Source organism: Bittarella massiliensis (ex Durand et al. 2017) (assembly GCF_001486165.1).
In the GTDB taxonomy this organism is placed as follows: Bacteria; Bacillota; Clostridia; order Oscillospirales; family Ruminococcaceae; genus Bittarella; species Bittarella massiliensis.
The window spans coordinates 443,621-558,963 of record NZ_LN908977.1; the positions used below are offsets into that span (position 1 = coordinate 443,621).

At 63.8% G+C, this 115,343-nt stretch carries 100 protein-coding genes, 1 CRISPR repeat array and 1 riboswitch (1 of these 102 cut by a window edge); of the genes, 62 read left to right on the plus strand and 38 right to left on the minus strand.

Annotated elements, in window-relative coordinates; translation table 11 throughout:
- Positions 1-246: 246 nt before the first annotated feature.
- On the plus strand, positions 247-498 hold the full coding sequence (locus BN3266_RS09105; RefSeq protein ID WP_059004907.1) for a hypothetical protein: 252 nt from the start codon (positions 247-249) through the stop codon (positions 496-498).
- Positions 499-585: 87 nt separating this feature from the next.
- On the opposite strand, the gene BN3266_RS09110 is transcribed toward BN3266_RS09105, so the two are convergent.
- Both BN3266_RS09110 and BN3266_RS09115 read right to left on the minus strand, forming a co-directional pair.
- Positions 586-1,038, minus strand: a complete 453-nt coding sequence (locus BN3266_RS09110; protein WP_021658318.1) for a hypothetical protein — start codon at positions 1,036-1,038, stop codon at positions 586-588.
- Positions 1,039-1,126: 88 nt separating this feature from the next.
- Positions 1,127-1,966: a DUF368 domain-containing protein gene (locus tag BN3266_RS09115; RefSeq protein ID WP_059004908.1), complete on the minus strand. Its 840-nt coding sequence runs from the start codon at positions 1,964-1,966 to the stop codon at positions 1,127-1,129.
- A 449-nt stretch (positions 1,967-2,415) separates the two neighbouring features.
- On the opposite strand from BN3266_RS09115, the gene BN3266_RS09120 reads away from it, so the two are divergent.
- From BN3266_RS09120 to BN3266_RS13920, 6 genes are all read left to right on the plus strand, one after another.
- Positions 2,416-3,747, plus strand: a complete 1,332-nt coding sequence (locus BN3266_RS09120; RefSeq protein ID WP_021658322.1) for a hemolysin family protein — start codon at positions 2,416-2,418, stop codon at positions 3,745-3,747.
- Positions 3,748-3,971: 224 nt separating this feature from the next.
- A complete protein-coding gene (locus BN3266_RS13915) occupies positions 3,972-4,286 on the plus strand; it encodes a hypothetical protein (protein WP_154669043.1) in 315 nt (104 codons plus the stop codon).
- Between the two features lie 271 nt (positions 4,287-4,557).
- Complete coding sequence (locus BN3266_RS09125; RefSeq protein WP_021658325.1) at positions 4,558-5,682, plus strand: sodium ion-translocating decarboxylase subunit beta; 1,125 nt, start codon at positions 4,558-4,560, stop codon at positions 5,680-5,682.
- 12 nt (positions 5,683-5,694) lie between these two features.
- On the plus strand, positions 5,695-5,835 hold the full coding sequence (locus BN3266_RS14080) for an OadG-related small transporter subunit (protein ID WP_021658326.1): 141 nt from the start codon (positions 5,695-5,697) through the stop codon (positions 5,833-5,835).
- A 390-nt stretch (positions 5,836-6,225) separates the two neighbouring features.
- Positions 6,226-9,744: an Ig-like domain-containing protein gene (locus BN3266_RS09130; protein ID WP_154669044.1), complete on the plus strand. Its 3,519-nt coding sequence runs from the start codon at positions 6,226-6,228 to the stop codon at positions 9,742-9,744.
- Between the two features lie 123 nt (positions 9,745-9,867).
- Positions 9,868-10,011, plus strand: a complete 144-nt coding sequence (locus tag BN3266_RS13920; protein ID WP_154669045.1) for a hypothetical protein — start codon at positions 9,868-9,870, stop codon at positions 10,009-10,011.
- A gap of 388 nt (positions 10,012-10,399) precedes the next feature.
- On the opposite strand, the gene BN3266_RS09135 is transcribed toward BN3266_RS13920, so the two are convergent.
- From BN3266_RS09135 to BN3266_RS09150, 4 genes are all read right to left on the minus strand, one after another.
- Positions 10,400-11,209, minus strand: a complete 810-nt coding sequence (locus BN3266_RS09135; RefSeq protein WP_059004910.1) for an energy-coupling factor ABC transporter ATP-binding protein — start codon at positions 11,207-11,209, stop codon at positions 10,400-10,402.
- Complete coding sequence (locus tag BN3266_RS09140) at positions 11,209-12,063, minus strand: energy-coupling factor ABC transporter ATP-binding protein (RefSeq protein ID WP_059004911.1); 855 nt, start codon at positions 12,061-12,063, stop codon at positions 11,209-11,211. Before BN3266_RS09140 ends, BN3266_RS09135 begins: the two co-directional genes overlap by 1 nt.
- Positions 12,060-12,848: an energy-coupling factor transporter transmembrane component T gene (locus tag BN3266_RS09145; RefSeq protein ID WP_059004912.1), complete on the minus strand. Its 789-nt coding sequence runs from the start codon at positions 12,846-12,848 to the stop codon at positions 12,060-12,062. The genes BN3266_RS09140 and BN3266_RS09145 overlap by 4 nt, the downstream gene beginning before the upstream one ends.
- Before the next feature lie 110 nt (positions 12,849-12,958).
- Positions 12,959-13,573, minus strand: a complete 615-nt coding sequence (locus tag BN3266_RS09150) for an ECF transporter S component (RefSeq protein WP_044991918.1) — start codon at positions 13,571-13,573, stop codon at positions 12,959-12,961.
- 404 nt (positions 13,574-13,977) lie between these two features.
- On the opposite strand from BN3266_RS09150, the gene BN3266_RS09155 reads away from it, so the two are divergent.
- The 7 genes from BN3266_RS09155 to BN3266_RS09185 all read left to right on the plus strand — a co-directional run bounded on the left by BN3266_RS09155 (position 13,978) and on the right by BN3266_RS09185 (position 21,178).
- On the plus strand, positions 13,978-14,772 hold the full coding sequence (locus BN3266_RS09155) for a type III pantothenate kinase (RefSeq protein ID WP_059004913.1): 795 nt from the start codon (positions 13,978-13,980) through the stop codon (positions 14,770-14,772).
- Between the two features lie 74 nt (positions 14,773-14,846).
- Positions 14,847-15,491: an ECF transporter S component gene (locus BN3266_RS09160; protein WP_368013950.1), complete on the plus strand. Its 645-nt coding sequence runs from the start codon at positions 14,847-14,849 to the stop codon at positions 15,489-15,491.
- A 168-nt stretch (positions 15,492-15,659) separates the two neighbouring features.
- Positions 15,660-16,034, plus strand: a complete 375-nt coding sequence (locus BN3266_RS09165; protein ID WP_021660241.1) for a GntR family transcriptional regulator — start codon at positions 15,660-15,662, stop codon at positions 16,032-16,034.
- Between the two features lie 4 nt (positions 16,035-16,038).
- Positions 16,039-16,905: an ABC transporter ATP-binding protein gene (locus tag BN3266_RS09170; RefSeq protein WP_242861750.1), complete on the plus strand. Its 867-nt coding sequence runs from the start codon at positions 16,039-16,041 to the stop codon at positions 16,903-16,905.
- The gene (locus tag BN3266_RS09175) at positions 16,902-17,531 is read left to right on the plus strand and encodes an ABC-2 transporter permease (RefSeq protein ID WP_082671768.1); all 630 of its coding nucleotides are present in this window, start codon (positions 16,902-16,904) and stop codon (positions 17,529-17,531) included. The genes BN3266_RS09170 and BN3266_RS09175 overlap by 4 nt, the downstream gene beginning before the upstream one ends.
- Positions 17,532-17,740: 209 nt before the next feature.
- Entirely contained in the window at positions 17,741-20,365 is a 2,625-nt protein-coding gene (clpB, locus tag BN3266_RS09180) for an ATP-dependent chaperone ClpB (RefSeq protein WP_059004916.1), read from the plus strand.
- 186 nt (positions 20,366-20,551) lie between these two features.
- Positions 20,552-21,178, plus strand: coding sequence for a flavodoxin family protein (locus BN3266_RS09185; RefSeq protein ID WP_021661203.1), 627 nt, complete (start codon positions 20,552-20,554; stop codon positions 21,176-21,178).
- Between the two features lie 63 nt (positions 21,179-21,241).
- Here BN3266_RS09185 and BN3266_RS09190 read toward each other — a convergent pair whose 3' ends face one another.
- Together BN3266_RS09190 and BN3266_RS09195 are read right to left on the minus strand one after the other, a co-directional pair.
- A complete protein-coding gene (locus BN3266_RS09190) occupies positions 21,242-22,480 on the minus strand; it encodes an MFS transporter (protein WP_059004917.1) in 1,239 nt (412 codons plus the stop codon).
- Positions 22,481-22,663: 183 nt separating this feature from the next.
- Positions 22,664-23,341, minus strand: coding sequence for a TetR/AcrR family transcriptional regulator (locus BN3266_RS09195; RefSeq protein WP_059004918.1), 678 nt, complete (start codon positions 23,339-23,341; stop codon positions 22,664-22,666).
- A gap of 262 nt (positions 23,342-23,603) precedes the next feature.
- Here BN3266_RS09195 and BN3266_RS09200 point away from each other — a divergent pair, with 262 nt between their 5' ends.
- The 3 genes from BN3266_RS09200 (at position 23,604) to groL (ending at position 28,684) form a co-directional block, all read left to right on the plus strand.
- A complete protein-coding gene (locus tag BN3266_RS09200) occupies positions 23,604-26,264 on the plus strand; it encodes a calcium-translocating P-type ATPase, PMCA-type (RefSeq protein ID WP_242861751.1) in 2,661 nt (886 codons plus the stop codon).
- Positions 26,265-26,703: 439 nt separating this feature from the next.
- On the plus strand, positions 26,704-26,988 hold the full coding sequence (locus BN3266_RS09205; protein WP_059004920.1) for a co-chaperone GroES: 285 nt from the start codon (positions 26,704-26,706) through the stop codon (positions 26,986-26,988).
- 67 nt (positions 26,989-27,055) lie between these two features.
- Positions 27,056-28,684, plus strand: a complete 1,629-nt coding sequence (gene groL, locus BN3266_RS09210) for a chaperonin GroEL (protein WP_059004921.1) — start codon at positions 27,056-27,058, stop codon at positions 28,682-28,684.
- Positions 28,685-28,958: 274 nt separating this feature from the next.
- Here the strand turns inward: groL and BN3266_RS09215 are convergent, their stop codons facing one another.
- Positions 28,959-29,963, minus strand: a complete 1,005-nt coding sequence (locus tag BN3266_RS09215) for an RNA polymerase sigma factor (protein ID WP_082671769.1) — start codon at positions 29,961-29,963, stop codon at positions 28,959-28,961.
- A gap of 168 nt (positions 29,964-30,131) precedes the next feature.
- Here BN3266_RS09215 and BN3266_RS09220 point away from each other — a divergent pair, with 168 nt between their 5' ends.
- On the plus strand, positions 30,132-33,941 hold the full coding sequence (locus BN3266_RS09220; protein WP_154669047.1) for a hypothetical protein: 3,810 nt from the start codon (positions 30,132-30,134) through the stop codon (positions 33,939-33,941).
- A gap of 804 nt (positions 33,942-34,745) precedes the next feature.
- Here the strand turns inward: BN3266_RS09220 and BN3266_RS09225 are convergent.
- The 3 genes from BN3266_RS09225 to BN3266_RS09235 are packed head-to-tail and all read right to left on the minus strand — an operon-like array spanning position 34,746 to position 37,631.
- A complete protein-coding gene (locus BN3266_RS09225; RefSeq protein ID WP_059004924.1) occupies positions 34,746-36,356 on the minus strand; it encodes a hypothetical protein in 1,611 nt (536 codons plus the stop codon).
- A complete protein-coding gene (locus BN3266_RS09230; RefSeq protein ID WP_059004925.1) occupies positions 36,349-37,062 on the minus strand; it encodes an ABC transporter ATP-binding protein in 714 nt (237 codons plus the stop codon). The genes BN3266_RS09225 and BN3266_RS09230 overlap by 8 nt, the downstream gene beginning before the upstream one ends.
- On the minus strand, positions 37,056-37,631 hold the full coding sequence (locus tag BN3266_RS09235; RefSeq protein WP_059004926.1) for a helix-turn-helix domain-containing protein: 576 nt from the start codon (positions 37,629-37,631) through the stop codon (positions 37,056-37,058). Before BN3266_RS09235 ends, BN3266_RS09230 begins: the two co-directional genes overlap by 7 nt.
- A 180-nt stretch (positions 37,632-37,811) precedes the next feature.
- Between BN3266_RS09235 and BN3266_RS14540 the strand changes: the two genes are divergently transcribed.
- Complete coding sequence (locus tag BN3266_RS14540; RefSeq protein WP_368013951.1) at positions 37,812-38,078, plus strand: hypothetical protein; 267 nt, start codon at positions 37,812-37,814, stop codon at positions 38,076-38,078.
- A 6-nt stretch (positions 38,079-38,084) separates the two neighbouring features.
- Complete coding sequence (locus BN3266_RS09240) at positions 38,085-38,639, plus strand: MBL fold metallo-hydrolase (protein WP_368013957.1); 555 nt, start codon at positions 38,085-38,087, stop codon at positions 38,637-38,639.
- Between the two features lie 93 nt (positions 38,640-38,732).
- On the opposite strand, the gene BN3266_RS09245 is transcribed toward BN3266_RS09240, so the two are convergent.
- Positions 38,733-38,960 (minus strand): helix-turn-helix domain-containing protein, encoded by a 228-nt coding sequence (locus BN3266_RS09245; protein ID WP_044993439.1) that lies wholly within the window; start codon positions 38,958-38,960, stop codon positions 38,733-38,735.
- 99 nt (positions 38,961-39,059) lie between these two features.
- On the opposite strand from BN3266_RS09245, the gene BN3266_RS09250 reads away from it, so the two are divergent.
- The 8 genes from BN3266_RS09250 (at position 39,060) to BN3266_RS09285 (ending at position 46,222) form a co-directional block, all read left to right on the plus strand.
- Positions 39,060-40,130 (plus strand): lipid II:glycine glycyltransferase FemX, encoded by a 1,071-nt coding sequence (locus BN3266_RS09250; RefSeq protein WP_059004927.1) that lies wholly within the window; start codon positions 39,060-39,062, stop codon positions 40,128-40,130.
- A 158-nt stretch (positions 40,131-40,288) separates the two neighbouring features.
- Positions 40,289-40,903, plus strand: coding sequence for a manganese efflux pump (locus BN3266_RS09255; protein ID WP_021661222.1), 615 nt, complete (start codon positions 40,289-40,291; stop codon positions 40,901-40,903).
- Positions 40,904-41,044: 141 nt separating this feature from the next.
- The gene (locus tag BN3266_RS09260) at positions 41,045-42,838 is read left to right on the plus strand and encodes an LTA synthase family protein (RefSeq protein ID WP_242861787.1); all 1,794 of its coding nucleotides are present in this window, start codon (positions 41,045-41,047) and stop codon (positions 42,836-42,838) included.
- A gap of 448 nt (positions 42,839-43,286) precedes the next feature.
- On the plus strand, positions 43,287-43,766 hold the full coding sequence (locus BN3266_RS09265; RefSeq protein WP_082671770.1) for a DUF2975 domain-containing protein: 480 nt from the start codon (positions 43,287-43,289) through the stop codon (positions 43,764-43,766).
- A 9-nt stretch (positions 43,767-43,775) separates the two neighbouring features.
- Positions 43,776-43,988 (plus strand): helix-turn-helix domain-containing protein, encoded by a 213-nt coding sequence (locus BN3266_RS09270; protein WP_059004930.1) that lies wholly within the window; start codon positions 43,776-43,778, stop codon positions 43,986-43,988.
- A gap of 125 nt (positions 43,989-44,113) precedes the next feature.
- Positions 44,114-45,076: a GrpB family protein gene (locus tag BN3266_RS13600; protein ID WP_082671771.1), complete on the plus strand. Its 963-nt coding sequence runs from the start codon at positions 44,114-44,116 to the stop codon at positions 45,074-45,076.
- Positions 45,073-45,546, plus strand: coding sequence for a hypothetical protein (locus tag BN3266_RS09280; RefSeq protein ID WP_059004931.1), 474 nt, complete (start codon positions 45,073-45,075; stop codon positions 45,544-45,546). The genes BN3266_RS13600 and BN3266_RS09280 overlap by 4 nt, the downstream gene beginning before the upstream one ends.
- Positions 45,539-46,222: an HD domain-containing protein gene (locus BN3266_RS09285; RefSeq protein WP_059004932.1), complete on the plus strand. Its 684-nt coding sequence runs from the start codon at positions 45,539-45,541 to the stop codon at positions 46,220-46,222. Before BN3266_RS09280 ends, BN3266_RS09285 begins: the two co-directional genes overlap by 8 nt.
- Positions 46,223-46,729: 507 nt before the next feature.
- On the opposite strand, the gene BN3266_RS09290 is transcribed toward BN3266_RS09285, so the two are convergent.
- Positions 46,730-47,452 (minus strand): transglycosylase domain-containing protein, encoded by a 723-nt coding sequence (locus BN3266_RS09290; protein ID WP_075109778.1) that lies wholly within the window; start codon positions 47,450-47,452, stop codon positions 46,730-46,732.
- Between the two features lie 157 nt (positions 47,453-47,609).
- Between BN3266_RS09290 and BN3266_RS09295 the strand changes: the two genes are divergently transcribed.
- Complete coding sequence (locus BN3266_RS09295) at positions 47,610-47,903, plus strand: Dabb family protein (protein WP_059004934.1); 294 nt, start codon at positions 47,610-47,612, stop codon at positions 47,901-47,903.
- 58 nt (positions 47,904-47,961) lie between these two features.
- On the opposite strand, the gene BN3266_RS09300 is transcribed toward BN3266_RS09295, so the two are convergent.
- Complete coding sequence (locus tag BN3266_RS09300) at positions 47,962-49,245, minus strand: galactokinase (protein WP_059004935.1); 1,284 nt, start codon at positions 49,243-49,245, stop codon at positions 47,962-47,964.
- Positions 49,246-49,373: 128 nt separating this feature from the next.
- Between BN3266_RS09300 and mscL the strand changes: the two genes are divergently transcribed.
- Positions 49,374-49,793 carry a large conductance mechanosensitive channel protein MscL gene (gene mscL / locus BN3266_RS09305; protein ID WP_059004936.1) on the plus strand — a complete coding sequence of 140 codons (420 nt, stop codon included), beginning with the start codon at positions 49,374-49,376 and terminating at the stop codon, positions 49,791-49,793.
- A 57-nt stretch (positions 49,794-49,850) separates the two neighbouring features.
- Here the strand turns inward: mscL and BN3266_RS09310 are convergent, their stop codons facing one another.
- From BN3266_RS09310 to BN3266_RS13925, 6 genes are all read right to left on the minus strand, one after another.
- Positions 49,851-50,549, minus strand: a complete 699-nt coding sequence (locus BN3266_RS09310; RefSeq protein ID WP_021661234.1) for a response regulator — start codon at positions 50,547-50,549, stop codon at positions 49,851-49,853.
- A complete protein-coding gene (locus tag BN3266_RS09315) occupies positions 50,539-53,235 on the minus strand; it encodes a sensor histidine kinase (protein WP_059004937.1) in 2,697 nt (898 codons plus the stop codon). The genes BN3266_RS09310 and BN3266_RS09315 overlap by 11 nt, the downstream gene beginning before the upstream one ends.
- A gap of 423 nt (positions 53,236-53,658) precedes the next feature.
- Positions 53,659-54,261, minus strand: a complete 603-nt coding sequence (kdpC, locus tag BN3266_RS09320) for a potassium-transporting ATPase subunit KdpC (protein WP_059004938.1) — start codon at positions 54,259-54,261, stop codon at positions 53,659-53,661.
- Between the two features lie 42 nt (positions 54,262-54,303).
- Positions 54,304-56,373 (minus strand): potassium-transporting ATPase subunit KdpB, encoded by a 2,070-nt coding sequence (kdpB, locus tag BN3266_RS09325; RefSeq protein ID WP_075109732.1) that lies wholly within the window; start codon positions 56,371-56,373, stop codon positions 54,304-54,306.
- A gap of 14 nt (positions 56,374-56,387) precedes the next feature.
- The gene (gene kdpA, locus BN3266_RS09330) at positions 56,388-58,205 is read right to left on the minus strand and encodes a potassium-transporting ATPase subunit KdpA (RefSeq protein ID WP_368013952.1); all 1,818 of its coding nucleotides are present in this window, start codon (positions 58,203-58,205) and stop codon (positions 56,388-56,390) included.
- 195 nt (positions 58,206-58,400) lie between these two features.
- Positions 58,401-58,589 carry a hypothetical protein gene (locus BN3266_RS13925; RefSeq protein ID WP_044993423.1) on the minus strand — a complete coding sequence of 63 codons (189 nt, stop codon included), beginning with the start codon at positions 58,587-58,589 and terminating at the stop codon, positions 58,401-58,403.
- Positions 58,590-58,812: 223 nt separating this feature from the next.
- On the opposite strand from BN3266_RS13925, the gene BN3266_RS09335 reads away from it, so the two are divergent.
- Positions 58,813-59,700, plus strand: a complete 888-nt coding sequence (locus BN3266_RS09335; protein WP_021661241.1) for a sigma-E processing peptidase SpoIIGA — start codon at positions 58,813-58,815, stop codon at positions 59,698-59,700.
- On the plus strand, positions 59,657-60,349 hold the full coding sequence (gene sigE, locus BN3266_RS09340; RefSeq protein WP_021661242.1) for an RNA polymerase sporulation sigma factor SigE: 693 nt from the start codon (positions 59,657-59,659) through the stop codon (positions 60,347-60,349). The genes BN3266_RS09335 and sigE overlap by 44 nt, the downstream gene beginning before the upstream one ends.
- 98 nt (positions 60,350-60,447) lie before the next feature.
- On the opposite strand, the gene BN3266_RS09345 is transcribed toward sigE, so the two are convergent.
- Positions 60,448-60,888: a YaiI/YqxD family protein gene (locus BN3266_RS09345; RefSeq protein ID WP_059004940.1), complete on the minus strand. Its 441-nt coding sequence runs from the start codon at positions 60,886-60,888 to the stop codon at positions 60,448-60,450.
- 174 nt (positions 60,889-61,062) lie between these two features.
- Between BN3266_RS09345 and trxA the strand changes: the two genes are divergently transcribed.
- The gene (gene trxA, locus BN3266_RS09350; RefSeq protein ID WP_044993427.1) at positions 61,063-61,374 is read left to right on the plus strand and encodes a thioredoxin; all 312 of its coding nucleotides are present in this window, start codon (positions 61,063-61,065) and stop codon (positions 61,372-61,374) included.
- 69 nt (positions 61,375-61,443) lie between these two features.
- Here the strand turns inward: trxA and BN3266_RS09355 are convergent, their stop codons facing one another.
- The gene (locus tag BN3266_RS09355) at positions 61,444-62,013 is read right to left on the minus strand and encodes an HDIG domain-containing metalloprotein (protein ID WP_059004941.1); all 570 of its coding nucleotides are present in this window, start codon (positions 62,011-62,013) and stop codon (positions 61,444-61,446) included.
- A 53-nt stretch (positions 62,014-62,066) separates the two neighbouring features.
- Positions 62,067-62,693, minus strand: a complete 627-nt coding sequence (locus BN3266_RS09360; RefSeq protein ID WP_059004942.1) for a lactate utilization protein — start codon at positions 62,691-62,693, stop codon at positions 62,067-62,069.
- Positions 62,694-62,893: 200 nt separating this feature from the next.
- Between BN3266_RS09360 and abc-f the strand changes: the two genes are divergently transcribed.
- The 3 genes from abc-f to BN3266_RS09375 all read left to right on the plus strand — a co-directional run bounded on the left by abc-f (position 62,894) and on the right by BN3266_RS09375 (position 66,873).
- Positions 62,894-64,801, plus strand: coding sequence for a ribosomal protection-like ABC-F family protein (gene abc-f, locus BN3266_RS09365; protein WP_059004943.1), 1,908 nt, complete (start codon positions 62,894-62,896; stop codon positions 64,799-64,801).
- Positions 64,774-65,334, plus strand: coding sequence for a hypothetical protein (locus BN3266_RS09370; protein WP_059004944.1), 561 nt, complete (start codon positions 64,774-64,776; stop codon positions 65,332-65,334). Before abc-f ends, BN3266_RS09370 begins: the two co-directional genes overlap by 28 nt.
- 258 nt (positions 65,335-65,592) lie before the next feature.
- Positions 65,593-66,873: a hypothetical protein gene (locus BN3266_RS09375; protein WP_075109779.1), complete on the plus strand. Its 1,281-nt coding sequence runs from the start codon at positions 65,593-65,595 to the stop codon at positions 66,871-66,873.
- 143 nt (positions 66,874-67,016) lie between these two features.
- Here BN3266_RS09375 and BN3266_RS09380 read toward each other — a convergent pair whose 3' ends face one another.
- Positions 67,017-67,457, minus strand: coding sequence for a hypothetical protein (locus BN3266_RS09380; RefSeq protein ID WP_059004946.1), 441 nt, complete (start codon positions 67,455-67,457; stop codon positions 67,017-67,019).
- Between the two features lie 312 nt (positions 67,458-67,769).
- Between BN3266_RS09380 and BN3266_RS09385 the strand changes: the two genes are divergently transcribed.
- The 4 genes from BN3266_RS09385 (at position 67,770) to BN3266_RS09400 (ending at position 71,261) form a co-directional block, all read left to right on the plus strand.
- Positions 67,770-68,825, plus strand: a complete 1,056-nt coding sequence (locus BN3266_RS09385) for an FAD:protein FMN transferase (RefSeq protein WP_154669048.1) — start codon at positions 67,770-67,772, stop codon at positions 68,823-68,825.
- Between the two features lie 24 nt (positions 68,826-68,849).
- On the plus strand, positions 68,850-69,395 hold the full coding sequence (locus tag BN3266_RS09390) for a Gx transporter family protein (protein WP_059004948.1): 546 nt from the start codon (positions 68,850-68,852) through the stop codon (positions 69,393-69,395).
- Between the two features lie 259 nt (positions 69,396-69,654).
- On the plus strand, positions 69,655-70,752 hold the full coding sequence (locus BN3266_RS09395; RefSeq protein ID WP_044993428.1) for a BMP family ABC transporter substrate-binding protein: 1,098 nt from the start codon (positions 69,655-69,657) through the stop codon (positions 70,750-70,752).
- Positions 70,753-70,919: 167 nt separating this feature from the next.
- On the plus strand, positions 70,920-71,261 hold the full coding sequence (locus BN3266_RS09400) for a hypothetical protein (protein WP_044993429.1): 342 nt from the start codon (positions 70,920-70,922) through the stop codon (positions 71,259-71,261).
- Between the two features lie 52 nt (positions 71,262-71,313).
- Here the strand turns inward: BN3266_RS09400 and BN3266_RS09405 are convergent, their stop codons facing one another.
- Positions 71,314-71,508: a hypothetical protein gene (locus BN3266_RS09405; protein WP_059004949.1), complete on the minus strand. Its 195-nt coding sequence runs from the start codon at positions 71,506-71,508 to the stop codon at positions 71,314-71,316.
- Positions 71,509-71,741: 233 nt separating this feature from the next.
- On the opposite strand from BN3266_RS09405, the gene BN3266_RS09410 reads away from it, so the two are divergent.
- The 9 genes from BN3266_RS09410 to BN3266_RS09450 all read left to right on the plus strand — a co-directional run bounded on the left by BN3266_RS09410 (position 71,742) and on the right by BN3266_RS09450 (position 81,906).
- Positions 71,742-73,355, plus strand: coding sequence for a peptidoglycan D,D-transpeptidase FtsI family protein (locus tag BN3266_RS09410; RefSeq protein ID WP_059004950.1), 1,614 nt, complete (start codon positions 71,742-71,744; stop codon positions 73,353-73,355).
- Positions 73,356-73,509: 154 nt separating this feature from the next.
- Positions 73,510-74,379, plus strand: coding sequence for a MerR family transcriptional regulator (locus BN3266_RS09415; protein WP_242861789.1), 870 nt, complete (start codon positions 73,510-73,512; stop codon positions 74,377-74,379).
- 374 nt (positions 74,380-74,753) lie between these two features.
- A complete protein-coding gene (locus tag BN3266_RS09420; RefSeq protein ID WP_059004952.1) occupies positions 74,754-75,506 on the plus strand; it encodes a DeoR/GlpR family DNA-binding transcription regulator in 753 nt (250 codons plus the stop codon).
- Positions 75,503-76,423, plus strand: coding sequence for a 1-phosphofructokinase (gene pfkB, locus BN3266_RS09425; RefSeq protein ID WP_059004953.1), 921 nt, complete (start codon positions 75,503-75,505; stop codon positions 76,421-76,423). Before BN3266_RS09420 ends, pfkB begins: the two co-directional genes overlap by 4 nt.
- 38 nt (positions 76,424-76,461) lie before the next feature.
- Entirely contained in the window at positions 76,462-78,366 is a 1,905-nt protein-coding gene (locus BN3266_RS09430; RefSeq protein WP_059004954.1) for a PTS fructose transporter subunit IIABC, read from the plus strand.
- A gap of 43 nt (positions 78,367-78,409) precedes the next feature.
- Positions 78,410-78,667 (plus strand): HPr family phosphocarrier protein, encoded by a 258-nt coding sequence (locus BN3266_RS09435; protein ID WP_154669049.1) that lies wholly within the window; start codon positions 78,410-78,412, stop codon positions 78,665-78,667.
- 149 nt (positions 78,668-78,816) lie between these two features.
- Complete coding sequence (locus BN3266_RS09440; protein ID WP_154669050.1) at positions 78,817-79,071, plus strand: Ig-like domain-containing protein; 255 nt, start codon at positions 78,817-78,819, stop codon at positions 79,069-79,071.
- A gap of 67 nt (positions 79,072-79,138) precedes the next feature.
- Positions 79,139-80,800, plus strand: coding sequence for a phosphoenolpyruvate--protein phosphotransferase (ptsP, locus tag BN3266_RS09445; protein WP_059004957.1), 1,662 nt, complete (start codon positions 79,139-79,141; stop codon positions 80,798-80,800).
- Positions 80,801-80,967: 167 nt separating this feature from the next.
- Positions 80,968-81,906 (plus strand): hypothetical protein, encoded by a 939-nt coding sequence (locus tag BN3266_RS09450; protein WP_059004958.1) that lies wholly within the window; start codon positions 80,968-80,970, stop codon positions 81,904-81,906.
- On the opposite strand, the gene BN3266_RS09455 is transcribed toward BN3266_RS09450, so the two are convergent.
- A complete protein-coding gene (locus BN3266_RS09455; RefSeq protein WP_059005567.1) occupies positions 81,860-83,224 on the minus strand; it encodes an MATE family efflux transporter in 1,365 nt (454 codons plus the stop codon). The two genes, BN3266_RS09450 and BN3266_RS09455, sit on opposite strands and share 47 nt — an antisense overlap.
- A gap of 76 nt (positions 83,225-83,300) precedes the next feature.
- A complete protein-coding gene (locus tag BN3266_RS09460) occupies positions 83,301-84,782 on the minus strand; it encodes an APC family permease (RefSeq protein WP_059004959.1) in 1,482 nt (493 codons plus the stop codon).
- 189 nt (positions 84,783-84,971) lie between these two features.
- On the opposite strand from BN3266_RS09460, the gene BN3266_RS09465 reads away from it, so the two are divergent.
- Complete coding sequence (locus BN3266_RS09465; protein ID WP_059004960.1) at positions 84,972-85,559, plus strand: pentapeptide repeat-containing protein; 588 nt, start codon at positions 84,972-84,974, stop codon at positions 85,557-85,559.
- 66 nt (positions 85,560-85,625) lie between these two features.
- Here BN3266_RS09465 and BN3266_RS09470 read toward each other — a convergent pair whose 3' ends face one another.
- Positions 85,626-86,510, minus strand: coding sequence for a YitT family protein (locus tag BN3266_RS09470; protein ID WP_059004961.1), 885 nt, complete (start codon positions 86,508-86,510; stop codon positions 85,626-85,628).
- A 509-nt stretch (positions 86,511-87,019) separates the two neighbouring features.
- On the opposite strand from BN3266_RS09470, the gene alaS reads away from it, so the two are divergent.
- The 4 genes from alaS (at position 87,020) to BN3266_RS09485 (ending at position 91,970) form a co-directional block, all read left to right on the plus strand.
- Positions 87,020-89,674, plus strand: a complete 2,655-nt coding sequence (gene alaS / locus BN3266_RS09475) for an alanine--tRNA ligase (protein ID WP_059004962.1) — start codon at positions 87,020-87,022, stop codon at positions 89,672-89,674.
- Between the two features lie 107 nt (positions 89,675-89,781).
- Positions 89,782-90,120 carry a histidine triad nucleotide-binding protein gene (locus BN3266_RS09480; RefSeq protein ID WP_021658887.1) on the plus strand — a complete coding sequence of 113 codons (339 nt, stop codon included), beginning with the start codon at positions 89,782-89,784 and terminating at the stop codon, positions 90,118-90,120.
- Between the two features lie 256 nt (positions 90,121-90,376).
- Positions 90,377-91,161: a CRISPR direct-repeat array (repeat unit 34 nt; unit sequence GTCGTCCCCTCACGCAGGGGACGTGGATTGAAAT).
- 235 nt (positions 91,162-91,396) lie between these two features.
- Positions 91,397-91,660 (plus strand): type II toxin-antitoxin system Phd/YefM family antitoxin, encoded by a 264-nt coding sequence (locus tag BN3266_RS13290; RefSeq protein ID WP_075109733.1) that lies wholly within the window; start codon positions 91,397-91,399, stop codon positions 91,658-91,660.
- Complete coding sequence (locus tag BN3266_RS09485) at positions 91,629-91,970, plus strand: type II toxin-antitoxin system RelE/ParE family toxin (protein ID WP_242861752.1); 342 nt, start codon at positions 91,629-91,631, stop codon at positions 91,968-91,970. The genes BN3266_RS13290 and BN3266_RS09485 overlap by 32 nt, the downstream gene beginning before the upstream one ends.
- A gap of 268 nt (positions 91,971-92,238) precedes the next feature.
- Here the strand turns inward: BN3266_RS09485 and BN3266_RS09490 are convergent, their stop codons facing one another.
- Positions 92,239-93,189 carry an NAD(P)-dependent oxidoreductase gene (locus tag BN3266_RS09490; RefSeq protein WP_059004963.1) on the minus strand — a complete coding sequence of 317 codons (951 nt, stop codon included), beginning with the start codon at positions 93,187-93,189 and terminating at the stop codon, positions 92,239-92,241.
- 639 nt (positions 93,190-93,828) lie between these two features.
- Between BN3266_RS09490 and BN3266_RS09495 the strand changes: the two genes are divergently transcribed.
- Positions 93,829-95,028: a DegT/DnrJ/EryC1/StrS family aminotransferase gene (locus BN3266_RS09495; RefSeq protein WP_059004964.1), complete on the plus strand. Its 1,200-nt coding sequence runs from the start codon at positions 93,829-93,831 to the stop codon at positions 95,026-95,028.
- Positions 95,025-95,726, plus strand: coding sequence for a sugar transferase (locus BN3266_RS09500; RefSeq protein ID WP_059004965.1), 702 nt, complete (start codon positions 95,025-95,027; stop codon positions 95,724-95,726). Before BN3266_RS09495 ends, BN3266_RS09500 begins: the two co-directional genes overlap by 4 nt.
- 55 nt (positions 95,727-95,781) lie before the next feature.
- Here BN3266_RS09500 and BN3266_RS09505 read toward each other — a convergent pair whose 3' ends face one another.
- Positions 95,782-97,392: an amidohydrolase gene (locus BN3266_RS09505; protein WP_059004966.1), complete on the minus strand. Its 1,611-nt coding sequence runs from the start codon at positions 97,390-97,392 to the stop codon at positions 95,782-95,784.
- A 217-nt stretch (positions 97,393-97,609) separates the two neighbouring features.
- The gene (locus BN3266_RS09510; protein ID WP_021658896.1) at positions 97,610-98,185 is read right to left on the minus strand and encodes a xanthine phosphoribosyltransferase; all 576 of its coding nucleotides are present in this window, start codon (positions 98,183-98,185) and stop codon (positions 97,610-97,612) included.
- 308 nt (positions 98,186-98,493) lie between these two features.
- Here BN3266_RS09510 and BN3266_RS09515 point away from each other — a divergent pair, with 308 nt between their 5' ends.
- Entirely contained in the window at positions 98,494-99,342 is an 849-nt protein-coding gene (locus BN3266_RS09515; protein WP_075109734.1) for a GNAT family N-acetyltransferase, read from the plus strand.
- Entirely contained in the window at positions 99,335-100,705 is a 1,371-nt protein-coding gene (locus BN3266_RS09520) for an MATE family efflux transporter (RefSeq protein WP_059004967.1), read from the plus strand. The genes BN3266_RS09515 and BN3266_RS09520 overlap by 8 nt, the downstream gene beginning before the upstream one ends.
- Positions 100,706-101,129: 424 nt before the next feature.
- Here the strand turns inward: BN3266_RS09520 and BN3266_RS09525 are convergent, their stop codons facing one another.
- Both BN3266_RS09525 and BN3266_RS09530 read right to left on the minus strand, forming a co-directional pair.
- A complete protein-coding gene (locus BN3266_RS09525) occupies positions 101,130-102,743 on the minus strand; it encodes a hypothetical protein (protein WP_059004968.1) in 1,614 nt (537 codons plus the stop codon).
- Positions 102,736-103,446: an ABC transporter ATP-binding protein gene (locus BN3266_RS09530; protein ID WP_021658901.1), complete on the minus strand. Its 711-nt coding sequence runs from the start codon at positions 103,444-103,446 to the stop codon at positions 102,736-102,738. Before BN3266_RS09530 ends, BN3266_RS09525 begins: the two co-directional genes overlap by 8 nt.
- A gap of 496 nt (positions 103,447-103,942) precedes the next feature.
- On the opposite strand from BN3266_RS09530, the gene BN3266_RS09535 reads away from it, so the two are divergent.
- Together BN3266_RS09535 and BN3266_RS09540 are read left to right on the plus strand one after the other, a co-directional pair.
- Positions 103,943-104,884, plus strand: a complete 942-nt coding sequence (locus BN3266_RS09535; protein ID WP_059004969.1) for a radical SAM protein — start codon at positions 103,943-103,945, stop codon at positions 104,882-104,884.
- Between the two features lie 67 nt (positions 104,885-104,951).
- Positions 104,952-105,048, plus strand: a riboswitch (THF riboswitch).
- A 192-nt stretch (positions 105,049-105,240) separates the two neighbouring features.
- The gene (locus tag BN3266_RS09540) at positions 105,241-105,810 is read left to right on the plus strand and encodes a folate family ECF transporter S component (RefSeq protein ID WP_059004970.1); all 570 of its coding nucleotides are present in this window, start codon (positions 105,241-105,243) and stop codon (positions 105,808-105,810) included.
- A 784-nt stretch (positions 105,811-106,594) separates the two neighbouring features.
- On the opposite strand, the gene BN3266_RS13930 is transcribed toward BN3266_RS09540, so the two are convergent.
- The 3 genes from BN3266_RS13930 to BN3266_RS09550 all read right to left on the minus strand — a co-directional run bounded on the left by BN3266_RS13930 (position 106,595) and on the right by BN3266_RS09550 (position 109,908).
- Entirely contained in the window at positions 106,595-107,734 is a 1,140-nt protein-coding gene (locus tag BN3266_RS13930) for a hypothetical protein (RefSeq protein WP_075109735.1), read from the minus strand.
- Positions 107,731-108,240, minus strand: coding sequence for a DUF4365 domain-containing protein (locus BN3266_RS13300; RefSeq protein WP_082671777.1), 510 nt, complete (start codon positions 108,238-108,240; stop codon positions 107,731-107,733). The genes BN3266_RS13930 and BN3266_RS13300 overlap by 4 nt, the downstream gene beginning before the upstream one ends.
- Positions 108,241-108,717: 477 nt before the next feature.
- Complete coding sequence (locus tag BN3266_RS09550) at positions 108,718-109,908, minus strand: RNA polymerase sigma factor (RefSeq protein ID WP_059004972.1); 1,191 nt, start codon at positions 109,906-109,908, stop codon at positions 108,718-108,720.
- A 983-nt stretch (positions 109,909-110,891) separates the two neighbouring features.
- Between BN3266_RS09550 and BN3266_RS09555 the strand changes: the two genes are divergently transcribed.
- Entirely contained in the window at positions 110,892-113,498 is a 2,607-nt protein-coding gene (locus BN3266_RS09555; protein ID WP_059004973.1) for a hypothetical protein, read from the plus strand.
- Between the two features lie 631 nt (positions 113,499-114,129).
- On the opposite strand, the gene BN3266_RS09565 is transcribed toward BN3266_RS09555, so the two are convergent.
- Entirely contained in the window at positions 114,130-115,005 is an 876-nt protein-coding gene (locus tag BN3266_RS09565) for a LysR family transcriptional regulator (RefSeq protein ID WP_059004975.1), read from the minus strand.
- Between the two features lie 177 nt (positions 115,006-115,182).
- On the opposite strand from BN3266_RS09565, the gene BN3266_RS09570 reads away from it, so the two are divergent.
- Positions 115,183-115,343: the 5' end (the start) of an ABC transporter ATP-binding protein gene (locus BN3266_RS09570; RefSeq protein ID WP_059005570.1), read on the plus strand. Its footprint extends 1,564 nt past the window's final position; the window shows 161 of its 1,725 coding nt (coding positions 1-161); the start codon lies at positions 115,183-115,185; its stop codon lies off the right edge, out of view.

Here is a 115,343-nt window from a genome sequence, read left to right on the forward strand (position 1 = left end):
GCGGCAGCGAGGCGTCGTCCACGCGCCGAGAGCAGGCCGACGTGCGCCCCCTCGGCCGATGTGCCCGGCGGAGTTACGGGCACGAGGGCTGGCCGGGCGACCGTGGGGAGGGGCGGGGGGCCGCGCAGGGGGGGATGCTCAGCAGCTTGTGGGCTGTCCCTTATCCACAGGCCCCCGCCGCAGCCGCCCTACCAGCAGATCCCCCCTCAGCAGAGCGGCCAGTCCCCCTACCAGCCGCCCCAGCAGATGCCCTACCAGATCCCGAGACCCCACAAAAGCAACAAGACCGCCACCCTGACGCTGGGGATCATCGGGTTGGTCTTTTCCATCTTGCTGCCCATCGTCACCTACTGCTGCTCCATCCCCGGGCTGGTGATGGCCCGGCAAAACCCCTATACCGGGGAGAAGGACACGGTGGGCAAGGTCCTCAACACGGTGGCCATCTGCGTGGCCGCCCTCAACTCCCTCGCCGCCGTCATCAGCAACCTTGTCCGCTAGAACGGGCGAAAAAGCAAAGGGACCGGACAGTCGTCCGGTCCCTTTTTGCGCGGCAACGGCAGGCAGTGCCGGCCGGTCGGTCGGGGGTCAGTGGCGCTCGCAGTTGCAGCTGTAGTGGCAGTCGCAGGTGGGGCAGTTGGCTTTGATGATCCCATGGACCATGGCCGCCAGGGTAAACAGCATCATGAAGGCAAAGGCGCTGGCAAAGAAGAGGAGGATGATGGCAGCGACACTCGACGCCCCCGAGACCGCCACGATGGCGGTGAAGAGGGAGAGGATCAGGGCGCCCAGAGCGGAAAAGAGGAAGCAGGGCAGGTAGCCGCAGATGCTGTCGGAGAATTCGCAGTTGTCACAGCAGGGGCGGTGCAGGGCGAAAATCAGCAGCAGAAGCAGGGCGATGGCGGCGAGGACGGCGGTAAAGCCAAGCGCCACGTACACTAGGACGGTGGCAATGCCCGTATAGTAGAGGGCCGCAAAGATGGCGCCCAACACTGCGCTGGCAAAGGCCAGGAACCCGCAGATGTATTTGGAACGGTACACGGATAGACACTCCTTTCAAGCAGACGAACAAATCTCGTGACGATCTGGTCACGCCCCAATATATGTTCGCCCGGCTCGAATGGTGTGACTACCCCTGGGCCCGGCTCAAGCGGCCCAGCAGAAGGGTGGCGGTGCACCCGGCCGCCAGGCAGACAAGGCCGGTGAGGGCGGCCCCCCAGCCGCCGGAAAAGCCGGGGAACACCTCGGCCACCGAGCCCAGCACAAAGCCGATGATCAGGGAGTAGGTGAACTGGGGCCGCCGCTCCATGGCCCTGTCCAGCAGGGAGGTGGTGGCGAGGATCCCCCCCACCAGCCCCAGGGCGAGGGGGAGGAGAAAGGGCAGGTAGAGCTGGCTGACCGACGAGAGGGCCACCTGGTAGAGCCCCAGCAGGAGCAGCACGTGCGAGGCGCTGATGCCCGGCAGCACCAGGGCCACGGCCACCACCGCCCCCGCCAAAAAGAGGAGCAGGGCCCCCTGTATCGAAAAGCCCTCTCCGGCGGCGAAGAGGCCGTCCGGCACCAGCCGCAGGGCAAAGACCAGCCCCAGGCCAAGGGCGGCCCCGGCGAGGCAGCCGGGGGTGGGGCGGCGGATGCCCGCCTGCCGCCACAAAACCGGCAGGCTGCCCAGGATCAGCCCCGAGAAGAGGAAGAGCATGGGGTCGCCAAAGCGCTCGGTCAGGTAGAGGACCGCCTTGGAGAAGAGCAGCATCCCCCCCACCGAGCCCAGGCAGAAGACCAACAGGAAGAGCAGGCTCTGCCGGCGCTTGGCCCCTCGATCTCTGGTCAGGCTGCTGATGGCGCGGATGAGCCGGCCGTAAATGCCCAGAATGATCGCCATGGTCCCCCCGCTCATCCCCGGCAGGAGCATGCTGCTGCCCACCACCAGGCCGGAGAGGAGGGTGGAAAGTCCCTCTTTGGTGTGTTTCATCGTCTCGCTCCTATTTTGCAAAAATTTGTACCAGTGTAAAAAAGACGGGGTCAAAAGTCAATGCCCGCGGTGGCCTTTCCGCCCCGGTGGCGGGGTGTGGGCCGAGCGGCGCTGCTGATTGGCGGGGAGTCCTGTAAAATTTGTGTCAAGCGGGCGCGCGGGCGGCTGGCTGCCGCCGGCCAAAGGCGATTTTCCCCCTTTTGGGGTGGATTTGGCCGGGAATGGTGCGCCCGGAGAAAGGGAGAGGCCTCTCCCTTTCTCTGCCTTGCCGCCGCACCGCCGGGGAAGCCCGGCCGATTGTTGGCGTTTGGCCGCTGTTTCGCTATAATAGAATCATCTTGTACCATTTCTTCCGGCCGCTCCCTGTGGGGCGGCCGCAGAAGGCGGCCGGACGGGCCGCCCGCCCACCGGGCGGACACCATTTGACCCATCAAGGAAAGGGAGCGGATATGGACTCCGACAGTAGTCTTTTTCTCAGTATTGCCATTTTGTTGGTGCTGATCGCCACCAACGCCTTTTTTGCCATGAGCGAAATTGCCGTCATCTCGGTCAACGAGGCCAAGGTGCAAAAACTCGCCGACGGGGGGAGCAAGGCGGCGGGGAAGTTGCTCTTCCTCACCCGCACCCCCTCCAACTTCCTCTCCACCATTCAGGTGGGGATCACCCTCTCGGGCTTTCTGGCCTCGGCCGTGGCGGCGGACAACTTTGCGGGGATGCTGGCGGACGCCCTGTCCTTCCTGCCGGTGGACCGGGCCATCCTGCAGGGCGGTTCCCTGGTGCTCATCACCCTGCTGCTGTCCTATTTCACCATCGTCTTTGGCGAGTTGGTGCCCAAGCGCATCGCCATGCGCAAGGCCCAGGCCGTGGCGCTGCGGGTGGCGGGGGTCATCTCCCTGTTTTACCGCATCGCCCGCCCCTTTGTCTGGCTGCTGGCCCAATCCACCAACGGCATTTTGCGGCTGCTGGGGCAGAAGCCGGGGGAGGACGAGGAGGAGATCACCCCGGAAGACGTCCTTTTGATGGTGGAGACCGGCACCAAGAAGGGCGTGTTTGACGGCGATGAGAAAGAGCTCATCGAGAACATCTTCGCCTTTGACGACAAGACGGTGGGCGAGGTGATGACCCACCGCACCGACGTGAGCATGGTGGAGGACAGCGACGACATCGTCGCCGTGAAGGAACTGGCCAGACGGGAGGGGTACTCCCGCATCCCGGTCTATCACGAGACGGCCGACGACGTGGTGGGCATCCTCTACGTAAAGGACCTGCTCGACGACTCCAAGCGGGTCGAAAAGGCGGCCGACTGCATGCGCGCCCCCATCTATGTGCCCGAGAGCATGCTCTGCAGCAAGCTGCTTCGCACCTTTCAAAAGGAAAAGGTCCACATGGCCATTGTGGTGGACGAGTACGGCGGCACCGCCGGCATCGTCACCATGGAGGACCTGCTGGAGGACATCGTCGGCGACATTGCCGACGAGTACGACAGGGAGGAGGCCGACTGCCAGGAGCTGGCGCCCGGCCGCTATCTCTTCGCCGGTTCCATTGAACTGGAAGAGGTGGAGGAGATCCTCGGCATTGCGCTGGACTACGGGGGCGAGTACGACACCCTGGCCGGCCTGCTCATCGAAGAGCTGGGCTATATCCCCCAACAGGGGGACGCCACCGTCCTCCCCCTGGGAGGGAGCTACTGCGCCCGGGTGGCGCGGATGGAGGAGCGGCGCATCGACCGGGTCTTGGTCTGGAAAGAGGAGCCGCAGGCAGAAGAGGCGGCGGCCCAATAGCAAAGGAAAAAGTGGCGAGGAGGCGGACCCAGCAGGGTCTGCTCCCTCGCTTTTTTGCGGTGCGATGCGACCGGTGTAGAAACATCGGTCGCGTTTTTGCGTGTTTTGGGGGGAAATAGATTGGAAAATTGTACAAAAATGAAGAAAATGAAAGAAAAGTGACCGTTTCTGCCCAATTCTGAACACCTATTGGTAGAGGGGATTGGAGAGGAGGGGATGAATCGGTGCAGGTGTTTTGGTCCGGCTGTCCGGTGGACGACGGGTGTCTGGTACACTGGTTGGCCCTGCTGGGGATAGGGGTGTCCATTGCCTATCTGGCGCTACGCCTGTCTGGAACGCGCCCCCGCGTGAAGGGGGAGGGAAGGCGGTTGGCGGGGTGGGACAGCTGCTTTCTCGTCCTGTTGGCGGGGGTGTCGGCCCTGCTCTACCTCCACCGCCGCTGCGGACTGGACGGGGGATTGCTCGCCCTCTGGCTGGCCGTGCTGGCGGTGGAGCTGGGGGTGCTCTCGGGCCGGCGAGAGAGGCGGTGGCCCCTTTGACAGAGAGGGGATTTTACCTAGATTTTACAGATGGGCCTTGCATTTGGGTGGGCAAATGTGGTATTCTTATGCGGTAACAACTATATACCGCCCAAAAGGGAGTAACTTGCGGCGCTCTGCGCCGTCGTATGGTGCGACATTCCGATTTTTGCAAAAAAATCCGCACATACTATAAAAAGTGAGACTTTTACTGTGGTTTTCACGGTGAAAGTCTCTTTTTTTGCACCGTTTTGGGCGGTGCAGATGCAGATTGAAGAAATGGAAGTGCACAATGGAAGTTTTGTTTGAAAACATTCTCAACATCACCCCGGGTCAAATCGTCATGTGGGTCATCGGCGGGCTGCTGATTTGGCTGGCCATCAAAAAGGAGATGGAGCCCACCCTCTTGCTGCCCATGGGGTTTGGCGCCATCTTGGTGAACCTGCCCCTCTCGGGCGCGGTGGACCAGGTGGCCGGCAGCGGGGTGGAGCAGGGGGCCATCGACACCCTCTTTCGGGCGGGGATCGCCAACGAGCTGTTCCCCCTGCTGCTCTTTATTGGCATCGGCGCCATGATCGACTTTGGACCGCTGTTGTCAAACCCCAAGATGCTGCTCTTCGGCGCGGCGGCGCAGTTCGGCATCTTCTTCACCCTGAGCATCGCCTCGCTCTTTGGCTTTGAGCTGCACGACGCGGCCTCCATCGCCATCATCGGCGCGGCCGACGGCCCCACCTCCATCTTTGTGGCCAACTACTTTGAGTCCAACTACGTGGGGGCCATCATCGTGGCGGCCTACTCCTACATGGCGCTGGTGCCCATTGTCCAGCCGCCGGTGATCCGCCTGATCACCACCCAGAAGGAGCGGCGGATCAAAATGCCCTACAACCCCCTCTCCATCTCCAAGACGACCAAGATCCTGTTCCCCATCCTCATCACCGTCATCGCCGGGCTGATTGCCCCCAAATCGGTCTCGCTGATCGGCTTCTTGATGTTCGGCAACCTCATCCGCGAGTGCGGGGTGCTGGGGATGCTCTCCGAGACCGCGCAGAAGGTGCTGGCCAACCTGATTACCCTGCTTTTGGGGCTGACCATCGCCACCAAGATGCAGGCCGAGTACTTCCTGCAGCCGGCGACCCTGCTCATCATGGGGCTGGGGCTGGTGGCCTTCATCTTCGACACGGTGGGGGGCGTGCTCTTCGCCAAGCTGCTCAACCTCTTTTGCAAAAAGAAGGTCAACCCCATGGTGGGGGCGGCCGGCATCTCGGCCTTCCCCATGTCGGCCCGGGTCATTCACAAGATGGGCCTCAAGGAGGACCCCCAGAACTTCCTGCTGATGCATGCGGCTGGGGCCAACGTGGCCGGGCAGATCGCCTCGGTCATCGCCGGCGGGCTGATCATCAGCCTGATTGCCAAGTAAGGAGGGCGCGCTGTGTTTCACATTCCCGAATTTTTATCGACCCTGCCCATCATGGGCTACGGGATGGGCGGCATCTTTGCCGTCATCCTGGTGATCTATTTGAGCATCAAGCTGCTGTGCAAGTTCTTTCCCGAGCGGGGAGAGGGCAAGTAGCCAAGCGGCAATACGCAAAAAAGGGGCTGCGGCAGGGGTGCCGCGGCCCCTTTTTGCCCTTGTGGCGGGGGATAAGGCGGTTGTCTTTCGGTATGATAGGTGCTATAATGGAGCCAATCGAGTGGGTGTATGCGGCCTGTATCCTGCCAAAAGAGGTTTCTCCGCTCTTGAAGCCGGAGAAATTATAGGTTATCATTCGAGCGAAAAAGGCCCTGTTTTGGTTGTTAAAAGCTGGTTTGCCAGAGGCAAATCAGCTTTTCTTTTTGCTTTTTCCCCACCAGTCAAAAGAACGAAAATCTATACATTTTATGCTTCTTGCGGAATTGTGGAGGGGCGTTTTCCCTCTCACAAGGCGGCAAGGGGGAAATGGAGGAGAAAAAGATGCGCAAAATGAGAGGAACCGCATTCCGGCATCGCCTGCTTGCCCTGTCGGTGGCCCTTGCCCTGGGGATGGCGAGCTGGCCTCTGGGCGTTCAGGCGGCCGGGGTCGGCCTGGGCATGACCGGGTTGCAGGTCACCGGCGGGGTGGAGGGACTCGATTACGAGGTGGATGACGCCGCCGGCATGGTGGTTGTCAAGACGGACACCCCCCTGACCATTTCCGGCTCGTCGAGCACCCACGGCGTTCGGGTGGCGCCCGGGGTCCACGCCGACATCACCTTCAGCGGGGTGACCATCACCGCCCCGCTCCCTTTGGATGTGGCGACCAACCTGTACGGCACGGCCAGCGGGAGCGCAGCCACCGATGGGGCGCAGATACAGAACAAGACTTCGCTTCATCTGACGCTGGCGGACGGCAGCGTCAACACCCTGACGGCAGGGGCGCTCTTTCCCGCCGTTCACTGCGGCGAGGGTTCGCTGCTCACCATTGACGACGGGGTGCGCAACACAGACAGCCAGGGGAATGCCGTCGTCCCCGAACAGGGCCGGGTGCCCCGGGACTGTGTGCTGGCAAACGGGACCGCCCTCAAAAAGGGCGACCCTCTCTATTTGATGACAAGTGAAGATCCGGGACGGCTGGTCGCAAACGGCGGCAAGTCCTGTGCGGGCATTGGCGGCGGCATCTGGGAGAACGCAGGGGAGATGACCTTCAACGGCGGTATCATCGAGGCCTATGCCTACGGGCCGTACAGTGACTACGACGGCACCGGCGCGGGGATCGGCGGCTCGATGGCGGGCGGCTGTACGGTCATGACCTTCAACGGCGGGACCGTCACCGCCAAGGGCTCTTACCACGGGGCCGGTATCGGCGGCGGGCTGAGTTCCAGTTGGGGGGCCAACTGGGACAGGCCGCAGATGGCGGGGACCATCAAGTCCCGCGAGACCTATCAAAACACAATCTGCCGGGACATCTATGTCAACGGCGGCAACATCACGGCCCAGGGGTTTGCCCACGGCAACGCCTTTGGCGCGGGCTGTGCCCCCGGCAGCAATGCCGGCCATAAATTTGTGATCACCGGGGGCAATCTGACCCCCATCACCAGTTCCACCAGCGACATCGGCGCGGCGGGGACCGACATTGTCGTCACCGGGGGCTCATTTTACACCAGCAAATTTCAGGGCACGGTGACCAACGGCAAGGGCGTCGAGCTGGCCATGGCCACCGTCGACCTGAGCGGCTACCCAGAACTGAAGAACGGCCCCCTCAAGAGCCTGCAGGTGGCGGTGGACGGGGTGCCTCTCACCCCCGAGTACGGGCTTGCCAACAATGTGGACGGAAACGGCAAGCTCTACTTCTGGCTGCCCAAGAGCGCCCAGGGCAAATCTCTGGAAATCAAAAATCTGGTGGCCATCGACCCGGTCACCGGCCAGGAGCAGGAGGGCAAGTACGATTTCACCATCCCCAGCTTTGACAGCGGGCACACGGTGGCCAAGCAGTATGTGACCTTCACTGTGGACGAGAGTCTGCTGGGAGAGGCGCTGCGCCAATCGCTGCACAAGCAGTATGACGGGCTGCCGATAGACGGACAGGACCTGCTCAACCAGGTGGCGGGCCTGAACATCCCCGCCGACAGACCGGAGGGAGAGTTCCTCAACGACGTTTCGGCCATGAGCCTCTCCCACCAGCGGGTGGAGGACAAGGCGGGGGAGGAGACCGGCGAACCGGTGAAGACCGGCAGCTTTGAGCGGGCGGGCGGTTACACGGTGATGATCGACTCCAGCCAGTTCTCGGCTGCACCGGGATTTCAGGAGTCCTTCTGGGGACACCGCGCCGCCTTCGCCGCCGAAATCACCCCGGCCGACAGCACCGCGGAAAAAGTCAGTTATCAGCTCCAGTGGTCGGGGGACCAATTGCAGGGCGTCGCTTTCCATGCCCTTGTTCGCCCAGCCGACGGAATGGCCGCCACCTGCAAAGCCCCGGACGGGTCAGTGCAGTTCTACGTCAACGGGGTCGCCGTGGGCGGCCCAGTGACGGTGGCGGCCCAGGCAGGGACGGAGAAGGGATTTGCCTTTGGCACGGCCGACTTTGCCTGGGATTTGAGCGGGGTGCAGATCCCCGCCCGACCGGACGGGAAAATCGCCGTCAGCGCCACCTTCGACGGCGGCACCAACTACCGGGTAAGCAGTTGCCAGGGCTCGCCGGAGGAAAACCCCGGCATCCCGGTGGTGGAGCCGCCCAAGGTGGAGGGAAAGCCCTCCGCACCGGGAGAGCCCGCCCGGGAATTGGAGCCGGACGGGGAAATCACCAGTAAGCCCGGGGAGGACCCGGGGGACCCCAACACCCTACACCAGAACTTGAAAGACCGGGTCGCGGTCCCGGTCTCGGGGGACACTCTTTCGCAGAGTGAGGTGGAGACTTGGATCGAGGGGCGCTATACCGTCGATTCGATGACGCCTGGTGTAAATGCCGCTATCGAGTCGGTGACCATCTGGGATGAAAACGGCCAGAAAGTAGAGCAGATCGACCGCACTCGGCCGGGCTCCTACCATGTGATCACAGTCGTGCGCGATGACAGGGGAAATAGCACCACCGTCGATTTGACCTATCTGGTGACAGACCCGCCGACGGTGGTGGTCAAGCCGGAAAATCCCGAGGAACCGGGGCGGGAGCTCTCCCCCAAAGAGCCGCCGCAGGGCGACGATGCGACAGGTACCCTGCACGGCCAGTTGGAGGACAGCTATCTGCGCCCAACCGGGTCGGGGACCCTCGGCCGGCCCGAATTGGCAGACTGGCTTGACGGCCGCTACGACTGGGGGGACGCCCAACTCACCCTGGTGGAGGTCAAAGACAAAGATGGCAACGCAGTGGGAGAAATCGACCTGTCGCAGCCGGACCGCTACCAGGTGGTGGCGGTGGTGACCGACGATATGGGAAACACCACCACAGTGACCGTCGACTACCAGCTCAAAGAGCCCCCGGCAGTTGAGGTGAAGCCCAATCAGCCCGGGGCGGGGGAAGAGGGGACGTTGCGTCCCGACGGGCCGGTGAATACCGACAGAGACGGCACGGTCCACCAAGTGTATAAGGACGAGATGTCCACCCCGGCAAAGGACGGCACCCTCACCCAGGCGGACGCCGAGAAGCTAGTGGAGGAGCGCTACACGGTGCCCGCAGGCGCTGCAGTGCAGACGACCATCCGCGACAGTGAGGGCCAGGCGCTGACGGACATCGATCTGCGCTCTGAAGGGGATTATGTCATTGAGGTGCTGGTGCGCGATGGCGAGGGGAACACCTCTACGGTCTACCTGGATTACCGGGTGTACGAGGAGCCCGCGCCCCCGGAAGAGGGGGAGAGCGGGGAGAAACCAGAAGGCCCAGAGACCCCCCAAACCCCGGAGGAAGAGCCGGATGACCGTGGCGAGGAGGGACAACCCCTCACCGGCGATTTCGGTGTGAAGGTGCTTCCGCTTCTGGCCTTGGCCGGAGCTGGCTTGTTGCTCGGGCGGAAAAGACACGCATCCCGCTGAGGTTTGAAAAGAGAAGGAGAGGGCCGGTTTACCCGTTTGGGTGGACCGGCCCTCTCCTCTGTCTGGACGATGAGAGGGGAGTGAGCGGGGTGCCCTTCATCCTTTTTTGGGGGGGCGAACAACTTGCCCCTCACCTCACTGTCTGTCGACGAGAGCAGCGGGGTCGCCCGCTTTTCCGCGCCGGACGGGGAGTACCAGCTGGCGGTGTGCGACCTGCTGGGCAACCGCACCAGCGGCCGGTTTTGGGTGCGGGCCCCGGCGGAGTGAGGGGGGCGAAACGCAGACGGGGCGGTTTGGCTGAAAGGGGGCCTACCCGGGCAACCCCTGCTGGCTCCCTTCCAATCAAAACCACCGGTGAAACGGGTGGTGTGCACCGGCCCCAAAAGGGCGGCATACGGACTTTGCCCCGCAAAGGGGGCATCGAAATTTTATGATTGTACCTGCGCACTGCACCGGCAAACCGACAAGCCAGTGCGGCAGTCAACACCCAAAGAGCACTTTTCTTTTGCGTCCTTGGCCCCCTTCCCTTGTGGAGGCCTTCTGCCAAAACGACCGGTCCCCCCGGTAAAATGGGGGTATCGAGTTGCAAAAAAACGCGCTCCAAACACCAAACTAGGTGCTCGGGGCGCGCTTGCTTTTTGTGCGGGGGGACCTGCTACCGCCCCAGCCGCCGCACGATCTCCTCCACCATCTCGTCGCAGTAGAGGATGCGCTCGCCGATCTGCAGTTCCTTGGCCAGTTCGCCGATGGCGGTCTTGCGGATGCGGGAGGTGCTGACCACCTCTTCATTCCAGAAGATGTCGCGGGCGCTGCCGTCGGCAATGATGTGCTTTTGGGCCATGGCCACCACCCGGTCGAAGTTGTCGGCCACAAATTCCATGTCGTGGGTGATGGTGATGACGCTGCGCCCCTCGGCCTGCAGGGCATCAATGAGGTGGGAGAGGATGGCGATCCCCTCTGCGTCCTGCCCGGCGGTGGGCTCGTCGAGGATGAGGTAGGGGGTCTCGGTGGCCAGGATGGCGGCGATGGCCACAAACTTGCGGGTGGAGTAGGGGATGTCGAAGGGGTTTTTCTTGAGGTATTTGGCGATGCCGGTGAGTTCGACCGCCCGCTCCACCCGGCGCTTGATCTCCTTTTCCTCCATCTTCAGGTAGCGGGGCATGTACTCGATCTCGGCGATGACGCTCTTGTTGAAGATCTGGTCGTCGGGGTTTTGAAAGACATAGCCCACATAGGTGGAGATCTGGGCGGTGGTCTTCTCCTTGGTGTTGACCCCGTCGACGATGACGTCGCCGCCCGAGGGCTTGTGCAGCCCGTTCATCATCTTGACGGCGGTGGTCTTGCCGGCCCCGTTCTGGCCGACGATGCCCACCTTTTCGCCGCTCTCGATTACCAGATTTAGGTGTTCAACGGCGGTGTAGCCGTTGGGGTAAGTAAAGGACGCGTCCTTCAGTTCAATTGCCATCAGCTCTCTCCCCCCAATCTCTCTTCAATGGCCGCGATGGCGTCTTTTTGGGTGATGGGGATGTGCGCCAGCCCGATCCCCTTTTCCTTCAACTTGCTGCCCAGCAGTGCCACCTGGGGGATCTGTGCGCCGTGCTCCAGGAGGGAGGGGTTTTGCAGCACCTCCTGCGCGGGGCCCTGAAAGGCCACCTGGGCCTTTTCCAGCACCACGATCTCGTCGGCGTACTCGGCCAACAGGTCGATTTTGTGCTCGACGAGGAGCACCGTCTTTCCCTGCTCTTTGAGCAGTTGGATGATGGCGAAGACATCGGCCGTCCCCTCGGGGTCGAGCTGGGAGGTGGGCTCGTCGATGACCAGGGTGTCGGAGTCCATGGCGATGATGGCGGCAAAGGCCACCCGCTGCCGCTGCCCCCCGGAGAGGGCGTTGGGGTCGCGCTTGATGAGGTCCTCGATTTTCAGCAGCTTGCAGACCCGAATGACCCGCTCGATCATCTCATCCTTGGGGATGCCCAGGTTCTCAAGGCCCAGGGCGATCTCTTCAAAGACGGTCTCTTTGACGCCGCTGATTTGGGTAAAGGGGTTTTGAAAGACATAGCCGATCTGGGTGGCCAACTGGTCGGTGTCCCACTTTTTGACGTCGGTGCCGTCGATGATGGTCTTGCCGGTGAGGGAGCCGCCGTAGAAGTGGGGGACCAGTCCCCGCACCAGGTTGCACAGGGTGGTCTTGCCGGCCCCGTTCTGGCCGATGATGCCGTAGAATTTTCCCTTTTCAAAGGAGAGGTCCACGTGCTTGAGGGCAAAGGTCTTGGCCAGGGGGTATTTGTAGGAGACGTCTTGTAAGGTGATAAAACTCATAGCCAGATGATCCTCCCCACAATGACCGCCACAAGGGCGATGTCGATGAGAATGATGGCCGCCTTTTCGGCAGCCGGGGTCTTGCGCAGCTCCCGCAAGAAGGTGTGTTTCACCGGGGCGGAGAAGGCGCGGGCGTCCATGGCGATGGACTTCTCCTCGGTGTTGGAGATGGCCCCCAGCACCAGCGGCCCGATGATGGGGATAAAGGCCTTCATCCGGCTGATGAGACCGCCCTCGGTCTCGATGCCGCGGGCCTTCTGGGAGTCCATGATGACCTTGGAGCTCTCCCCCAGATCGGTGATGGCCTGCATCGAGGCCAGGCAGATATAAGAGGTCTCGTGGGAGACGCCGATGCGCTCGAGGGAGTACATCAGGTCGCGCATGGGGGTGATGTTGTAAAAGAGGATGACCGCCCCGCAGAAGGCGACCACCGTGCCCGCCACCCGCAGGCCGTAGAAGATGCTCTCCACCGTCACGTGGATGTTGCCCCAGCTAAAGAGGATGGTGGTGCCTTCGGTGAACATGGCGCGCATCAAAAAGAGGATGGCCCCCACCAGCAGAAAGACCTTGTAGAACATCTTGAAAAAGGGGCCGAACTTGCCGGCGATGGCCGCCAGGACGAGATAGCCCGCCATCATGGCGTAGCCGATCCACCAGTAGGGGAGGATGAAGCCAACGGCCGCCATCACCGCGCAGAAGTTGAACTTGTTGAGGGGATTGACGTCCATCAGCCAGTTCCCGTAGAGCTGGGGGTTTTTAAAGGAATAGGCAAAATCCAGATCCAAACCGATCCACTCCTTTGTGTTAAAATTTGGGGCTGCCTTGGGAAAAGGGACAGGCCGCTGCTCACCCAGCGGCCTGTCTTTTTTGCAGTCGAGGTTGGGAAGGGGAGGCCCTAGAGGGTCTCTTCCTCTTCGTCGTCTTCGTCGGCACCGCTGGCGCCGATGTAGACGTGGCCGAGCGGCAGCTTGGTGAGGAAGCGGTTGGGCATGCTCTTGAGGATGATGAAGACGATGATCACCGTGGGGATCTTGTCGAGCAAGTCGGCAAACGCCTCAGAGGCAAAGCAGGCGGGAGCGACCGACCAGCCGGCCGCGACCAGGGCGCCGGTGATGAGGCCGGTGGCGTTGGCGCCGTAGCCGCCCAGAAAGATGATGGTGATGCAGGGGCCGATGACGCCGCCGATGAAGCCGAAGACCAGGGCGGACAGCAGGGTCTTCCACAGGCTCTTAAAGACGCCGAGTTTGGAGAACCAGCCGGCCACGAAGCCGAAGGCCACGTTGAGCACCGCGTAGTAGAGGGTGGTCGGCGAGGTGATGGCGTTGAGCAGGTTGGTGATGAGACCGACCAGGGCGCCGGGAACGCCGCCGCAGAGCGCGCCCACCACAATGGTGCCGATGGCGTCTAAGTAGAGCGGCAGTTTGAGCAGAATGGCGATCTGCCCACCCACGAAGTTGACTGCAATGCCGATGGGAATTAAGAAGATGACCAGTTTGTTCATTTTTTTCATGGATGCGTACCTCCTCAGAAGTTGAAATCCGTTCGGCCTGCCAAACAAGGCGGGAAACGACCTCGACAAGCACTTCCCTCTTGTTAACAAACTGTAAATACCACTACCCACAGTATAGTGGTAGTCAACAAAAAAATCAATCATTTTCTCTTATTTTATCGATATTACCAAAAATTCAGGGGCAGTTTTGACAGGATGAAGGGTTCTTTTTTCCGCACCCTCCCCGGCGCGGCCCATCCGCCCGCGCCAGGGAGGTGCAGGGGAGCCGGCAGGGGGGAAAAGGGGGCCGCCGGGCGTGCGGAGGGGAAGCGGCGCGCCCTTGCCAATTGGCCGGAAATGGGGTACACTGGCACCGGGAAATCAGCTGGTTTTCCGAAGATCGTCACAAGGGGGAGGGCCTTGCTATGCTGCTTGTGCTGAATGTGGGCAATACCGCCATCTCGGCGGGGGCGTTCGCGGGGGAGGAGCTGCGCTTTGTCGCGCAGACCGCCACCTGCAAGGGCGCAACCGCCTTTGACCTGGCCCTGCACATCCGCCAGGCGCTGGCCCTGGCCGGCGGGGGGGAGGAGCCCTTTTCGGGGGCGGCCCTCTCCTGCGTGGTGCCCTCGCTGCGCCAGGCGGCGGCCGAGGCGGCCGCCCTGCTAGTGCGGCCGGGGGGACGCAGGTTGGTGTTGGGGCCCGGCGTCAAGACGGGGCTTGACATCCGCACCCAGAACCCGGCGGCCACCGGCAGCGATCTGGTGGCCCTGGCGGTGGGGGCGATGACCCTGGCGGGAGGGCCCTGTGCGGCCTTCTCCCTGGGGACGGCCACCGCCGCCGTGGCCCTGGGGGAGGGCGGCGCCCTGCGGGGCACCGCCGTGATGCCCGGTCTGGCCCTCTCGCTGGAGGCCCTGCGGGAGCGGGCGGCCTGTCTGCCGGAGATCGCCCTGGAGGGGGGCTTTGCGCCCCCCCTGGGAAGCGACACGGTGGGGGCCATGCGGGGCGGACTGCTCCACGGCCACGCCGCCATGCTCGACGGGATGGCCGAGCGGCTGCAGGAGGCGCTGGGGACGGACTGCCCCCTCTACCTCTGCGGGCGGTGGGCGGCCCTGGTGCAGCCCTACTGTCGGGCGCCCTTCCTCTTAAAAGAGCACCTGCTGCTGCGGGGTCTTGCGGCCATCTATCGGAAAAATACAGCGGAGCGCCGGGGCGGCGAATAACCCCAGCCCTCTTTTCCCAGAATATGCGCTGTATCCCGCCCTTCATGCGGGAACGGCAGCAGGAGGAATGCGCTGTGTCAAAGACGAGACAAAAAACGACTGCCCTGGTGCAGATGGCGCTGCTGGCCGCCCTGATCGCGGTCCTGTCGGCGGTGCCCTGGCTGGGGTACATCAACCTGGGGTTCATCAACGCCACCACCGTCCACATCCCGGTGATCATCGGGGGGATCCTGTTGGGTCCCAAGGCCGGCGGGATGCTGGGGGGCTTTTTCGGGCTCACCAGCCTGCTGAAAAACACCTTTCAGCCCAACCTGAGCAGCTTTGTCTTCTCCCCCTTCTACGGGGTGGGGGAGACCCACGGCAACCTGTGGAGTTTGGTGATCTGCCTGGTGCCCCGCATCCTCATCGGGGTGGTGGCGGGGCTCTGCTACCGGGCCATCGCCCGCGGCGGCAGGCGAAAGACGGCGGCCATGGCCGTGGCGGCGGTGGCCGGATCCCTCTGCAACACCCTGCTGGTGATGGGGGGGATCTACCTCTTTTTCGGCCCTGCCTATGCGGCGGCCCAGGGGGTGGCCTACGGCGCCCTCTTCGGTTGGATCGCCGCCCTGGTGGGCACCGTGGGGGTGCCGGAGGCCCTGGTGGCGGCCGTCCTCTCCACCGCGATCTGCCGGCCGCTGCTGGCCTTGCAGGGACGGGGTGGCCCAGTGCAGCGGAGATAAAAAAATGAGAAAAAGGACCCTTTCCGCGCCCGGCGGAAGGGGCCTTTTTTTGCTTGCAGGGGGAAAAGAAAAAGTTTGCCAGTTGGGCAAAAGGGTGTTGACAACCGTGTTGATTGTATATATACTGTATATACAATATATCGATATATTCTGTGCTCGAGGTGACCTATGGACATCATCATCCAAAATTCCAGCGACAAACCCATCTACCAGCAGATCGTCGACCAGGTCAAAGACAAGGTTTTGACCGGGGTTTTGCAGCCGGGGGAGGCACTGCCCTCCATGCGGCTGCTGGCCCGGGAGCTGAAAATCAGCGTGATCACCACCAAGCGCGCCTACGAGGAGTTGGAGAGGGAGGGCTTCCTCACCACCCAACCCGGACGGGGCAGCTTTGTGGCCGAGAAGAACCTGGAGTTTGCCCGGGAGGAGCGGATGCGCGCCCTGGAGGAGAGCTTGGCCAAAGCTGTCGAGCTGGCCCGGGGCTGCGGCGTGTCGGAGCGGGAATTGGTACAGCTGGTGACATTGCTTTACAGCGGAGAGTGAGAGTATGATGACGCAAAATTGTTTGGAACTGCGCGGGGTCGGCAAGAGCTACGGCTCCTTTGCCCTGCGGGACGTAGATTTGAGCGTGCCCAAGGGCTGTATCATGGGCCTGGTGGGGCAAAACGGCGCGGGCAAGACCACCCTGCTCAAGTTGATTTTGAACTTGATTGCCCGGGACAGCGGCGAAATTTCGGTGCTGGGGATGGACAATCGGAAAGAGGAGATGGCCATCAAACAGCGGCTGGGGGTGGTGATGGACGAGAGCGCCTTTCACGATTTCCTGACCCCGCAAAAGGTCTCCAACATCATGGCGGGCATCTACCCCAACTGGGACGAGGGGCAGTTTGCCAGCTACCTGCAGCGCTTCGGCCTGCGGCCGGGGGACCTCATCAAGAACTTTTCCCGGGGAATGAAGGCAAAGCTCTCCATCGCCGCGGCCCTGAGCCACGCGCCCCAGCTGCTGCTGCTCGACGAGCCCACCAGCGGCCTGGACCCGGTGGTGCGCGACGAGATACTGGACATCTTCGCCGAGTTCATCGGCGACGGGGAGCACTCGATCCTCATCTCCTCCCACATCACCAGCGATTTGGAGCGGGTGGCCGACTACATCGCCCTGCTGGATGGGGGCCAATTGATTTTTTGCGAGGAAAAGGACGCCCTTCTCTACGGTTACAGCGTGCTCAAGGGCACCCGGGAACAGCTGGAGCGGCTGGACCGCAGCGAGCTGATCGGCCTGCGGGAGACCAGTTTTGGCTTTGACGCGCTGGTGGAGCGCAGCGAGGAGAACCGCCGCCGCTTTGAGGGGCTGGTCTTTGACCGCTGCACCCTGGAGGAAATGGTGCTCTACTTTATAAGGGGGAAGAAGAGATGAGGGGACTTTTGCTCAAGGATTTCTGCATCTTCGGCAAATCGGCCAAGTTTTACATCCTTTACCTGGTCGGGATGGCGGTGTTGGGACTGGGGATGAAGAACTCTTCCTTTATCGTGGGGATCGTGGTGATGATGCTCTCCATCCTCTGCATCAGCACCTTCTCCTACGACGACATGGCCCGCTGGCCGGCCTACGCCGCCGCGCTGCCGGTGAGCCGGAGCAAGGTGGTGCTCTCCAAGTATGTGCTGGGGGTGGGGATGCCCCTGCTGGGGGGCGTGGTCGCCTTCCTCATCACCGTTGGATACTCCTTTATCCGCCCGGAAGACATGGCGAATAACGCCCTGACGGCGGTGCTGACCGCCTGCATTGGGGTGATCTTCAACCTGATTTTGCTGCCGCCCACCTTCAAGTGGGGGGCGGAGAAGAGCCGCATCATCCTCTATGCGGCCATGGCCGCCATCTTTGCCATCGCCCTGCTGGCGGGAAAGTTCGCCGCTCTCGAACAGCTTTCCCTGCCGCAGCTGCCGACGGGGCTCTGGGTGGGGCTGATCGCCGCGGTGATGGTGGGATCGACCCTGATTTCCTACGGCGTCTCCTGCCGGATCTACGCCAAAAAAGAGTTTTAGAGGACCGAGCCAAAGGGCGCGCCCCTCCCCAAACAGGGGGAGGGGCGCGCCCTTTTTCCCGTGGAGAAAGGGGAAAAAGCAAAAGGTCAGAAAAAGTCAAAAATATTTTTGAGGCGTTCACAATTTATACACAGCTATCGGGTATATTGTATTTAGCACTCGAGAGAATAGACTGCTAAAAGTGTGAAGAGAATGGGAGGGTGGTTCCAATGAACGCCAACAAACTGACACAGAAATCGCTGGAAGCGGTGCAGACCGCCCAGAGCCTGGCCATAGAGCACAGCAATGTGCAGATCGAGCAGGAGCACCTGGTTTCGGCCCTGCTGGAACAGCCCGAGGGGTTGATCCCCTCGCTTGTCAAAAAGATGGGCTGCGACCTGGAGGCCCTGCGCGCCGCCGTGCGCCAGCGCATCGAGGGGATGCCCGGCGTCTCGGGCCCCGGGCGGGAGCCGGACAAGATCTACGTCTCGCAGGAGGTGGACCAGGCCCTGGTGCAGGCCGAGGCCGAGGCGGGGCGGATGCAGGACGAGTACGTCTCGGTGGAGCACCTGCTGCTGGGGTTGCTGGAGCGGCCCAGCACCTCCATGCGGGAGATTTGGAGCCGTTTTGGGGTGAAAAAGGACGGCTTTCTGGCCGCCCTGTCGTCGGTGCGGGGGAATACCCGGGTCACCAGCGACACCCCGGAGGAGACCTATGACGCCCTGAAAAAGTACGGGCAGGATCTGGTGGAGTTGGCCCGCGCCCAGAAGTTGGACCCGGTCATCGGCCGGGACGCGGAGATCCGCAACGCCATCCGCATCCTCTCGCGCAAGACCAAGAACAACCCGGTCCTCATCGGCGAGCCCGGCGTGGGCAAAACCGCCATTGCCGAGGGGTTGGCCCTGCGCATTGCCAGGGGGGATGTGCCCGACAACCTAAAAGACCGCAAGCTCTTCTCCCTGGACATGGGGTCCCTGGTGGCAGGGGCCAAGTTCCGGGGCGAGTTTGAGGAGCGGTTGAAGGCCGTTTTGGGCGAGGTGAAGAAGAGCGAGGGCCGGATCATCCTCTTTATCGACGAGCTGCACACCATTGTGGGGGCGGGCAAAACCGAGGGCTCGATGGACGCGGGCAACCTCCTGAAGCCGATGCTGGCGCGGGGCGAACTGCACTGCATCGGCGCCACCACCTTGGACGAGTACCGCCAGTACATCGAAAAGGACCCGGCGCTGGAGCGCAGGTTCCAGCCGGTGATGGTGGAGGAGCCGGACGTGGAGGACACCATCTCCATTCTCCGGGGACTCAAGGAGCGCTACGAGGTGTTTCACGGGGTGAAGATCCAGGACGCCGCCCTCATCGCCGCGGCCACCCTTTCCAACCGCTACATCACCGACCGCTTCCTGCCGGACAAGGCCATCGACTTGGTGGACGAGGCCTGCGCCATGGTGCGCACCGAGATCGACTCGATGCCCGCCGAACTCGACGAGATCTCCCGCAGGATCATGCAGTACGAAATTGAGGAGGCGGCCCTGAAGAAGGAGACCGACCGCCTCTCCCAGGACCACCTGGCGGAGATCCAAAAGGAGCTGGCCGACCTGCGGGCCCAGTTCAAGGAGATGAAGGCCAAGTGGGAAAACGAGAAAAACGCCATCTCCAAGGTGCAGAACCTCCGCGCTGAAATCGAGCAGGTGGGCGCCGAGATCGAACAGGCGGAGCAGCAATACGACTTGAACCGGGCCGCCGAGCTCAAGTACGGGCGGCTGCCCGGCCTGAAAAAGGAGCTGGAAGAGGAGGAGAAGATCGCCGAGCAGGGCCAGAAGGGCGCGGGCAGTCTGCTGCGCGACCGGGTCACCGACGAGGAGATCGCCAAGATCGTCGGCCGCTGGACCGGCATCCCCGTCTCCCGGCTGGTGGAGGGGGAGCGCGACAAGCTGCTGCGGTTGCCCGAAGAGCTGCACCGCCGGGTGGTGGGGCAGGACGAGGCGGTGGAGAAGGTCTCCGAGGCCATCCTCCGCTCCCGGGCGGGGATCCAGGACCCGGACCGCCCCATCGGTTCCTTCCTCTTTTTGGGGCCCACCGGCGTGGGCAAGACCGAGCTGGCCAAGGCCCTGGCGCAGGCCCTCTTCGACGACGAGCACAGCATGGTGCGCATCGACATGACCGAGTACATGGAGAAGTTCGCCGTCTCCCGCCTCATCGGCGCGCCTCCGGGCTATGTGGGCTACGAGGAGGGGGGCCAGCTGACCGAACAGGTGCGCCGCCACCCCTACAGCGTCATCCTCTTTGACGAGGTGGAGAAGGCCCACCCCGACGTCTTCAACATCCTCTTGCAGGTGCTCGACGACGGGCGGATCACCGACTCCCAGGGACGGACGGTGGACTTTAAGAACACCATCATCATCCTCACCTCCAACCTGGGTTCTGGCGCCATTTTGGAGGGGATCGGCCCCGACGGGCAGATTTCCGAGGGCGCCAAGGAGGAGGTCAACGGGCTGCTGCGCCGCCAGTTCCGGCCCGAATTCCTCAACCGGCTGGACGAGATCGTCTTCTACAAACCCCTCACCAGGGAGGAGATATCCGGCATTGTGGAGCTGCAGATCGCAGACCTGCGCCGCCGGTTGGCCGACAAGCAGCTGTCGGTGGAGCTGACCGCCGCCGCCAAGGAGTATGTGGTGGCCCAGGGGTACGACCCGGTCTACGGCGCCAGACCCCTCAAGCGGTTCATCCAGAGCAAGGTGGAGACCCTGATCGCCCGGCTGATCATTCGCGCCGAGTTGGCGCCCCGCACCACCATTGTGGTGGACTACGACGGCCATCAATTGACCGCCGAGCCCAAGGGCGAGTTGCAGGCGCTCTAATTTTCCGGCAGACAGAAAGGGGGTCCGGCAGCGGGTGCGAGAGCGCCGCTGCCGGGCCCCTTTGCCGCAGCTGAAAAACGTTTGGAAAAAAGAGGGTGGCCGTGCTATACTAAAACACAGAGAGACGTGAGGACAGGCGGCCCGCCCCGGGCGGGGCCGCCCACAGTGAGAAGGGAGAGCAGCCTGATGAGAGTTTTGCTGGTCAACGGGAGTTCCAATAAAAACGGGTGCACCTTTACCGCCCTGTCGGAGGTGGCCGCCGCCCTGGAAGAGGAGCAGGTGGAGACCGAGATCTTGCAGTTGGGGGCCGACCCGGTGCGCGACTGCATCGGCTGCGGCGGTTGCCGGAAGATGGAGCGCCGCTGCGTCTTTGACAGCGACGTGGTCAACCGGCTCATCGAAAAGGCCGAGGGGGCCGACGGCTTTGTCTTTGGCACCCCGGTCTACTACGCCCACCCCAGCGGGCGGATCCTCTCGGTGCTGGACCGGGCCTTTTACGCCGGCAGCGCCGCCTTCGCCTACAAGCCGGGGGCGGCCGTGGCCTCGGCCCGCCGGGCGGGGACCACCGCCTCGCTGGACGCGCTCAACAAGTATTTCACCATCGCCAAGATGCCGGTGGTCTCCTCCCAGTACTGGAACATGGTGCACGGCAACACCCCGGAGGAGGTCCGTCAGGACCTGGAGGGGCTGCAGATCATGCGCACCCTGGGCCGGAACATGGCCTGGCTGCTGCGCTGCATCGAGGCGGGGAAGGCCGCAGGCGTCAACCCGCCGGCTCCCGAAGCGCCGCTGCGCACCAACTTCATCCGCTAGGTACTAAACTGGCGAGAAGGCACACCCGAGAGGGTGTGCCTTCTTTTTTGTGCACAGGGCGGCCTAGGCGTCGGCAAAGATGCGGCGGGAGAGGAGGGAGAGCCCGGCGGAGAGGATGGCCGCCGCCAGGAGGATGACCCCGCCCCCAGCGGGGAACTGCTCGAAGAGGGCGCCGTAGATGGCCTGCCCCAAGGGCTGGGCGCACATGGAGAGGGCGATCATCAGGGCGATGACCTTGCCCACCAGCTGGGGCGGGGTCTCCAGTTGAACGGCGGCCATCATCTGCACGCTGAAGACGGTGGCCAGGGCCATGATGAAGAAGCTGAAGGCGGTGATGAGCCAGAAGCCGACGGTGGGGGAGAGGCCCAGCAACAGGGGGAGGGCCAGCCCTCCGGCAAAGGCGCTGCAGAGGAGGAGCAGCCGGGGGGAGTGGCGCAGGGTGAGGCGGTTGCCCGCCGCGGCGACAAAGAGGCCGCCGCAGAGCCCGCCCAGGGCCCCGATGCCCTGAAAGAGCCCCAGCATCCGGTCGCTCATCCCCAGGGTGTCCACCACGACCACCGGCAGGCCCACCGTCATCACCGAGGTCATCACCAGGTTGATGGCGGCCACCAGCAGGATGACCTTGGCCAGAAGGGGCTTTTCCCGGCGGATGTAGCGGCTGCTGTCGCGCAGGTCGGCGCGGACGATCGACAGGACCCCCGGTCCCTTCTCCCGTGGGGTGAAGGGGATGCGGATAAAGAGCTCCATCACCGCCGAGGCAAAGAAACAGGCGGCGCTGATCGCCAGGATGGGGAAGATGCCGAAGGCGCCGAAGAGCATCCCCCCCACGATGGGGCCCAGCAGTCCCGAGAGGGAGGAGATCTGGTTGATGACCGCCCCGCCCCGCAGGACCTGCTCCCCCTCCACCAGGGCGGGGATGCTGGCCTGCACGGCCGGCTGGTAGGTGCCGCTGATGCCGTAGAGGAGCATCAGCGCCACCAGGATGAGGGGGACCAGGGGCAGCCGTCCCAGCCCCAGGTAGACCGAGAGGACCAGCAGGGCGGTGAAGAAGTCCAGCGCCACCATGATGTTGCGCTTGTTGACCCGGTCGGCCAGCACCCCGCCGAGAAAGGAGAGGACGATCATCGGCAGGAAGGAGCAGGCGCTCACCAGCCCGAAGAGGGCCGCCGAACCGGTTTGGCGCAGCAGGTAGAGGGGGAGGGCGAAGCGGAGGATGGCGTTGCCGAAGAGGGAGATGATCTGGCCGATCGCCACCAGGGTGAAGTCGCGGCGGAAGAGTTTGGGGGGAGATGTTGTTTTCATCGGTGCCTCCTTGTCAGCAGAAAGACAGTTTTTAATACCAACCGACGGTATGTATTTTGCGAAAAAAATTTGCTCCGCACAGGAGCAGTTGTTGCGGCAGCCGCGGCCACTGGGGGAGAGCCGCCGCCCTCCTTCGGGCGGAAGGGAGCGGCAGTCGGAGGATCCGCAGAGGGGAAGCCCCCTTTAATAGGGCTCTCTTACGCTGTCTTTGGGGCCGTGGAAGAGGGTGGTGAGGGCCACATAGTCCTCCTCCAGCTCCCGGTCGATGATGTCCAGCCCTGCACTCCGGAGCATCCGCGCCAGCAGCTGGACCCGCGCCCGCAGCCGCTCGGGCTCGTCCGGGCGGACAAAGGGGTTGGCCCAGACATTGAGCAGCACCGCAAAGACCTCGGCCAGCTCCCGGGGCTGGACGGCGTCGGGCAGGGAGCCGTCGCGCAGCCCCTCTTCAATGGCCGGCTGGATGAAGTGGGGGGCCACCAGGGAGAACACCTCGTCCAGTTGAGTGATGACAAAGCGGGGGTCGCGCACCGTCTCCAGCATCATGGCCGCCACCGCCTCGTCGCCGGGGTTGTGGCAGGCAGCCGCCAGCATGGCCCGCAATTTTTCCCGGCCGCTGCGTGTCGGGTCGTCGCGGATGGCGGTGAAGAGGGCCAGATTGGCCTCCCCAATTCGCTGGCAGACCGCGTCAAAAATCTCTTCCTTAGAGCGAAAGTGGTGGTAGATGGCCCCTTTGGAGAGCCCTCCCAGCTGGTCGATGATGTCCTGGATGGAGGTGTTTTCATACCCCTTTTGGGTGAACAGCCGCTGGGCGGCGTCCAAAATTTTTTTGACTGTCTCCTCCGGGTGCTTGTTTCTGGCCATCTCGTTCACCTCACATACATACCGTCGGTATCTATTGTACGGCAGACAGGGGTCCCCGTCAAGGGGGAGGAAGTGGTTTTTTCCTTTTTTCTGCCTCTGTGGGCCCCTGTCGGGAGGGGACACCCCGTCGCCGTCCCGGTTTGGCCGCCTTGGCGCAGTGGGGGGGGACGAGCATATTCCCCGCCCAGGGCTGCATAGAGTGGAGAGAAGGGACAAGTCCCGTCCCCAAAAATGCAGGAATGTTCACAGGGAGGAATGCGACATGACTTCTATGGCGCCATCGCTCTACTACCGCCGGGGGCTCAACCCGATCCAGGTGGAGCAGGCCCGCCAGCGACACGGCTCCAACGCCCTCACCCAGGGGGAGCGCAGCGGGTTTTTCAAGCAATTCCTGGCCAGCTTCGGCGACCCCATCATCAAGGTGCTGCTCTGCGCGCTGGCCATCAACATCGTCTTTTTGTTCCGCGACTTCGACTGGTTCGAGACGGTGGGGATCGCGGTGGCCATCTTTTTGGCCACCTTTGTCTCCACCCTCAGCGAGTACGGCAGCGAATCGGCCTTCATCAAGCTGCAGCAGGACGCCGCCAGCATCCAGTGCCGGGTCCGCCGGGCGGGGATGGCCGCCTCGGTCCCCATCGACGAGGTGGTGGTGGGGGACGTGGTGCTGCTGCAGGCAGGGGAGCGGGTGCCCGCCGACGGGGTGATGGTGGAGGGCAGTCTCCACCTGGACCAGTCCGCCCTCAACGGCGAAAGCGCCGAGGTGGAGAAAAAGCCCGCCGCCGGAGAGGCGGGAAAGGCCGACCTGGCCGCCCCCAACTGGCTCTTTCGGGGGAGCGTGGTCTGCTCGGGCGAGGGGGCCATGGAGGTGCTGGCCGTGGGGGACAAGACCTTCTACGGCGGCATGGCCCGGGAGATGCAGGAGGAGACCCGGGAGAGCCCCCTGCGGCTGCGGCTGGGGGGGCTGGCCAAGATCCTCTCCCGGCTGGGCTACTGCGCCGCCGCTCTGGTGGCCGTGGCCGACCTCTTCAACGCCTTCTTCCTCTCCAACCACTTTGACCCGGCAGCCATCTCAGCCCTTTTCGCCCAGCCCTCGCTGGTGCTCGAACACATTCTGCACGCCGTGACCCTGGCCATCACCGTGGTGGTGGTGGCGGTGCCGGAAGGGCTGCCCATGATGATCACAGTGGTCCTCTCCTCCAACATGCGGCGGATGCTCAAAGACCACGTGCTGGTGCGCAAGCTGGTGGGGATCGAGACCTCCGGCAGCCTGAACATCCTCTTCACCGACAAGACCGGCACCCTCACCCGGGGCCGGTTGGAGGTGACCCACTTCCTGGCCGGGGACGGCAGGGAGTACAAGACCGCCGCCACCCTGCGGAGCCAAAAGGGGCTCTGGCGGCAGGTGGAGGACTGCTGCCGCTACAACAACCAGGCGGTCATCAGCCCCCAGGGCCCGTTGGGGGGCAACGCCACCGACCGGGCGCTGCTGGCCTTTGCCCTGCCCCAGAGCACCAAGGGCGAGGTGCAGGTGGCCCGGCGGGTGCCCTTTGACTCGGCCAACAAATACGCCGCCGTGACGTTGGAGGACGGGCGCACCTTCGTCAAGGGCGCGCCGGAAAAACTGTTGGAGAGTTGCACCAAGTACGTGGACGGGGAGGGGCGGGCCCGGCCCCTGGACTCCCTCAAGCTGCTCAAATTGCGCTGGAAGGAGCTGACCGCCCAGGCGGTGCGGGTGCTGGTGCTCTGCCAGAGCGCCGTCCCGGTGGGGGAGGGCGGCGGCCGCTTTTCCGACCTGACCCTCATCGGGCTGGTGGGCATCCGCGACGAGGTGCGCCCCCAGGCCAAGCAGGCGGTGCGCCAGGCCCAGGCGGCGGGGGTGCAGGTGGTGATGATCACCGGCGACAACCGGGACACCGCCGCCGCCATCGCCCGGGACGTGGGCCTTCTGCGGGAGGCCGCCCCCGGCGCCATCCTCGAGAGCGGGGAGCTGGCCGCCATGAGCGACAGCCAGCTCAAAGATGCCCTGCCCGGCATCCGGGTGGTGGCCCGGGCCCTGCCCCAGGACAAGAGCCGCCTGGTCAAGGCCGCCCAGGAGTTGGGGCTGGTGGCGGGGATGACCGGCGACGGCATCAACGACGCCCCGGCCCTGAAAAAGGCCGATGTGGGCTTTGCCATGGGCAGCGGCACCGAGGTGGCAAAAGAGGCCGGCGACATCGTGATTTTGGACGACAACTTCCAGTCCATCACCCGGGCCATCCTCTACGGGCGCACCATCTTCAAGTCCATCCGCAAATTCATCGTCTTTCAGCTGACCATGAACCTCTGCGCCGTGGGGGTCTCGGTCATCGGCCCCTTTATCGGCATCGACACCCCGGTGACGGTGATGCAGATGCTCTGGATCAACATCATCATGGACACCCTGGCCGGGCTGGCCTTCGCCGGCGAACCCCCGCTGGAGGAGTACATGGAAGAGTCCCCCAAGCGGCGGGACGAACCGGTGCTCACCCGCTCCATGGTCCACCAGATCGTCTGTATGGGGGTATTCACCGTGGGCCTCTGCGTGGCCTTTTTGAAGGTGGATCTCTTCAAACACCTCTTCCGCATTGAACTGGGAGAGCAGTACTTCATGACCGCTTTCTTCGCCCTCTTCATCTTCACCGGCATCCTCAACAGCTTCAACGCCCGCACCCCGCGGGTCAACCTGTTTGCCAACCTGGGGGGCAACCGGGCCTTTGTGTTCATCATGGCGGCGGTGGCGGGGGTACAGCTGCTGCTCATCTACTTTGGCGGCAGCCTCTTCCGGGTGGCAGGGCTCACCCTGCGGGAGCTGGTGACGGTGCTCCTCATCTCCACCCTGGTGCTTCCGGTGGACCTGCTGCGCAAGGCGGCCCTGCGCAGAAAGGGGATCACTCCCGACATTTAAAGCAGTCAAAAAACAGCCTTTTTTAAGTCGATACTCTCTGCGGAGGGCGGCGCGCCGCGGAATGGGCGAAGGCAAAATCGCACCCTGTCGCAGAAATCGGCTTTAAAACAGTCTCGCGGGAGAATTTTTTTCTCTCGCGAGGCTGTTTTTTGTGGCGAAAAGGCAATTTGATGTGCTCGGCAGGTGTGGAGAGAGGTTCACCCCCCCAAACAGAAAAGCGGGCGGATACTTTTTTAAGAGCAAATTTGGCCTAAAAATGTACATGGAGGGAAAAAGTGGGCCTTTAAATTTGTATAAAATGTAAATTCTTTTGACTTTAACTGATTTTCCGGAAATACCCCTTGATTTTTGTGGGAAAGTGATTACAATGATATTTAGCACTCAGGTATATAGACTGCCAAACCAATTATACCAAACTATAATATAGGAGGAATTCAGTATGACCATCAAACCCTTGGCTGACCGCGTTCTGATTAAACTGCTCGAGGCGGAAGAGAAGACCGCCAGCGGCATCATTCTCCCCGACGCCGCGAAAGAGAAACCCCAGGTGGCCGAAGTGGTGGCCGTGGGCCCCGGCGGCATGGTGGACGGCAACGAGGTCGTCATGACCCTGAAGGTGGGCGACAAGGTGATCGCCAGCAAATACGCCGGCACCGAGGTCAAGGTGGAAGGCGAGGAATTCACCCTGCTGCGGCAAAGCGACATCCTGGCCATCGTCGAGTAAGACCGGCCCAGACCGCCCGCAGATAACCGCTTACACATCACTACAACTGATAAAGGAGTAAGGCAACATGGCAAAAGAGATCAAATTCGGCGAGGAAGCCAGACAGTCCCTGCAGGCCGGCATCGATCAGCTGGCAGACACCGTCAAGGTCACCCTGGGCCCCAAGGGCCGCAACGTGGTGCTGGACAAAAAGTTCGGCTCCCCCCTCATCACCAACGACGGCGTGACCATCGCCAAGGAAATCGAGCTGGACGACCCCTTTGAGAACATGGGCGCGCAGCTGGTGAAAGAGGTCGCCACCAAGACCAACGACGCCGCCGGCGACGGCACCACCACCGCCACCGTCCTGGCCCAGGCCCTGGTCCGCGAGGGGATGAAGAACGTGGCCGCCGGCGCCAACCCCATGATCATCCGCAAGGGGATGCAGAAGGCCGTCGACGCCGCGGTGGACTTCATCGTCACCAACGCCAAAGAGGTCAACGGCTCCCAGGACATCGCCCGGGTCGCCTCTGTCTCCGCCGGGGACGAGGCCGTCGGCAAGCTGATTGCCGAGACCATGGAGAAGGTCTCCGCCGACGGGGTCATCACCATCGAGGAGTCCAAGACTGCCGAGACCTACTCCGAAGTGGTCGAGGGCATGCAGTTTGACCGCGGCTACATCTCCCCCTACATGGTCACCGACACCGACAAGATGGAGGCCGTCCTCGACGACCCCTACATCCTGATTACCGACAAGAAGATTTCCAGCATCCAGGACTTGCTGCCCCTGCTGGAGCAGATCGTTCAGGCTGGCAAAAAGCTGCTGATTATCGCCGAGGACATCGAGGGCGAGGCCCTGACCACCATCCTGGTCAACAAGCTGCGCGGCACCTTCAACTGCGTGGCCGTCAAGGCCCCCGGCTTCGGCGACCGCCGCAAGGAGATGCTCCGCGACATCGCCATCCTCACCGGCGGCGAGGTCATCTCCAGCGAGCTGGGCCTGGAGCTCAAAGACACCACCGTCATGCAGCTGGGCAACGCCAAGCAGGTGAAGGTCACCAAAGAGAACACCATCATCGTCGACGGGGCCGGCGCCAAAGAGGCCATCGACGAGCGCATCGCCCAGATCAAAAACGAGATCGCCGCCTCCACCTCCGACTTTGAGAAGGAGAACATGGAGGAGCGGCTGGGCAAACTGTCCGGCGGCGTGGCCGTCATCAAGGTGGGCGCCGCCACCGAGGTGGAGATGAAAGAGCGCAAGCTGCGCATCGAGGACGCCCTGTCCGCCACCAAGGCCGCTGTGGCCGAGGGCATTGTCGCCGGCGGCGGCACCGCCTACCTCAACGCCGTGGGCGCGGTGGCCAAGGTGGCCGCCAGCTGCACCGGCGACGAGAAGACCGGCGCCAACATCGTCCTGAAGGCCCTGGAAGAGCCGGTTCGCCAGATCGCCGCCAACGCCGGCGTCGAGGGTTCGGTCGTGGTCGACAAGATCAAGCGCTCCCGCAAGATGGGCTACGGCTACGACGCTTACAGCGACCAGTACGTCGAGATGCTGGAGAGCGGCATCGTCGACCCCACCAAGGTGACCCGCAGCGCCCTGCAGAACGCCGCTTCCGTCGCCGCCATGGTCCTGACCACCGAGAGCCTGGTCGCCGACCAGAAAGAGGAGAACCCCGCCGCCGGTATGGCCCAGCCCCCTATGGGCGGGATGATGTAAGCATCCGCGCGAAAAACTCCTTCTGAAAAACAGCACATCACATGTCAAAGAGCCCCTGCCCGGGAGACCGGGCAGGGGCTCTTTTTTGCGTGCGGGGGGACGGCCGATCCCTCCTTCGCACTTTTGGTTAGGGCTCTTTTTCGTGCACAGGGGGATGGTCGACCGGCGGCCTTTTCTCCGTGTTTCCAGCCGCTCTGCGTGCAGAGGGCGGCCAGCGGGCAACCGCTGTCTCCGCGTTTTTTGTTACGACCCGTTTTGTGCGCGGAAGGCGCGGTCAGGGAAGGGGGGAAACGGAGAAGGGGAGGACGGCCTCGTTGCCCGCCAGGTCGCAGACGGCCAGCCGGTAGTCGCCGTCGGGCAACCCGGCGTACACCTCTCCGCTGGCGGGGTCGGTTCCCCCCAGGGGGAGGGGCTGGCCCTCGCCGTCGGTCAGGCACAAACTCGCCCAGTCCACCCCGCTGCCGTCGTCGCGCAGGGTGAGGCGGGCAAAACTGCCCTCCACCTGTAAGTCGGCAAAATAGGGGGGCGTCCTGTCCCCGGCCGGGGCGGCCAGCAAAGCCTGTCCGGCCAGCAGCACGAGGGCCCCCGACAGGGCGATGCAGGCAAAGGCCGCCGGCAGAGATATCCGCCTTTGGGGCGGGTGGGGAAGTCCTGCCCGCCGGGCGCTCTCCTGCGAGGAGTGGGGCAGCGCCCACCGCAGGGCCAGCCCGGCGGGGACCAGGGCGAAGCTGTCTTTCAGGTAGAGGCGGAGTTTGGCCTTGGCGCTGGCCAAACTCCGTTTGACGGTGGCCAGGGAACAGCCCAATTCCTGTGCAATTTGGCGCAGGGGGGTCTGCTGGCAGTAAAAGCGGATGGTGGCGATCCTCTCCCGCTCGGGCAGCCGCCGCAGGGCCTGTTCCAGGGCGATGGAGGTCTCCCGCCGGTCCAGCGCCCCCTCGCCGGGGGCGGCGTCGGGATGGGAGGAGAGGGCCCCGCCCTCCACCCGCGGGACCCGCCGCTCCCGGCGGAGGATGGTCTGGCAGCAGGAGTGAGTGGCCCGGTTGAGGTAGGCCACCACCGCCTGGGGGTCGCGGATGTTGGCAGTATTTTTGTAGAGGGAGGCGTAGCTGTCCTGCACCGCGTCGTCGGCCAGATGGGGGTCGCCCAGCAGGGCCAGGGCCTGGTAGTACTGGGCCTCCACCGTGGCGGCGTAGAGCTTGGCAAAGGCCTTCTCATCCCCCTGTTGGGCCTGTTTCAGCCATCGACCCAGCTGTTTGTGGCTCACCGTCAAATCAAACACCCTTTCCTCTGCGCTTTTTCAGCAGACAGTATAGCACAGATTCGACCGATTTCACCACAAATTGTGAAAGGAAAAAATTCCTGCATTTTTGTGAGCTCTTTGTCCTCCGACCAACGCCCTATTAATGAATTGCCGTAGAGGCATAAAATCAACGGAGGAGGAAAAAACATGAAATTGGCAGAGAGAGAGGGGCGAAACCCCAGGCGGCAGCGGCGAGGGGTGAAGGGCAAGCCTCTGTGGAGCCGCCTGGGCGCCCTGGCGTTGGCCACCGCCTTTGTGCTGACCTGCATTCCTCCCGTGCAGCGGACCGCCCAGGCATCGGTGGCAACCACCGACTACGAAAAGGTGTTCAAGATCCGCAATACCGGCGGCGTGCCCACCTCTTACAACGGAAACGGGAATTTTACCCTTGCCCGCACGGATTCCTCACTATACTGGCGAAAAAACGCCTACAATGACCCCAATGGAAAGACAAGTGACAGTTTTGGTGGCTTTCAAACCATCAACGCCTTGAGTCTTTACTGCGACTGGACGGTGACTGCCACCTTTCGCAGCTCGCCCCCGGTGCAAGACCCCAACAACTACTACACCAACAGCGACTTTGGATTTTCCCTGAATAAAGACCCCGTCCCCTTTGACCAAGGTGACTTTTACTGGATGTGGTACAGCAGGGGGCGGGGCGTTTACAGCGCTTCGGGGACGGATGCCACCAACATTGAAAACGGCACCTTTCGCACGGCATGGCAGAAAGACAACGCATATCAAACGCCCACCTATACAGGCGGTTTCGTGGGGGCCTACAACAATGCCAGCCACCAGCTGACTCTCTCCTACGACTGTCAAAAGGATGAGCTCACCATCAAGCTGGGCAGCGTCACCGGCACCCAGGGATACATTCGGCAGGCGGTCTTTCCGGGGGGAAAGGCCTATCTCTCGGTGTGGGGACAGATCGAGTGGGATTGGAATGCCCAGGTCCCCAACATGCAGATCGACTGCCACTTCGACAGCTTCGGCTACCCCGATTTTGACCCCGCCATCCAGAACATCACCCTGTACAAAGACGGCACCAACCAGGTGGTGGGGGCCAACGACGTGGTCACCCCGGGCACTGTGCTGCGGGTGGAGTCCACGGTGAAAAACAAGGCGTCCGGCGCGGGCGGCCAGACCTTTGACCTGCACCTCAAGACATCGGACGACACCAAAAACTACCCCACCCAGGGGCTGCAGTTCATTGCCGACAACAAACACCCCACCTCGGTGGGTGGGACATCGGTGACCACCTCGAAAAACGGCTACACCATTGATGGGCAGTACGGCATCCCCATCACCATGGTGGGAAATACCGAATACAAGGTAGTTTACTATGTCAAGGTCACCGAGAGCAGCGGCCAGGCGGTAAAACTGGGACAGATGTTGGAGGACGACGTCCTCGCCAACCGCGACTACATCGGCACCACCCTCCTCAACGAGCGGCCCCTGGAGCCGCTGGACCCGGACGACCCCGCCTCGAACACCCAGGTCCCCGGCAGCGACTACCACTATACCCGGCTGCCCAAAGCCAACGAAAACGGCTGGAACAAGGACGACGTGACGGTGCAGTTCTTCGCCGGGGACTTCGACCAGTTCACCATCACCCCCCAGACCGGCTCCGCTGTCACCCTGGCAGACCAGGAGAGCCAGCTCTACGAGCAGGAGCAAATTTACAGCCCCATCACCTACCAGGCCAAAGACACCGGCACCGGCGCTGTCTCCACCAAGGTAAATGACCTGGTAAAGGTCGACAAGACCGCCCCCACCCTGTCGTTTGACCAGGACACGGGGGTCCTCACCGCCACAGACGGCCTCTCGGGGGTGTGGAGGCTGTACCGAAAGGGGACGGACGGCCAGTTTGCCCCGGTAAAGACCTTCTCCCTGACTGGGGCCACAGGGAACCAGTCGGGCGCCGGCAGCCAGACCTACACCGCCACCCAAAACGGCATCTACCTGGTGGAAGACGCGGCGGGCAACCGCAGCCAGCCGCTGGCAGTGCAGGTGAGCGAGCCGCCGGTGGTGGAGCGGCCCGAGGACCCGGACATCCCGCCGGTGGGTCCGCCCCTCGACCCGGACGGGGAGCCGGTGCCGGAGGGGGAGGAGCCCGCCCTCGACCCGGAGACCGGCCTTCTCCACCGCACCATCGAGGAGACGGTGACCGAGGTCATCTCCGTCGATCCGCCCCTCTATGGCGGCAGCTTTGACCGCACCGTGGTGGACGGGATATTGGCCTACCGCTACGCCGTGCCCGCCGGCAGCACCGCCCAGGTGGCGGTGAAGGACAAAGAGGGGGCGGACATCACCGCCCAGGGCCGGTATCTGGACACCACCAAGCCCGGCGGGGTGGACATCTTCTACACCCTCACCGACGGGGACGGCAACACCACCCAAATCATCCTCCACTACCGGCTGGTCAAGGCCCGGCCGCCCCAAGTGGACCCCGCCGACCCAGACGCGCCCCTGCCCGGACCGGAGGTAGACCCCATCAATCCGGACGACCCCGAGGGGCCGGTGAAGGCCGTCTACAAGGACAGCCTGACCGAGCTGATCCAGGAGAGCGGTGTCATGGATAAGGCCGCCGCCCAAGCCCTGATGGAGGAGCGCTACCACTTCACCTACCCGGACGCGGCCGGCCAGTCGGTGCAGGTGGAGTTGGAGGACAGAAACGGCGCCCCCATCGAGGAGATCGACCTGACCCGGGTGGGGGACTACCTGATCCGCTACATAGCCACCGACGCAAACGGGAACCAGACGGCGGTGGAGCTGTCCTACCACCTCATCAGCCGGGTGCCGCCGGTGATCGTCCCGCCGGAGGACGGGGAACTGGTGGGCCCGACGCCCGCCGACCCGGACGACCCCCTGACCCCCCTGCCGGACGGAGAGGAGCCCGACCCGGAGAAGCCCTCGGCACTGCTCTACGAGGACGAGTACACCGAGTACATCAAGGACAGTGTGCTGGACCGAGCGGCGGCCCTCTCCTGGATGGAGGAGCGCTACGGCGCCAGCTCCCCGGTGGGGGCGGCGCTCACGGGGAGCGTCTCCCTCTACGACAGCAAGGGGGACCCGGTGGAGCAGATCGACCAGAGCCGGGTGGGGGACTATCTCCTCATCTACACCGTCACCGACCAGGACGGCAACCGGGTCAGCGTCAAGTTGAAGTACCACCTCATCAGCAAGACGCCCCCGGCGGTGGTGCCCAGCGACCCGGAGCACCCCCTACCCGACCCCATCCCCCTGCCCGACCCGGTGCCCGGCAGCCAGAAGAAGCACTGGAACATCCGTGACCATCTGGAGGAGGAAGTCCGCTCCGGCAGCTGGAGCAAGGCCGACATCCTGCAGTGGATGGCTCAGCAGTACACCGTTTCCTCCAACCAGGCGGACGGCAGCCTGACATACGACTTGCTGATCTTTGACCAAGATGGCCGGCCCGCAGAGGAAATCGACCTGGCCCGCCCCGGCAGCTGCACCTTCTACTATACCGCCACCGACTCGGTGGGCAACACCACCACCGTGCAGCTGACCTACAAGCTCACCGACCGCAAAATCACCGGCCCCGTGGGCCCTGCTGACCCCGACGGCGCAGACGGTTCCGGCGGTGTGCCGAACGGAGGGGGAAATGCCCCCTATACCGGCCTGCTGGGCGGCCGCGGTGTGGGCAATTGCTGGGTGCACTGGCTGGCCCTGTTGCTGATGGCGGCCGTGGCCCTCTACACTATCCGCCGCCGGCGCCGGACCGGTGCGGATGCCGAAAGGGTGGGGGACGAGCGCCCCGGTCTCCTCGGCAGGGACCTCTTCTTTTACAGTTTGGTCTCTGCCCTGGCAGCTCTGCTCTACCTGCTGCGGGGCTGTGTCCTCGACGGCATCGCCCTGTTGGCCGTGGCGGCGGCTGTTGTCGCCAGCGCCATTGCCGTCTCCCGGCGAAAGGCAGAGGGGGAGAGCGAGCACTAGTTGAAAAGGAGCGCCTTTTAGGCGCTCCTTTTTTGCGGGCTGGGGCTTTTTCACAATGCTACGGCTCCCGGTGCGAAGGGCAGGTAAACAGAGTTTTCCCAAGACCTTCGCACCGCATGTGGGCAGTTGCAGGGGAGGAGTGACGGCGACAAAAGGGGCTTTGTCGCTGCAAATTGACAGTATCTTGGGGAAGCGGTATAGTAAAAAAGAAAGAGGATGAAGTGTTCTTGTACTTTGTTGCTGTCGCACCCCGCGTGGGTGCGTGGATTGAAATCGTCGTAGCAGACGCCTGGGCCGCCGATGGTCACCGTCGCACCCTGTGTGGGTGCGTGGATTGAAATAGCCCAACAAAAAATGGGCATGTGTTTTGACTGCAAGTCGCACCCCACACGGGTGCGTGGATTGAAATTGCGGGCTGGCGGCGGTCGGGAGAATCGACACTCCGTCGCGCCCCGCGCAGGTGCGCGACTTGAAATCGTCCCATAGCGCGCTCCCGTCACCGTGGTACGCGGATAAACTTTCTAAGAAGTAGTAATCACGGCGGCGAGACAGTTTGCCGTATTCCCCCGCGCCCGCGCCCTTCAAAACGGCGAGAATTCCACATTTGTGAGCAGACCCACCATGCTGCCACCCCTTCCGTCTGAAAGCACCCTTCGAGTTTTTGCCCCGCACGAGAGAGGACGGTACAGCGGGGATTGCCCCCACTTACCCACCCAGCTCAAAGGGGGGCAGGCCACTTGCCTTCGCACCGTGACCAGGTGCGGGTGCAGAGAAAAAGAGCCCTCCGGCCGGAGGGCTCTTTTTTTACAGCTGTGCGAAGATCCGCGCGCCTTTTGTGTTCAGCCACCCCCATATCACCAGGCAGAGGAGGAGGGCGGCCACAGTGGCCACAGCTGTGACCAAGACCATGGACAGGTGCAGGGCAAAACCGAGGCCGATGAACGCCGCGGCCAGAAGGGGAGTGGTGAAGTACCCCAAAAAGGAGGCGACGGATTGCTTGATGACCGTGACCTCGCTCTGCCAGTCCAATTTGGGGAACAGGAGGTTGCAGACCAGCCCTCCCAGTGAGGTGACGAGGGCGAAGGCCAGCGGGGTCAGGTAGAAGAGCACCCACTCGGCGGGAGAGGGGCGCAGGGCCAGCCCCGCCATGGTCGAGCCGATGAGGCAGGCGGGGACGAGGACGGTGAGATTGACCAGGGCCTTGCTGGCAAACACTTGCGAGGTGCGGACCGGCAGGGTCTGCAAGATCCAGAGGTGGCTTCCCTCCAGGGAGATGGAGCAGCTGCTGACAGCCCCCATCCCCCCGACGGCGGCCATGATGAGGGGGCAGATGCCGGTGAGCATCCCGGCCAGGCCGGGAACGCCCATCATGGCCTCCAACTGGTCCTGGGGCAAAAAGAACAGCGCCCCGCAGAGCAAAATCAACATCAGCGCCCCCATCCCGGCGTTGAAGATGTAGAGGGTGGAGGAGGTGAAGCGCCGCCACTCCTTTTTGTAGAGGGCCGAGAGGGCGGAGGACTGGCGCAGTTCGCCCAGGCGGTACTTCCCTTTGGCCGAAGTGGTGGTGAAGATGGCGTGCAGCTGCCGGTAGTAGCGCCCCACCAACAGGCAAAAGAGGGCGAAGGGCAGGACGCACAGGGCCATCAGCAGAAGCCAGCTCCCCCAGTTGCCGCCCGCCACCCCCTGGGTGAACAGCTGCGCCGGCGGGTAGACGGATTCCAGTTGCAGGGCAATTTGGCTGCCGACCTGGGCCAGCTCGGTGACCTCCATCTCGGCCGCGCGGTAGCTGAGGGCGGTGGAGCCAAAGAGGACCCCCACGATCAGCAGCCCATACAGGAGGATGGAGAGGATCTTGTTGCGCCCCAGCCGGGCGGCAATCAGGGCCACCGTCCCCCCGAGGACCAATCCGATCACCAGCGGCAGGATGGGCATTGCCAGCAGCGCGGGCACCAGGGCCAGCCAGAATCGGAGGGAGGGGCCGGTCTGCACCGCGTAGACCACGGCGGCGGGGACGAGCAGCAGGCAGGAAAAGAGCAGGCTGCTGGCGTAGAGGATGAGCACCCGGCTGGCGACGATGGTGCTCTGGGGGATGGGCAGGGCCATCTGCAGGTCGTAGTCCTGAAAGGAGAAGAGGACGCTGCCGGCCTTGTAGATGACGGTGATGAGGGAGAGGAGGGAGGCGGCCACGGCCATGACCGTCAGCACCAGCTCCGGCCGCCCCACCATGGCGGCCAACTGCCCCATCCCCACCGAGTAGACAGCCGACATGGCCACCAGGAGGACGGCGAGAAAGGCAAAGCCCACCCCCATGAGCAGCGATTTGCGCTTGGCGGCCGGGTCTTTGGCATGCAGCATTTTGCCGATGCCGAGGGACTGGAGCGCGTAGACTTTGCCGAGCAAAAACAGCTTATTCATGGTCGATCAACTCCAAAAATACGTCTTCGAGGCTGCTCTGGCCGATCACCTCGTGGGTGGGGCCGCTGACGACCAGACGCCCCTCTTTGATGATAGCGATCTTGTCGCAGAGCTTTTCTGCCACCTCCAACACGTGGGTGGAAAAGAAGATGGTGCTGCCCTGCGCGCAGAGCTCCTTCATGATCTGCTTGAGGTGGAAGGCCGCGCTGGGGTCCAGCCCCACCATCGGCTCGTCCAAAACAAGCAGCTTGGGGGCGTGGATCAGGGCGGAGATGATGGCCAGCTTCTGCTTCATCCCGTGGGAGTAGGAGAAGATGGGGTCGCCCAGGTTGGCGGTGAGTTCCAGCCGGTCGCCGTATTTGGCGATGCGCTGGCGGCGCAGCCCCCCCTCGACGGCGAAGACGTCGCCGACGAAGTTCAGGTACTGGATGCCGGTGAGGTGGTCGTACAGGTCGGGGTTGTCGGGGATGTAGGCGGTGACCGCCTTGCAGGCCATGGGCTCTCTTTTGACCGAGTGCCCGTCGATGAAGATGTCGCCCCCCTCAAAATCCAAGATCCCCACCGCCGCCTTGATGGTGGTGGTCTTGCCGGCGCCGTTGTGGCCGATGAACCCGTAGATCTCGCCGGCGGCCACCTCTAAACTCAGGTCGTCGACGGCCTTTTTGCCGCCCTTGTACACCTTGGTCAAATGCTCGATTTTCAGCATGGGGTCTCCTCCTTCTCTTCTCCCTCTGGGGGAGCGGCCGGCGCCTCTGCCGGCGTGATGATAAAGGTCAGCTTGCGGGCCTTCCGCCCGGGGGCGGGCCCGTTTTCCACCAGCGGATTCAACACTTTTCCCATCTCCATGCTCAACCGGCGCATCTCGTCGTCGGTGAGCATCAGTGTCGAGGTGGTGAGGGCGATGTCCCCCTTGGCCGGGTCGGGCGGCGGCTGTTTTGCAAAATAGCGCTCGAAATCGCCCATGATGCCCAGGAGGATGGCAAACAGCCCCTGGTGCATCTGCTCCAGCTCCTCCTCGCTGCCGTGCCACTGGGGGTTGGGGGCCAGGCGGTAAACCCTCTCCACCGACCCCCGCACCGGCCGCTCTTCGGCCACCTGCAAAAGTTCCAGCTGCGCCAGCTTTTTGATGTGCCGGTAGAGGGTGGCCTTCGGCACGTCGCTGAGGGCAGCGGCGATCTCGCCGCTGGTGGCGGTGGGGTGCAGGATCAGGTGCTGGATGATCCGCATCCGCACCGGGTTGAGCAGGGCCTTCATGATATCTGCCGTAAACTGCAATGGGCACTCCTCCTCTCACAAATGTTATCAATAGTGATAATAGTATCAAAAATGAGAAAAGTCAAGCGAAAAAGAAAAGTATTTTTTATTTGGAGGTGAAAAGCAACTGATTTTTCACATCATACCCGTTCGGACGGCCGCGCGGGGAAAAACAGGTTGACGGCAGGGGGGCTTGGGGATATGGTAAAGGGAGAGGAGCCGCCTCGAAAGGCGGGCGACCGGGGAAAGGGGAACAACATGAGCGAGTGGTTCACCGTCGAACAGATCGAGAGAGACACCTATGCCATCAGCGAATACCGGCACTGGGAGGAGCCCCACTGCTACCTGCTGTTGGGGGCGCGGCGGGCCCTGCTCATCGACAGCGGGTTGGGGGTGGCGGACATCGGCCGGGTGGTGCGGGAACTGACCCCGCTGCCGGTGCTGCTGGCCACCACCCACGCCCACTGAGACCACATCGGCGGCCACCACTGCTTTGCCTTTGAGGACATCGCCGTCGGCGCACAGGAGCGGGAATGGCTCGCCGGCCAATTTCCCCTCCCCCTGTCGGCGGTCAAGGCGGAACTCCTGCGGGGGGAGACGGCGTTCCCGCCCGCCTTTGATCCGGAGCAATACCGCCTCTACCAGGGGGGCGCGGCAATCGTTCTGAACGACGGCGACGCCATCGATTTGGGGGAGAGGGAGGTGGAGGTGCTGCACACCCCGGGGCACTCGCCGGGCCACCTCTGCTTTTACGAGCCCCAGCGAGGGACCCTCTACGCCGGCGACCTGGTCTATGCCGGCTGCCTGGACGCCTTCTACCCCACTACCGACCCCCTGGCCTTTTGGCGGTCCATCCAGCGGGTGCATGCCCTGTCGCCCCGCCGGGTGCTGCCCGGCCACCACCGCCTGAACATCCCCGCCGAACTGGTGGGGGAGATCGACCGAGCCTTTGCCGGTCTCTGGGCGAGGGGGGAGTGCCGCCAGGGCCTGGGGGTGCGCGATTTCGGCGCCTTTCAGCTTCACCTGTAAAGTGCGCCTGCGGGACAGATAGAAGGGAGGGGGGAGCGGACCGTCTGAACGGTTTGCTCCCCCCTCCCTTCTTTTGACCTGGATGGCCACCCCTCACCGCTTGGGCGGCGGATAGGGGTCGGGGTTGTCGGTGCGGTCGAGCAGATAGTCGACGCTGGTGCCGTAAAAGTCGGCCAGGCGGCAGAGCACCTCCGCCGTCAGGGCAATGGTGCCGGTCTCGTACTGGGAATAGGTGTTCTGCGCCATTCCCAGGTGCTCGGCCACCTCCCGCTGGCGGATGTCCCGGTCACAGCGAAGGTCGCGAATGTGTCTGTAAGCCATTTTGATCACCCAGTGACAGTATGTGCTATCTGAAATCGAGATATTGACTTTTATCTGAAATACAGATAACATGAGAAAAAAAGCGAAGGAGGAGATCGCATGCTTGCGTGGGTGGACCGGGAGGACAGGGCTTTGGCGGCGGAGTACGAGGCATTTGTGGAGGGGCGAGGGAGCTTTTTTCAGTCCCTCGCCTGGGGGGAGGTCAAGGAAAACTGGCGGGCCCAGGCCCTGCTCTCCCGGGGGGAGGACGGCGGTGTCCGCGCGGCGGCCCTGGTCCTGAGCCGCCCCCTGCCCCTGGTGGGGGGCTCGCTGCTCTACTGTCCACGGGGTCCGGTGGGGGACTGGAGCGACCGGTCAGCCCTGGGCGATTTGACAGAGGGATTTGCCCGGCTGGCGGAGAGGGAGCGCGCCTGCCTGCTCAAACTCGACCCCCTGGTCGCCCCCGGCGGGCCGGAGGCGGCCCTTCTCCAGTCGGCCGGTTTTCGCCACCGGCCGGAGGAGGGGGATTACCGCACCCTGCAACCCCGGTTTGGCTATCTCCTCCCCCTGGCGGGCAGGGGGGAGGAGGAGCTGCTGGCCGGCTTTTCGCAGAAGTGCCGCTACAACCTGCGCCGGGCAATCAAGAAGGGGGTGGCGTGCCGGACGGGCGGGGCGGAGGAGCTGGACGCCTTCTACCCCCTGCTGGAGGAGACCGGCCGCCGGGACGGCTTTGTCATCCGCCCCCGGGCCTATTTGGAGCGGCTGCTGCGGGTCTTTGGCCCTACGCGCTGCCGCCTTTTTCTCTGCCGCTGGCAGGGGCGGCCGGTCTCCGGTGCCCTGGCCCTGCGCTATGGGCAGACGGCCACCTACCTCTACGGCGCCTCGTCCGGTTGGGGGCGGGAGGCCATGCCCAACTACTTGATGCAGTGGGAGATGATCCGCTGGGCCCTGGCGGGGGGCTGCACGGTCTACGACTTCGGGGCCGTCCCCCACTTTTTGGAGCCGGGCCACCCGGCCTACGGCATCTACCGCTTTAAAAAGGGGTTTGGCGGCCAAGTGGCCGAGTGGGCGGGGGAGTTCGACTGGGTCTATCGCCCCGTGTCCGCCGCGCTGCTGCGGGGCGGACAGCGGGGGCTGCAACTGGCGCAGGCGGCCCTTCGCGCCGGGCGGGAGCGGCGGGGGCGGGAATGAGCCTGTCCTTCCTATATATTTACACCCTTCGCCTTGCCATTTGAGCCCGATTCTGGTATCCTGGAACAAACCGATGGATTTGTCCCCTTTTTGAACGTTTTTTCCCTCGCCCCATAGACTGGTCTGAATCCAATAAATGGGGTGATGGTTTGCTGCAGATGATATTGTTCTCCCTCTCGGTGTGCGCCGACGCCTTTGCCGCCAGTTTTGCCTATGGGGCGGCAGGCATCCGCATCCCCCTGCGCTCGGCCCTGGTGATTGCCGGGGTGGGCAGCGGCTTTCTGGCCGCCGCCGTCTGGGGGGCGGGGCTGCTCACCGGCGCCCTCGACCCCGCCCTCTGCGCGGCGGCAGGGGCCTGGCTGCTGATCGCGCTGGGGCTCTTCTCCCTGGGGGGCGCGGCCCTGCGGGGCTGGCTGCGCCGGGGCGGTCGGGAGCGGGAGATCCGCTTTCAGGTGGCCGGGGTACAGGTGTTGGCGGAGATCTGCCTGGACGAGACCCGGGCCGACCGGGACAACTCCCGCACCCTCAGCCCCAAAGAGGCGCTGCTGCTGGCCATCCCCCTCTCGGCCGACTCGCTGGGGGCGGGCTTTGGCCTGGGGCTGTTTGGGGCCCGCCCGCTGGCGCTGCTGGCGGTTTCCCTGCTGCTGGGGCTGGCCCTCATCGAGGGGGCGCACCGCCTGGGGACCAAGCTGGCAGGGCGTTTTCAGGGCGGGCTCACCTGGCTGTCCGGGGCGATCTTGGTGCTGCTGGGGGCGCTTCGCCTCTGGATGTAGGCCTGTCGGCAGATCGACAGGGGTTGTTCATAAAGTTGTCACTTTTTTTATCACGAGACTGTCATATTGTCCCGATAGAATGAAGGCATAGAATAGAGAAAGCCGCGGGACAATGGTCTGGCGGAGTGGTAGGTGATCGAGATGGAAGAGAAAAAACAGGGGCGCATCGGCCGCCTTTTTGCCCTGCGCGCGCAGATGCCCACCCGCCATCCCCGCGCCGGCAGGGTGCTCCTGGCCCTCTACCCGCTCTTTATCGTGCTGGTGTGCGAACTCAACCAGAGCCAGAAATTCGGCGACATGTTCGGGTTTTGGTTCACCCGCCCCACCGTCCTCCTCTTTGACGTGCTGCTGGTGGGGCTCATCTACGCGGCCTTTTTGCTGCTGTTTCGGCGGGGCCACCTGGCGGTGCTGCTGACCGCCCTGCCCCTCTACATCTTCTCCTGCGTCGAGTTTTTCAAGTGCCGCACCAGCGGCAGCCACTTCGTGCTGGGGGACTTGGTGATGACCACCAACGCCTCGGACATCGCCCGGTTTGCCGACATTCAGATCACCCCGGTATTGGCTCTCTGCTTTTTCTTGGTGCTGGGCTATTGGGCGGCGGTCTTCTGGCTGGGGCCCACCCTGCCGCTGGCGGGGCGGCGGCGCTTTGCCACCCTGGGCACGGTGGCCGCCGTGCTGGTCTGCTTCTTTGCCGTCCCCACCGTTTCGGCCGGGGCGATGGACCTCTTTGACATCCGGGCCGAGAGCGCCTACAACACCTTTGAGCAGAGCGACAAGTTCACCTCCAACCAGATGATTGCCAACCTGGTGGAGACCGCCCTCTCCCAAAATGAGTCCCTCGCCAAGAGGGAGAGCGACTACCGCGCCTACCTGAACACCGCTGCCGCCAAGTCGGGCAGGGAGACCGCCGCCGCGGCGGACTACAAAAAGCCCAACGTGGTCATCGTCCTCTCGGAGTCCTACGCCGATTTTCGCGCCCTCAAAGAGCTGGGGGTGCGGGATGAGATCTACCAGAACGCCGACCGGGTGGCCGCCGAGGGGACCAGCGGCACGGCGGCGGTGCCCACCTTTGGCGGATACACCGTGCGCAGTGAGTTTGAGCTGCTCTTCGGTCTGCCGGTGCGCTCCCTCTACAACGCCGAGATCCCCCACAAGCTGCTCAAGGAGCGGGCCCAGGCGGCCTTTCCCCGGTACTACCAGTCCCTGGGGTACGAGACCACCTACCTGCACCCCTTTAGCGGCACCTTCTACGGGCGGGACAAAACCTACAACAACTACGGCTTTGACCGGATGCTCTTTCAGGGCGATCTGAGCGTCCCCCAGAAAAATTACAAGACCTACACCGACGACGGCTGTGTCTTTGACCAGATCGAGCAGCTCATCGACGAGAGCGATCAGCCGCAGATGGTCTTTGCCATGACCATGCAAAACCACCAGCCCTATCTGGACGAGAACAGCTCCCTCACCGAGATCGACTACTACCTGGACAAAATCCACCACACCGACGAGGCGCTGGGCCGGTTCATCGCCGATCTGCGCGCGAGCGACGAGCCCACGATCGTCCTCTTTATGGGGGACCACTTCCCCTCCTTCACCGCGTCGGGCGACGTGTACAGCCAGTTGGGCATCGGCAGCGACAACTGCGATGTCCTCTACCAGCAGCGCTACCTGGTGTGGAGCAACTACGGCGCCGATTTGAGCGCCTTCCCCACGGGGGAGAAGGTCTCCTCCTTCTACCTGCCCTACCTGCTGCTGAAAACCACCGGCGCCCCCCTCACCTCCGACCAAAACGCCGCCCTGGACGAGATGGAGAGCCAGCCCCTCTACGACTACCAGTTCTCCCAGGGGGACGATCTCTTTTGGGATATGCTCACCTACGACGTGGTGCTGGGGGACCAGGTCATCCGCACCCTGCCCCAGGGCAGTGCCCAGTAGCGGGCTTGACGGCCTTCCTGCACCGGGTGGAAAAAGAGGAGACAAGTTGCAAGCAGAGAGACCCGAGCCAACGGCTCGGGCCTTTTTTGTCGTGGCTTCATCGCCCAAAGCCCCCGGTCCTGCCGCGGGGGGCGATTTGCTTTGGCAGAACCCTCCCGGGAGGAAGTGAAAAGAGGGGATTGGGGGGATGGATGACATGAAATGGCATCCCAGATGACCCGCTTACCGGTGACGACGGGTGTCATACAAGTGTAGGATCTCGCCGCCCCTTGAGAATCCCAGCCTGTATGCCGCCCTTTTCAGGCTGGTGTATACCGCCCATTTGGCTGACGGATTTGATTTCGATATTTAATGTTTTATTTTAAATCATTATTGTATTTCAATATGATATAGGGTATACTGTGGTTGTTGGAATAGGACACGAGATGGCGTAAAGGGGGAGTGGAGAATGGTGTGTAAACAGTTGGCTCGCTGCTGTAAAATTTCTCTGGCAGGGGGCTGCCTCTGTTTGGCCGCCGTCTATCTGGTGGCGGTCCCCGGGGTGGCGACGGGTCTCCTGCGGCGGGCGCCGGAATTGGCGGACCGCTTTTGGCCCTGGCTGCTGCTGGTCGAGTCCACGGCGCTGCCCTGCATTTTGGTGGCCCTGTGGGGCTGGAAGCTGACAGGGGAGATCGGGCGGGGCAACGCCTTTTCCGGGGAGAGCGCCCGCCTGGTGAAGAGGGCCTCCACGGCCCTGCTGCTGGACGCTGCCCTCTTTCTCGCCGGCAATGTCGTCTATTTTTTGCTGGGTATCAGCCACTCTGCGGTCGCCCTTTTGGCCCTGTTTGTCTGTGCGGCGGCTGCGGTGTTCGGCCTGGCGGCGCGGGCCCTTGCCCAGCTGGTGGGCGAGGCCGCCCGGCTGCGGGAAGACAGCGAACTGGTGATTTGAGGTGAGGGTGTGATAGCGGTCAATTTGGATGTGGTGCTGGCGCAGCGAAAGATGACCCTGACGCAGTTGTCCCGGGAAGTCGGCGTCACCGTCGTCAACCTCTCGCTCTTAAAGACGGGAAAGGCCAAGGGGGTGCGCTTTTCCACCCTGGACAAAATCTGCCGGGCCCTGGACTGCCAGCCGGGCGACCTGTTGGAATGGCGCCCCGACCCCCAGCCGTAAGACCGGGGAAAACCGGGGAGAGACCCGCTCGGGCATTTGCCCCGGGCGGGTTTTGTGCTACAATGGCGATACCCCCCAAAACTGCCTTTTCAGGCCGGACAGGGGAGGAGAGGAGGCGCTTTTAGATGCTGGGACTTAAGCGGGGCACGGTGCAGCTGCTGCCCTATCAGGAGAGCTGGGCCGAGGAGGGAGCGCGGGCTGCCGCCCGCCTGCAGGAGCTGTTTGGCAGCGAGGCGGCGGACGTCCGCCACGTGGGCAGCACCTCGGTCAAGGGGCTGGCGGCAAAGCCCATCATCGACCTGGCGGTGGGGATGTGGGACCTGGGCCGGGCCAAGGCCCTGTACCCCGCCTTGGCCGCGGCGGGATTTGTTCACCGCCCCCATGTGGACGATCCGGACAGCCTCTTTTTGAGCGCCGGGGACGAGGGGGCCGACACCCGCACCCACCACGTCCACCTGGTGGAGTACGACGGCCGCCACTGGCGGGACTACTGCTATTTTTCCGACACCCTCAACCGGGACGAGGGGAAGCGGGCGACCTATCAGGCCCTTAAAGAGGGGCTGGCGGCCGCCAACAGCGCGGACAGGGTGGCCTACACCGAGGGGAAGGCGCAGTTCATCGAGGGGGTGCTGGCCGAGGGGCGGGTGCTGGAGGACACGGCGGTCACCTTTGCCGATCCCCCCTCGCCGGGGGATGTCCTCTTTGCGGTGGTGGTGGCCCGGCACCGGGGGCGGTGGGTCTTTTGCAAGCACCGCCGCCGCGATACCCTGGAACTGCCCGGCGGCCACCGGGAGCCGGGGGAGACCCCGGAGCAGGCCGCCCGGCGGGAGCTGTGGGAGGAGACCGGCGCCACCGACTTTGCCCTCAAAGAGGTGGGCCCTTACGCCGTGCGCCGGGGGGAGGGGAGGCCCAGCTACGGGGTGCTCTACCGGGCGGAGATCGCCGCCCTCGGCCCCCTGCCGCCCCATGAAATCGAGCGGGTGGAACTGTGTTCCGCCGTCCCCCGGCAGATGACCTACCCCCGCATTCAGCCCGCGCTGATGAAGCGGGCGGTGGCGGACGGCCGCGGAGAGGGGTGGTTGCGGTGAAGGGCGAGCCCACACAGACGCTGGTGCAGCGCCTGTGCGCAGGGGACGAAAGAGAGGGGTACGCCGCCCTAAAAGAGCTGTTGGAGCGCTCGCGGACAGGGCGGGAGGTTTCTCTCTATTGGGAGGAGCTGGCCGCCCTGCTGGGCAGTGCCAACAGTTACCGGCGCACCCGCGGGGCCCTTTTGCTGCTGCAAAACGCCCGCTGGGCAGAGGAGGAGCAGCTCGAGCGCTGGACGCCCCGGCTGTTGGCGCTGCTGCAAGAAGAGGAGCGGGCCACCGCCCTGCGCCAGTACCTGCGCGCCTGGGAGGGGGCCGCGCGCGACGTCCCCGCCCTGGCAGGCCCCCTCTGCCGGGTGTTGGAGGGCCTTGATTTTGGCCGCTACGGCGAGAGCATGGCCCCGCTGCTGCAGCGGGACAGGGAGCGGCTGCTGAGCGCTCTGCAGAGGGAAGGGGATGAGAGGGATGGATAGAGCCCTTTTTGCGCGGGCCGAGGCCTATATGGCGGCCTGCACCGACGGCGGGGTGCACGATGAAATGCACGTGCGCCGGGTGCTGGGATACGCCCTCTCCATTGCCGGGGAGATGCCCGAGGCCGACGGGGAGATCGTGGCCCTGGCCGCCCTCCTCCACGATGTGGGCCGCCCAGAGGAGAGGGCCGACCCCGCCCTCTGCCATGCCGAGGTGGGCAGCCAAAAGGCGCTGGATTTTCTGCTGGCGGAAGGCTATCCCCCGGCGCGGGCTCGCCGGGTGGCCGACTGCGTCCTCTGCCACCGCTATCGGGCTGACCGTCGGCCCGAGACGGTCGAGGCCAAGATCCTCTTTGATGCCGACAAACTGGACCAGACCGGCGCTCTGGGCGCAGCCCGGGTCATCCGCTTTGGGGGGCAGATCGGGGAGCCCCTCTACCAAGTCGGGGAAAGGGGCCGCCCCCTGCCCGGCGAAGAGGGGGAGGGCCCCTCTCTGCTGCGGGAGTACCGCCGCAAGCTGAAAGGCCTTGCCGGTCAGTTTTACACCCCTGCCGCCCAGGCGCTGGCCCGGGCCCGCCAGCCGGCGATGGACTGCTATTTTGCCGCCCTTGCCGCCGAGGCGGAGGAGGGTTGGGCGGCCGCTCAGCGCGCCCTCGCCCAGTTGCTGGGGGAGGGGTAACGGCCGAGCATACCGCCGAGATGCCGCCTGAAGGGGAGGGGGGCTGTTTGACGGGGCCAAGCGCCGCTTCGCCCTGGCCGGTCGGGGAAGGGGGCGCACGGTCTGCCCCCTGCGCCCCGCCAGACTTGCCCTTGCACCCCGCCGGGTCTGCCTTTGTACCCCGCTGAGCCTGCCCCTGCGCCCTGCCGAGCCTGCCCCTGCGCCCCACTAAGCCTGTCCTTGCGTCTCGCCGGGCTTGCCCCTACACCCTGCCGAGCCTACCATTGCACTCCGCCAGACTTGCCCTTGCATCCCGCCGGGTCTGCCCTTGCGCCCCGCCAGGCCTTCCCTTGCGCCCCGCCAGGCCTTCCCTTGCGCCCCGCCAGGCCTTCCCTTGCGCCCCGCCAGGCCTGTCAGACCCGTTCGTTCCCTATTTGACAGCTCGGTTTTTCCCAACAGGTTGACAGACGGTCGAGAGGCCGCGCACCCCTTGCCCGGGCGCGCGGCCTCTTTTATCGCCAAATCCGTCTATCGCAGTTCATCGGGGATGGGGCAGCCCTGGGCGACGATTTCGTCGCGCTCCCCCTCGGTGAGGTAGCCGTAGGCCACCATGGCGCCCAGCACGGCCCGCCAGCGCCCCTCCATCTGCTCGGGGTTATCAGCAAAGTAGCTGGGGGCCTGGGGTAGGGCGGCCAGAAACGCCGCCTGGGCCACTGTCAGCTCGCTGGGGGTGGTGTGGTAGTAGGCGCTGGCTTCGGCGATGCCGGTGCGCCCGTTGCCGAAATAGCTGGTGTTGCAGTAGAGCTCCAAAATCTCCTCCTTGGAGAGTTCGTGCTCCAACTTGAAGGCGAAGAAGACCTCGGTCACCTTGCGGGAAAGGCTCTGTTCCTGGGAGAGGTAGATATTTTTGCAGACCTGCTGGGTGATGGTACTGGCGCCCCCCACGATCCGCCCGTTCCAGAGGCTCTTCCAGAGGACCCGGCCGATGGAGATGATGTCGATCCCTCCGTGGGAGTAAAAGCGGTGGTCCTCGATGGCGACGATGGCCTTTTGAAAGTTTTCCGAGATCTCGCCGATGGGGACATACCCCTCTTCCCGGCGAAGGGCGGCCACCTTTTCGGCCACCGGCTCCGCCTCCACCCGTTGGCGGTAGTCGCCAAAGCAGGCGACGGAGAAGGCAGTCCCGGCGATGATGGCCAGGCCGAGCACAATGATCAGGGCGTTTCGCAGATAGCGCAAAAACCGCTTCATCCGGCATTCCTCCCCTCTGGGGCAGCTCTGTTTGCAGGGCCGCCTGTTTTTCTTGATTTCATTATAGGGCAAAACGGTTGCCTTTTCCATGGCCCTTTATTACAATAAGCTTACAGCTTTGCCACATATCCCGTGAAGTTTGAAAGGTGGTTTTACCGTGGTCACACACATTGTCTTTTGGAATTTGAAAGAGGTCCCAGAGGCCGAGCGGGCCGCCAGCGCCCGCAAGATGAAGGAACTGCTGGAGGGGCTGGTGGGCCGGGTGCCCGGCCTGCTCTCGGCGGGGGTGCACCAGAACTTCACCCCCGGCGGGTACGACCTCTGCTTGGTCTCCCAACTCACCGACCGGGCGGCTCTGGAGGGATACCAGGTCCACCCGGCTCACCTGGAGGTCAAAAAGTTTGTCCACAGCGTGGTCTGCCAGCGCGCGGCGGTAGACTACGAGGAGTAGCTGCCAGACAGGGGAGAAGGCGGGCGCCCGTTGCGGGGTGCCCGCCTTTTTTGCGCAGTTATTGGGGGAGGGCGAGCTCCACCGCCCCCGCGGGGCGGATGGAGAGGGATCGGCAGCAGTCGGGCCCCAGCGCCCCCTCCATGGCGCTGCAAAAGGGGGCGGCCAGCTCGTTGGGGAGCAAGACCAGGGCGGTCCCGCCAAAGCCGCCCCCGTGGACCCGGTAGGCCCCCTGTCCGGCTAGCAGCCGGTCGCAGAGGGCAAGGGCCGCCGTCAGGGGCTGGCTGCGGGGCCGAGCGGGGGAGTAGAGGTTTTGCAGGTAAAAGGCGGAGGAGCGCCCCGATTGGCGCACCAGCTGCAAAAAGGTGCAAAAATCCCCCTGGGCAAGGGCCTCCGCCTCCTGCGCGGCCCGCCGGTCCTCCCTAAAAAAGTGGGCGGCCCGCAGGACCGGCCGTTCCCCCAGGGCCTGCGTCAGGGCGGCCCAGTTGGCGTAGAGGGCCTCTTCCTCCACCTGGCACAGCTGCTCCCGGCCAAACCAGGCGGCCACCTCCCCCATCTCCCGGGGGATGGCGGCGTAGTCCTCGGTCAAGTCGGCGTGGCTGCTGCCGGTCGCCACCAGGCAGAGCTGGTGGCCGCTGTCCTCCCAGCGGCAGGAGAGGGGGGTGACGGCGGGGCGGAGGGGGTCGGCGAAATCCAGCTGGGCGATCCCCCCCACCGCGCTGGCCACCTGGTCCATCATCCCGCAGGGCTTGCCGAAGTAGTCGCTCTCGGCCCGCTGGCCGATCGCCGCCAGTTCCAGCGGGGTGCGCCCGCCCTCAAACAGCCCGTTCAGGGCGGCGGCTACCGCCACCTCAAAGGCGGCAGAGGAAGAGAGCCCGCTGCCCGGCAACACGTCGGAGAGGGCGTAAAGCCGCGCCCCGCCCAGGGCGCAGCCCCCTTTTTGCAGCCCGGCGGCGACCCCCCGCAGCAGAGCGGCGGTGGTCCCCCTCTCCGCCGGGCGGGGGGCGAGGTCGGAAAGCGCCACCCGGCAGGGGGAGAACCCCTCGGACACCAGTTCGATGACCTCCCCCTCGGCGGGGGCGGCGATCACCAGCGTGTCCAGGTCGACGGCGGCGCAGAGCACCCGCCCACCCTGGTGGTCGGTGTGATTGCCCCCCAGTTCGGTGCGCCCCGGGGCCGAGAAGAGGCGCACCGGCCCCTGTTCCCGCCACTGGGCGGCAAAGCCAGCCAGCCCCCGCGCCAGCCGCCCCCGCTGCCGCGCCGCGTGTCCGGGGGACAGCCGCTCCAACTGTTCATCCAGCGCTCTGCGCTCCAGAGCCTCTTTCCACTGCGCAATGGTAGCCATTGGTCCGCCTCCTCTTGGTGCCGTTTTTTACAGTTTACGGCAGCGCGTCCCGTTTGGCAAGTCCCCCTTTCCTTTCGGCCGGTTTCCTGCTATACTAATTGGAAAAACGAGTCGAAAAGGAGCGCATCATGAAAACTTTTATGCGGGAATTTAAGGCCTTTGCCCTGCGCGGCAACGTGGTCGACATGGCGGTGGGCATCCTCATCGGCGGCGCCTTCTCGGGCATTGTCACCGCCCTGACGGCCAACTTTATCAACCCCATTTTGAACGTGGTCACCGGCAGCGCCACCTACGGCCTGGCGGACGTCGCCGGCTTTGCCTCGGCCTTTCTCTCGGCGGTCCTCAACTTCCTCTTGATCGCCCTGGTGCTCTTTTGCATCCTCAAGGCCGTCAACAAGGTCACCTCGCTGGGGAAGCGGGAGCAGGCGCCCGAAGCGCCCCGGGAAAAGACCTGTCCCTACTGCAGGGAGAAAATTGCCGTTGAAGCCACCCGCTGCCCCCACTGCACCTCGGTCCTGGAGGAGCAGCCGCAGGAGGCGGTCCTCTAAAAGAAAAAGCCCCTGCTCGCCCTTCGAGCAGGGGCTTTTTGCCGCCAAAAGGGTGATCTACACCCGCAGCATCCGATAGCCCACCCCCACGTGGGTCTGAATGTACTGGGGGGCGGAGGGGTCCTTTTCGATCTTCTTGCGCAGGGTGGCCATGAATACCCGCAGCGAGGCCACGTCGTTTTCCCAGGCGCTGCCCCACACCTCCCTCGTGATGTAGGAGTGGGTCAGCACCTTGCCCACGTTTTTGGCCAGCAGGCAGAGCAGCTTGTACTCGATGGGGGTCAGGTGGATCTCCTCGCCCCCCAGGTAGACACAGCCGGCGGCGTAGTCGATTTTGAGCTCGCCGTTTTCAAAGACGGCCCCGTCCTGGCTGCCGCCGCTGCCCCCGTGCAGCCGGCGAAAGGTGACCCGCAGCCGGGCCAGCAGCTCCTCCACCGAAAAGGGCTTGGTCAGGTAGTCGTCCGCCCCGGCGTCCAGCGCCTCGATCTTGTCGGTGTCCTCGCTGCGGGCGCTGATGACGATGATGGGGGTGTTCGACCAGCTGCGGATTTTTTGGATCACCTGAACGCCGTCGGTGTCCGGCAGCCCCAGGTCCAGAAGGATCACGTCGGGGTTGTGGGAGGCGGCCTCCAGGATGGCGGCTTCCCCGGTGGGGGCGGCGTGGTGTTTGTAGTCGTGAGCCTCCAGGGTGGTGGAGATCAGGTTGCGGACGGCGGGGTCGTCCTCCACCACCAAAATCAGCGGTTTATTGTTCATGCAGCGTTACCTCCTCGATGGGCAGTGTAAAGGAAAATACGGTTCCGTGGGGGGTGTTGTCGGCCACGGCGATCTCGCCGCCGTGGGCGGTGACGATGGACTTGCAGAGGGCCAGCCCCAACCCCATGCTCCGGCGGCTGTCGGCCACCCCCGAGTTGACGGTGTAAAACATGTCGAAGATGCGCGCTTTGGCGCTGTCGGGGATGCCTTCGCCGTCGTCGGCCACCGAAATGACCGCCCACCGCCCTTTGCGGACGGCCGAGACAGCGATGGTCGAGCCGACCGGGGTGTACTTGATGGCGTTGTCCACCAGGTTGATGAGGACCTGCACAATGAGGCGGGCATCCATCTTTGCCAGCAGGAACTCGTCGGGGAAGTGGGTCTGGATGTGGTGTTCGGCGCTCTTGCGGCTCACATGGCGCAGCGCTTCACCCACCACCTCCTCCACTAGTTCGGCCGTCGGGTTCAGGCGCATGGTGCCGTCCTCGATCTTGGTCACCGAGAGCAGGTTTTCCACCAGGTTGATCAGCCAGAGGGAGTCCTCGTAGATGTCGCTGTAGAGCTGCCGGCGCTGGCCCTCGTCCAGGTTTTTCTCGCTCTCCAGCAGCACACCGGCGCTGCCGGAGATGGAGGTGAGGGGGGTGCGCAGGTCATGGGAGATGGAGCGCAGCAGGTTGGCCCGCAGCTGTTCGTTCTTGGCCAGCACGGCCGCCGCCTCCCGCTCCCGCATGGCGTTCTCGCTCTCCAGCGCCAGGGCGCACTCCCCCAGGATGGAGAGCATGATGCTGTTTTCATAGGCGTCCAGGGGCTCGCCGTCCAGGGCGATGCCCGCCACCCCGTAGACCACCTCGTTGACCCGCACCGCCAGGTAGAGGCATTTGGCGCTGCCCAGGGTGCCGGTGCTGGCCCCGGCGCGCTTGTTGTTTTGAAAGACCCAGGCGGCCACCGCCCGCTCGTTTTCGGCGGTGAGTTCGGCCCGGGGCGCCCCGCCCTGGGCGGGGAAGGAGAGGGGGTCGCCCACCCTGCCGTCCCGGGCGGGGTAGAAGACCACGTCCCGCCGCAACAGCTTTACCAGCTGCCCGGCCACTGTGCCGATGATCGCCTCCCGGCTGTCGCAGCGCTGCAGCAGTTGGTTTGTCTCCAGCAGGGTCTTGGTGCGATAGGCGGTCTCCACCGAGCGGCGGGCCTGCTGTTTGAGCCGCCCGGCCAGGGTGCTGGTGAGAAAGGCGGCGATGAACATGATGGCGAAGGTGGCGGGGTAGCCCCTGTCGTAGGCCGCCAGGGTGTAGCGCGGCACGGTAAAAAAGTAGTTGAAGGTGAGCACGCTCACCGCCGACGAGACCAGGCTGTACACCCGCTTTTTGGTGATGACCGCCGTCAGCAGCACCCCGAGGATGTAGACGGTGATGATGTTGACCTCGGTAAAGCCCAGCCGCTCGAAGAGAAAGCCCACCGCCGTGGCCCCGGCCAGCAGGGCCGCGCTCTTGAGCAGGTCGGGCCCCACCTTGCCGGTGCGGCGCTGGCGCACCCGCTTGGCCCGGTAGTACCCGGCGATGTCGTCGGGGATGATGTGGATGTCCAGGTTGGGGGCGGCGGCGATCAGCCGGTCGGTGAGGCTGGGCCCCCGCCAGGGGTACTTGCGGCGGGTGCTGCTGCGGCCGATGACGATCTTTGACACCCCCGACACCCGGGCGAACTCGGCGATCTGAAAGGGGACGTCCTCGCCGTATACGGTCTCCACCGAGGCCCCCAATTGCCCCGCCAGGTGGATGTTCTCCCGCAGCTGGGCCCGGTCCTGCACACTGAGACTGGGGAAGTCGGGCGTCTCGACGAAGAGGGCGGTCAAGCTGCCCTTGAAGGCCCCCGCCATCCGGGCGGCGGTGCGGATGCACTTGGCGTTGGAGGGGGAGGGGGAGAGGCAGACGAGAATGTGCTCATCGGTGCAGTAGCCGCCCTCCTCGGCCAGCCGCACCCGCTCGGCCAGCCGGTTGATGCGGTCGGCGCAGCGGCGCAGGGCGATCTCCCGCAGGGCCGTCAGGTTTTTCTCGTCAAAAAAGTTGACCAGCGCCCGCTGGGCCTGCTCCTCCCGGTAGATCTTTCCCGCCTGCAGCCGCTCCATCAGCTCCTGCGGCTCGATGTCCACCAGCTCCACCTGGTCGGCGCCGTCGAACACCCGGTCGGGGATGCGCTCTCGCACCGTCACCCCGGTGATGGCCGCCACCGTGTCGTAGAGGCTCTCGATGTGCTGCACATTGACGGTGGTGTAGACGTCGATGCCCGCCCCCAGCAGTTCGTCCACGTCCTGGTAGCGCTTTTGGTGGCGGCAGCAGTCGGCGTTGGTGTGGGCCAGTTCGTCCACCAGCATCAACTGGGGGCGGCGGGCGATGGCCGCGTCCAAATCGAATTCCCGCAGGGCGATGCCCCGGTGCTCCACCGTCAGGGGGGGCAGTTGTTCCAGCCCCTTTAAAAGGGCGGTGGTGGCGGGGCGGGCATGGGGCTCCACATATCCGGCCACCACGTCGACCCCCCGCCGCCGGGCCGCCTGTGCGGCTTTGAGCATGGCGTAGGTCTTGCCCACCCCGGCGGCGTAGCCGAAAAAGATTTTCAGCCGCCCCCGCTGTTTGGCCCGCTCCTCCCGCCGGATTTGGCGGAGAAAATCCTCTGGGTCCCTCCTCGTCTCCTCCAAGCGACAACCCTCCTTTTTTCCTTACGCTATTTTAACACGAAATCCCCTAAGCGCAGCATAAGGACTGCGTTTAGGGGATTAAAATTTCATTAAGATGGCCCGCCTTCTCGGCGGGGGGAAGGTATGCCCGCTTTCCCTGAAGCGCTGGTCTGCCGCCCTGTGCGGGGACGACCGGACGCGGGCGGCGGCGCGGCCCTTTCCCGATTTTGCTCCGCACCGCTCGGGGCGAACGCCCTCAACCGGGAAGGGGGGATGTTGGCAGCCAACGGGTCCGCCCTTCCCCCCGGGTGAAGCGCGCCATTCTGGAAAAGCGGCCCATGCTCTGGTTTGCGGCCTGCCGTCTGCACCCCCGCGCAGGGGGGAGCTGTCGGTCCTCCGCTCTCCGCCCTGCGGGTTTTGGGCCCGCCCTCTCGGCGGCAGGGATCAGAGGATGCCGTCCAGGCGCAGATTGACCTCCAGCACATTGACCCGCTCCTCGCCGAAGAGGCCCAAAAACCGGCCGTCGGTGCAATCTTTGATGATGTCGCGCACCTCGTCCTCGCTCCTGCCGGTGGCGCGGGCCAACCGGGGCACCTGGTACTCGGCTGCGGCGGGGGAGATATGGGGGTCAAGGCCGCTGCCCGAACAGGTCACTAGATCTACCGGGATGGGGGTGTCGCCCCGCTCGGGGTCGGCCGCCCGCAGTTTTTCCACCCGCTGGGCCACCAGCTGCTCATACTCCTCGCTGGCGGGGCTCAGGTTGGAGGGGACGGCGTAGAGCAGCGCCTTCCCGTCCTCGTCGCGGTAGGTGCTCACGTCCAGCTTCATGATGCGGCCCCACATGTGGCCCTCATCGGTGTACTGCTGCCCCAGCAGCTCGCTGCCGTAGCGCTTGCCGTCCACCTCGATGATGCTGCCGTTTGCCTGGTGGGGAAAGAAAATTTGGGCGATGCCGGTGACGGCCAGGGTGTAGAGCACCCCGCAGACCACCGTGAACACCAGCAGGAGCATGGCTGCCCGGGGCAGGATGGACTTGATTTTTTTCACAGAAATTCCCTCCGTTTGCAGTGATTTGAAAGGACCGGCCGCCTATGCCAGCCCCAAGAGGACCAGCAGCAGGTCGATGAGTTTGATGAAGACAAAGGGGGCAACGATGCCGCCGAGGCCGTAGATAAGCAGGTTTTGGGAGAGCAGCTTGCCGGCCGATACCTCCCGGTACTTGACCCCCTTCAGGGCCAGGGGGATCAGGGCGATGATGATGAGGGCGTTGTAGATGATGGCCGAGAGGATCGCGCTCTGGGGCGAGTGCAGCCCCATGATGTTCAGCGCCGCCAGTCCCGGGTAGAGCCCGGTGAAAAGCGCCGGGATGATGGCGAAGTACTTGGCCACGTCGTTGGCGATGGAGAAGGTGGTCAGGCTGCCCCGGGTCATCAACAGCTGTTTGCCGATGCGCACGATGTCGATGAGCTTGGTGGGGGAGGAGTCCAGATCCACCATGTTGCCGGCCTCTTTGGCCGCCTGGGTGCCGCTGTTCATGGCCACGGCCACATCGGCCTGGGCCAGGGCGGGGGCGTCGTTGGTGCCGTCGCCGGTCATGGCCACCAGGTGGCCGCCGGCCTGAAAGTCGCGGATCATCTTCAGTTTCCCCTCGGGGGTGGCCTCGGCCAAAAAGTCGTCCACCCCGGCTTCGGCGGCGATGGCCGCCGCCGTGAGGGGGTTGTCGCCGGTGATCATGATGGTCTTGATCCCCATCTTGCGCAGGTCGGCAAACCGCTCTTTGACCCCTTTTTTGATGATGTCTTTGAGGTGGATGACCCCGAGGAACCGGTGGTCTTTGGCCACCACCAGGGGGGTGCCCCCCTGCTCGGAAATCTGGCGCACCACCTGTTCGCAGGCCTCGCTGTACCGGCCGCCGCCGGCGAGGACATAGGCCTTGACCGCCTCGGCGGCGCCCTTGCGGATCTCGCTGCCGCCGAAGTCGACGCCGCTCATCCGGGTCTTGGCGGTGAAGGGGATAAAGGTCATCCCCTTGTCAGAGAGACTGCGCCCCCGCAGGCCAAAGCGCTCTTTGGCGAGCACCACCACGCTGCGCCCCTCGGGGGTCTCATCGGCCAGGGAGGACAGCTGCGCCGCGTCGGCCAGCTCCTCCGGGGCGGTGCCGTCCACCGGGATGAAGGCGTGCGCCTGCCGGTTGCCCAGGGTGATGGTGCCGGTTTTGTCCAGCATCAGGATGTCCACGTCCCCGGCGGCCTCGATGGCCCGGCCGCTCATGGCCAGGACGTTTGCCTGGTTGAGCCGGCTCATCCCGGCAATGCCGATGGCCGAGAGGAGCGCGCCGATGGTGGTGGGCGCCAGGCAGACCAGCAGGGCCACCAGGGTGGTGACCGAGGTGGGGTTTTCGATCCCCGCCTGGTTGGCCGAGAAGAGGGAGTAGGTGTAAAGGGAGAGGGTCACCAGGATGAAGATGATAGAGAGGGCCACCAGAAAGATTTGCAGGGCGATCTCATTGGGGGTCTTTTTCCGGGCCGCCCCTTCCACCATGGCGATCATCTTGTCCAGAAAGCTCTGGCCGGGGTCGCTGGTGACCTGCACCACCATCCAGTCCGAGAGGACGGTGGTGCCCCCGGTGACAGCGCTCCGGTCGCCGCCCGCCTCGCGGATGACCGGGGCCGACTCGCCGGTGATGGCGCTCTCGTCCACCGAGGCGGCCCCCTCGATGACCTCGCCGTCGGCGGGGATGGTCTCGCCCGCCTGCACCAGCACGATGTCCCCCTTCCTCAGCTGGGACGAGGGGCACTCGCACCCCTCATCCTTGCGCTCGGCAGAGGGGATCTTGCGGGCGCTCACCTCTCTCTTCGAGGCGCGCAGGGCGTCGGCCTGGGCCTTGCCCCGGCCCTCGGCAATGGCCTCGGCAAAGTTTGCAAACAAGACGGTGAACCAGAGGATGACGGCGATGGCCAGGGTGTAGCCCGACGGGGCGTCACCGATGCCGAAGAGGGAGAACCCCCAGAGGGCGGTGGTCAGGATGGCGGAGATGTAAACCAGCAGCATGACGGGGTTTTGAGCCTGCGTCCGAGGCGCCAGCTTCACAAATGAGTCCTTGACCGCCCGCAGGACCATCGCCCGGTCCATGAGGGCGCTCTTTTTTGTTTTTGTCACAGGAAAGGCCTCCTTTACGCGATGCTGCCGAAGAACTCGGCAATGGGCCCCAGGGCCAGGGCGGGGAAGAAGCTCAGGGCGCCCACCAGCAGCACCACGAAGATGAGCAAAAAGACAAACATCCCGTTGGTGGTGGAGAGGGTGCCCGCCGTCACCGCCAGCCTCTTCTTCTTGGCGAGACTGCCGGCGATGGCCAGGGTGCCGACGACCGGCACGAACCGGACAAAGAGCATGACCAGCCCCAGGGAGAGGTTCAAAAAGACGGTGTTGGCGTTGAGCCCCGCAAAGGCGGAGCCGTTGTTCCCCCCTGCGGAGGAGAAGGCGTACAGCACCTCGGAAAAGCCGTGTGCCCCGGTGTTGCCAAGGCTCTCCACCACCTGGGGGAGGGCGGCGGCGATGCCGCTGCCGACCAGGATGGCCACCGGGGTGGCCAGACAGACCACCACCGCCCACTTCATCTCATAGGGCTCGATCTTCTTGCCCAGAAATTCGGGGGTGCGCCCCACCATCAGCCCGGCGATAAAGACGGCGAGGATGGCAAAGGCCAGCATTCCGTAAAGGCCGCAGCCGGTGCCGCCGAAGACGACCTCGCCCAGCTGCATTAGGAGCATGGGGATCATCCCCCCCAGGGGGGTGAAACTGTCGTGCATGGCGTTGACCGAGCCGTTGGAGGCGGCGGTGGTAAAGACCGCCCAGGTGGAGGAGGTGGCGATGCCGAAGCGGGTCTCCTTGCCCTCCATGTTGCCGCCGGCCTGCTGTACGGCCGACAGGTCTACCGCCCCGCTCTGGGCCAGTTGGGGGGTGGCCATCTGCTCGTTGACGGCCACCACCGCCAGGGCGGTGACCAGGCAGAGGAACATGGCCAGGAAGATGGCGACGCCCTGCTTTTTGTTCTTCACACACCGGCCGAAGGTGAAGCAGAGGGCCGCCGGGATCAACAGCAGCGAGATCATCTCCAGCAGGTTGGTAAAGGGGCTGGGGTTTTCCAGCGGGTGGGCCGAGTTGACCCCCATAAAGCCGCCGCCGTTGGTGCCCGACTGTTTGATGGCCACCTGGCTGGCAGCCGGACCCATGGGCACAAACTGTTCGGTCACGATCTGGGTCCCCTCGACTGTCCGGCCGCCAAGGGTCACGGTGCCGGTTTCCAGGTCGATGTCGGCCCCCTCCAAGATCTCCCCCTCAGAGCTCACCGCCACCGGTTCCAGCAGGGAGACGGTCTGGGCGGGCTTCCAGCTCTGGATCACCCCGCCGGCCACCAGGCAGACGGCCAGCACCAGGTTTAGGGGCAGCAGGATGTGGACGGTGATGCGGGTCATGTCCACCCAGAAGCTGCCCAACCCCTCTCTCTTCACCTGGATCAGCCCGCGGATGAGGGCGAACAGGACGGCGATGCCCACCGCGGCCGAGAGGAAGTTTTGCACCGTCAGCCCCAGGGCCTGGGTCAGGTAGCTCAGGGTGCTCTCGCCGGTGTAGGACTGCCAGTTGGTGTTGGTCACGAAACTGACGGCGGTGTTAAAGGACAGGTGCCAGCCCACCCCCGGCAGGTTTTGGGGGTTTCCGGGCAGCACGCCCTGCAGCAGTTGCAGCAGAAAGAGGATGGCCAGGCTGATCCCGGAAAAGAGGAGTACGCTGGCCGCGTACCGCTTCCACCCCATCTGCTCGCCAGGGTCGACCCGCATCACCCTGTAGACCGCCCGCTCGCAGGGGGTCAGGAGGCGGGATAAAAAGGTCTTTTCCCCCTTCATCACCTTGGCGATGTAGCTGCCCAGGGGGATGGCCAGGGCGACGAGCACCGCCAGGTAGAGGATGTATTGCAAAATGGTTCCCATCACTGTTTGTCACCTCTCATCAAAATTGCGACGTAGTAAATCAAAAGGATGACCGCGATCCCTCCGATCGCGGCAACAAGTATTTCCATTTTTCGATTCCCTCCTCTCCTTGTCAAAGTTTAGCGCGGAGTCCCTAAAAAGAGTGTTAGGGGCTCCGCGCGGGAAATTAAGAAAGGATTAAGACGGCTGCAGTTCCTGTCACAGACAGCCGAACAGCCAGGCGATGGGGAAGGCGATCACCGCCGCCAGCAGAAAGACCGCCGCCAACAGCCCCAAGGGCATGGCCAGCCAGAGCAGCCCGTAGCTCAAATAGGGGTGCTGTGCCATCCAGCGGCCCAGCCGCCGGTCTAAAGAAGACTGTCTGCAAAGGGAAATTACACGGCTCATCACGATTTCCTCCTCCTTCTGCTTCCATCATAGAGGGACGGGCGTAAAAAGGGGGCAAGCAAACGGGGCGCGAAGATGAAATTTTCGTTAAGAGGGCGCACTCCCATGCCACCGGACCCCCTCCGCAGGGCAGAGGAGGGGGAGGCCGACTTGTCCCCGGGGGCAGGATTCGCCAAATCCCGCTCCCCGCTCGGGCTATCATCAGAGGCAGGGGGGAATCGCCGTGACCGTTTATCTGGACGTCCTGGTGGCCATCAACGTCTTTATCAACTACCTGCTCTTGCTGGGCACCGCCTGCCTGGGGGGGATCCCCGCCGGGCGGCTGCGGATCTTGGCGGCCAGCGCCCTTTCGGGGGCCCTCTCCGCCTGCATCCTGCTGCCGGGGTTTGACAACCTCTTTTTCAAGATCGCCCTCTGCGTCCTGACGGTGGCGGTGGCCTTTCCCAACCGATCCCTGGCCGGTTTTGGGAAGAACGCCCTTCTGTTTTTGCTGGTGAACTTTGTCTTTGCCGGGGCCATCATGGGGTTGGAGCTGGCCTTTTCCCCCAAGCGGATGGCCTATTTTAACGGGGTCTTGTACCTGGACCTGCCCATCGGCACCTTCGTCCTCTTCGCGGGCCTCTCCTACCTGCTGGTGGAGGGGGTCAGCTGGCTCTCGGGGCGGTTTTCCAAAGCCCAGTACCGGGTGCGGGTCCAAAAGGGGGGGAGAGAGACGGTCTGCACCGGTTTTGTGGACACCGGCAACACCCTTGCCGACCCCTATACCGGGGACCCGGTGGTCCTGCTCTCCCTCTCGGCGGCGGCCCCCCTTCTCACCGCCCACCAGCAGCTGTTCGTGCTCAGCTCGCAGACCAAAGACCCCGCCGGCCTCCGCCTCATCCCCTACGGCACCGCCAGCGGCAAGGCGCTGCTCCCGGCCTTTACCCCCGATCGGATCTTGGTGGAGGACGCCCGCGGCCGGGTGCTCTGCAACACTGGCCGGGTCTGCGTGGGGGTGGTGGCCGAGCGCTTCGGCAAGGGGGAAAACGACTGTATCCTGCAAGGAGAGATCATAGGGAGGACCGACAATGGATTGGCTGCGAAGACTGTGGAAAAAATGGTTCGGCGGTAGACACGTCTACTACATCAACGGGCCGGAGGTACTGCCCCCGCCCCTGGAAAAGAGCCGCGAGGCGGAGGTATTTGACCAGCTGGAGCGGGGGGAGGAGAGCGCCAAGGAGACCCTCATTGTCCACAACCTGCGGCTGGTGGTCTACATCGCCAAGAAGTTCGAGTCTACCGGGGTAGGGGTGGAGGACCTGATCTCCATCGGCACCATCGGCCTCATCAAGGCGGTGAACACCTTTCAGCCCCAAAAGAAGATCAAGCTGGCCACCTATGCCTCCCGCTGTATCGAAAACGAGATCCTCATGTACCTGCGCAAGGCCTCCAACAAGCACCAGGACCTGAGCATCGACGAGCCGCTGAATGTGGATTGGGACGGCAACGAGCTGCTCCTCTCAGACATCCTCGGCACCGAGCCCGACAGCGTGGGCAAGGGCATCGAAAAGGATGCCGAGCGCACCCTCTTGCAGCAGGCGGTGGCCCGCCTGGCCCCCCGGGAGCGGATCATCATGGAGATGCGCTTTGGCCTGGGGGGACAGAAGGAGCACACCCAAAAGGAGGTGGCCGAGCTCATCGGCATCTCCCAGTCGTACATCTCCCGGCTGGAAAAGCGGATCATCAAGCGGCTGCGCAAGGACCTGGAGGCCGCCATCTGACCCGCCTGCACATACATAAAACAGCACCCCAACAGAAAGCGCGGGGGCGCACCCAATTCGGGTGCGCCCCCGCGCTTCCTCTTTTCTCCCTCCCGCTGTCAGGGGCGGGCGTCCAGCAGCCCCTCCAGCGCCCGGCAGAAGTCTTCATCCTGCTGGGCGGTGCGCTTTTTGGGGCCCTTGGTGCGGCCGCCCGCCCGGCGGACCTTTCTCCCCAGATGGCGGCTCATCAGCAGCCCGTCCAGGTTTTCGTCGGTGTAGACCAGCCCGTTTTGGTTGAGCGCCCGCGCCCGTTTGGCCAGGGCCATGGCGGCCACCCCGTAGTCCTGGGTGACGGCGATGTCCCCCGGCTCCAGGTCGCCCACCAGGGCGTAGTCGGCGGCGTCGGCCCCCTGGGAGACCACCTTCACCTCGCACCCCTCGCCCGGCGCAAACTGGTGGGCGGTGTCGCAGTAGAGGGTGACGGCCACCCCCCGCTCCCGGCAGAGGGCGAGGGCCAGCCGGGTCACCGGGCAGGCGTCTGCGTCGATGCGCACGCGCATGGAAATCCACTCCTTTTCGTATATGTTGAAGAGAGACAATGGGGACCGGCGGCGGGGGAGAGACGGGTCTTTTCCGCATAACCGGTCGAAGCAGGGAAAGGATAGGGTTGACAAATGGGCAAAACTATACTAAACTGGTATAAAAAGAAGAAAACCAAGGAGGTCAAACGAACCATGACGCTGGAACACCTGAATGAAAGCAATTTTGAAACCGCCGTCAAGGGCAGCGGCAAGCCGGTGCTGGTGGACTTTTTCGCCACCTGGTGCGGCCCCTGCAAGATGCTGGGCCCGGTGCTCGAAGAGCTGGCCGGCGAGATGGAGGGCCAGGCCGACTTTTACAAGCTGGACATCGACGAGGCGCCCGACATCGCCAACCGCTTTGGGGTGATGAGTGTCCCCACCCTGATCCTCTTTCAGGACGGGCAGGAGATCAAGCGCACCCTGGGCTTTCAGCCCAAGAGCAAGCTCAAGACCCTGTTTGACTAGTCTGTCCCGGTGAGCAAAAAAGGAACGGAGAGATCCGTTCCTTTTTTTGTGGCCGTAGAGGGGGTGCGGTCACTCCGCCATCCCCAGGCCGACCCGGTCGGCCACTTCCTTCATCCCCTCCAGGGCCTCGGCCATCACCCAGTCCAGCTCTTTTCCCAGCAGCTCACAACCGCCGCGGATCACGTCCCGGTTGCAGCCGGCGGCAAATTTTTTGTCCTTGAACTTCTTTTTCAGGCTCTTGAGCTCCATGTCCATCACGCTCCTGCTGGGGCGCACCAGGGCCGCGGCGTTGATGATGCCGGTGAGCTCGTCCACCGTGTAGAGGGTCTTCTCCATCTCGCTCTCAGGCGCGACGTCGCAGCAGAGGCCGTACCCGTGGGAGCAGACCGAGTGGATGACGCTGTCGTCCACCCCTTCGGCCTGCAGCAGCTCCACCGCCTTCTTGCAGTGCTCCTCGGGGTACTGGTCGTAGTCCACGTCGTGCAGCAGCCCCACGACCCCCCATAGCTCCTCGTCCGCCCCCGCGAGGCGGGCGAAGTGGCGCATGGTCCCCTCCACGCAGAGGGCGTGTTTGACCAAATCGGGGGAGTGGGTGTACTTGGTGAGGATGTCGTATGCCTGTTGGCGGTTTGGGATCATGGAAATCGCTCCTTCTCTCTATCGTCTCTGTCTTTATTTGCCATCTCAAATGATCAGTAGCCCAGCCGCCCCGGCAGGAAAAAGAGGTGGATGCGCTGGGGGTCCCGCTGGTAGGACTGCACCGAGAAGTCGCAGCAGATGCGCCCCTCGCTGCGGCAGCGCCGCTCGCCGCAGTGGCCGGTGGCCGCACAGGGGGTGGCCAGTCCCAGGCGAACGCAGTTTTTCGGCGCGGCCACTGCCTTGACCCGCTCCACCGCCGCCTTCAGGTCGGGGACGATCTTGTTTTCCCCGGCGATGACGAGCACCTTTTTCGGCCCAAAGGCCATGGCCGCCACCCGGTTGCCGTTGCCGTCCACGTTGAAGAGCTCGCCCTGTTCGGTGACGGCGTTGGTCGAGGTGATATACCAGTCGGCAAAGAAGGCGCGGCGCATCATCTCCCCGGCCTCCTCGGGGGTGATGCCGGGGCGGGCCCGGTCGAGAAAGCGGTAGTCCCCGCAGGCCAGCAGCCCGGCCACCCCCGTCTCGGCGGCGGTCATGGTGCCGCCCATGGCCACCGTGTCGCCGGGCCGCAGGTAGTCCCGGCGCAGAAGGGCCACCAGGTCCTCCGGGCCCTCCACGAATTGGGCTTGGATGTTGTTTTTTTGCAGTGCGGCGATGGTCCTCGCCAGCTGTTCGGTCATGGCGGCCCCTCCTTTTTGGGCGGGGGCGGCAGGCGCAAAATCGCGGCCGCTCTTTGCCCCTTGATCCTCTGCTTTCCAGTATAAACACCCCCTCTTTTTTTGTAAAGCGGTTTCCCCCCTCCCCCCGCTGTCTTTTTTGCGGGAGATGTGGTATGATAGACCTGTTTTGAAAATCTCTCGACGACACAACAGGTGACACCATGGAAATCAAGTGCAACGACCTCTCCCTCTCCTTCGGCCAGTTCCCGATCTTGCAGGGGGTCAACTTTACCCTGACCGACACCTCCCGGGTGGGGATCATCGGCCAGAACGGGGCGGGCAAGTCCACCCTGCTCAAACTCATCACCGGGGAGCTGACCCCCGACGCGGGCGATCTGTTCATCACCCGGGGCACCAGCATCGGCTTTCTCAAACAAAACAGCGGCCTCTCGGCTGAGCGCACCATCTTCGAGGAGATGCGCTCGGTCTTTTCCCGGCTGCTTTTCTGCCAGGAGCAGATGGCGAAGCTCCAGCGGCAGATGGCCGCGGCCGACCCCGCCGGCGCCGACTACGCCCGGATGGCCGCCGACTACGCCGCCCTGAACACCGAATTCGAGGCGGGCGACGGCTACACCATCGACTACCGCATCCGCACCGTCCTCTTCGGCATGGGCTTTGGGGAGGAGGACTTCCCCAAGGAGATCTACAAGATGTCCGGCGGGGAGAAGACCCGCCTGGCCCTGGCCAAGCTGCTCCTCCTGGGCCCCCAGGTGCTGCTGCTGGACGAACCCACCAACCACCTGGACTTCACGACCCTCCTCTGGCTGGAAAACTACCTCAAGGGCTACAAGGGCTGCGTGGTGGTGGTCTCCCACGACCGCTACTTCCTCGACACCACCGTCACCGAGATCCTCGAGGTCTCCCGCCACCGGGTCAAGAGCTACAAGGGCAACTACAGCCGCTACAAGCAGCTCAAGGAGGAGGAGCTCTACGCCGGCTCCCGCGCCTACGAAAAGCAGCAGAAGGTCATTGAAAAGTACGAGGATTACATCCAGAAAAACCTGGTGCGGGCCTCCACCTCCAAGATGGCCAAATCCCGCCGCAAGGCGCTGGAGAAGATGGAGGTCCTCGAAAAGCCCACCGAGGAGAAGGAGGTGGTCCGCTTCACCTTCCCCTTTGACCGGCCCCCCTTTGAAAATGTCTTTTCGGTCAAGGGGGTGGATGTCTGCGTCGAGGGCAAAGCCCTCATCCACGATGTCTCCTTCACCGTCAAGCGGGGGGAAAAGGCCTGCATCGTGGGGGAGAACGGGGCGGGCAAGTCCACCTTTTTAAAGCAGGTGCTGGGAATGCTGCCCACCCTTCGGGGCAGGATACAGACAGGCGGCTTTGTAAAGATCGGCTACTTCGAGCAGGAGCAAAACCCCTTTCACCCCGGCGAGACGGTGCTGGACGCCCTGCACAACAAATATCCCGGCATGACCGAGTTGGAGCTGCGCTCCCACCTGGCGGCCTTTGCCTTTACCGGGGAGGAGATCGAAAAGCGGGTGGGCGAACTCTCCGGCGGGGAGCTGGCCAAGCTGAAATTTGCCAACCTGAGCCTGCAGCGGCCCAACGTCCTGGTGCTGGACGAACCCTCCAACCACCTGGACCTCTTTGCCAAGGAGGAGCTGCAAAAGGCCCTCAAGGCGTATGAGGGGACCATCCTCATGGTCTCCCACGACCGCTATCTCCTCAACGACACCGCCGACTACATCATCGAGATGTCCCGCAGCGGGGTGGAGATCACCCCGGGCAATTTCGAGGCGTACCGCGCCAAGTTGGAGGCCAGGGAGGCCGCCGGCCAGGCCCAGGAGCAGGAGAAAAAGCCCGCCCCCAAGCAGGAGGCGGGGAGCTACCGCTCCAAGGAGGAGCGGCGCCGGGCCGCCCAGCGGCGGGAGGCCCTCTCCCGGGTGGAGCGGGCCATCGAGGACTGTGAGGCGGAGATGGCCGCCCAGCAGGCGGCCCTGGCCGAACCCGACGTGCAGAGCGACTACCAGCGGCTGGCGGACATCACCGCCGCCCTGGAGGCGCTCCAGTCCAAATTGGATGGGTTGATGGAAGAATGGGAAACGCTGGAAAGCGCGCAGTAAAGGGTCGGGTCCGCACCGCGGCCCTGCTGCTGGGGGCGGTCGCCTCCTGCATTGTGGCCATGGAGGCCACCTATTACGCCACCCGGGCGGTGGCGGGCCGGGTCGAGCGCTCGGCCCTGGGCAACCTGGTGAGCACCGCCCGCCTCTTTCTGAAGAGCGAGGTGGACCCCCGCCCCTACATTCAGGTGCTCTTTGGCAGGGGGGACACCCTGCAGCTCTTTTTTGACTACACCGACGCCCTGGGGGACTCGGCCCTGCGCGCCGAAATGCAGCCCCAGGCGGTGGCGGTGGGCTTTCTCGACATCCTCAAGGCCATCCCGGTGGAGCAGAAGATCGAGCGCATCCGCTGTGCCGACGGGGCCATCACCTTCTTTTTGCCGGAGGCCGACATGGAGGAGGGGCGCGCCTACGCTGAGACCCTGGCTGGCAGCAAGGCCTTTCTCCGGGTCAAGGTGACCCCCGGCACCGGCGGGGTCTACCTGGCCTGTGAGTTGCCCTCCCTGGCGGAGGTGCCCGCCCTCGCGGGGAACTGAAAAGACATCTGCAAGCGCGCCCTCTGCGGAGAAGCAGGGGGCGCGCTTTTTGGCGTGGAGGGCCCGGAGAAGGGGTGCTGGCGGAGAGGGGAGGGGCGTGCTATACTGGGGTTGGCCGAGGTGGGGCGAGCGAAAAAGACCGGCAAAATACACCGCTGTATCCCGAAAAAAGGAGCTTTTGCGGGGCGGGTGGGGACAGCGTCCGCCGGAGAATGGCCCCTCGCACCGGCCACCTGTGAAAAAAGGAGAAATCAAATGATGGATACAACCAATCAAACCGCCCTGCGCATGGGCTACGCCCAGGCCGACATCACCCCGGCAGGGCCGGTCATCACCATCGGCTTTGGGCGGGAGGACCAGCTCTCCCGCGGGGTGCGAAAGCCCCTCTCGGCCCAGGTCACCGTTTGGCAGTTGGGGGAGGAGCGCTGCTGTCTGGCCGCCATCGACCACATCGGCCTCGGGCTGGAACACGCCTGGGCGCTGCGCGACGGGCTGGGGGAGGTGCTGGGCATTTCCCGGGAAAAGGTGATGCTCTGCTTTTCCCACACCCACGCCGCGCCCAACGACAGCGAGGAACCCGCCTATCTGCGCCTTCTCTGTGAGCGGGTGCTGGCAGCCGCCGCCGAGGCGGCCGGGAAGATGACCCCCGCCTGTGCGGGGTGGGGCAACGGGCACACCGCCATCGGCGTCAACCGCCGCGCGGACAGCACCCAACTGGACGACCGGCTGGGTATTTTAAAGGTGGCGGACCCCGCCACCGGCGAGCTCCGGCTGCTGCTGTTGCGGCTGACCGCCCACGCCAATGTCCTCAAGGGGGACAACTGGCTCATCAGCCCCGATTACTTCGGCGCGGTGAGGGAGCTGCTGGGCCGCCAGTACCGCTGCCCGGTGGTGGTCACCCAGGGGGCGTCGGGCAACGTGGCCCCCCGCTATTTCTGCTCGGAGGAGATCCCGCCCGACGCCGTGGGAGAGGCCTTCCACCGCTCCGCCACCGCCCTGGAGGACATGGCCCAGACCGTCCTCCGGGACGCCCGGCCGGTCATCGACCGCATTCGCCCGCAGGGGGTGGAGCGGCTGGCTGCGTTTGTCCGCACCGTCGAGTTGACCGCCCAGGTCCCCAGCTACGAGCGGGCGCTGGAAATCGCCGACGAGGCGCGGCGCTTTTGCAACATGGACGGCACGGCCTGGCTGGCCGAGGTGCGCCGCCTTCTCGACGCCGGTGTCCGCCGGCAGGTGGAGGAGGTGGAGGTGCAGTACTTTCTGCTGGGAGAGGGCTGTCTCTGCGGGGTGCCCAACGAGGTGATGTGCGAGTTCGCCCTGCGCGCCGCCACCCAGGTGGGGAGCGAATACCTCTACTTCGGCGGCTACACCAACGGCTGCGGGGGCTACTTCCCAACAGAGGAGGAGTTTGACCTGGGCGGCTACGAGGTCTATTGGTCGCTGCTCCTCTACTTTCCCTACTTCGGGCGGGTGTTCCCCCTGCGGCGGGAATCGGCGGGCCGGCTCATCGACTTTGTGGCCGCCAACAGCCCCCTGTAAAGAGAAAGGCCCTTCACACGCCGCCGCCTCGCCCCTCTGCGGGCGGCGGGGTCGGCGCCGGATCGGCACAAAAAAATGGGAGATGCTACTGTTTGTAGCATCTCCCATTTTGCAAGCTCTGTTTTGGCCTGTCAAAGCGGCACTTAGGCAGCGGTGACGGTGTCGGTGTCGGTCTTGCCCTCTTTCATGCTCTTCTCCAGCTCGACCAGCAGCACCTTGATGGAGTTGGAGGAGTTGGTGGCGCCGGCGACAGCGGCCATCTTCTCGGCGGACTGCTTCTCCACGTACTGGGTGGCAATGTCCTTGTAGAACTTCTCGGGGTAGTTGCCGTTGACCGGCTCCATGGAGGCGCGGTACTCGGCGCTCGCGGACTTCTTCTCCCCGGCGGCGTTGGTGGCGTCGGCGGTGCAGGCGGTGACCTTGCCGTCTTTGACGGTGACCTCTACATACTCGGTCCAGCCGTGCTCGTCAGCGGCACTGTACTGGGCCTTGTAGGTGCCGTCTTTGTAGGCGGATTTGCCGCAACCAACAAAAACGGAGAGGGCGAGAATGGCGACCATCGCAATGGACAACACTTTCTTCATATTATTCTCCTTTTCTCCAGCGCAAAGACACTCATCTGGTGCGCGCCGCCCCCGGACGCTGGCGTGAGGACGGACACAGACCGGAAAGCTGTGACAAAAGGCGCACCTCACCATTCATCATTCCCGGGCTGACTATTAATATACCCTATTATATCCAATTTGTCAATCGGGAAATACGGCTCAAATCTCCCCTTTTTTGTACAGATTCGACAGTCCTTTTGCGGGGGAGTGTTGACACCACAGTTTGGGGCAATTACAATAGAGAAATCGGATAGCGAATGGGCAGTTTGGCCAGAGAAGGGGAGGGGTTTTGTGGAAATTGCGAAAAAGCGGACAAGGTGCTGGCCGGTGGCCACGGCGGTCGCCGCCCTGCTGCTGGCCCTCCTCCTCTTTGGCCGCTGGTACGAGGAGCGGCGGGCCTCCTCCTCCAGCACCGACTTTTTGATGAACACCTTTGTCAGCCAGACGGTGTACGGCCCCCACAGGGAAGAGGCGATCGCCGCCGTGGTCGAGCGGCTGCGCCAATTTGAGTCGGTCTATTCCCTCTATAAAGACAGCTCCCAGGTCGAGGCCATCAACCAAAACGCGGGGGTCGCACCGGTGGAGGTGGACGCCGAGGTGTTCACCCTCATCGCCCGGGCCAAGGCCCTCTCCGAGGAGAGCGGCGGCGCCTTTGACATCACCGTGGCCCCCCTCTCTCTCCTCTGGGACATCACCGGCAAAAATCCCCGCGTCCCCGCCCAGGACGAGATCGACCAGGCCCTGGCCCTGGTGGACTACCGCGACATCCTCCTGGACGAGGAGCGGGGGACGGTGATGCTCCGCCGCCCGGGGCAGAAGCTGGATCTGGGGGCCATCGCCAAGGGGTATGCCTGTGCGGTGGCCGGTCAGGTCTACCGGCAGCAGGGGGTCGAGTCGGCGGTCCTCTCCATCGGGGGGAACGTCTACACCGTCGGCCACCAGCCGGGGGGGAAGCCCTTTGACATCGGAGTGTCCGCCCCGGTCAAGGACCGGACCGAGCTCCTGGGCACCCTCCACGCCGACGGGATGGTGATCTCCACCTCCGGCGCCTACGAGCGGTATTTCGAGGTGGACGGCCGACGCTATCACCACATCTTCGACCCCGCCACCGGCTGGCCCGCCCAGTCCGACCTGCTGTCGGTGACGGTCATCTCCCAGGACGGGGCCCTGGCCGACGCCATGTCCACCGCCCTCTTTGTGGAGGGGCTGGACGGCGTCAAGGAAAACCTGGACCGGGAGGAGTTCTCCCTCCTCGCCGTCGACGCCACCGGCACGGTCTACCTCTCGGACAACATCAGGGACGACTTTGTCCTCACCGACGAAAACTACCACCTGGCCGACGCGTAGCGCCTGGGGGAAAGGAGCGGCACCATGCACCAGAAAACCAGGCGGATCGCCCTGTTGGGGCTCCTCTTTGCCGTCTCCCTGGTCCTCTCCTTTTTGGAGGGGCTCATCCCGCCGCTGCCCGCCATGCCCCCCGGGGTCAAACTGGGGCTGGCCAACATCGTGGTGATGTACAGCCTGCTCTGTCTCGACTTTCGCAGCGCCCTCACCCTCACCGCCCTCAAGGGGCTCTCGGCCTTTTTGATGCGGGGGGCCATCTCCGCCTGCATGAGTTTGGCGGGCAGTCTGGTCTCGGTGCTGGCCATGGAGGGGGTGGTCCGCCTCTCCCGCGCCGCCAAGAAGGGCCGCAAGGTGGATTTTCTGACCCTGGCCATGACCGGCTCCATCGGCCACAATCTGGGTCAAATCGGGATGTCGGTCCTCCTCCTCAAAACCACCGTCGCCTTCTACTACCTGCCGGTGCTGTTGATTTCCGGGGTGGTGATGGGGGTGGTCACCGGCTCCACCCTGCGAGTGGTGATGCCCCACATCCAGCGGCTGCAGCTGCGGGGGGAGAACGGCCGCCGGCAATAGCGAATGGACAGCGGGTCCGGCATCTGCCGGGCCCTTTTTCTGTGCGGCGGCCCGCCTTGCCCTCCCCGAGACCTCGACAACTTGTCATATACTTAGTACAAATGTACAAAGAAAAGGTCCGCTCTTTTGGCAGAAGGGGGAAAATGAAGTCCCCATGTTGACAGCTTGTTGTCTTGATGTTATGTTTTAGATACAAGTTGACCGGGCGCTGACAGCGCCTGGAAACGGTCAAAAAACAGATGGGGAGGATATGAAAACCATGAAAAAATGGATGGCGTCGCTGTTGGCGCTGAGCGTTCTCGCGGGGTTGACCATGACCGGCTGCGGGGAGAAGAAAGAGGCGGGGAACGAGAGCTCCAGCCAGCAAAAGCACATCGAGAGCATCTGCTACGTCACCGCCAACCTGGGCGATAAGTCCATGTCCGACATCGCCAACGAGGGACTGGTGAAGGCGGGCAAGGAGTTTGGCCTGACCTACAAGACCATTGAGTACGGCACCGACAAGGCGAAGATCGAGCCCAGTATCCTCGACGCCGCCGAGAACTACGACCTGGTGTTCCTCTCCGGCAGCGAGCGGTTGGAGTACGTGCAGAAGCACGCCGCCGAGTTCCCCGACGTCAAGTTTGTGGCCTTTGACGTCGATCCCAGCAAGGTGCCCGAGCACCCCAACGTCTACTGCATCACCTACGCCCAGAACGAGGGCGACTTCCTGGCGGCGGCCCTGGCCCAAAAGATGTCCAAAAACGGGGTCATCGGCTGGGTGGGCGGCCGGGAGGACACGGTCATCAACGACTTTTTGGTGGGCTATATCGAGGGCAGCAAGCACGCCAACCCCAGCGGCAAGGTCGCCATCTCCTTTGTGGGCGACTTCTCCAACGCCCCCAAAGCCAAAGAGCTGGCCCTGCTGCAGATCGAGCAGAACGGCGCCAACATCATCCACCAGGTGGCCGGCGGCGCCGGGCTGGGCGTCTTTGAGGCCCTGAGCACCAAAGAGGGCACCTGGGGCATCGGCGTGGACGCCGACCAGCGCAACTTCTTCATCGAGAGCAAGCCCGAGATCGCCGACCTGATCCTGGTCTCCATGCAAAAGCGCAACGACGTGGCCATCTACGACCTGACCAAGATGACCATGAACGGCGAGACCGAGATGTACGGCACCAACGAGACCTGGGGCATTGCCCGGGGGGCCATCGGCCTCTCTGAAAACGACTTCTACAAGCAAAACACCTCCAAAGAGGTGCAGGACTACATCGCCCAGTGCAAAGAGGGCATCACCAGCGGCTCCATCAAGGTAAAAAGCGCCTTCGGCCTGGAGCAGGATGTCATCAACACCATGAAAAACGAGGTCAAGGCCTAACGGCTTGCCCCCTTCCTTTTGAAAGCCCCCTCTTTCCAAAGCGGACCGGTGTCTGGCGGCCAGTAGCCAGATGCCGGTCCGCTTTTGTCCGCTATTTGACATTTGCCCGGGCAGGGGCTACAATCGAAAAAAGCCGGTGTGACCGGCGGGGAGAAGAGGGAATGGGGATGGGCATCTTCTATCAGTTCTGCCTCGCCGTATCGGCCGGGGTCGTACTGGGCTTTTTGGGAGGGGCGATCAAGGCCATCTGCCGCAAGAAAGGGTATTCCCAGCAGCAGGTGACGCAGGCCCGAAAGGCGCTGGCCCGGGCGGCCCGGGTGGCCAAATACCTCACCTTTCTCGGGCTGGCGCTGGGGCTCATCTGGTGCGTTTACTTTTTGGTGCTGGGGGCGGTGTCCCCCGGGCAGGCCGAGTACGCCAACAACATGTCCGAATTGATCGTCGCCGTCCTCACCGTGATCTCCATCGTCTTTGCCTTCCTCGAATTTCTCAAGCACGCCGACGGCTGAACGGCCGCAGGCAGAAAAAAGCCGCCCTTTGTGGGGCGGCTTTTTTGGCCCGTCACGGCGGGTGCGGAGGGTCCTCCTCCGGCAGGTCGGCCAGGGCGTATTCGACGGCCTGCAGGAGGAGGGAGTTGAGGGAGACGCCGGTGCGCTTTTTGAGGGCGCAGAGCCGGTCGTAGAGGGCGGCGGGGAAGCGGGTGGTCAGGCCGATGTCGGCCCCTTTGTACCCAATTGCCCTGATTGTAAACGCCATTGTAAGACCGCTCCTTTCCTCTCGGTGTACAAGTCTACAATAGCGCAAATTAGCCTGTCAATAAAGAGCAATTTTCGCGAGTGATTTGGGCAAACACTTCAGTCCACTGGTGAAATGGTGCAAAAAATTGGTCCTCCCGTGCTTTTGTCACAGAAAAATGGAGATGTGCTTTCGGGTTTATCCCCCCGCCCCGCCGCCCATACTAAGGAAAAAACAGGGGAGGCGGTCTTTTTATGCGCCGTGTGAGGGAAAAGCGAACCAAACTGCAAAAGCGCACCCGGGTGGTGGCCCTGGTGCTGGCGGCCGTGTCGGTGCTGCTGGGGGTGCGCATCTACGCCCTCGGCCGGGACGAGGAGATCGTCTCGGCCGCCCGCAGCCAGTCCACCCGGCGGGTGGTCATCTCCCAGAACCGGGGGACCATCTTCGACTGCAACCTGCAGCGGCTCACCAACGCCGAGACCGGGTACAAGCTGGTGGTGACCAAAAACTTCGGTCAGGTCAAATCCATCCTGCAAAAAATCGTCCCCGACGACCGGGACTACGCCCTGGAGATGGCGGCCAAGGGGAAAATCTTTTCGGTCCGCCTCACCGGACCCCTCAACTTTTCCGGGGGCTACACCGTGCGCTACCAAAAGCCGGTGGGGGAGGGGCAGTTGGCCCCCCACATCATCGGCTACACCGACGAAAGCGGCGGGGTGGTGGGGCTGCAAAAGGCCCTCAACAGCCAGTTGGAGGAGCTGGGCGGCGAGCGCTCCCTCTCCTTTGGAGTGGACGCCACCGGCTCCCCCCTCCTCTCGGGGGAGATCACCGGCGAGTCCGACCCCGACCTCAACCGCGGCCCGGTGCTGACGCTGGACAGCCGCGTCCAATCCCTCTGCGAGGAGGTGGGGGGCCGCTCCATCGAGTCGGGGGCCATCGTCGTTCTCGACAGCGCCTCGGGCGAGATCCGGGGCTGCGCCAGCTTCCCCGCCTACGACCCGGCCAACGTGGCCGCCAGCCTGAACGCCCCCCACTCCCCCCTGGTCAACAAGGCCTTTGAGGCCTACGCCGTGGGCTCGACCTTCAAGTTGGTCACCGCCTCCGCCGCCGTGGAGAGCGGCATCTCCCCCGACACCCGCTTCACCTGCGAGGGCCAGGTGACGGTGGGGGACACCGTCTACCGCTGCCACAAGCTGCAGGGCCACGGCGAACTGGACATGGCCGGGGCCATTGAAAAGTCCTGCAACTGCTATTTCGTCCAGCTCTCCCAGCAGATGGGGGACGAGTTCCTCCTCTCCCTGGCCAAGGATATGGGGTTTGGCAAAAAAACGGTCTTCTGTGACGGCCTCTCCACCGCGGCAGGCAATCTGCCCACCGCCCAGCAGCTCCTGCAGGGGGACATGGAGAACTTCTCCTTCGGCCAGGGCAAACTGTTGGCCACCCCGGTGCAGTTGGCGGCCATGGTCAACGTCTTTGCCCAAAACGGCGTCTACCGGCAGCCCACCCTGCTGCGCGGCACCTACCAGGACGGCCAGCTGCGGGCCGAGGCGCCGGCCGCCGCTCGGCAGGTGATTTCAGAGAAAACCGCCGCGGCCGTCAAGGAGGCCATGCTCCAGGTGACCGAGGAGGGCGGCACCGGCACCCGCGCCAAGGTGGAGGGGCTCTCCATCGCCGGCAAGACCGCCACCGCCCAGACCGGCGTCTTTGTGGACGGGGAAGAGCAGCTCAACGCCTACTTCTCCGGCTTTTTCCCGGCGGAAAACCCCCGCTACACGGTGGTGGTCTTCTGCGAGAACGGCGGCGAGGGCAGCTTTGTGGCCGCCCCCATCTTCAAGGAACTGGCCGAGGGACTGATGGCCCTGCAGTAGGGCCTGAAGTTTTTTGAAAAAAGTCCATTTCCCCCCTTGACCCTCACGCACCGTGAGGGGGTATAGTAGTCGTAGAGGGCAGCGGTCCCCGCCGCCCCCTCTGCCGGCAGAACGAACATCCACCACGACAAAAAGGGAGGGAGCACAAGCTGTGATGACCGTCAAACAGGTCGCCTCGCTGACTGGCGTCAGCGTGCGCACCCTGCAATTTTACGACGAGATCGGCCTGTTCAAACCGACCGCCACCAGCGAGGCGGGCTACCGCCTCTACGACGAGGCCGCGCTGGAGACCTTGCAGCAGATCCTGTTTTTCAAGGAGCTGGACTTCACCCTGCGGGAGATCCAGGCCATTCTGGCGGACCCCGCCTTTGACCGGGCGGCCGCCTTTGCCAAACAGCGGCAGCTCATCGAGATGAAGCGGGACCGGCTCAACGGCCTGTTGGAGCTTTTGGACAGGCTGACAAAGGGGGAGATATGGTTGGACTTTGACAAATTTGACATGAGCGAGTACTTCCGCGTGTTGGCGGAATTCAAGGAGACCCATCTGGAGAAGATCGTCGAGCGCTTCGGCAGCGTCGCGTCCTTCGACGAGATGCTCGATGAGCTGAAAGCCCACAGCGGGGACATCGCCCCGCTGGTGCTTCGGCAGTACGGCAGCATGGAGAGATACGCGGCCGCCATGAGGGAGACCTTTCAAAACTATCTGGAAAATGGCCCCTCGGTCGAGCCCTCCCAGGTGGATGAACTGGTCGCCCAGGGGGACGCCGTCGCCCACCGCATCCTGGGCGATCTGCAGGCAGACCCCGCCTCGCCCGAGGTGCAGGCGGCCGTCGCCGAGTGGGTCGCCATGGGCGAGCGCACCAGCGGCGGCACCAACATGGGCGATGGCTACTGGCCCTTTTTGGCCGAGTGCTACCTGACAAACCCCGCCTATATCGAGGGCACCGACCGCCACTTTGGCAAAGAGGGGTGCGCCCGCTTCTTGGGCCTCGCCCTCAAAGCCTATCTCGCCAAAAAGGAATAGCGCCGTCCGGCGCAAAAAGGGGGAGCGGGTCCCGGCATCCAAGTGTGCCGGGACCCGCTCTCCCTCTCTGTATAAAACCCGCCCGGAAGGGGAAACGTTCCAACAGGCGTCTTTTTAAAAAACACCCCTGGCGGAGTCGGTCAAATCCAACCATCCGCTCTCGATCAGTCAAAATCAGTCACCCCTCTGCGGCGGCATTTCCCCTGTACAGAAGGGGAAAAAGGGGAGGGACGGGCAGATTTCACAAAAGCAATCAGTCATATTCAGTCAGAAATACAACGATTATTTGATTAAAAATGATTGAATGTGATTGATATTGGTGATATGATGGGGGCACAGAACGGGGGAAGCCCCGACAGAAGGGGAGGAATGAGATGCTGACGGAAGAGCGCTACCGGGAGATCTTGCAGTGGGTGGCCCAGCGGGGCAGCGCCACGGTGGCCGAGTTGACCGCCCTGCTGGGGAGTTCGGAATCCACCGTCCGCCGGGACCTGACCGCCCTGCACAGGATGGGCAAACTCATCAAGGTACACGGGGGGGCCACGGCGCTGGAAAACAGCTATGTCGCCGGCGAGGATGAGGTCAGCGTCCGCCACGGGCAGAATACCGGGGAGAAGCAGCGGATCGCCGCCTATGCCGCCGGGCTCATCGGCGGGGGCGACTTCTGCTACATCGACGCGGGCACCACCACCGAAATGCTGGTGGACGCCCTGCAGGAGCGGGAGGCCGTCTACGTCACCAACGGGGTGGTACACGCGCAAAAGCTGGCCCAAAAGGGCTGCCGCACCGTCCTCTTGGGGGGCGAGGTGCGGGCCGTGACCGACGGCATCGTCGGCGGCGAGGCGCTGGCCGCCCTGGGCCGCTACCACTTCACCAAGGGCTTTTTTGGGGCCAACGGCGTCGGGCTGCAGGGGGGGTTCTCCACCCCCGACCTGCGGGAGGCCCAGGTCAAGGAGGCCGCCCTCCTGCACTGCGGCGAGGCCTTTGTGCTGGCCGACCCCAGCAAGTTCGGCAAGCTCTCCTCGGTGACCTTTGCCGATTTGGGCGACGCCGCCATCGTCACCACCCGCCTCGGCGACAGGAGATATGCCGAGAAAACCACCGTTTGGGAGGTAGATACCCTGTGATTTACACCGTTACCTTCAACCCCTCGCTGGACTACACCCTCTCCCTCGAAAAGCTGGAGCTGGGCCGGGTCAACCGGGCGGCGGGTGAGACCCTCGCCGCCGGGGGCAAGGGTCTCAACGTCTCGATGGTGCTGCAAAACCTGGGCTACCCCAGCACCGCCCTGGGCTTTGTCTCCGGCTTCACCGGCGACGAGATCGAGCGCCGGCTGAAAGCCCGCCGCTGCGCCACCCGCTTTATTCATCTGCCCGCGGGCCTCTCCCGCATCAACGTCAAGGTCCGGGCGGAGGAGGAGAGCGAGATCAACGGCCTCGGCCCCCCGATCGGGCCCGAGGCGCTGGAGGGGCTCTACGCCATCCTCGACGAGCTGGAGGAGGGCGACATCCTGGTGCTGGCCGGCAGCATCCCCGCCGCCCTGCCGGACGATATTTACCAGAACATCCTCAAGCGGCTTCAGGGCCGGGGGATCCGCGCCGCAGTGGACGCCACCGGCGACCTCCTCTGCGAGACCCTGCCCTACCGCCCCTTCCTCATCAAGCCCAACAACCACGAGCTGGGCGAGATTTTCGGCAGGCCCCTGGCGGGGGCGGAGGAGATCGCCTCCTGCGCCGAGCAACTGCGCCGGCGGGGGGCGCAAAACGTCCTCGTCTCCATGGCGGGGGACGGCGCCATCCTGGTGAGCGAGGGGGGCGCCCGCTTTCGGGCCGCCGCCCCCCAGGGCCAGGTCAAGGGCTCGGTGGGGGCGGGGGACTCGATGGTGGCCGGATTTTTGGCCGGCTGGCTGGCAAGCGGGGGCGACGTCAGGCGCGCCTTCGCCCTGGCCGTCGGCGCGGGCAGCGCCACCGCCTTCTCCGAGACCCTGGCCACCGGGGTCGAGGCCGAGCGCCTGGCATCCCAGGTGCGGATCGAATCGTTTTAAGAGGGGTCGCCCCCCTTTGAGAGAGGAGTAGGGAAGATATGCGAATCACCGAATTGCTCAGCGAGCAGGGGGTCGCGCTGCACTTTCAGGCCGCCGACAAGGCCCAGGCCGTCGACGAGCTGGTAGAGCGGATGGACAGTCTGGGGGTCCTTGCCGACAAGGCCGCCTATAAGGCCCAGATCCTGGCCCGCGAGGAGGAGGGGACCACCGGCATCGGCGAGGGGGTGGCCATCCCCCACGCCAAGGTGGCCGCCGTCAAGCGGGCGGCCCTGGTGGCAGCGGTCTCCCGGGACGGGGTGGACTACGACTCCCTCGACGGGGAGCCCACCCACCTGTTTTTCATGATCGCCGCCCCGGAGGAGGCCAAGAACTTCCACCTGGACCTGCTGGGCCGCCTCTCGGTCCTCCTGATGGACGAGGGGTTCCGCCAAAAGCTGATCGACGCCCCCACCCCGGCGGAGTTTTTGCGCATCATCGACGAGGCCGACGAGGAGAAGGCGGAGGGGGAGACCCCCCAGCCCGCCCCCGCCGCCGGATACCAGATCGTGGCGGTAACCGCCTGCCCCACCGGCATCGCCCACACCTATATGGCGGCCGAGGGGCTGGAGCAGAAGGCCGCCGAGCTGGGCGTCTCCATCAAGGTGGAGACCAACGGCTCCGGCGGGGCGAAAAACGTCCTCACCCCCGAGGAGATCGCCGGGGCCAAGGGGGTCATCGTCGCCGCCGACACCCAGGTGGCGATGGAGCGCTTTGACGGCAAGCGGGTGGTGCAGACCAGGGTGGCCGACGGCATCTCCAAGCCGGGCGAACTCATCGCCGCGGTGCTGGAGGAAAAGGCCCCCCTCTACCGCGCCCAGGGCGGTGGCCAACAGCCCTCCCGGTCCCAGGGCAGGGAGGGGGCGGGCCACGCCATCTACAAGCACCTGATGAACGGTGTCTCCCACATGCTGCCCTTCGTCATCGGCGGCGGCATCCTCATCGCCCTGGCCTTTTTGGCCGACACCCTCCTCGCCCCCGGGGCCGACCCGGCCAACTTCGGCAAAAACTCCCAGCTGGCGAACTTCCTCAAGACGGTGGGGGAGGCGGCCTTCGGCTTCATGCTGCCCATCCTGGCGGGCTACATCGCCTCCTCCATCGCCGACCGGCCGGGGCTGGCCGTGGGCTTTGTGGGCGGCGCCCTGGCCAGCGCCGGGGGCTCGGGCTTTTTGGGGGCGTTGATCGCCGGCTTTGCCGCGGGCTACCTGGTGCTTCTCCTCAAATGGCTCTGCGACAAACTCCCCGCCTCGCTGGAGGGGCTCAAGCCGGTGCTCCTCTACCCCCTCTTTGGCATCCTTGGCATCGGCGCTGCCATCACCTTTGTGGTCAACCCGCCGGTGAGCGCCCTCAACGCCGCCATCTCAAACGGCCTCATCAACATGGGCGAGGCCAGCGGCATCCTGCTGGGGGTGGTGTTGGCCGCCATGATGGCCATCGACATGGGCGGCCCCTTCAACAAGGCGGCCTATGTCTTCGGCACCGCCTCCCTGCTGACGGCCGGCGGCGCCTCCATCTCCTCCGGGCCGATGGCGGCGGTGATGATCGGCGGCATGGTGCCCCCTCTGGCCATCGCCCTCTGTTCCACCTTCTTTAAAAACCGCTTCACCGCCAAAGAGCGCCAGTCCGGCCTCACCAACTATATCATGGGGCTCTCCTTCATCACCGAGGGGGCCATCCCCTTTGCGGCGGCCGACCCGCTGCGGGTCATCCCCGCCTGCGCCATCGGCTCGGCGGTGGCGGGCGGCCTGAGCATGTTCTTCGGCTGCACCCTGCCGGCCCCCCACGGCGGCATCTTCGTCATCCCGGTGGTGCACAACTGGCCCATGTACCTGCTGGCCCTGGCCATCGGCTCGGCGGTGAGCACGCTCCTGCTGGCCCTGTTAAAGAAACCCGTCGGGGAGGACTGACCCCCTGACGACCATCCACCATCCAAACAAGGAGGAATCGATTGTGATCACATTCACCTACACCATCACCGACGCGTCCGGCATCCACGCCCGCCCCGCGGGCCTGCTGGTCAAACAGGCGGCCGGGTTCCCCTGCGCCATCACCCTGCGAAAGGGGGAGAAGACCGCCGACGCCAAGCGCATCTTCGCCGTCATGAGCCTGGCCGCCAAACAGGGCGAGACCATCACCGTCTCCTGCGACGGCGAGGGCGAGGCCGAGGCGGCCAAGGCCCTGGAGGCCTTTTTGGCGGAAAATCTCTAGGGATAGGGGCGCGCAAGGACTTTTAGAGAGGACGGGGATCCACGGTGCACAGATACCAAAGGGCGCTGTTTCTTTTTCTCGCGCTGCTCACCCTTTCGCTGACAGGGTGTAAAGGGCCAAACAAAGCTGCCGAAGAGCCCCAGCTGTCGGTGCACATCGCCCAGGCCAAATTGGTGATGGAGGTGGGCGAGGTGCGGCAGCTCACCGTCGACATCGAGTCCACCTTCAGTCCGACCGTCGGCTGGAGGATCGAAGGGGCGGAGATTCTCGCCTCGCTGGGCGACGGAAAGCTGAAAGCCCTCTCTGTCGGCGAGGCAACGGTGACGGTGATCGTCGAGGCTGACGGCAGGGAGGTCTCTGACTCGGTGCAGGTAGAGGTCGTCCCCGCCAAAGGGGACTCGTGATTTACAATGAACGATTTGACGGATTGAGGCGCGCCGGTCACCCCGGCGCGGGAAAGGGGCGGTCTCTGTGATTCGCATCAAAGGAAAGGGCGTCTCGGGCGGCGTCGCCATCGGGCGGCTCCACTTTTACGAAAACCGGCGCCAACAGGTGGAGCGCCGCCACGTCGCGGACGCAGCGGCCGAGCTCGCCCGGTTTGAGGCGGCAGCCCAGACGGCGGCCCAGCAGTTGGGCGCGCTGCGCGACCGAGCCGTGGGCGAGGTGGGGGAGTCGGGCGCCCAAATTTTTGAGATCCACCAGATGATGCTCGAGGACCTGGATTACCGCGAGTCCATCGCCGACATCATCCAGCGCCAAAAGGTCAACGCCGAGTACGCCGTAGCCGCCACCGGGGAGAACTTCTCCCAGATGTTTTCCGAGATGGACGACGAGTACATGCGCGCCCGGGCCGCCGACGTGAAGGACGTCTCCGACCGGCTGCTGCGGGTGCTCGCCGGCCAGGGCGACGCCCTCATCGGCGGGGAGGAGCCGGTCATCGTCGCCGCCGGGGACCTGACCCCCAGCGAGACGGTGCAGTTGGACAAGGGGAAGGTGCTGGCCTTCGCCACCGCCGAGGGCTCCTCCAACTCCCACACCGCCATCCTCGCCCGGACCATGCAGATCCCCGCCGTCATCGGCCTGGGGGCGGGGCTCGACCGCCGCTACGACAGGGTCCTCTGCGCGGTGGACGGCGCCGCCGGCGAGCTGGTGGTGGACCCCGACGAGCAGACCCTGGCCGCCCTGCGCCAAAAGCAGCGGGAGGACGAGGAGGCCGAGGCGCTGCTGCAATCCCTGCGGGGGCAGGAAAACGTCACCAAAGACGGCCGGCACATCGACGTGTTTGCCAACGTGGGCAGTGTCGCCGACGTGGGGCTGGCCCTGCAGAGCGACGCCGGCGGGGTGGGGCTCTTTCGCAGCGAGTTCCTCTACCTGGAAAACAGCGATTACCCCACCGAGGGGGAGCAGTTTGCCGCCTACAAGGCCGCGGGCGAGATCCTCGCCGGGCGGCGGGTCATCATCCGCACCCTGGACATCGGCGCCGACAAGCAGGTGGGCTACTTCCACCTCCCCAAAGAGGAAAACCCCGCCCTGGGGTATCGGGCCATCCGCCTCTGCCTCGACCGGGAGGAGATGTTCAAGACCCAGCTGCGGGCCATCCTCTGCGCCTCCGCCTTCGGCAACCTGGCCATCATGGTTCCCATGGTCATCTCGGTGGAGGAGGTGCGCCGGGTCAAGGCCCTCCTCGACGGCCTCAAAGCCGAGTTGCGGGAACAGGGCGTCAAGTTTGACGAGGGGATCCCCCTTGGCATCATGATCGAGACCCCGGCCGCCGCCCTGATCGCCGACGAGTTGGCGCAGGAGGTCGACTTTTTCAGCATCGGCACCAACGACCTCACCCAGTACACCCTGGCCATCGACCGGCAGAACGCCCAGTTGGAGTCCCTCTACGACCCCCACCACAAGGCCATCCTGCGGCTGATCCGCCGGGTGGTGGAGAGCGCCCACCAGGCGGGCATCTGGGTGGGCGTCTGCGGGGAGCTGGGGGCCGACCTCTCCCTCACCGAGACCTTTTTGGCCCTGGGGGTCGACGAGCTCTCGGTCTCCCCGGGCCGGGTGCTGGCGGTGCGCCGGCAGGTGCGGGCCTGCGACCTCTCCCGCCGGGAGGAGATCCTCGCCGCCATCGGCCGCTGAGGGGCGCCGAAGAGACGGAAAAAGGGCCCCCGCACCGGAACACACCGGTGCGGGGGCCCTTTTTTGCGGCGGGATGCGGTCTGTGAAAAGGGGACTATTTTGCCCCCGTTCGCCCCATACTCTGTAAAAAGCGCCGTGTCCGGCGGCGCGGGAGGGGAGAGATGGGGATGAAGCGGTTGGGAAAGGCGCTGGCGGCGGCCCTGGCCTTCTGGCTGGCCCTGGCCTTCTCGAGCTGGGCCGGCCCGGCCCTGGCCCGCCGGGTGGAGAGCAGCCCCCGGCTGCTGGCCCTCTACGCCAGCGGGGGAGAGTTTGAGCAAAACCCCTATTTCAGCGAGGAGAGCCAGGCGCGCTTCGGGGTGCCGCTGGACCTGCTTTCCCCCCTGGGACTTGCGCCGCCGGTACCCCAGGCCGAACTCTGCCGCCAGTACGCCCAGCGGGCGGAGGAGATGGCCTACCTCCTCTGCCAAAACCAGCCCTACCTCGAGTACCTGCGGGGGGAGGGGACCGGTCTCGCCGGGTTGGCGGAGTACTGCCAGCGGGTGGCCCAGCTCCCCGACAACCTGACCTACGCCTGCCGCTACCTCCTCTTTTTGCTCTGGGTGCTCTTTTTGCACCTGCTCCTGCGCAACCGGCCCGCCCTCTATTTCGGGATGGGGCTGCTCTGCCTGCTGGCCACCGGCTTCAAGCTCTCGGGCAACCTGCTGGCGGCGGCCCTGCTGGGCAGCCCCGCCGCCCTGCACGGGGTGGCCGAGGGGGCGGTGCCGCCCCTGTTGGAGGCCATGCTCACCTTCCTCATCTTCGACATCACCCTCCTCTCCCTCGAGCAGTCCCGGCTGGGCAGAAAGCTGGCCCCCCTCTACCGGGACCTGCCGGCGTTGCAGACCCTGATCGCCACCCTCTCCGCCGCTCCGGCCGCCCCCGCCCTCTACCGCAGCCGGGTGGAGCGGTCCCTGCCCCGCTTCGCCGCCTACGCCAAACAGAATAGGAGCCGAAGGGCGAAGGCCCTTCGGCTCCAGCGGGCGGTGGAGGCCCTGGCGGGACCCCACACCAACCAGTCCTTTATCCGCGACTTGGTGCGGCTGCAGACCCTCCTTCCAAACCGCTAGACCCGACCTTTTTCATGTACCACAGGCAGAGCAGCAGGGAGAAGAGGGTGGCCAGGGGGGCGGCAAAGCCCACCGGCGTGAGGGTCCCCCCGCCGCTGCGGGAGAAGAAGAGGGAGAGGGGGATGCGCACCAGAAAGGTGGAGAGCAGGCTGTGCACCAGGGGGAAGACCGGGTGCCCGCCCCCGCTCAAAAAGGCGTTCATGCAGAAGACGAAGCAGACGGCCATGCAGTCGGCGCTGTATGCCCGCAGGTAGCCGCTCCCCGCCGCCACCACCCGGGGGTCGCCGGTGAAGAGCCCCACCAGGGCCGGGGCCTGTAACTGGGCGGCCAGAAAACAGCCCGCCCCGAACACCAGCGAGAGGGCGATGGCCATCTTGAGGCAGCGCTTGGCCCGCCCCATCATCCCCGCGCCCCGGTGCTGGGCGGTCATGGCCGAGAGGGCGGCGGCAAAGGCGGTGGTGGGCAGCATGGAGAAGGCGATCAGCTTCTCCACCACCCCCACGGCGGCCGCCGCCACCAGCCCCAGCCCGTTGAGGATGGCGGTGATGATGAGAAAGGAGAGGTTGACCAGCCCCTCCTGCAGGGCGATGGGGGCCCCGGTGGCCAGCACCTGTTTGGCCGCCACCAGCTTGAAGCAGGGCGCGCCGCCCCGGTACTTGCGCACCAGCCCCCGCCCGGCCAGGTAGAACAGGGCCAGCACCAGGCTCGCCACCTGGGCGAGGACGGTCGAGACCGCGGCCCCGGCCGCCCCCTGGCGCATCACCCCCACAAAGAGCACGTCGGTGGAGACGTTGATGACACAGGCCAGGGCGATGAGCAGCAGCGGGGTGCGGGAGTCCCCCAGCCCCCGCAGGATGCCGCTGACGGCGTTGTACCCCACAATGAAGGGGATGCCCAGGGCGCAGAGAAAGAGGTACTGCCGGGTGGTGGCCAGGGCCTCGGCGGGCACCTGCATCAAGTTGCAGATGGGGTCGAGGAGGAGCAGGGTGGCGGCGCAGAGGGCCAGGGAGAGCAGCCCGAACACCCAGAAGATGGTCTTGACCGCGCTGGCAACCTCCCGCCCCCGGCGGGCGCCGTAGTACTGGCCGATGAGCACCGTCCCCCCGGCGGTCAGGCCGATGGAGAGGCCGGTGATGGTCTGCATCACCTGTCCGCCGGTGGCCACCGCGCAGACCCCCACCGAGTCGGAAAACCGCCCCACCATGAACAGGTCCGAGGCCCCGTAGCAGGCCTGCAGGATGTTTGCCAGCAAAAAGGGGAGCGAGAACCGCACCAGTGTCCCAAAGGCGCTCCCCTCCGTCAGCCGCCGTCCCTCCATTTTGATTCCCCCCAAAATTCCTGTATTTTTTCATTCCTATGCGAAGGGGGAGCGGTTCATGCGCCCCGCCGGGGTCTCAGCGGGCCAACAGGGCCAGGTTGAGCCCCAAGACCAACAGGGCGGCGGCCGCCACTACCCAGGCCCAGCGGCGGAAGGAGCGGTCCATCTTTCGGCTCTCCTCCGGCCCCGGCGGTGGGGGTAGGGGGGGCAGCGCGATCTCCGCCCCCCGCTTTCCCCGGCGGCAGAGGGCGTAGAGCAGCAGCCCCAGGGCCGACCAGGCCGCCCCCGCCAGGGCGGCGAAGGGGTCCAGCTGGGTCATCATCACCAGGTAGATGAGGATGCTCACCGGCGCCCCCACCCAGAGCAGGGGGGCCCGGTAGGGTCGGGTCAGGTCGGGCTTGTGCAGCCGCAGCCCACAGGCCGCGGCGATGCCGATGACGTAGTAAAAGAGGGTCGCGAAGAGGGAGAGGGAGGCAATGTAGGCGATGGAGCCGGTGCCCACCAGCAAAACCATCAGCCCCCCGATGACGGCCACGGCCGCGGCAGGGGTGTGCCAGCGGGGGTGCAGCCTGCCGAAGACAGCGGGGGCCGCCCCGTCCCTGGCCATGGTGTAGAGGTAGCGCGCCGGGGCCGACACCCCGGCGTTGAGGGTGGAGAAGTCGCCCCCAAAGGCGATGCCCGCGCAGAGGAGCACCAGGGGGAAGCCCACCACCCCGGCCAGGCGCATCCCCTCGGCATAGGGGGCGGCCGCTGTGGCCAGCTGCCCCAGGGCGTCCCCCGGCACCAGGGCCACCAGCGCCCACTGGAACAGCCCGTTGACCGCAAAGACCAAAAACGGGGCCAGGAAGAGGGCCCGGGGCAGGTTTTTCTGGGGGTAGCGGATCTCCTCCCCCATGGCGCAGCAGGTCTCAAACCCGGCAAAACACCACCAGATGAGACAGACGCACCCCAGAAAGCCGCTGGGGGTCAGGCTGGACGGGTCGGGCACCGCCACCGGCCCGCCGCCGGTCAGGGAGGGCAGAAGGGAGAGCACCCAGACCGCCGCCACCCCCCAGAAGAAAAAGAGGAACCCGTTTTGCAGCCGCCCGGTCATCTCCACCCCCCGCACGGCCAGCAGCAAAAAGACCACCAGGGTGATGCAGGCCACCCACCGGTCCGAGAGGGGCAGCTCGATCCCCAGGGCCCCCAGCAGGGTGCGCAGGTAGAAGCTGAAGGCCAGGGCCTCGCCGCTGGCCACCGACACCATGGAGATGATGAAATTCCACCCCGCCAGCATCCCAAAGGGCCGCCCCAACCCCAGCGACGCGTATTGATATGTACCCCCGGAAAAGGGGAGGGCGGCCCCCATCTCGGCATAGAGCAGGGCGGGGTAGATGCTCACCAACATGGCCGCCAGGGTGGCGAGGATGGTGGCGGGCCCCAGCATCCCCACCACGTTGGCCCCCACGGTGAACAGCCCCACCCCGATCACCGTTCCCACCGTCAGGGTGATGGTCTCCCGCAGCCCCAGACAGCGCCTCAGCCCGGCCTGCGCCGGGTCGCTTTTGCAGTTTTGCATGGCATTCCTTCCTCTCACAGCAGTGTTTGGCCGTCCGCGCGGCCTCCGCCAGTCTACGGGAAGGTGGGGAAAAAGGTGTGCCCGGCCTCCCTCGTCAGCCCCGTTGTCCCGCCGGGCGGGATGTGCTATAATCCCCCCATATCCCCTCCCCGCCCCGTGGGCGGAGAGGGGGCAGGGAGGGATTGCACAATGGTGGAAAACAGCTCTTTTGAAGACCGCCTTTTCGAGGGGGTGCGGCTGGAGGGGGAGACCCTTGCGGGGTGCACCTTTGCCGACTGCACCTTTCGCGACTGCGCCGCCGAAAACTGCCGGCTGCTGGGCTGCACCTTCTCCGGCTGCCGGTTCGAGGGGTGCCGGGTGACCAACCTGCGCAGCGAGGGATCGGAACTCCGCGGCACCGACTGGGTCGCCTCCTCCCTGGTGGGGGTCAACTGGGGCGAACTGCTGCCCAGCGGCCGCTTTGCCGAGCCGGTCAGCAGCCTGGAGGACTGCCAGCTCAGGTACAACACCTTCACCGGGATGAGCCTGCGCCGGTTTGACTTTTCCAGTTGCGCCCTCCTGCGCTCCACCTTCGGCGAGTGCGACCTCTTCGAGAGCCGCTTTTTCGGCTGCCGGCTGGAGGGGACCGAGTTTTTCAAGTGCGACCTGCGGAGGGCGGATTTCCGCGAGGCGACGGGGTATGAGGTCGACGTTCTCACCAGCCGGATGAAGGGGGCCCGCTTCTCCTTCCCCGAGGCCGTCAACCTCCTCCACTCCCTGGAAGTCACCGTCGAGTGAGTGTCCCCGACAGGCAAAAGAGAGGGCCCCCGGACAGCGCTGCCGTCCGGGGGCCTCTTCCTTTTTTTATCGGGTCTGTCCGGGTCGGCGACGGCGCTCCTGCTCAAAGGAGAAGCCGCGCCCCCGCACCTCCCCCACCTCGCTGAGCACCATGAAGGCCTGGGGGTCGATGGCGGTCACCACCGATTTGAGCCGGGCCAGTTCCCGGTTGGAGACCACCGCCATCACCACCTGCTGGTTGGCCAGCAGGTAGCCGGTGGTGGCCGCCAGCAGGGTGGTGCCCCGCTCCAGCTGTTCCTGAATGGCCTGGCTGATCTCCTGGTACTTGGGGCTGATGATCATGGCCTGGGTCTGGCTCTTGCCCAGCAGCAGCACCCGGCTCATCACCAGGGCGCTGATGAGGACTTCCAGCACCCCGAAGAGCACCTGCTCAGCGCTGGAATAGCCGATTTGGCAGAGCAGGATCACCGTGTCAAAGCCGTACATCAGCCCCGCCAGGGGCAGCCCCACCTTTTCGTGGAGGATCACCGGCGGGATGTCCATCCCCCCGGTGGAGGAGCCTACCCGCAGCACCAGGCCGACCCCCAGCCCCACCAGCAGCCCGCTGTACACCGTCTGCAAGAGGATGTTGTCGGTGAAGGTGGTCAGGGCGGGGACAGACTGAAACAGCTTGACAAACAGCGGGTAGAGCACCGAGGAAAGGAGGGTGGACAGGGCAAAGCGCCGCCCCAAAAAGGCCGCCCCCACGAAAAAGAGGACGAAGTTGAGGGCCGAAAGCGCCAACGAGATGTCCACCGGCAGCAGGTGGCTGATGAGCAGGGCCAGGCCGGTGGCCCCGCCGGAAATCAGCCCCCCGGGCACGATAAAGGCCACCACCCCCAGGGCCAGGATGGCGTTCCCCGCCACGATGAAGGGGACCTTCTTCCCCTCCTCTTTCCAGTCGATTTTCATCTCCGGTCACGTCCTTTCTCTCTAGCTTTTCCAAACAGAGCCAGTATACGCGATTTGGCCCCGTTTTTCCAGAGCGGGCGCCAAAAAAGAGGGGCTTTTTACCGATTTTGGGTGTCCGGTCTGGGCGGGCGGGGAAAATGGCCTGAAAAAGCCGCCTTTTCCTTGACAAACGGCGGCCGGTGCGTGTACAATCATCTTTGTGAAAGACGCTGAAGAGGAAGGCTGTGCGCCTCCCCACCCAGAGAGGGGCCCCTGTGCTGAAAGGGCCCTTGGGCGGGGCGCATGGCTGCCGCCTTGGAGTTTCGCCGGGAGGACCGGCGGCGGGCCCGGCCCCGTTACGGCCGCAAAGAGGCGGGGGCCTTTGCGCCCTGCGCAATTTGGGTGGTACCGCGGAAACTGACAGCTTTCGTCCCAGAGTGGGGGCGGAGCTGTTTTTTTGTATGCCGCGGCCGCCGGCCAGGGGCAGACCCCTTCGGCGCAACCAACGAGAGAAGAGGAGCGAGTCGATCGTGAAATGGACTGGACTGAATCAACTGCGGGAAGAGTTTCTCGCCTTTTTTGAGGAGAAGGGGCACACCCGCCTCCCCAGCGCCCCGCTGGTGCCCCAGGGGGACAACAGCCTCCTGCTCATCAACTCGGGGATGGCCCCGCTGAAAAAGTACTTTCTCGGCCAGGAGACCCCGCCCAACGTCCGGGTCACCACCTGCCAAAAGTGCATCCGCACCCCCGACATCGAGCAGGTGGGCAAGACCGCCCGCCACGGCACCTACTTTGAGATGTTGGGCAACTTCTCCTTTGGCGACTACTTCAAGAAAGAGGCCATCGCCTGGGCCTGGGAGTTCATCACCCAGCGGCTGGAGATCCCGGTGGACAAGCTCTGGGTCACCATCTACCTGGACGATGACGAGGCCTACGACATCTGGACCAAGGAGATCGGCGTGGCCCCCGAGCGGGTGGTCCGCCTGGGCAAGGAGGACAACTTCTGGGAGATCGGCGCCGGCCCCTGCGGCCCCTGCTCCGAGATCTACTTTGACCGGGGCGAGAAGTACGGCTGCGGCAGCCCCGACTGCGGCCCCGGCTGCGAGTGCGACCGCTTCATGGAGTTTTGGAACCTGGTGTTCTCCCAGTTCGTCAACGACGGCGAGGGCAACTACACCGAGATGGAGCACAAGAACATCGACACCGGCATGGGGCTTGAGCGCCTCGCCTGCCTGATGCAGGGGGTGGACAACCTCTTCGAGGTGGACACCGTCCAGAACATCATGAAGCACATCAGCAAGATCGCCGGCGTCCACTACGGCGAGGACCCCCGCACCGACGTCTCCCTGCGGGTGGTGACCGACCACATCCGCTCCACCGTCTTCATGGTCTCCGACGGGGTGGTGCCGCAAAACGAGGGCCGGGGCTACGTGCTGCGCCGGCTGCTGCGCCGGGCCGCCCGCCACGGCCGGCTGCTGGGCATCGACCGGGCCTTCCTCTACCAGGTCTGCGACACCGTCATCGACGAGAACATCGGCGCCTACCCCGAGTTGGGCGAGAAGCGGGAGTACATCAAAAAGGTCATCCAGAACGAAGAGCTCCGCTTTGAAAAGACCATCGACCAGGGGATGGATCTGCTGGGCACCATGCTCGACCACATCAGCGCCGAGCAGATCAAAGCCGGCAAGGCCGTCCTCTCCGGGGACGAGGCCTTCAAGCTCTACGACACCTTCGGCTTCCCCATCGACCTGGTGCGGGAGATCGTGGCCGAGCGGGAGATCGGCCTGGACGAAGCGACCTTCAACGAGCTGATGGAGCAGCAGCGCCAGCGGGCTCGCGCCGCCAGGGAGCAGATGGACACCATCGCCTGGTCGGAGGACGTCACCGCCGAGCTGGACCTGCCCCGCACCGCGTTTGTGGGCTATGAAAAGCTGGACGCGGTGGCCCGCTTGGCCTGCATCATCGCGGGCGGCCAGCTGGCTGACAGCGTCACCGCCGGCGAGCAGGCCACCCTCATCTTCGACACCACCCCCTTCTACGCCGAGAGCGGCGGACAGGTGGGGGACCGGGGCGCCATCACCGGCGAGGGGGTCGCCGCCCTGGTGGAGGGCTGCACCAAGTCCCCCACCGGCCAGTACCTCCACACCGTCACCGTGCAGTGCGGCACCCTCCACACCGGCGACGCCCTGCGCCTCTCGGTGGACAAGGACTACCGCGCCGCCGTGGCCCGCAACCACACCTCTGCCCACCTGCTGCAGGCCGCCCTGCGGGAGGTGTTGGGCGAGCATGTCCACCAGGCCGGCCAGCTGGTGACCAAGGACCGCGTCCGCTTTGACTTCTCCCACTTCTCCTCCATGAGCGGGCTGGAACTGGCCCAGGTGGAGGAGCTGGTCAACCGCAAGATCATGGAGGCCCTGCCCACCGACGTGCGGGAGATGCCCATTGAGGAGGCCAAGCAGCTGGGGGCCATGGCCCTCTTTGGCGAGAAGTACGGAGACACCGTCCGGGTCTGCTCGGTGGGGGATTTCTCCCGCGAGTTCTGCGGCGGCACCCACGTGAAGAACACCGGCTGCATCGGGCTGTTCAAGATCCTCTCCGAGAGCTCGGTGGCCGCCGGCGTCCGCCGGATCGAGGCCGTCACCGGCTTCGGCGTCATCCGCCAGCTCGACCGCGACCAGGAGGCCATCCAGCAGGCCGCCCGGGCCCTGAAACTGCAAAACCCCGCCGACTTGGTGGAAAAGGCTGAGTCGGTGATGGGCGAGCTCAAGCGCTGCGGCAAGCAGATCGAGGAGCTGGGCAGCCAGCTGGCCGCCATCCAGATGGACAGCCTCTTCGAGCAGGCCACCGAGGTGGGGAACGTGCGGCTGGTCAGCGCCTCCTTCACCGGCACCGACGCCAAGAGCCTGCGCTCGATGGGCGAACGGGTGCGGGACAAGGCGTCGCGGATGGTGGCCGTCCTCTCCACCGTGGTCGACGGCAAGGGCACTATCTGCGTCTCCTGCGGCAAGGAGGCCGTTGAGGCCGGGGTCCACGCCGGCAATCTGGTCAAGGAGATCGCCAAACTGGCCGGGGGCAGCGGCGGCGGCCGGGCCGACAATGCCATGGCCGGCGTCAAGGAGATCTTCAAAATCGACGAGGCCATCGCCCAGGTACCCAGCATCATCGCCCGAATGATCGCCCACTAGTGCCTTTTCCGCCCCGCCTGTGACAGGGCGCGGCGTCAGCGCTTACACAGAATCGCCCGGCGGGCGGGGGAGAGCCCCTGCTCGCCAGCAGAAGGGAGGAGTGCCCAGTGGATTGCCTTTTTTGCAAGATCGCAGGGGGGGAGATCCCCTCGAAAAAGCTCTATGAGGACGACTCGATCCTGGCCTTTTACGATGTCGATCCCCAGGCGCCGGTCCACTTTCTGGTCATCCCCAAGGCCCACATCGCCAGCTGCGACGAGCTGACTGAAGAAAACAGCGCCATTGTCGCCCACATCTTCGCCACCATCGCCAAGCTGGCGGGGGAGCTGGGGCTGAAAGACGGCTACCGCATCGTCAACAACTGCGGCAAGGACGGCGGCCAGACGGTGGGTCACCTGCACTTCCACGTGCTGGCCGGCCGCTCGCTGGCCTGGCCCCCGGGCTGATTGCCCTGCCCTCGCATATCCCTCGATTCAAAGAGCTGGACGCGTCTGCGTCCAGCTCTTTTGCACGCTTTCCCCCCAATTCGTGGGTGCGAACCCCAAGTGCACATCCATTTGCCGGGAGGTTCGCACCGCAGAATACCGGCCTTTTGCGGCGGAATGGAGAAGTCTGGGAAAAATGGGATTTGCATTTGACAGGATTTTGTGGAAAGAGTATCCTAAAGAGGAAAGCAGCGCCTTGTTTTTGTGCTGTTTTGCTGTCGTCCCCTCACGCAGGGGACGTGGATTGAAATCAAACTTCCACACGCTGCCGATTCTGTGCCCCCGGTCGTCCCCTCACGCAGGGGACGTGGATTGAAATATTTTTGGGGTAATTGCATATTCCAAAACAGGTGTCGTCCCCTCACGCAGGGGACGTGGATTGAAATAGGCCGTACTTTTCGCTTTTTCGACGATCTGGCCCGTCGTCCCCTCACGCAGGGGACGTGGATTGAAATCCTTCTCCATCCCTTATGACCTTTACCACGCTGTGTCGTCCCCTCACGCAGGGGACGTGGATTGAAATTGTAATCCCCCGCCGCCCATTTTCGAGATTAGAAAGTCGTCCCCTCGCGCAGGGGACGTGGATTGAAATCCGGTAGGTGTCGTCATCCTCCAGGTCGCTGCCGGTCGTCCCCTCACGCAGGGGACGTGGATTGAAATAAAAACATATCGGCATCAGGCTGGCCGCGACCATGTCGTCCCCTCACGCAGGGGACGTGGATTGAAATCAGAAGATACTTCCGGCCATAAATCTGGCGCATGGTCGTCCCCTCACGCAGGGGACGTGGATTGAAATAACATCACGGGAGCCGGGGGCAACCCGCACTACATGTCGTCCCCTCACGCAGGGGACGTGGATTGAAATCCCGACCATCTGCCCCATGCTCATCTTCACGCAGAGGTCGTCCCCTCGCGCAGGGGACGTGGATTGAAATACACCGTCGGACATGATCTGCCTTGATGGAATCGTCGTCCCCTCACGCAGGGGACGTGGATTGAAATCCGTGTGGCTGGGGTCCAGACAAGAGCAGGCCGTAGGTCTTCTCTCATTACAGCAGCCAGATTTAAGTTCTGGTGCCGTCTAGCCTTGATTTTTTAGACCCGTAAATACTCCATAGCAGAGACCCGACCTGAGATCGAACTATATAGCAGAATACAACCATAATTATGTACAAAATTATGGTTGTATTCTGCTCTTTATTGCGGTATAATATAATAGCGAAAGGAGCTGATAAAGATGCCGACTATTAGACCCATTGCAGATTTGCGCGACACAAGCAAGATTTCAGAGTTGTGTCACCAAAAAAATGAGCCAGTATATATTACAAAAAACGGTAGTGGACATTTAGTTGTAATGAGTATGGAGACCTATGAGAGACAGCTTGGACTCCTAGACGTCTATCGCAAATTAGGAGCCGCAGAAAAGCAAGTGGAGGATGGCGTGTCTCTTCTAGATGGAGAAGAAGTATTTGGGCGCCTACGTGAGAAGCATGGAAAATGATATTTACAAAATCAGATATACTCCATTAGCATTTGAGGACCTAGATTCAATAGACACTTATATATCAAAAACGCTTTATAATGAAGCAGCTGCAATTCGCTTACTTGATCAGATGGAGCAGTCTATCAGCCGGTTAGAACAATATCCATATACTGGGCCTGAAGTAGAGGATGTGTATCTTGCGTCTAAAGGCTATCGCAAATTGGTTGTCGAAAATTATTTAATCTTCTATCTCGTAAACAAATTAGAGAAAGAAGTTTTTATTATGCGCGTCTTGTTTGGCGCGCGGGAATACCATAACTTCTTGTGATGGCCTACTCCGACCTGAGGCCGGAAGGCGTTGTCCCCCCCGTGCGGGGGGCGTGGATTGGAATTGGGCTAAGACTGCGATCACCACCGCCGACGGCACTGTCGTCCTCCATTCGGGGACACGACCTAAAACTTCAGCACCTGCACAGATACAGCCGCCGTGCAAACTTCTTATCCCAGAGCACAATCCCCCGCACAAAAAAAAGAGCCGGAGCAGCATCTGCTGCTCCGGCTCCCTCTTTTTACCCACTTGATCTGTCAATTGAAGTTCAGACGATGACGTTGCGGGGCTCTCCCCGGCAGAAGGCGGCGATGTTTTCTCCCAACAGGTCGACAAGACGCTGGCGGGTCTCCAGCCCCTTCCAACCCATGTGGGGGGTGAGGACCACGTTGTCCAGGGTGTAGAGCGGGTTGTCCGGCCGGGGAGGCTCCTGCTCCAACACATCCAGTCCGGCCCCGGCGATCTGTCGGGCAGTCAGGGCCCGAATGAGGGCGGGCTCATCGATCAAGGCCCCACGGGAGGTGTTGATGAGGAAGGCGGTCGGTTTCATCTTGGCGAGGGCCGCCTCGTCGATCAGGTGGCGGGTCTGTTCGGTGAGGGGGCAGTGGAGGGTCACGGCGTCGCTCTCCCGCAGCAGGGTGTCGAGGGGGACATACCGCACCCCCTCCTCGTCGGGCCGAGAGGTGCGGGTGTAGGCCAGCACCTCCATGTCAAAGGCGTGGGCCAGACGGATGACTGCCCGGCCGATGTGACCGGCCCCGACGACCCCCAGGGTCTTGCCGTTGAGCTCCAGATGGTCGACCTGGAGAAACTGCTCAAAATTGCTGTGATCGCCCCGGCAGAGCATGGCCTGCTGCTTTTGCATGGAGGAAAAGAGGTTGAGCAGCAGCAAAAAGACGGTGTGTGCAACCCGCTGGGTGCTGTAAGCGGGGATGTTGCAGACGGTGATCCCCCGGGCCTTGGCGGCGGCCAGGTCGATGTTGTTGTAGCCGGTTCCCGCCTCGCAGAGGAGCTTGACCGAATCGGGGAACCGGCGGATGCTCTCGGCGGAGACGGGCATCTCCTTGGTCACCACAATGTCGTATCCCTGAATGCGCTCCAACAGTTGTCCCTCGTCGGTGGCGCCGTAGACGGTGACCTGGGAGGCGATGTGGGAGAAGTCGATTTTGCCGTCGTAGTTGATGCGGTCGGCGTTGAGGACCACAGTTTTATCCTTCACAAAAGTACCCTCTTTCTCTCTTTTTTACAGTTCGCCCCTGCCAAAACAGGCGCTTCATCTCTTCGGGAGTGGGGCGGCAGGCGGGATGAGCGGGGTCGTGCGCCGACGAGCAGGGCGGCCCGACGAACCCACCGTGCAGCCGCAAGCCCTTGCGGGCACAGCGGGGAGTGCCAGAGGGGGAGTGGCCCCCTTTTTTGACTTGGATTTCGCCGCCTGCCTATTTTGCCCACCCTTCCCACCGAAAAGCGCGCCGTTGAGCCATGGGCAGGGGGATGGTATGGGGGTGCGCAGCAGCCCGGCAATCGCCGCAGGACAGCCACATTTCTGCCATTATACCACAGGTGGCCGCCGGCGGTACAGGGGGGAATAAAAGTCACGCAAAAGGAAAAAATATACATAGAGGATGACCCTGAAACGGCCGCCGAAAAAGAGAACATGAACCCCCTGTGAACGCTGTCTGAAAAGCCGGAGGAGAAAATGAATTTTCCGTGATAAAGTGCCCCCATTTCTTGACAGGCCATGGGGAAACGATTACAATTGATTCAAGCAAGGTCGGCCCAATGCTGCCTCGGGCAGGGTGCCGTCCTTTCTTCTGTGGCTTATCCACCGAGTAATCAAGAGAAATGAGTGCGATCTGTAATGAAAATTCCCTTTTCTCCCCCGGATATCAGCGAACAGGACATCGCCAATGTAGTTGATGCCCTTCGTTCGGGTTGGATCACCACCGGCCCCAAGACCAAACAGTTGGAAAAGGACCTCTCCGCCTACTGCGGCACCGCCCACACCGCCTGCCTCAACTCGGCCACCGCCGCGCTGGAGCTCTCTCTGCGGGTGCTGGGCATCGGCCCGGGGGATGAGGTCATCACCTCTGCATATACCTACACGGCCTCCTGCAGCGTCATCTGCCACGTGGGCGCCACCCCGGTCCTCATCGATGTGGACGAGGGCAGCTACCACATGTCGGCTGCCAATCTGGAAAAGGCCATCACTCCGAAAACCAAGGCGGTCATTCCGGTGGACATCGGCGGGGTGCCCGCCGACTACGACGCCATCTTCTCGGTGTTGGAGGGGAAAAAAGACCTCTTCACCCCGGCTAGCGACCTGCAAAAGGCCATCGGCCGGGTGGCCGTGGTGGCGGACGCCGCCCACTCGGTAGGGGCCACCTACAAGGGCAGGCAGATCGGCTCTGTGGCCGACTTCACCTGCTTTTCCTTCCACGCGGTGAAAAACCTCACCACCGCCGAGGGGGGGAGTGCCACCTGGCTGGACTTTCCCGGCATCGACGGGGAGGAGATCTACCGCCAGTTCATGCTGCTCTCCCTGCACGGGCAGACCAAAGACGCCCTCTCCAAGACCAAGTTGGGCGCCTGGGAGTACGACATCGTCTCCCCGGCCTACAAGTGCAATATGACCGACATTTTGGCGGGCCTGGGCCAGAGCCAGTTGGAGCGCTATCCCCAGCTGCTGGCCGAGCGCCGCTCTGTGGTCACGCGCTACGACGCCGCCTTTGCCGGCAAGCTGGAGGTCATGCCCCACTACACCGGGGAGTACCAGTCCTCCGGCCACCTCTACCTGACCCGGATCCCCGGCTACAGCCTAGAAAAGCGAAACGCCCTCATCGAGCGCATCGCCGAGAAGGGGGTCGCTACCAACGTCCACTACAAGCCGCTGCCGCTGTTGAGCGCATACAAAAACCTGGGCTTTGACATTGCCGATTACCCCAACGCCTACGCCCAGTTTGTAAACGAGATGACCCTTCCCCTGTACAGCACCCTCACCGACGAGCAGGTGGAATATGTGATCGCAGCGGTCCTGCAAAGCCTTGAGGAAGATGTATGATACCAGGGAAACTGACGGGGGCGATGGACGCCCCCATCATCCACCAATACAGGGACAGGCTGCTCAAGAAAAAGGGGAGCCTTCTCTGCAAGCGGGCCTTTGACCTGATCGTCAGCGCCCTGATGCTCATCTGTCTGTCGCCGCTGCTGCTGGTGCTGGCGGTGGTCATCAAGTGCGACTCCCGCGGGCCGGTCTTTTTCCGGCAGGAGCGGATCACCACCGGCGGCAAGCCCTTTCGCATCTTCAAGTTTCGCACCATGGTACAGGACGCGGACAAGTTGGGCAGCGCCGTCACCGCTCCCGGCGACAGCCGGGTCACCCGGGTGGGGGACAAGCTGCGCACCTACCGGCTGGACGAGCTGCCCCAGCTCATCAACGTCTTTTTGGGGCAGATGACCTTTGTGGGCACCCGCCCCGAGGTGCCCCAGTACGTGGACGCCTACACCGATGAGATGCGGGCCACCCTGCTGTTGCCGGCGGGGATCACCTCCAACGCCAGCATTAAGTTCAAGGACGAGCAGACCATCCTCAACCAGGCCATGGAAGAGGGCTGCAGCGACATCGACCAGGCCTACGTCACCCGGGTGCTGCCCGCCAAGATGCGCTACAACCTGGAATACCTGCAAAACTTCGGCCTCGGGGAGGATTTCAAACTGATGTGGAAAACCGTCATGGGGGTTTTCTTTCACCAGGATTAAAACAGCAAAAAAGAGCGCGCGAACACCGTTCGCGCGCTCTTTTGTCGCCTGTCCCTCAGGCGCGGTAGAGGGTTTCGCCCTCGCGGATGGTCTCCACCACCCGGATGTCGCAGATCGCCATGGGGTCCACCTCCATGGGGTCCTGGTCGAGGATGACCAGGTTGGCCAGCTTGCCGGGGGCGATGGAGCCCTTTTCGTCCTCTTCAAAGTACTGGTAGGCGGCGTTGATGGTCACGGCCTTCAGCGCCTCCAGGGGGGAGATGCGCTCCTCTTTTCCCATGTCGGCTCCCGAGAGGCTGATGCGGTTGACCGCGCACCAGACGGTGCGGAGCATATCCGGCTCCAAGACGGGGGTGTCCTGGTGGAAGGTGAAGGGGATGCCCGCCTTTAAGGTGGAGGCGGCGGGGGAGATGCGGGTGGCCCGCTCCTGCCCCAGGTTTTTCAGGTGGGTGTCCCCCCAGAAATAGGTGTGGGCGACAAAGTAGGAGGGCATCATCCCCAGCTCCTTCATCCGGGGCAGCTGGTCGCCGGGGCGGACCGTCTGGGCGTGGATCATCACCGGGCGGCAGGTGTCTTTGTCCGGCAGGGCGGCCTTGGCCGCGGCAAAGGCGTCCAGGTACTGCTGCGAGGCCGCGTCGCCGTTGCAGTGGCAGAGCAGCTGCATCCCCTCGCCCATGGCGATTTTGCAAAACCGCTCCACCTCGGCGTCCTTGTAGATGGGGTAGCCGCAGTAGCCGTCCCGCTCGCCCTCGTAGGGGGCGGAGAGCCAGGCGGTCTTGCCCTGGGGCGAGCCGTCGAGGAAGATCTTGTAGCCGCCGATTTTCAGCCGGTTGCGGTACTGGCGCAGGTACTCGGGGTTTTCCTTGGCGATCTCCGCCTCGTCCTTCAAGTCGACATAGCCCACCAGGTCCAATTTCAGGCTGCCGTGCTCGGCCAGGGTGCGCAGCAGGGTGAAGTTCTGGTGCTTGACCATCCCCTCCTGAGCGGTGGTGATACCGTGTTTGAGATACACCTCCTGCGCCTTTTCGCAGAGGGCCAGCATCTGCGCGAAGGTGGGGGCCAGGCCGGAGGCGGAGGAGGAGAAGGAGATGAAGGCGTTTTCTTCCAGATAGCCGCTGAGCTCCCCGGTGGCGTAGTCCCGTCCAATCTTGCCGCCCTCGGGGTCGGGGGTCTGGGGGGTGTAGCCGCCCTCGTTTAAGGCGATGGTGTTGGCCACCCCCATGTGGCCCGACTGGTGGGTGATGAGCACCGGCCGGGTGGAACTGACCTGGTCGAGCACCTGCCGGGTGGGGTGGCGCCCCTCTTCGAGGCGGTTGTGATCGTAGCCAAAGCCGACGACCCACTGGCCGGGCTCCAGGTCCCCGCTGGCGACGGCCTCTCGCAGCCGCTGCACGATCTGCCGGTAGCTGGTGCAGTCCCCCAGGGGGACGGCGTGCAGGGTGTTTGCCAGCATGGAGAGGTGGCTGTGGGGGTCGATGAAGGAGGGGAGGAGGGTCTTTCCCTCCAGGTCCACCCGGCGGACACCGGCGTCGGCCAGCTGCTCCATGGCGGCGAGTGCGCCGGCCCCCAAAATGCGGCCGTCTGCCACCAAAACAGCCTCGCAGCGGCACTGGTCGCCGGGCTCCATGGTGTAGATGTGGCCGTTGTAGTAGAGCGTTTGTGACATATTGCGTTTCACCCTTCTTTTCTGTGCCGCCGGGAGGGGCGGCCGATATACAGTAGTCTAGTCTCCGGCCCGGAGAGATATGCCGGGCCGTGTTTTCTATTGTAGTGGGCGCTCCGGCGGCAGCTATGAAAAAATTGTAAATTCTGCGCGAAAAAAGGGACGCCCCCCCTCGGCGGTCGAGAGGGGGCGTCCCCGGCGGTGGCATTGGGCGGGTGGGTCAGTCGGCAAAGACCAGGCTGTCGTCGCTCATCTCCTTGATGACGGCCAGGCTCTCCAGCCGGACGCCGGTCCGGCGCACCAGCTCCCCGCCGTCCTGAAAGCCCTTTTCGATGACGATGCCGCAGCCGGCGATGGTGGCGCCCGCCTGCTGCACCAGCTGGATGAGGCCCAACAGGGCCTGTCCGCGGGCCAAAAAGTCGTCGAGGATGAGGATGTGGTCCCCCGGGTTGACAAACTTGCTCTCCACCTGAATATCAAAGGTGGTGCCCCGGGTGTAGGAGGTCACCTGGGCGGTGAGGATGTCCCCGTCCAGGTTCTTGGACTTGGTCTTTTTGGCAAAGATCACCGGCACGTTGCCGAAGTGGCGGGCGGCGATGGCGGCGATGCCGATGCCCGACGCCTCGATGGTGAGGATCTTGCTGACCGGCACCCCTGCGAACCGGCGCGCAAACTCCGCCCCGATCTCGTCGAGAAGGGGGATGTCCATCTGGTGGTTGAGAAAGCTGTCCACCTTCAAAATGTGGCCGGGCTTGACCTTTCCGTCCTGTAAGATGCGCTGCTTCAAGAGTTCCATAGGCGTCTTTCCTCCTGCATTCCAATTTCCAAAGTACCACCAGGATACCACGGCGGCAGGACAGAAAGAAAGGGGCAAACTGCTCACAAATTTGTCGATTTTTCGGGGGCGGTCTGGCACCGTTGGCATCTGTCCCGAAAAAAAGGCGGCTGTTTGACAGCGGCGGGGCATTTCGACGGCAAACCGTTTCCGCTTTTGAGGCGGTTTTTCGCGCCTCCCCGCGCAAAGTGGGCAAAATGGGCAAGGGAGAGAAAGCGCCCTGCGCGCCGGTCTGCTATACTGAAAAAAACAGAGAGGGGGGAGCGCCGTTGAACAGCGCGCGAAAACTGGCGGCAGAGGCGGTCGCCATCATCGAGGAGGAGCTGCAGCGCCGCATCCCGCTGGCCGAGTTGGCCGAACGGCTGCACTACTCCCCCTACTACCTGCAGCGGGCCTTTGTGGGGGCGGTGGGGCTGCCGCCCGCCCGCTACGCCCAGCGCCGCCGGCTGACCGAGGCGGCGCTGCAGCTCTGCTACACCCACCGGCCCCTGGCGGACATCGCCCTGGCGGCGGGGTATGAGAGCCAACAGGCCTTCACCGCCGCCTTTGCCGCCTTTTACAAGCAGCCGCCCCACGCCTTTCGGGAAGAGGGGCACTTTTACCCCCTGCAGCTTCGCCATCGCCCCCGGCAGCTCTCTGCCAGAGGGGCGCGGCGATTTGGCGCGGTGCGCCCGGCCCGGGAGGAGGACATCCCCGCCTGGACAGAGCTGGCCTTTTCCACGGTGGAGGGCTTTCCCCACCTGGAGGAGGAGGGGTTCGGCCGCGCCCTCGCGGCGGCAGTGGCGGAGGGGCGGGCCTTCCTCCTGCCCACCGGGGAGGGGGAGCTGGCGGGGGCGGTCATCCTGGGGCGCGCGCCCGGGTGGATCGATTACCTGACGGTGTCGCCCCACTGCCGGCGGCGGGGGGCGGCCCGGGCAATGCTCCGCTTTGCCGCCGCCCGCTGGCCGGGCAGCCCCCTCTACCTGACCACCTTTCGCGCGGGGGACCGGGCCGATCCGGGCTATCGGGCCGCCTTTTTGCGCCTGGGCTTTGTCGAGGGCCCCCTGCGGGTGGAATTTGGCTACCCCACCCAGCAGATGATCCTCTTTCCCCCGGAGGGGAGGCGGCGGGATGGGTAAAAAAACCGAGGGGGCCAACCCCCTGGACCGGGCTTTCGGCCCCGCCGCCCTGCTGCGCTTTGCCCTGCCCACGGTGGGGACCATGCTGTTCATGGGGCTTTACACGGTGGTGGACACCCTGTTTATCGCCCGGCTGGTGGGGACCGACGCCCTCTCGGCGGTGAACATCGTCTGCCCGGTCATCAACCTGACGGTGGGGCTGGGGACCATGCTGGCCACCGGGGGGAGCGCCCTGGTGGCGCGGGAGATGGGGGCGGGAAACGCCCTGGCCGCCCGCCGCAAGTTCACCCTGCTGGCCCTTTTCGCCGGGGCCCTCGGGGTGCTGATCGCCCTGGGTGGGCTGCTCTTTTTGCCCTCCCTCATCCGGGGGCTGGGGGCCAGCGAGCGGCTCTACCCCTACTGCCGCGACTACCTGGCCGTCATCCTCCTCTTCACCCCGGCGGGGCTGGGGCAGGTGTTCTTTCAAAACCTGCTGGTGACGGCGGGCCGTCCCGGGCTGGGGCTGGCGCTCACCCTGGGGTCGGGCTGCGCCAACGCCCTGCTGGACTGGCTCTTCATCGTCCCCGGGGGGATGGGGGTGGCGGGGGCCGCCCTCGGGACGGGGATCGGCTACGCCATCCCCGTGGCGGCCGGTCTCTGGTTTTTCGCCCGGGACGGGGGGAGCCTGCGCTTCGCCCGCCCCGGCGGCGGGTGGCAAGCGGTGGCCGAGAGCTGCCGCAACGGCTGCAGCGAGATGGTGGGCCAGCTGGCGGCAGCGGTGACCACCTTTCTCTTCAACGCCGCCATGATGGCCCGCCTGGGGGAGGAGGGGGTGGCGGCCATCACCGTCCTCATCTACTCCCAGTTCGTGCTCAGCACCCTCTACATCGGCTTCTCCATGGGGGTGGCCCCGGTCATCAGCTACCAGTATGGGCGGGGGGACCGCTCGGCCCTGGCGAGGACCACCCGCCTGGCCCTGGGGGCGGTGGGGCTCTCCTCCCTGGCGGTGTTCGCCGCGGCCCTGCTGGGGGGCGGCCGGATCGCCGCCCTCTTTGCGGGGGAGGACCAAGCGGTGGCAAATTTGGCGGCAGAGGGGTTCTCCCTCTTTGCCTACTCCTTCCTCTTCTCGGGGATCAATCTCTTCTCCTCGGCCTATTTTACCGCCCTGTCGGACGGTAGGACCTCGGCCCTGCTCTCCTTTCTGCGCACCTTCGGCCTGCTGGCGCCCGCCATCCTGTACCTGCCCCGGGTCTGGGGGAGGGCGGGCATCTGGCTGGCGGTCCCCCTGGCGGAGGGGGGCGCCTTCCTCTGCTCGGTGGTTTATCTCTGGCGGCAGCGCCGGCGGCTGGAGGGGGAGGGAGAGGCCCCGAGGGCGCCCCGCTGACCGGTCGCCCTCACTCTCACCCTTGCCTTCGCCCCCGTGCCCGGCGGTGGGAGGGAGGGCGCTCGGACTGTCGGGGGAAAACAGGCGGCCTCTCCGCCCTTTTGGGAATCAAAAAGGGGCGCTCCGTTGTCCCTCCCCAGTTGGTGGGAGAGGGGCTCCTGCCGGACATCTAAAGGGCTGCGGATCGGGCCCAATTCGCGCCGGTCAAGCTGCGGGACAACAGCTTTGCAGACAACGCCCCGCGGACCGGCCAATGCGACTGAAAAGAGGGCTGCAACTCTCCCCAGCGCCCTCCTCTTTGACCGGCACAAACCCAACATCAGCAGTCCCCGTCCTAGCCGGAAGAGGGGGCCCCCCGCCCCGAATAGAACGAGCGCCGCGCCACCCCCAAAATGGGGCGGCGCGGCGCTCGTGATTTAGCCGCCTATTTGACCCGGAAGTTCTTGGGCGCCCAGCGGTAGATGAGCACCAGGGCGGCGGCGGTGTAGAGGATGGTGGCCCCCAGCACGATGAAGGCAAAGCCGGCGGGCTGGCTGTCCAGCTTGAGACAGACAAAGCAGGCGATGTAGACCACCATGTTCAGCAGGGTGTAGAAGGGGTTTTTGATGTCCAGCTCGGCGGTGTAGGGCTGGAACACGTAGTAGAGGAACAGGTGGTGCACCGAGAAAAAGACGGCCAGCATCAGCACGGTGGCGCAGTAGGAGAGGATGTCCAGCGGAGGCCAGTTCAGCCCGGCCGCCAGCCCGAAGGAGAGGACGTAGAGGCAGATGCCCCCGGCGGTGATGAGGTTGAAGCCGCAGAGCCGCCGCAGCCGGATGCGGAAGTTGCGGAGGATGACCTCCTTTTGCCGGTAGAAGCCGTAGCGCAGCAGGCTGATGTCGCAGTTGTAGAACATGGCGCGGCAGGCCTGGTCGCCAATGGAGAGCAGGTACATCAAAAAGACCATCAGCGGCAGGGACTGGGGGAGATACCCCCCCAGGTTGCGGGCGATTTCGGGGAAGAAGAGAAGGCAGCCGAAGGAGAGAATGGCCGCCCCCGCCACCACCGCCAGACGGCGGCAGACCGGCAGGAAGAAGAGCCGCTTGTGTCGGTCGAAGAAGATGGCGTTGAGGTAGTCGTACCCCGTTTTTCGGTCGTATTTGCCGGTCTGCAGGGCGTCGCCTGCAAAGTCCTTGTCCCGCAGCTTGACCGACGCGAACTGGGCCTGGTTCGAGGCCTTTTTGGCGTCCAGCTGCACCTCGCTCAAGGGCAGGGCCTGCCGGGCAAAGGCGGGGTAGTTGCGGTAGCGAAAGAGGCTGTAGGCGGCCAGCGCCCCCAGCCCTAGCAGGGCGGCCCAGAAGAGGGGGGAAGCGACCACCCGCCCCACCGGGGGGATGGCCTGCAAGAAGGGCGGCAGGTAGGCCGCCAGGGGGATGAGGAGGATCAGCACCCACTGGTAGGCCATCTTCTTTTGGGTCAGCAGGCCGAAGCGGTCAAACAGCCAGAGCTGCACCCGCTCCCCGATCAGGTGGGCGGCCACCCACAGGGGGGCCAGCAGCAGTCCCCGCAGGACCCCAAAGCCGATGAGGGCCGAGAAGAGGGCGGTGGCGGGCAGCAGGTAGAGGATGTCCATCAGGTGGGAGAAGAGGCCGTTGACCGGCAGGTATTCCTGCGCGGGCATCCCCATCAACTTGACGCAGGTGTACTTGACGGCGCTGGTGTCCCCGATGGCGGTCTTGATGAGGGCACCCCCCACAAAGCTCATCATCAGCAGAAACCAGAGAAAGGCGTCCACCCGCTGCTGGGGGGTGAGGGTCTCCATCACCACCGCCGCCGGCAGCCAGATGGCCAGACAGACGTAGAGGGCCTTGTAGAGCACCTGGGTGCAGGCCTTGAGCAAAAAGGCCACGGCGCAGACCCCGTCTTTGAGCGAGCCCTCGGCGTAGAGCCGGTCTTTGAAGAGCTTTCCCACCAGGGGCAGGCGCTGGCACCAGTAGATGAGGGTGTTGCCGGTCACCGCCGCCCCGATTTGAAAGCTCTGGCGAAGGGTGTTAATCATGGCCTTCCTCCTTCAAGAGCTCGACCACCCGGTCCTCAAACTCGCGGCTGTGGATGATGGAGGCGTCCACCGGCTCCAACTCGCCCCCGGTGAGGAGAACGATCTCGTCGCAGAGGTCGGTGGCCAGCTGCAGGATGTGGGTGGAGAAGACGATGATGTGCTCGTCTTTCATCTCCCGCAGCAGATTTTTCATCTCCAGCGCCACCACCACGTCGAAGGAGGTGAGGGGCTCGTCCAGCAAGATCACCGGCGGCTTGGCGATGATGAAGCAGAGCATCTGCACCTTGTTCTTCATCCCGTGGGAATAGTTTTTGATGAGGCGGTGCCGGTCCTCCGGGGCAAAGCGGATCAGGTCGAAGTAGTCGTCGATCCCCATGGAGGAGTGGATCTTCTCCCGGTTGATGTCCATAAAGAACTTGACAAACTCGTACCCGGTGAGAAATTCGGGCAGGATGGGGGTGGAGAAGACGTAGCCCACGTCCCCCTCCTGCAGGGGGCGGGCCCCCGCCTCGTCCACCAGCAGCGCCTGGCCGCCGTCCGGCGGGGTCTCCCCCGACAGGCAGTTGAAGAGGGTGGTCTTGCCCGCCCCATTTCGGCCCAGCAGGCCGTAGATCTTCCCCTTTTCAAAGGCGAAGTCGGCCCCCTTGAGGACCTGCTTCTCCCCAAAAGACTTGGTGATTCCCTGCAGTGTCAGCTGTGTCATCTGGTCTCCTCCTCCCCCAACGGGGGAAACACGGGTGTGATTTGGTTATTGTATTGCTGGAATAATACAATGATACATAGCTGTGATTTGTTTGTCAATCCCCTTTCCGGGCAAATCGAGGGGGAAGGAGCACCCCTTTTTCGGGTGGTGGCCGCCGGGCAAAACCGCCCCTACCCGGGCGGGGGGAAAGTCCCCCTTTTGCAGCGGGGAGGGGATGTGGTATACTGGTCGCAGAGCGGCTGCTATACCGGGGATGGCCCGGCAGATGCGCAAGCACCGTTTGCCCCCTGTCCGCGGCCAAAACCCCACTGCGCCCCCGGCGCCAGTGGTACAACAGCCCAAAAAGCGGCGATGATGCGGCCGGTGCGCAGGGCGGATGGGCGCTGTTGGCGCTTTTGCCCCAACGCGCGGGCGATGCCGGTCTGCCCTTGTGGTATCGCAAAAGGGCACCCCCACAGCCACAGGGGAAGTTTGACGAGGGAGAGGAGAGAGCGAGATGGAGCGGACAAACCCCTATCTGTCCCTTTACAAGTGCTGCCGGCTCTGCCCCCGGTGCTGCGGGGTCGACCGGCTGGCAGGGGAGACCGGCTTTTGCGGTGCAGGGGCCACCCCCAAAATCGCCCGGGCCGCCCTCCACTACTGGGAGGAGCCCTGCCTCTCGGGCCAGGCGGGGAGCGGGGCGGTCTTTTTCTCCCACTGCACCCTGCGGTGCGTCTACTGCCAAAACGCCGACATCAGCGCCCGCCAGCAGGGGCAGGAGGTCAGCGAGGAGGAGTTGGCCCAGGTCTTTCTCCACCTGCAAGAGCAGGGGGCCCTCAACATCAACCTGGTCACCCCAGGGCACTACCTGCCCTCCATCCTCTGGGCGCTGGAATTGGCCCGGGCGCAGGGGCTCCGCCTGCCGGTGGTCTACAACACCAGCGGGTACGAGCGGGTGGAGTGCCTGCGCCTGCTGCGGGGGAAGGTGCAGGTCTACCTGCCCGACTGCAAGTACCTCTCGGCCGAGACGGCCCGCCGCTATTCGGGGGTGGAGGACTATTTTGGGGTGGCCGTGGCCGCCCTGGACGAGATGGTGGAGCAGACCGGCCCGCCCCGGCTGGACGAGCGGGGGGTGATGACCGGCGGGGTGATCATCCGCCAGCTGCTGCTGCCCGGCCGGGTGGGGGAGGCCCAGCGGCTGACGGCAACCCTGCACGCGCGCTACGGCGACCGGGTCTACCTGAGTTTGATGAACCAGTACACCCCCATCCTCCCCCAGGTGGCGCCTTGGCCGGAACTCTGCCGCACCGTCACCCCCGACGAGTACGACCAGTGGGTGGACCATGCGGTGGACTGCGGGGTGGAAAAGGGCTTTGTGCAGGAGGGGGACACGGCGGAGGAGAGCTTCATCCCCCCCTTTGACGGCAGCGGCCTGCCCGCCTTTTTGCGGCGGGGGTGAGAGCCGCGCCGGTCTGTCAAGTTTCTCTTGTGAACGGGGGAAAAAACTGCTATACTGGCCTTGCTTAAGCAGAGTAGGGGACCGCGCGTTAAGTGCCGCTCGAACGGGGAGTTGTCGGGCGGACGAAAAGGCGACTTGCGGTGCGGTCCCCGCATCCCGCTGCTGCACGGTGAAGGGGGGACGGGCCGGTCCCGCCCCCGCAATACGTTTCCCGGTCCCGGCTGCTCTCTCCGCCCGTTGGGGGGATGGCCGGGCCGGGGGCACTCCTTTACGCGATGTGGCAATACCGGCTTGTACGGGGCGGCGCGCTTTGGCGCACCGCCCCTTTCTGCTGTCAAGAAAGGAGTGTGTGTCCCATGCAGGAGACAACCAAGACCAAAAACCGATTTCGGCTGGCAGCGAGGGAGTTTCGGACCCTGTCCAGCCTGGCAGGGGCGTCGATGATGACCGCCCTCAACGTGGTGCTCAGCTTTTTCACCCTTCGTCTCTCCGAGCTGCTCAAGGTGGGCTTCAGCTTTCTGGCGGTGGCGGCCACCGGCTTCCTCTACGGCCCGCTGCTGGGGGCGGCCGCCGGGGGAGTTGGCGACATCATCAAATACCTCATCCACCCCGACGGGCCCTACTTCATCGGCTTCACCTTCAACGCCTGCCTCTCCGGCTTTCTCTACGGCCTCTACCTCTACAAAAAGCCGGTGAAACTCTGGCGGGCGGTCTGCGCCAAACTCACCGTCTCCCTGGTCATCAACCTGGTGCTCAACCCCCTGTTTCTCTCCATCCTCTACGGCAAGGCCTTTGTCCTCATCTCCACCGTGCGGCTGACCAAACAGCTGGTGATGTTCCCGGTGGACACCGCCCTGCTCTACGGGATGTTGCGGCTGCTGGAACGGGTGCGGGTGAGGCAGACGGGGGGGCCCCTCTCCCGGTAGCACAGTTGAAGCGGTTGCGTGCCCCGGTACCTCAAAACCCAAAATCGAATATGCACTCTCTAACGATCTGGGGGTATAGCCCACCCGAGAAAGCGCTTGAATCGCATTTGGGAGGGCAGCGGGCCGATCCCGCTGCTCTCCATCAGAGGAAATCCTTGAAAACACTGTATTTTCAAGGATTTTCTTTTTTGTGTGCCGTTCTAGCTTTGGTGCGCAGACGTTGCACTCAACGCAGACATACCCTCATATTTTAGAGTATTGTCCAATTTACATAGTTGGTCTTTGTGTGGTCTGCTGTTCTCTGCCTTGTTTTCTGTATGCAATTCAGCCGCCTGCGCTTATTCCGAATGAGCTATACCCTCCTCGCCCCATTTGGCGCGCCAGACGCCGCAGTAGCTTTTTTGCTTCGCTTCAAGCTCGTCGGAAGTTTTCTTCTACGGCACCCAGTTATCCGGTGCGGGCTGTTCAGCCTGTTTTGGGCTTTCCGCGCCGCCGCGAGATTAATCACCGTTGTGGAGGGATCGGGGACTTCCTCCATGCCAGGGATCGTGCCCTGTTCCATTACAGAGAGAGCAGGGGAGCGCCGGGGATATCCGATGAGGGGGCCTCGGGAACGATAGGCTTCTCCGGGCCTATGTTCCTTTTTCATCTGCCATTCGCTAATCTCCCTTTTTGTGGCATAAAAAAGAATAACTTTTGCTGGCTGGGGGCTTGTGACCTCCTCTCAATATGTAATTATATGAAAACGTCGCCCATAGTCTTACTTGGGCGGCGTTTAGCAACACTATATTACTGTAAATTCGCTGACTATTGTGAAAAACCAATGCTTCCTGCTTTTGTCAATCGTCCCGCTGACTCGCACTTCGTTGTCGTCTCGATAAGCGTTACAAGCTAATGTGTGATTATCGGAAGAAAGATGTAGGATTATAGAGCGCATCTGACCATCAACTTTTGCCAAAAGGCGCACTGTGTTTTCCACTTCATCTCCATCATTTGCCATGTTTTTCGACAGCATTTTTATTGTTCCTTCAAGGGTTACATCTTCAATCAATGTGCAATCTTTGTACCGCTTGGATATTTCATCTATAAAAGCAAAATGGATATTATCCAATATGCAGATTTGGGGTGGTACAACCTTTTGAGTGATAGCCTCTGCGTAATAAATTGATGTTTCAACTATAATATCTTCCGAACTTTCTGGTTTCAATTTTGAAAGAGCATCACACATATTCGCAGTTATACCATTTTCATATGCATCTTCAATCAAGTCTCCGACTTTAACTTGCCTTTTGGCAACACGGTCAATTTGGGTAATGGCGGTTCCAATACGTTTAATGATTTTATGTTCAGGCGGCTCAGCCAGGGGAGAGGCAGCTTCCATAAGGTATAGCTGTTCGTTTTCTTCATCGGCAACTTGCACATCAATATTGATGATAAAGCTGCCAATTTGCGTTTGCCCAAATTGAAAACGTTCAAGAGAACGCTTAGCGCTATTGTATGTTCGTGCACAAACAGGCTTTGCATTTTCCTCTGCACACGCAGCATACAGGACTAAATCTTTTAAGCCCTCCAAGCAGTGAGCAGCATAGTCGAGCGGGATTTTCCCCTTTTTACTTTCTTCGGTGATAATACGAAATTGCAATCGGTCTGTATAAGCACTTTTAAGCGCTTCAATAATTTCTTGCTCTGTTTTCTGATTGATAATTGATAAGGTCTGAATCAGGTCATATACTCGAGAATAAAAATCGGTAGCTTTTTCACTTGCAGGAACAGCAATTGTAAACTCTGGGTCAAGCCTGTTCTTAAAAGCCCATATTCTGGGATTTTTGAATGTATCATCTCTATCCCACCCAGTAAACAAGAGATATTTCTCTATGGATGCGGAGGTTATGCCACTAAGATTCTTCAACAGATAAGAATTCATAGTTTTTCGCCTCCTTTCACCTTTTCCATGAGGTCAACTAAGGCGGCTGATGAGAATATTTGACAATCAGGTATAGATATTCTCTTTGTTGCCCGATTAATGGTTGGTTCCTGACCCTCTAAAGAGCACCACCATGCGCACTTTTTTAAAACAAGCTGATCTGCGGAAACATCTAACCACTCATCACTATTTTCCGGAAATACAAGTAGGATTAGAATGTTTGGCAACATTGAACTTTCGGAAATCAAATCATTATAGTTTTTGCTTTCGAGATCGTATACTACTTTTCCATCTTGAAAAGACACATTGCAGGAACTTTTGAGCTGAAAGTTTATCCCGAAACAGCTTTCACAATAACGCCCACCACGATTGATAACATCCTTTATAGTGCCATCAATTCCATAGTCAAATTCGGACTTACCAAAATTGAATCCTGCCTTAGCGATTACAGCACGGACATATGCTTGGCTTAGTGCTTCTTTTTGATGTTGAATAGTTATGGGCATATGTCTCACACTCCCGTCAACAGGCTATTTATAGAATAATAATAGCTCACCAACGACTCCTTTGCAACAAATTGTTTAAAATGATTGGAAATCAATGGGACACAGATATTCGCGTGCACGCCCAAACAATTCATGGAAAGGTTACTCAAAGAAGTTTTGAAAGCAGTGCATCCTATATTCTCAAGTTAAAGTGATAAGTTTTCCTGCGCGTTAAAAATACTCTCTCAGGCCCCTTAAAAGGGGACGTTACATACTTGTATTGAGAGCGCACTTGAATGGCGTTTGGGAGATCAGCGGACCGATTCCACTTATCTCTACCAAAACAACCCTGAAATCTTGTGATTTCAGGGCTGTTTTTTTTATATTGACTGTCCTTTGGGCAAGGGCTTCCCGCAGCTTATCTGTGTTGCTCTCTCCTGCGGACTTGACAGTGCCATAAGAGGGGGGAAGGCCTGCGCCTTCCCCCCTTTTTATCGCTTACCCCAGCACCTGCAGCGGACCCTGGGCCCAGTTGCCTGCCAGGTCGCGCACCTTCAGGGTGTAGCGCCCCGGCGGCAGGGAAAAGCGGACGACACCCTCGCCCTCCGCGTGGGGCTGGGGGGCGTAGACCTCCCCCGTGGGCGCGCAGGCGACGGCGGACGCCCAGTCCACCCCCGAGCCGCTGTCTTGCAGGGCAATCAGGGTGTCGCTCCCCTCCCGCTCGACCCGGAGGAGGGCGGGGGCCTCGGTGTCCAGGGCGTCCACCGCCACCGAGGTAGTGGACAGGCGGCTGCCGGCCGCCGCCTCCACCCGGTAGGTGCCGTTTTGCCGGGCGGTGGCCAGGTAGAGGCCGTCCCCCTGGGGGGCAAAGTCCACCGCCCCTCCCTGGGCGTCGATCAGCCGCACCTGGTCGGCGGTTCGCCCGCCCAGCCGCACAGCGATGGTGGCGGTGTTGGCCGGGTCGCTCACCTGGGCCTCTGCCGACTGGATGGCGGGGGGCAGGGCCTGCCAGACGGCGACGGTGAGGGCGCCCACCCCCAAAACAGCGGCCGCCGCGGCCCAGCGAGGCACCCGGCGGGCCGGTTGGGGGGCGCGGCTCGCCACCCGCACGGCCACCCCCAGGGGCAAAACGGTGAGCAGTCCGCCGCCCAGAGCGGCGCGGAGAGCGCCCCGCGCCTCCCGCAGCAGCCGCTGCACGGTGCTCTGGGAACAGCCCATCTCCCGGGCGGTCTCCGCCAGCTTTTTGCCCTGGTAATAGCGCAGCTGCACCGCCTGGCGCTGGCGGTCAGGCAGGCTGTCCAGGGCGGCCCGCAGCCGCTGCTGCCGGTCGCTGCGGTCGGCCTGGGCCTCGGGGCCGTTCTCCTCCGGCTCGGCCAGGGTCAGCAGGGCCTGCTCCCCCTCGGCGGGGCGTTTCTCCCGCCGCAGCACCGCCAGGCAGGCGTAGTAGGTGGTCTTGTTGAGGTAGGCCACCACCGCCTTGCCCGAGTGGATGTTCCCCATCGACCGGAAAAAGGCGAGATAGCTCTCCTGCACCGCTTCGCCGGCCAACTCCGGGTCCTTTAAAATCCCCAAAGCCCGGCTCTTTTGCAGGGGGGCGGTGGCGTCGTAGAGGGCGCGAAATGCCGCCTCGTCCCCCTGGCGGGCCGCTTCCAGCCACTGGGCAAGCTGCCCGTGCGTTGCCTTTTTCACCTGCTATTTCCCCCTTTTTCGACAAGTCGGTTTTCCCCATTGTAACAAATAAATTTTTCTTTTCAAGTTGTGACCACTTTTCCCCCAACCGTTTCTCTTAGAAAAAAGAAGGGGAAAACAGGCCGTCCGTTAAGCCCCGGTGCGGGCCGGGGGGAGGGGCGGCGGTGCCCCCGAATGCGCGACAGAAAAATAATGGAAAAAGGGGAGAGCAGACAATGAAAAAGCAAAAACGGAGGGGACTGCCCACGCGGCTTGCGGCACTGGGATTGGCGGCAGCCCTCTGCCTGGGGATGCCCCCTGTTTCGGCCCTGGCCGAGGGGGAGGGGGATCCTTCCGACGAGGACAGCTCCACGGAGTTTGTGGGGAGCTTTGATTTGCAGACAATTTTCAAGGGCAATCCGATTGAAATGAATAAAAATAATCTTGTGTTTAGCGATCCATCCCGACCGGGAATGCAATGGGTGACACCTGAATGGGGTACTAACTATTGGGACAACTCCGGAACGGTGAATAGCATCAATCAAGTTTCTATGAATGCTGACTGGGAATTCTCCACTGACTTTGAATTAGTACAAGATGCAGCGAAAATTTGTTATGTCAGGTATTTTTTGGCGGGAAAAAATGGCGGTGTTGCGGTGGATTCCGGGAGGATGGGTGATAATGATTTGGCAATAAAAATACAACATTATAATTCCTCATCTGTGGTGGACAAAATATTTAGTCAACAAAAACTTTCTGCAAACCATATGAAGGGCACCCATACATATACGTTATCTTACAGTGCAAAAAACAAACAGTTGACGGCTGTCTATGGTGACAAAACAGTTTCGACAACAGTCACTGCATGCAATTATCTTAACGTCGATAAGATGACAATAAGCATCCAAGGCTTAACCCATTGGCTGAAAAGCGGAACAACCCCTAAGGGAACAATCAAAGCTCATTTTAACAGTGCCCGTTACACCCACTACACCCCTCAGTTCGTGAGCACCGAGCTGCTGGACGAAGACGGGAACACCATGACCGACGAGGAGAAGCTGGCCCTGCAGGACGGGGACGTGGTCACCGTCCGCGCCACGGTGAAGAACACCCACCCCGACGCGGGGAAGGAAATCGTCTACGACCACCTGACCCTGGTGCCAGAGGACGACGAAAAGGTCAAAAAGTACCCCACCGCCGGGCTGGACATCCTCACGGGAGCCGAGCAGACGGTGACGGTGGACGGCAAGGCGGTGACAAACGCCTCCGGCCAGCCCTACGACGTGTCGGGGGAGGGCATCCCCTTCGGCTGCACGGCGGCGGGGAACGTCATCACCTACAAGGCAAAAATCAACAACCCCGACGGCAAGTCCGTCACGGTGGGCCAGCGGATGAGCGACGACTTCTTCGGCTCCAAGCAGTACTCGGGGGCCGAGCTGATCCCCGCCCAGCCATTGGTCCCGGCCGACCCGGAGAAGCCGGCGGGGGAGGCGGGGAAGGACTATCACTACACCCGCACCAGCCCCAACGAGAACGGGTGGAACAACTCGGACGTGGCCATCACCTTCTACCCCGGGGACTTCAACCAGTTCTACATCAAGGATCCGGAGGAGGGGACGGTACACGCCACCCTCACCAGTGAGAAGGAACCCCTGCTCTATACCGACGAGACCGAGACGCCGGTGGCGTTGCAGGCAGAAAACAGCGAGAGCGGGGCCAAGTCGGTGCGAAACGACGACGTCATCAAGGTGGACAAGGTACCGCCGACCCTGACGGCAGCCAGCCCGGCCCCCGCGCTGTTTGGGTTCCGGCGGGCGGCCGCCCCGGCTTCGGCGGTGACCCTGGCGGACAACCTCTCCGGCATCTGGAAGTTGGAGCGGTACGACACTGCCTCCAAGGAGTGGGTGGCGGCCGAGACCTTCGACCTGCCCACCGAGGGGGCGGAGAAGGGCAACGGCAAGGCCAGCGAGAGCGCCACCATCAACCAAAACGGGCTCTACCGGGCGGTGGACGCGGCGGGGAATGTGGGGGAGGCCACGCCGGTCTCCTTCAACGCCCCGCCCAGTGTCACCCCGACCGACCCGGAGGCCCCGGCGCTGGAGCCGGAGGAGGAGACCGACGGGGGCGGCCTGCGCCACGCCGCGGCCAGCGACAGCATGAGCGAGTACATCGACAAGACGGCCCCCCTCTACGGCGGGCGGTTCACCCTGGAGGACGCGGCGGAGCTGATGGCCCAGAGATACGGCTTTGCCTCCAACGTGGAGCGGGACGACAGCTTGAACTACACCTATGCCATCACCCAGAAGGGGGTGGACGTGAGCGGCCAGGGGGTGGACACCACCCAGGCGGGCAGCTTTGTGGTGGTTTGCACCGCCACCGACGCGGACGGGAACACCACCACCCTCTACCTGACCGACACCCTCATCGACCCGGACGCGCCGCCGCTGGTGGAGCGGCAGGAGGAGGGGACCCCGCCGGTGGGCCCGCCCTTTGACCCCCTGAAGCCGGTGCCCCAGCCGGTGATCAAGGAGGATACGGAGACCGGGCGCTACCACGCCTATGTCTACGAGCAGATCGCCGAGGGGGTCAGGGAGCCCGGGGTCTACGGCGGCAGCCTGACGGGAGAGGTGGCCCAGCAGATCTTTGCCGGGCGGTACGGGTTTGTGAGCCAGCAGGGGGACGGGGAGCTGCACCTCTCGCCCATCTGTGTGACCCAGGACGGCAAGGACGTGAGCGCGGCGGGGTACGACACCGCCAAGCCGGGGAGCTGCGTCATCAGCCAGACGGCCACCGACAGCCGGGGGAACAAGACCACCGTCTACCTGACCTATACCTTTTTGCCGGTGGGGAGCCCGCCCTGGGTGGCCTACGACCCCAGCGACCCGACGGTGGAGCCGGGGAGCGAGCTGGAGGAGCCGGAAATCGTGGAGGACTGGATCAATGGAACCAAGTACGCCACGGTGACGGACCGGCTGGCACAGACCATCACCGATCCGCCGCTGTCGGACGGCTGGCTGGACGGGGAGGAGCTGCGGGCCTTTCTGCGGAGCCGGTACCAGTTCACCTCCGCCCAGCCGGACGGGATGCTAAAAGAGGTGCGCTTTGCCGTGAGCCGGGACGGGAAGGCGGTGGAGGGCATCGACACCACCCAGCCGGGGGAATACCTGATCGCCTACACCCTGGAAGACTCCGCTGGAAACCGCACCTCCCTTTTCCTGCAATATCAGCTAAAACCCGGCGCGGCCGGCGGCCTCGCCCCCGACGGCAATTCGTCGGGCGGCGCCACCCCCTACACCGGGATGGACGGCGGCAGCGGCCGCGGGGCGGACGGGCACTGCCCCATCCACTGGCTGGCCCTGCTGGGGGCCCTCTGCACCCTGCTCTACTGGCTGGGGCGCAAGACCTTCCTCGGCCGGGGGAGACACGGCCTCACCCTCTGGGACGCGGCGCTGCTGGCCCTGGCGGGCGGCTGCGCCGTCTCCCTGGCCTTCCTCGCCCGCTGCGGGCTGGATGTGCCCGCCCTCCTCTGCTGGGGCGGGGTGATCTTCATGGCCCTGTGGAACCTCTCCGCCGAGAAAAAGGAAGAGGAGAGAGAGGGGGAAGCCCTCTGATTTCTCCGCTCGGGCCAACCGCTGTCAACGGGTAAAAGACCCCTTCAATATCCTTTTCAAAGAGGTCGCTGCCAAAAAGCAGCGGCCTTTTTGGCGCAATAAGGGCCGGCCGCGCCCCCGCTCTTTCCCATCGCCACGGCATGCCTCTCGGCGAGGATGGTGGCTAAGCGCCCCTGCCCGGCCATCGCCCAGTGGCCGGTCCCAGTCTGCGCCACCTGGGCGGGAACCCGACCTCTCGCCCCTGTCCCCGCCGCCGAAAGGGACATCCCCCTCTACAATCGCCTCCTCCGGCTCCAGCGCCGGGGCCTGGAGGGATGACGCTGGGCAAGGTGAAAGTGTTGGCGGAGAGCGGCGCGGGCTTCCCCGCACGCCTCACCGCCTCCACGGAGGGAGAGGGGAGTCTTTCGGCCCAAAAGAGGAGCGCCGCCGGGCAACCTGTCACAGGCTGCCCGGCGGCGCTTTTGGGCTCTTTGCCTCATGCGCCCTCCCCTTCCGCACAGGGGCAGACCCCCGCCCATGCCGTCTGCCCCCAGAGGGCCAAGCACCCCTCATCCCCCCCTTTCCAAAAAGGCCGCTGCCAGAGGGCAGCGGCCTTTTTGGGGGCACGGGGAAAACTGACTCGCCGCCCCCCTCATACCTCCCGCTCCCGGGAAAAGACCTCCACAAACCCCTGTGCCGGGGGGGAGAGGGGGCGGTTTTTGGCCCAGACGGCGGCGATTTGGGTGGTGAGGGCCGGATCGTCGATTTCCCGGCAGCTCACCTGCAATCCCTGCATGATTTTAAGGGCCGAGCGGGGCACCAGGGCGACCCCCAGCCCCGCCCCCACCCACATGAGGGTGGTGCGGGCGTCGTCGTTTTTGCAGAGGACGGTGGGGGCAAAGCCCGCCGCTGCGCACTGGCGGGCGATCAGATCCTCAAACCGGCGGTAGAGGATGAGGGACCGCCCCTTTAAATAGGTGAGAGGGAGCGCCCCCTCCCCCGGCCAGGGGTGAGCGGGCCCGGCCACCGCCACCATGGGCTCGGGGGACAGGTAGCTGCAGTGAAACCCCTCGGCCTGAAAGGGGGTGCGGGCCACCGCCACCTCGATGATGCCGGCGCGCAGCAGTTCCAGCAGCTGGTAGGTGTTTCCCTCGTGGAGGGAGAAGTCCACGTCGGGGTAGAGAGCGTGAAATTCGCGGATGCGGCTGGAGAGCAGGGCGCTGCCCGAGGAGGAGACGGTGCCCAGCCGCAGGGTGCCCCGCTTGCCCACCGCCAGGTCGGAGAGCTCCTTGCGGGCCACCCGCGCCATCTCCAAGATGTTGGCGGCCCGGGGGTAAAACAGCTCGCCCGCGGGGGTGAGGGTCACCTTGCGCGCCCCCCTTTCAAAGAGGGTGAGGGAGAGCTCCTCCTCCAGCAGCTTGAGCTGGTGGCTCAAGGGGGGCTGGGTCATGTGCAGCCGCCGGGCGGCGGCGGAGATGGTGCCCTCCTCCGCCACGGCGACAAAGGCGGCTAGCTGTTTTAGCTCCAACGAAACGACCTCCTCATCCCCCGCCTTTCCGGCGGGGCAAACTATACGGAATTTGAATGGAAAATATACAAATAAAATCCTTTTCATATAGCTGCGCATTTGTTATTATAATAACAGTTTGCCGGGGATTTGCAACAAACGGCCCGGCAAAACCCGAAAAAAGTGGGGGAAAACATCTTGCTGAAATTGGTTCGCTATCTAAAGGAATTTCGGAAACAGGTCATCATCGGCCCGCTCTTCAAGCTGACCGAGGCCATCTTCGAGCTGATCGTGCCGCTGCTGATGGCCAAGATCATCGACGACGGGGTGGCCCGGGGCGACCTGCCCTACGTGCTCAA

Excerpts from the sequence above, each read along its gene's own strand:
- BN3266_RS09540 (WP_059004970.1), top strand. The coding sequence starts at position 105,241 with ATGCAGGAGACAACCAAGACCAAAAACCGATTTCGGCTGGCAGCGAGG.
- BN3266_RS09400 (WP_044993429.1), top strand. The coding sequence starts at position 70,920 with ATGGGCATCTTCTATCAGTTCTGCCTCGCCGTATCGGCCGGGGTCGTA.
- BN3266_RS09310 (WP_021661234.1), bottom strand. The coding sequence starts at position 50,549 with ATGAACAATAAACCGCTGATTTTGGTGGTGGAGGACGACCCCGCCGTC.
- BN3266_RS09205 (WP_059004920.1), top strand. The coding sequence starts at position 26,704 with ATGACCATCAAACCCTTGGCTGACCGCGTTCTGATTAAACTGCTCGAG.
- BN3266_RS09150 (WP_044991918.1), bottom strand. The coding sequence starts at position 13,573 with ATGAAAAAAATGAACAAACTGGTCATCTTCTTAATTCCCATCGGCATT.
- BN3266_RS09135 (WP_059004910.1), bottom strand. The coding sequence starts at position 11,209 with ATGGCAATTGAACTGAAGGACGCGTCCTTTACTTACCCCAACGGCTAC.
- BN3266_RS09430 (WP_059004954.1), top strand. The coding sequence starts at position 76,462 with ATGCGAATCACCGAATTGCTCAGCGAGCAGGGGGTCGCGCTGCACTTT.
- BN3266_RS09255 (WP_021661222.1), top strand. The coding sequence starts at position 40,289 with ATGATATTGTTCTCCCTCTCGGTGTGCGCCGACGCCTTTGCCGCCAGT.
- BN3266_RS09245 (WP_044993439.1), bottom strand. The coding sequence starts at position 38,960 with ATGGCTTACAGACACATTCGCGACCTTCGCTGTGACCGGGACATCCGC.
- BN3266_RS09360 (WP_059004942.1), bottom strand. The coding sequence starts at position 62,693 with ATGACCGAACAGCTGGCGAGGACCATCGCCGCACTGCAAAAAAACAAC.
- BN3266_RS09450 (WP_059004958.1), top strand. The coding sequence starts at position 80,968 with ATGAAGCGGTTGGGAAAGGCGCTGGCGGCGGCCCTGGCCTTCTGGCTG.
- BN3266_RS09415 (WP_242861789.1), top strand. The coding sequence starts at position 73,510 with ATGACCGTCAAACAGGTCGCCTCGCTGACTGGCGTCAGCGTGCGCACC.
- BN3266_RS09500 (WP_059004965.1), top strand. The coding sequence starts at position 95,025 with ATGATACCAGGGAAACTGACGGGGGCGATGGACGCCCCCATCATCCAC.
- BN3266_RS09165 (WP_021660241.1), top strand. The coding sequence starts at position 15,660 with ATGGACATCATCATCCAAAATTCCAGCGACAAACCCATCTACCAGCAG.
- BN3266_RS09535 (WP_059004969.1), top strand. The coding sequence starts at position 103,943 with ATGGAGCGGACAAACCCCTATCTGTCCCTTTACAAGTGCTGCCGGCTC.
- BN3266_RS09220 (WP_154669047.1), top strand. The coding sequence starts at position 30,132 with ATGAAATTGGCAGAGAGAGAGGGGCGAAACCCCAGGCGGCAGCGGCGA.
- BN3266_RS09250 (WP_059004927.1), top strand. The coding sequence starts at position 39,060 with ATGCTTGCGTGGGTGGACCGGGAGGACAGGGCTTTGGCGGCGGAGTAC.
- BN3266_RS09410 (WP_059004950.1), top strand. The coding sequence starts at position 71,742 with ATGCGCCGTGTGAGGGAAAAGCGAACCAAACTGCAAAAGCGCACCCGG.
- BN3266_RS09510 (WP_021658896.1), bottom strand. The coding sequence starts at position 98,185 with ATGGAACTCTTGAAGCAGCGCATCTTACAGGACGGAAAGGTCAAGCCC.
- BN3266_RS14540 (WP_368013951.1), top strand. The coding sequence starts at position 37,812 with ATGGTAAAGGGAGAGGAGCCGCCTCGAAAGGCGGGCGACCGGGGAAAG.
- BN3266_RS09105 (WP_059004907.1), top strand. The coding sequence starts at position 247 with ATGCCCTACCAGATCCCGAGACCCCACAAAAGCAACAAGACCGCCACC.
- BN3266_RS09185 (WP_021661203.1), top strand. The coding sequence starts at position 20,552 with ATGAGAGTTTTGCTGGTCAACGGGAGTTCCAATAAAAACGGGTGCACC.
- groL (WP_059004921.1), top strand. The coding sequence starts at position 27,056 with ATGGCAAAAGAGATCAAATTCGGCGAGGAAGCCAGACAGTCCCTGCAG.
- BN3266_RS09395 (WP_044993428.1), top strand. The coding sequence starts at position 69,655 with ATGAAAAAATGGATGGCGTCGCTGTTGGCGCTGAGCGTTCTCGCGGGG.
- BN3266_RS09505 (WP_059004966.1), bottom strand. The coding sequence starts at position 97,392 with ATGTCACAAACGCTCTACTACAACGGCCACATCTACACCATGGAGCCC.
- BN3266_RS09225 (WP_059004924.1), bottom strand. The coding sequence starts at position 36,356 with ATGAATAAGCTGTTTTTGCTCGGCAAAGTCTACGCGCTCCAGTCCCTC.
- BN3266_RS09230 (WP_059004925.1), bottom strand. The coding sequence starts at position 37,062 with ATGCTGAAAATCGAGCATTTGACCAAGGTGTACAAGGGCGGCAAAAAG.
- BN3266_RS09455 (WP_059005567.1), bottom strand. The coding sequence starts at position 83,224 with ATGGAGGGACGGCGGCTGACGGAGGGGAGCGCCTTTGGGACACTGGTG.
- BN3266_RS09195 (WP_059004918.1), bottom strand. The coding sequence starts at position 23,341 with ATGGCCAGAAACAAGCACCCGGAGGAGACAGTCAAAAAAATTTTGGAC.
- mscL (WP_059004936.1), top strand. The coding sequence starts at position 49,374 with ATGAAAACTTTTATGCGGGAATTTAAGGCCTTTGCCCTGCGCGGCAAC.
- BN3266_RS09405 (WP_059004949.1), bottom strand. The coding sequence starts at position 71,508 with ATGGCGTTTACAATCAGGGCAATTGGGTACAAAGGGGCCGACATCGGC.
- clpB (WP_059004916.1), top strand. The coding sequence starts at position 17,741 with ATGAACGCCAACAAACTGACACAGAAATCGCTGGAAGCGGTGCAGACC.
- BN3266_RS09190 (WP_059004917.1), bottom strand. The coding sequence starts at position 22,480 with ATGAAAACAACATCTCCCCCCAAACTCTTCCGCCGCGACTTCACCCTG.
- BN3266_RS09495 (WP_059004964.1), top strand. The coding sequence starts at position 93,829 with ATGAAAATTCCCTTTTCTCCCCCGGATATCAGCGAACAGGACATCGCC.
- BN3266_RS13290 (WP_075109733.1), top strand. The coding sequence starts at position 91,397 with ATGCCGACTATTAGACCCATTGCAGATTTGCGCGACACAAGCAAGATT.
- BN3266_RS09380 (WP_059004946.1), bottom strand. The coding sequence starts at position 67,457 with ATGAAGAAAGTGTTGTCCATTGCGATGGTCGCCATTCTCGCCCTCTCC.
- BN3266_RS09120 (WP_021658322.1), top strand. The coding sequence starts at position 2,416 with ATGGACTCCGACAGTAGTCTTTTTCTCAGTATTGCCATTTTGTTGGTG.
- trxA (WP_044993427.1), top strand. The coding sequence starts at position 61,063 with ATGACGCTGGAACACCTGAATGAAAGCAATTTTGAAACCGCCGTCAAG.
- BN3266_RS09290 (WP_075109778.1), bottom strand. The coding sequence starts at position 47,452 with ATGAAGCGGTTTTTGCGCTATCTGCGAAACGCCCTGATCATTGTGCTC.
- BN3266_RS13300 (WP_082671777.1), bottom strand. The coding sequence starts at position 108,240 with ATGCCCATAACTATTCAACATCAAAAAGAAGCACTAAGCCAAGCATAT.
- BN3266_RS09525 (WP_059004968.1), bottom strand. The coding sequence starts at position 102,743 with ATGATTAACACCCTTCGCCAGAGCTTTCAAATCGGGGCGGCGGTGACC.
- BN3266_RS09355 (WP_059004941.1), bottom strand. The coding sequence starts at position 62,013 with ATGATCCCAAACCGCCAACAGGCATACGACATCCTCACCAAGTACACC.
- BN3266_RS09130 (WP_154669044.1), top strand. The coding sequence starts at position 6,226 with ATGAGAGGAACCGCATTCCGGCATCGCCTGCTTGCCCTGTCGGTGGCC.
- BN3266_RS09285 (WP_059004932.1), top strand. The coding sequence starts at position 45,539 with ATGGATAGAGCCCTTTTTGCGCGGGCCGAGGCCTATATGGCGGCCTGC.
- BN3266_RS09200 (WP_242861751.1), top strand. The coding sequence starts at position 23,604 with ATGACTTCTATGGCGCCATCGCTCTACTACCGCCGGGGGCTCAACCCG.
- BN3266_RS09370 (WP_059004944.1), top strand. The coding sequence starts at position 64,774 with ATGGGAAACGCTGGAAAGCGCGCAGTAAAGGGTCGGGTCCGCACCGCG.
- BN3266_RS09265 (WP_082671770.1), top strand. The coding sequence starts at position 43,287 with ATGGTGTGTAAACAGTTGGCTCGCTGCTGTAAAATTTCTCTGGCAGGG.
- BN3266_RS09260 (WP_242861787.1), top strand. The coding sequence starts at position 41,045 with ATGGAAGAGAAAAAACAGGGGCGCATCGGCCGCCTTTTTGCCCTGCGC.
- BN3266_RS09465 (WP_059004960.1), top strand. The coding sequence starts at position 84,972 with ATGGTGGAAAACAGCTCTTTTGAAGACCGCCTTTTCGAGGGGGTGCGG.
- BN3266_RS09345 (WP_059004940.1), bottom strand. The coding sequence starts at position 60,888 with ATGCGCGTGCGCATCGACGCAGACGCCTGCCCGGTGACCCGGCTGGCC.
- BN3266_RS09125 (WP_021658325.1), top strand. The coding sequence starts at position 4,558 with ATGGAAGTTTTGTTTGAAAACATTCTCAACATCACCCCGGGTCAAATC.
- BN3266_RS09520 (WP_059004967.1), top strand. The coding sequence starts at position 99,335 with ATGGGTAAAAAAACCGAGGGGGCCAACCCCCTGGACCGGGCTTTCGGC.
- BN3266_RS09155 (WP_059004913.1), top strand. The coding sequence starts at position 13,978 with ATGCTGCTTGTGCTGAATGTGGGCAATACCGCCATCTCGGCGGGGGCG.
- BN3266_RS13925 (WP_044993423.1), bottom strand. The coding sequence starts at position 58,589 with ATGAGCCGTGTAATTTCCCTTTGCAGACAGTCTTCTTTAGACCGGCGG.
- BN3266_RS09390 (WP_059004948.1), top strand. The coding sequence starts at position 68,850 with ATGCACCAGAAAACCAGGCGGATCGCCCTGTTGGGGCTCCTCTTTGCC.
- BN3266_RS13930 (WP_075109735.1), bottom strand. The coding sequence starts at position 107,734 with ATGAATTCTTATCTGTTGAAGAATCTTAGTGGCATAACCTCCGCATCC.
- BN3266_RS09175 (WP_082671768.1), top strand. The coding sequence starts at position 16,902 with ATGAGGGGACTTTTGCTCAAGGATTTCTGCATCTTCGGCAAATCGGCC.
- BN3266_RS09420 (WP_059004952.1), top strand. The coding sequence starts at position 74,754 with ATGCTGACGGAAGAGCGCTACCGGGAGATCTTGCAGTGGGTGGCCCAG.
- BN3266_RS09460 (WP_059004959.1), bottom strand. The coding sequence starts at position 84,782 with ATGCAAAACTGCAAAAGCGACCCGGCGCAGGCCGGGCTGAGGCGCTGT.
- abc-f (WP_059004943.1), top strand. The coding sequence starts at position 62,894 with ATGGAAATCAAGTGCAACGACCTCTCCCTCTCCTTCGGCCAGTTCCCG.
- BN3266_RS09115 (WP_059004908.1), bottom strand. The coding sequence starts at position 1,966 with ATGAAACACACCAAAGAGGGACTTTCCACCCTCCTCTCCGGCCTGGTG.
- BN3266_RS09530 (WP_021658901.1), bottom strand. The coding sequence starts at position 103,446 with ATGACACAGCTGACACTGCAGGGAATCACCAAGTCTTTTGGGGAGAAG.
- sigE (WP_021661242.1), top strand. The coding sequence starts at position 59,657 with ATGGATTGGCTGCGAAGACTGTGGAAAAAATGGTTCGGCGGTAGACAC.
- BN3266_RS09140 (WP_059004911.1), bottom strand. The coding sequence starts at position 12,063 with ATGAGTTTTATCACCTTACAAGACGTCTCCTACAAATACCCCCTGGCC.
- BN3266_RS09300 (WP_059004935.1), bottom strand. The coding sequence starts at position 49,245 with ATGGCTACCATTGCGCAGTGGAAAGAGGCTCTGGAGCGCAGAGCGCTG.
- BN3266_RS13600 (WP_082671771.1), top strand. The coding sequence starts at position 44,114 with ATGCTGGGACTTAAGCGGGGCACGGTGCAGCTGCTGCCCTATCAGGAG.
- BN3266_RS09170 (WP_242861750.1), top strand. The coding sequence starts at position 16,039 with ATGATGACGCAAAATTGTTTGGAACTGCGCGGGGTCGGCAAGAGCTAC.
- BN3266_RS09470 (WP_059004961.1), bottom strand. The coding sequence starts at position 86,510 with ATGAAAATCGACTGGAAAGAGGAGGGGAAGAAGGTCCCCTTCATCGTG.
- BN3266_RS09375 (WP_075109779.1), top strand. The coding sequence starts at position 65,593 with ATGGATACAACCAATCAAACCGCCCTGCGCATGGGCTACGCCCAGGCC.